This window comes from Klebsiella sp. GFKo11 (assembly GCF_056490265.1).
The window spans coordinates 6,081,965-6,197,307 of record NZ_CM151369.1; the positions used below are offsets into that span (position 1 = coordinate 6,081,965).

Genomic DNA, 115,343 nt, shown 5'->3' on the forward strand with positions numbered 1-115,343 from the left:
TCACGCACCCAGTGGAACGTCGGCCCGCCGACCCGCAGCTGCGGGTCATCGGCATAAAAACGTAGGTTGCGACGATAACGTTGACGGCTATGCGTCAGCACGTTGACCGCATAGGGCAACGCCCGCCAGCGGCCGGTACCGATGGCATACTCTTCGCGAATGCGCTGATGGCCCTCAGCCCAATCGAGAATATGGCGCACCATCCAGTCAGGAAAACGCATGACAATCCCGAACATCGGCGCGCAGAGCGCTATCGCGTCACAATGCTGCTGGTGACGTTGCAAAAATAGCGTCGCAATAGCTCCGCCCATCGAGTGAGCCAGTATATACCGTTTCCGCCAGTGCCCCGGAACCACTTCCTGTTGCCAGAATGCGGCAAGATCATCAACGTAATCGCTGAAATTGACGACGTGTCCACGGTGGGTATCAGAAAGCATCCGTCCGGAACGACCCTGCCCGCGATGATCGATAATCATCACATCAAAACCGCAATGGAAGAGATCGTAAGCCAGCTCGGCATACTTAACGTAGCTTTCAATGCGACCCGGACAGATAACAATCACCCGGTCATTACTCTTGGCGCAGAAGCGAACAAAGCGCACCGGAACATTATCCACGCCCCTGAATTCCGCTTCTTCTCGCTGACGCCAGAAATCGGTCAGTGGCCCCATGGTAAAGGCCGCGAACGCGTTTTCTCGTGTTTCCCAGTCCTTTTGCTGCAAAAACATCGGGCTTACACCCCTGATAACCGCTGAAAATCGTTTTTTTATCGTGTATCACACAATGCTTACACAATAGCGTATTGTGGCATAAAAACAGACAATCAGGGAGTTTCTCATGACGTTCGAGTGGTGGTTTGCCTATCTGCTGACATCTATTATTCTCAGCCTGTCGCCGGGTTCCGGGGCAATTAATACCATGACCACCTCAATTAACCATGGCTATCACGGTGCGGCGGCCTCTATTGCTGGTCTACAGACCGGACTGGGCATTCATATCGTGCTGGTCGGCGTCGGTTTGGGTACGCTATTTTCCCGCTCGCTGTTAGCCTTTGAAATCCTCAAATGGGCGGGTGCTGCCTATCTTATCTGGCTTGGGATTCAGCAATGGCGGGCCGCGGGTTCAATCGATCTCAATACCCTGGCGAAAGCGCAAACTCGTGGGAAACTCTTTAAACGCGCGGTGTTCGTCAACCTGACCAACCCGAAAAGCATCGTGTTTCTCGCCGCGCTCTTCCCGCAGTTTATCGTGCCCAATCAGCCTCAGGTGATGCAGTACCTCGTACTCGGCACCACCACTATCGTGGTCGATATCATTGTGATGATTGGCTATGCGACGCTGGCCCAACGCATCGCGGCGTGGATTAAGGGGCCGAAACAGATGAAGGCGCTGAACAAGGTATTCGGCTCGCTGTTTATGCTGGTCGGGGCGCTGCTGGCTTCCGCCCGTCACGCCTGATGAATGGAATCACGCTCGCAATTTGAGGTTCACCTTGTGGACGCAGCAACATCGTCACTCGAGGGCGCACGCAAAGAGAGAAGATAATTCTTTTGCGTACTGTCGACCCCGCAGCGCCAATGGCAGAATGCCGCCTGATGCTCTTATTCATGGACGAAAACAATGGCGGAAGCGGCAACTCCACATGATGCGGTATTCAGAACCTTTCTCTCCCGCGTGGAAACCGCGCGGGACTTTATTGAGATCCACCTGCCGCCCTCGTTAATTCAGATTTGCAAACTGGATACGCTGCGCCTGGAATCAGGGAGCTTTATTGAAGACGACCTGCGGCCTTATTACAGCGATATACTCTATTCACTGGAGACCACCAGCGGTCAGGGCTACGTGCATGTCCTGATTGAACACCAAAGCTCGCCCGATAAACTGATGGCGTTTCGCTTGATGCGTTACGCCATCGCCGCCATGCAGAGGCATCTCGAGAATGGGCACAAGACGCTGCCGCTGGTGATCCCGATACTCTTTTATCAGGGACGGCGAAGCCCCTACCCCTGGTCCCTGAATTGGCTGGAAAGCTTTGCCGATCCGGATACTGCGCGTCAGCTTTACGCCAATGCCTTTCCGCTGGTGGATATCACCGTTATCCCCGACGACGAAATCATGCAGCACCGCAGCATGGCGGCCCTGACGCTGGTGCAAAAGCACATTCGCCAGCGTGAGATGGCTGAGCTTCTGGACAAGCTCACCAGCCTGCTGATGCTCGAACAGATGAGCAGACAACAAATTACCGTACTGATAAAATATATGACCCAGGCGGGAGAAGAGCAGGACGTTCGGCCGCTATTATATGAGCTGGCACAGCGGGTGCCGCAGCATGGAGAAGTACTGATGACTCTGGCAGAAAAGTGGCTCGAGGAAGGTATGCAGAAGGGCATCAAGGAAGGCATGAAGGAAGGCATAAAAAATGGCAAGCGCGCCGCCTTTATGGAAGTCGCAAAAGCAATGCTCAACCGGGGCATCGATGATACTGCGGTTATGGAAATGACCGGTCTCACACCTGACGATTTGCAGCAGCTCCGTCATTAATACCCGGCCCGCCCATAAACCCCTGGACGGGCCGCAGGAGACTTAGCGTGAAATAATCAAATGAATACCAAAACCGGCAAATAGCGTGCCGGCGAAGCCGTCGATCCACTTCGCCATCCGCTGATAGCCGCGGCGCATCCCCGGCAGGGCAAACAGGCTGGCGACTACCGTAAACCAGGCCAGCGTCTCCAGCACGATCAGCAGGAAAATGCCCCAGCGCGCGCTGGCGGTAACGTCGTCGCCAACAAACAGCGAGAACACAGAACCGAAGTAAATAATCGCTTTCGGGTTCGCCAGATTGGTGAGTAGCCCCTTCAGGAAACTGCGACCGCTACGCGCCAGCTCAACCTGTGGCTCCGCCGCCGCTACGTCGCTTTTCTTCAGCGCGCCGCGCAGCATCTGGAAGCCCATCCAGCATAGATACAGCCCGCCGCCGACCATGATAATGGTGTGCAGCCAGGCCATTTTCTCGATAATCAGGTTCAGGCCGAGCAGCGCTACGCCCGCCCACACCATCACGCCGCAGGTGATCCCCAGGACGCCCATCATCGCCTCTTTGCGGGAGCGGCTAACGGCGGTTTGTGAGACAAAGAAAAAATCCGGTCCCGGACTCATCAGCGCAATGATATGCACCAGCGCCACGGTGAAGAAGAGCGTCAACATGATTAACTCGCAGGAAAATAGTAAGGACGAAAACTATATTTGCACTTTTTCGTCTGGCTGACTACTCATCATCGCCATCCACGTGCGCACGGATCAGAGCCATAAACTCTTTACCAAAACGCTCAAGCTTACGCGTGCCGACGCCGTTCACGCTGAGCATCTCACCTGCGCTCAGCGGCGTTTGTTCGGCCATCTCAATCAGCGTCGCATCGTTAAACACGACATATGGGGGGATATTCTCTTCGTCGGCGATCGCTTTACGCAATTTGCGCAGCTTAGCGAACAGTTTGCGATCGTAATTACCGCCAAAGGATTTTTGCATCGCCTTCGGCTTCAGTGCCACAATGCGCGGTACGGCAAGCTGTAGCGTCACGTCGCCGCGCAGAACCGGGCGAGCAGCTTCGGTGAGCTGTAGCGCCGAGTGCTGGGCAATATTCTGCGTGACCAGGCCTAAATGGATAAGCTGGCGGATAACGCTGACCCAGTGCTCGTGACTCTGTTCGCGACCAATACCGTAGACCGGCAGCTTATCGTGCGCCATATCGCGAATACGCTGGTTGTTAGCGCCGCGCAGCACTTCCACCACGTAGCCCATACCAAAACGCTGATTGACGCGATAAATCGTCGACAGCGCCTTACGCGCATCCATTAAACCGTCGTACTGCTTCGGCGGATCGAGGCAGATATCGCAGTTTCCGCACGGCTCCTGACGCCCTTCGCCAAAGTAGTTGAGCAGCACCAGACGGCGGCAGGTTTGCGCTTCGGCAAACGCCCCCATCGCGTTCAGTTTATGACGCTCAATATCCTGCAACGGCCCGGCGGGCTTCTCTTCAAGGCAGCGCCTGAGCCACGCCATATCTGCCGGATCGTAAAACAGCATGGCTTCGGCAGGCAGGCCATCGCGCCCGGCGCGCCCGGTCTCCTGGTAATAGGATTCAATATTGCGGGGGATATCGAAATGCACCACAAAACGCACGTTCGGTTTGTTGATGCCCATGCCAAAGGCCACCGTCGCCACCACGATTTGCAGGTCATCGCGCTGGAATTTCTCCTGCACATCAGCACGAACCTGGTGTTCCAGGCCCGCATGATACGCAGCCGCACTAACGCCTCGGCTTTGCAGACGCGCGGCGGTATCTTCCACTTTCGAACGGCTATTGCAGTAGATGATTCCCGACTTGCCGCGCTGATCCTGCACGTAGCGCATCAGTTGATCCAGCGGCTTAAACTTTTCCATCAGCATATAGCGGATGTTAGGTCGATCGAAGCTGCTGACCTGAATCAGCGGGTCATTCAACCCCAGCAGACGGACGATATCGCGCCGGGTGGTATCATCGGCGGTGGCGGTGAGCGCCATAAACGGGATCTGCGGTATCCGCTGACGCAGTTGGCCGAGCGCAGCGTATTCCGGGCGGAAATCGTGGCCCCACTGGGAAATACAGTGGGCTTCATCAACCGCCAGCATCGACAGATTCCAGTGGCTGAGATGCTCAAGGAAGTTATCCAGCATCAGGCGTTCCGGGGCGATATACAGCAGACGAATTTGCCCGCTGCGACAGCCAGCCATCACTTCCTGCTGCTGCTCACGGCTCTGCGTTGAGTTCAGGCACGCCGCCGCCACGCCGTTGGCCAGTAGCTGATCGACCTGGTCCTTCATCAGTGAGATAAGCGGCGATACCACGACGGTCAGGCCGCCCAGCACCAGCGCCGGCACCTGATAACACAGCGACTTTCCGCCGCCGGTCGGCATCACCACCAGGCAATCGCGCCCTGCCAGCGCCGTATCGATAATGGTATCCTGGCCCGGGCGAAACTGCTGGTAGCCGAAGGTTTCTTGTAAAACCTGCTTAGCCAGCGATTCCTGATTTAATACTTCCGCCTGTGCCACGTTGACCCCATATGCCTGAAAAGAAAACAGGCGCTATTTTCAGCGCCTGAGAGCCAGAGTGCAACGATTAAAACAGATCGTTGAGCATCAGCCCGACGCCGACGCGGGTCTGGTTAAAGTTATAATCGATGAGCGACTCGCCATAACCGCTATAGACCTGAGTATAGACGCGCACATGTTTGGTGACCGGATAACTCACCCCAAGCTCAGCTCCGCCGTAACCGGTATTCCAGTTATATTGCCCCTGAGCGCTGAGAATCGCCTCGCCAAGTTGATAACCCACTTTCAGGCGGTAATAGCCCATATATTTGGTGATATCCGGGTTATCGTCAGTGCTGCCAATCACGTACCAGGGCTTCACCTCCACCAACCAGTTGCCGTTCTGCGCCATCAACCGGGTATAGAGACGGTTCCAGCTACGGGACGTGGGATCGGATCGGCCGTTGGAGTCGTGGTTGTAGCCCATTTCAACATCGCGTAGCGTCCAGCCAGCAAACGAATAGTCGGTCGCAAAACCGAGAAACAGCTGCGGCTCATAGTTGGTTTCGCGAAACGGCGCGGACTCCTTGCTGTTGGAGAGTTGCCACCAGGATTTCTGCGTATAAGAAGCGCCCAGCAGCGAGTTATCGCCGAGGATCCCCCGCCATAGCGGAAACGCCAGACTAAGCTGGAATTTCACCTCATCCTTACGCGCGTTCTCGGCCCAGTCGTAGCTGCGAATCGCTTCTTTATTGAGATCGCTGGTCCACGTATAGAGCAGATAGTTGCTCTCATAGGGATACAGCAGGAACGGATTATCATGGTCCTGTAACAGGTTGGCGATAATGCTCCCGCGAACGGCAGGGGTGTCATGAACCTGTTTATTTACAGGCGCGTCCTGCGCCAGAACGCCAGCCGGAAGCGCAGCAAGCGCCAGCAGGCAGGCCAAAGAGATACGCATTACTGTTCTCCTGGATGGATAATTATTATTTCTGTTTAACCCAGCCAGCATTCTACCTATTTATGCGTCTTCTGACCTGTTATCCGTTCTTAAAGTAGAAATCAATATTTTAGAAGCATAAAATCAACATTTCGTTAACTTTTGGAATATTGTTATGTCTGAACTGACCGCCGCCGCCGCCCTTAAGCTGGTGGGAGAAATCTTTGTTTATCATATGCCTTATAACCGTGCCTTAGGGCTGGAGCTGGAGCGCTACGAAAAAGAGTTTGCTCAGATCAGCTTTAATAACCAGCCGATGATGGTTGGCAACTGGGCGCAAAGCATTTTACACGGCGGCGTTATCGCCTCCGCGCTGGACGTTGCCGCGGGGCTGGTCTGTGTAGGTAGTACGCTGACTCGTCATGACACGATCAATGAAGAAGAGCTGCGCCAACGTCTGTCGCGGATGGGAACCATCGATCTGCGCGTTGATTACTTGCGCCCGGGCCGAGGGGAACGCTTCACCGCCACCAGCAGCCTGCTGCGTGCTGGTAACAAAGTCGCGGTGGCCCGCGTCGAGCTACATAACGAAGAGCAGGTTTATATCGCCAGCGCCACGGCGACGTATATGGTGGGTTGATTAGCCTAAATCGAGTAACATCACTCTCTTTGGCAATGGATTTGTACCGATGGATGCGAAACAAACGCGGGTAGGGGTTCTTCTGGCCCTGGCCGCCTATTTTATCTGGGGTATCGCGCCTGCGTACTTCAAGCTTATCTACTATGTTCCCGCCGATGAAATTCTGACTCACCGCGTGATCTGGTCCTTCTTTTTCATGGTGGCGCTGGTCAGCATCAGCCGCCAGTGGCCGCAGGTCAAAAGGCTGCTTAAAACACCGAAAAAGGTCTTCCTGCTGGCACTGTCGGCAGTGCTGATCGGCGGCAACTGGCTGCTGTTTATCTGGTCGGTCAACAACCATCATATGCTGGAAGCCAGCCTCGGTTATTTTATTAACCCGCTGGTGAACATCGTGCTGGGGATGATCTTCCTCGGGGAGCGCTTTCGCCGGATGCAGTGGCTGGCGGTGCTGCTGGCCGCCTGCGGTGTGCTGGTGCAGCTCTGGACTTTCGGCTCGCTGCCGATTATTGCGCTGGGCCTGGCGTTCAGCTTCGCCTTCTACGGCCTGGTGCGTAAGAAGATCGCCGTTGATGCGCAAACCGGGATGCTGTTCGAAACCCTGTGGCTGCTGCCGGTCGCCGCTATCTATCTGTTTGGCATTGCCGATAGCCCAACCAGCCATATGGGTCAGAACCCATGGTCGCTGAACCTGCTGTTAATCGCGGCGGGCGTAGTGACCACAATCCCGCTGCTGTGCTTTACCGGTGCGGCGACGCGTCTGCGCCTCTCCACGCTGGGCTTTTTCCAGTATATCGGCCCGACGCTGATGTTCCTGCTGGCGGTGACGTTCTACGGCGAGGTGCCGGGGGCGGATAAGATGGTGACTTTCGCGTTTATCTGGGTGGCACTGGCGATTTTCGTGATGGATGCGATTTACACCATACGCAGAACGCGTAAGGCATAACGAAAAAAGGAGCCGAAGCTCCTTTTTTTACAGCCAGTTTTTGCGCTTAAAGTACAGATACGGAGCCAGACCGGCGAGCATCATAAAGACAATCGCGCCGGGGTAACCGAAACTCCAGTGCAGCTCGGGCATAAATTCGAAGTTCATCCCATAGCTGGAAGCCACCAGCGTCGGCGGCAGGAACACCACGGAAACCACCGAGAAGATCTTGATGATGCGGTTCTGCTCGATATTGATAAAGCCCATCGCCGCCTGCATCAGGAAGTTAACTTTCTGGAACAGTGATTCGTTGTGCGGCAGCAGGGATTCGATATCGCGCAGGATCTCACGCGCCTGCTCCAGCTGGCCCGCCGGTAAACGCGCCTTACGCACGAGGAAGTTCAGCGCGCGCTGGGTATCCATCAGGCACAGGCGAACTTTCCAGCCGATATCTTCCTGTTCCGCCAGCGTAGAGAGCGCCTCATCGTAATCATCGCCCTGACGGCCTTCCATAATCACCCGGCTGAGTTTTTCCAGGTCGCTGTAGATGTTTTCAATTTCATCCGCCAGCTGTTCGATTTTGGTTTCGAACAGGTCAAGCAGCAGCTCGTAGGCATTACCATCAACCATCGACTGGTTGCGAACGCGCATACGATACAGGCGGAAAGCGGGCAGCTCCCGCTCGCGCAGGGTGAACAGACGCCCTTCGCGGATAGTAAACGCCACGGTCGAGTTACCGGCGTGATCCTCTGCATCTTCAAAAAAGAAAAATGAGTGGATGTGTAAACCGTCTTCATCTTCAAAGAAACGCGCTGACGCTTCGATGTCTTCCAGCTCCGGACGCGTTGCCAGGTTCTGGCCCAATTCCGTTTGCACGCGGCTTCGTTCTTCATCGTCAGGCTCGACCAGATCGACCCACACCGAACTGGCGAGGTGCTTGATCTCATCTGCTTCCAGACGCGTTAAACGATTATTTTCCAGTTGAAATGCGCTCAGCATGACCGGGACTCCCAATGCAAAAAAATTATCGGACAGTTCGGTGGGCACACAGAAACAATTTGGGTTTCAGACCATAAAGCCTGACTCAGAGCGACGGGAATAGAACGGGTCGCCGACAACCGCTAAGGCTATCAGCATAAGAGGATAGCCTTAGGAGTTGTTCCTGATGGACAGGAAGTTGAGCCAGCATCTACTGGGTGTGTCCAAGGCGAATGTCCTCTTAGCGTAATCGTGCGCGCATGTTACGCCAGCGCCAAAACGGCGTCAACACGCAACGGAACGCTAAAGAGCAAATCAAGCGCCTTAACGTACAAAGGTAGCAGAATATTACAAAATAATGATATTTTTCTTAATGTTACACTGTTTCCAGCCGGGCATAGGCAGCAACCAGCCACTTGATCCCCTGCCCCTGAAACGCGACCTGAAGACGACTGTGTTCGCCGCTGCCTTCGAGGTTCACGATGGTACCTTCGCCAAACTTAGCATGGCGCACGCGCTGGCCCAGCTTATATCCAGTGTCGTTTTCCGCCATCGGGGTGCCCATGCGCTGATGACTCACCGGGCGACTGACCGTCGCGCGCAGCCGCACCTCTTCCACGCACGCTTCCGGCAGTTCGCCGATAAAGCGTGACGGACGATGATAAACCTCTTTGCCATACAGGCGGCGGGTTTCGGCATAGGTCAGAGTCAGTTTTTGCATCGCACGCGTCACGCCAACGTAGGCCAGGCGGCGTTCCTCTTCCAGGCGTCCGCCCTCATCGAGCGCCATCTGGCTCGGGAACATCCCCTCTTCCACGCCGACGATAAACACCTGCGGGAACTCCAGCCCTTTCGCCGAGTGCAGGGTCATCAGCTGTACCGCGTCCTGCCAGGTGTCCGCCTGCCCTTCGCCCGCTTCCAGCGCGGCGTGGGAAAGGAACGCCTGTAGCGGCATCAGGTCTTCATCTTCTTCGTTGTAGCTGAACTGGCGCGTTGCCGTCACCAGTTCCTCTAAGTTTTCGATACGCGTCTGGCCTTTCTCGCCCTTCTCCTGCTCGTACATCGTGCGCAGGCCGGAATCCTTGATGACCCGGTCAGTCTGCACGTGCAGCGGCATATCGGCGGTTTCCTGCGCCAGAGCGTCAATCAGCTCCATAAAGCGCTGTAAGGCGCTGGCGGCACGACCGGCGAGAACTTTATCTTTAAGCAGCTCGCGACAGGCCTGCCACAGCGTCAGCTGGCGGTCGCGCGAGGTCTGACGCACCACATCCAGGGTACGATCGCCGATACCGCGCGTTGGGGTATTCACCACGCGTTCAAACGCCGCGTCGTCATTACGGTTGGCAATCAGGCGCAGGTAGGAGAGCGCATCTTTGATCTCCTGGCGTTCGAAGAATCGCATACCGCCATAGATACGGTACGGCATGCTGGCCTGTAGCAGCGCCTCTTCCAGCACGCGCGACTGGGCGTTGCTGCGATACAAAATCGCGCACTGCGCCAGCTGACCACCGTTTTCCTGCCAGGTTTTGATGCGGTTGACGACAAAGCGCGCCTCATCAAGATCGTTAAACGCACAGTAGAGCGAAATCGGCTCACCGTCGGCACCGTCGGTCCACAGCTTTTTGCCCAGACGCCCGCTATTGTTCTCAATCAGGGCGTTCGCCGCGCTGAGGATATTGCTGGTCGAACGATAGTTCTGCTCCAGGCGGATAGTTTCAGCGCCCGGGAAGTCGTTGAGGAAGCGCTGGATGTTTTCCACCTGCGCACCGCGCCAGCCGTAAATGGACTGGTCGTCATCGCCGACGATCATCACCTTGCCGGTATCGCCCGCCAGCAGGCGGATCCACGCATACTGAATGTTGTTGGTATCCTGGAATTCGTCCACCAGGATATTGGTAAAGCGCTCGCGGTAGTGCTGGAGAATATGCGGTTTGTTGAGCCACAGCTCATGAGCGCGCAGCAACAGCTCGGCAAAATCTACCAGCCCGGCACGATCGCAGGCTTCCTGATAGGCCTGATAAACCTTCTGCCAGGTCTGCTCAACCGGATTACCGTAACTCTGAATATGATGCGGGCGCAGCCCTTCGTCTTTCTGACCGTTGATGTACCACATCGCCTGACGCGGCGGCCACTGCTTCTCATCAAGATTCATCGCCTTAATCAGGCGTTTAAGCAGGCGCAGCTGGTCTTCGCTATCGAGGATCTGGAAATCCTGCGGCAGGTTAGCATCAAGGTGATGAGCGCGCAGCAGGCGGTGCGCCAGCCCGTGGAAGGTGCCGACCCACATGCCGCCCTGGGTGGTGCCCATTAGTTGGCCGATACGGTGGCGCATTTCCGCCGCCGCTTTGTTGGTAAAGGTCACCGCCATAATGGAGTAAGGCGAACAGTTCTCAACGCTCAGCAGCCAGGCGATGCGGTGTACCAGCACGCGCGTCTTACCGCTGCCCGCCCCGGCCAACACCAGCATGTTAGTACGTGTTGCCGCAACGGCTTCACGCTGTTTGTCATTGAGGCTGTCGAGCAGGTAAGAAACGTCCATTGGCACCGCCGGAAATGAGACGCCCGGCAACGTTCAGTTCACCGGGCTACTGTTAATTTATACAGAACTACTGACGATTATATCAGCGAGGTCAGAGATGCCAACCGTGAAATTTCAATGTGCGGCAGCAGGCGGCTGTCGGCGGTGTGCATCAGGTCTGCGCCCTGCGGTTTGATCCAACAAGCCTGCATGCCGCAGCGAATCGAGCCTGCCACATCGGTCGTTAAGTCATCACCGACGTGAAGAATTTCCCCCAGAGGAAGCGTCAGCCGTTCTGCCGCAAGATGATACATATCGGCAAAGGGTTTAGAGCGCCCATCCGGGCCCGCGCGCAGCACGAAGCGGAAGTAGTCGCTCAGGCCGAAGAGTTCCGGCTGGGCGTTACCGTTGGTAATCGCCACCAGCGGCCACTTTTCAGCGAGTTTCGCCAGCGTATCATGCGTCTCTTGCGGGATGTCGATCAGGCTGCGCCAGTAGGCAAAGCTAGCCATCGCCTCGTCGGCACCGGTTTTCGCCAGCGCCGCAGAAAGCCCGGCGTTGATCATCCCCAGCTCCAGCGCGCGACGCCGCCATTCGGTCACATCGTGGTAAATCTCCGGCTCTGTCGCTAGCAGGGTCTGGCGCAGTTGGTGCAGTTCGCTGGCGTCAAATTGGCTTAAAGAAGGATGGTAGCTGCGCACAAAGCTCAGCGACTCATGCATCGTCCGATCAATCACCGGGCGGTTGTCATAAAGGGTGTCGTCCAGGTCAAACGTCAGCGCTGAAATCTGGCCCAGAGGTCGGTAAAAACGCATTATTTCCCCCGTTTGGCGCGCGGATGCGCCGCATCATACACCGAGGCAAGGTGTTGAAAATCAAGATGGGTATAGATTTGAGTGGTAGAGAGGTTGGCATGGCCCAGCAGCTCCTGCACCCCGCGCAGATCGCCGCTCGACTCCAGCATATGGGTGGCAAAGGAGTGGCGCAGCTTATGCGGATGCACGTGGCTGTTGAGACCTTGCTTAATGCCCCATTCGGCAAAGCGCTTTTGCACGTTACGCGCGGAAATTCGCTTACCCAGTTTGGATAAGAACAGCGCGTCGTCATCGGTACCGAACAGGCCGCGCAGGTCGAGCCAGTGCTCAATCCACACCACCGCGTTGCGGCCAATCGGCAGGCGGCGCTCTTTGCTGCCTTTGCCCATTACCCACACCTCGCCTGACTCCAGGTCAAGGTGCTTAATGTCGAGATTCACCAGCTCCGAAAGACGCAGCCCTGCACCGTACATCACTTCCAGCATCGCCCGATCGCGCACTGCCAGCGGATCGTTAAGATCGATATCCAGCAGTCGGTTAACGTCGTCGACATCGATATTTTTCGGCAAATGGCGTGGCGCTTTCGGCGCGGAGATGCCCTTCGCCGGATTGGCCGTCAGTTCACCCTGGCTCACCAGCCAGTCAAAAAAGCTGCGTAAGGCAGAAAGCCGCAGCGCCAGGCTGGCAGGCCCCAGCCCCAGACGGCGGCTGCGCACCGCAAGACCCCGAACCTGGGCAGCATCGCACTGCTGCCAGCTTTTAAGCCCAGTATTTTCCGCCAGCGCGATAAGCGCATCCAGCTGACGCCGGTAGTTCAGCAGCGTAATCGGGCTCAGCTGACGCTCCACGCCGAGATAACGTAAGAAGCGCTCTACGGAGGCAAACAGAGGAGAATCGGTCATGCGCGTTCAATCCAACGCGCCAGCAATCCGGGGAGCATTGAAGCAATCTCCTGCAACAGCTGCGTTCCCTGACCTTGCTGATAGTGCTGGGGATCGCGACTGCTGAAGAACATGACGCCGGGAGCATCATCGCCGCCGAGCAGCGACATTGCGACCGAACCGATGGCTTTCGCTTCCGGCAGCGCGACCAGCAGTTCAGGGCCGTTCAACGGACCAAGATAATGGCGTTGCTGCCCAAGACGCTGAATACGGATAGGTTCAAACGCCTGGCGACTCAGCGCCAGATGAGTGAATTTGGATGGTGCACCAAGCCGCCAGCAATCCGGAAACAGACGCACCGTCGCGCCCGCCAGCCCCAGCTCACGCGCCCAGCGATGAAAGCGGTTTAGCATATCATCAAGGCTCTCGGCCGCAGCCAGCCGCGTTTGCAGGTGAAACAGGCGCTGAAACAGGCTTTCGTTCGCCGTCGCCTGCTCCATCAGCAGCGTCATATTCTCTTCCAGAACGTTGATATGATTCCGCGCCCGCGCCATGTGCCACTCCACCAGCGAGACCGAACCACGCACCGGATGCGGAACAGACATGTGCTCCACCAGAGCCGCATTACGAATAAAGAATTCAGGATGTTGCAACAGATAGTCCACCACTGCGCGGTCATTCAGCGTGCCGATGATTTCCTGCTGTTCTTCCCCGACTTGTTTCATAAATGAATAAATCCGTCATAGACATGTGCCGCCGGGCCAGTCATATACAACGGTTGGCCCGGGCCTTTCCAGGCGATATCAAGACGCCCGCCGGGTAATTCCACGCGAACCTCCTCACCCAGTAATCCCTGCTGGATACCCACTGCCGCCGCCGCACAGGCACCGCTTCCGCAGGCTTGAGTTTCACCCGCGCCGCGTTCATACACGCGCAGACGGATATGGGAACGGCTGACCACCTGCATAAAACCGATGTTCGCCCGTTCCGGGAAGCGTTCGTGGTTTTCCATCACCGGGCCGAGCGATTCCACCAGCGCGGTTTCCACGTCATCGACCTGAATAACGCAGTGCGGGTTACCCATCGACACCACGCCGCACAATACTGTCTGTTCAGCAGCGCGCATAATATAGGTCTTTTCCGCTTTGTTGGCGCGGAACGGCACCTGCGATGGCTCGAAGTTCGGCTCACCCATATTCACGCGCACCAGGTCGTCTTCCGTTACGCTTAATACCATACGACCGTTTGACGTGCTCACGCGGATGTCACGTTTATTGGTCAGGCCTTTCAGGCGTACAAAGCGGGCGAAACAGCGCGCACCGTTGCCGCACTGCGCCACCTCGCTACCGTCAGCGTTGAAGATACGATAATGGAAATCGAGTTCCGGATCGTAAGGCGGTTCAACAACCAACAGTTGATCGAAACCCACGCCAAGGTGCCGATCCGCCAGGCGGCGAATCAGATCCGGTGAGAAAAAAACATTCTGCGTTACCGCGTCAACGACCATAAAGTCGTTGCCAAGGCCATGCATTTTAGAAAACTGCATTATCTACTCCAGTTGCGCGGAACAGAACGTTAGTAATTTACCTGGGTCGGGCCGCCGCTATCACCGCGATCGTTACGATCCGGCGTAGAGCTCTGGATACCGCTATCAACCGGTTTGGTCGGCGGGGGTGCCGTTTTTTCCGCTGGCGGGAAATAAAGCGGACCTTTCAGGCCACAGCCGGTGAGGCTGAGGACCGCTAATAAAACGGCAAGCGTTGGGAAAACATTTTTCATGGATAGTTGCCCGTGATTCATTCTTTCTGCTTTCTATCATCGCAGGAGAAGACGTAAACGCAAGCATTTAGGGCAGCTTTTTGACTGCTCCCCGCCGTAAACAGCGAGGATTCCTACTTCACAGAGCCGAACCTAAGCCGCGTGACGCGATTCAGGATTTACCTGCTCTCCGTGGGCTAACGCTGCCAGCCCGGCAGCTTTGATATTACGCGCCGCGTTAATGTCGCGATCATGGTCTGCGCCGCATTCCGGGCAGGACCATTTACGAACATCCAGAGGCATTTTTTGCATGGTGAAGCCGCAACAGCTACAGCGTTTTGAGGATGGGAAAAACGGGTCGATTGCGACCACCGAACGCCCGGCCCATTCGCCTTTGTACCGGAGCTGGCGCGTAAATTCACCCCAGCCTGCGTCTGCTATCGCTCTGGACAGCGACCGGTTGCGGAGCATGTTCTTCACCTTCAGGGATTCGATGCAAACTTAGGCGAGGTCTCCAGAAGGCTATTTGATGAAATCTGAAAAGTACACTTTCAACATCGCAGAAGCAGTATAGCCAGGGGAATTATGCTTTGCTGACGAGCAATTCCCTCTGCCCGCAGCCAGGATGGCATGATGTTCAGTAAAAGTCTGTTTGGCATTATTGCGTTAGCGCTCTTTTGGCCTCCCGCCTGGGCCGCCCAACCGGCAACGGTCATCATCGACGCAGGAAAGCTCGACCCCAATAGCCAGTATGTCAGTCGCCAGTTCGATATCAACGATGACGGTATCCAGGAAACGTTTAACTGCAACTACTCCACCACCACGCCGCCCGCCGCCTGCGGTAAAGACGATTGCGGCTATACCGCCAGCTCTTTGCCGGTTCTGACCTGCGATATCGCGGCTCATGATGGTAACACCATCGCGATTAGCTATATGTGTTCCAGAATCAGCACTCTGGGTAAGACACATCATGGCATGCACGATCTGCTCTGCAATTCAAATGTCGTTCTTCAGTGGAATGGTAGCGAGTATGTTGATTAACTGCCTCATCATGCGCAAACACGCGTTCTGGGCAGCGATTACGCTGCCTCTGCTCACTCCCGTTGCATGGGGATGCTCTCTGGGACTCGAGCCACATAATGCTTACCAGCGGCAGGAGAGCGGCGTGGTGTATAACCGCATTGACCCGTACGAGGAAAAAACACCCACTCTTATTGCCCGCCTGCCGGAAGTAAACTATCACCGCCTGCGCCGCCTGCCGGATCTGGCGAAAGCGCAGGATAAACAGTCGGAGTGGTCTTTCGAAGAACCATTAACCGATTTGGCTACCGATTTCATCTCTGAAGGGGAGAATGCAGACCAGCCCTACTTCTCATACCACTCTGATGGTCGCCATATCCTCTGGGCAGGCCATATTCTGCATAACCCCACTGGCGCACCGCCGGTCGATACCGCCACCTTTCGCGTCTTTGGCCGCTTCGCCGCCGATAAGCATAGTCTCTATTTTGATGGCGAACGTACCGAGGATAACCCCGGCGTAGAGATGACGACGCTAAGTTCGGTGAATTCGCCGTGGTCCGCCAACTTCAATGCCCCCGAACTTGCTACCGTTCTGCGCGACCGGCAGCATCTTTATCTACGAGGGCATCGCGCAAATAATCCCGGCAGCTTCACCGTCGTGGCGCAAAAACCCTGGGATCAGCGCGGTAAATTTTACGCAATCTATCCTTGTACGACCTCACCTTACGGCCCGTGGGATACCCTCGCCCGTACCGATACGCAGATGTTTATCAACGGTCGTCTCCTTGATGCCGATGCCGCATCGTTCGCCATTGTGCGCTGGATCCCCGGCAGCGTATTGATTTATCGCGATAAAAGCGGCGTTAAACGCCAGCCGTTGATGGAACCCAATACACTACCGCCAAAGCATGCGCTGGGCAGCAAGGACTGCTCCGCCAACTTCAATATGCTGGAAGACAGAGTGACGTGGCGTAAAGGGTGGCAAGGCGACGACTGCCAGATGGAGACCCTCCCCGGTCTCGACCCGGAGCAATTCCATCCGCTTAACCACAACGTTGCACAGTACCAGGACCGTCTTTACACGGTGAAAAAAACGGAGTTCGGTGAAAGGTACCTCGACGTTATTACGCTGGATGACCCAAATCTGACGATCGATGAACGATTTAACGCCGGTAAGCGTCACGGTTATCTGCTCAGCAATGATAGAAGACTCGAAATATTCGACAATGATGGAAAATTCGAAGTTTTCGAATCCTGCGGGCCGCTGGTGCTGCTTAACAACGGGTATGCCCGCGATGATCGCTACGTTTATGTCCACACCGGTACGCAACTTTATCGCTACGTCACGGCATGGCCACAGTATGCGCACGTCGAGGGCGGCCTGTTAGTGACTCTTGAGGGGACATATTACCGGGACGTTTTCGAACCCAGAGACAAATTGCATAAAGAGAAAACACCAACCGGGGCGCTACCGGGCCTCGACCCGGCGCAATCTCACGCCATTACGGAGAACGTCACACAATATCAGGATCGTCTCTACGTAAATAAACTCACATTTTTTGGCGAAAAGGTGCAGGAAATCATCTCCATGGATACATCAATACCTAAGATCGCTGACCGACTTATTGCTAGTCAAAACCATGGCTATTTTATCCGCAACGATGGCGTGCAGGTCTTTGCAACTGCCGGAGCGCTACATCTCAACGATGACAGGACAGCTTATGACGATCGTTATGTATATACCTGGAGCGGCAATCAGCTTTACCGTCGCGCCAGCCGTTGCCCGGCTCATTCATATTTTACAAGAGAACACTCAGATATAAATTCAGTTGAGCTAACTCTTGTACAAGCGTGCCAGGGATAATGATGAAAAAACCATGCATGGCGTTTACCGCCTTTTTGTCGCTGGCAATACCGCTGGCTCACGCAGCAGAATTTCACTACCAGCAGCAGGGTGAAGAGACGCTGTATACCGCCCAAAGTGAACCGCCGGAGATTATTTCCCGCCTTACCAGCGTCGACTTTGCCCATTTGCAGCGCATTGCTGATTTAGCGCTGCCGAAAGAAACGAGACCGCTGAACAATATCAATACCGATACCTCTTCCTGTAGCACAACTCTCAGCGGCATCCCGGCGATCTGCGATTATCACCACGCCTGGCTGAGCGATGGCCAACAAATCCTGTGGGCGGGTAAAAAAGTGGCTGGCGCGGACGTTGCCAGCTTTCGCGCCTTCGGCAAATTCGCCGCTGATAAAAATAGCCTCTATTTCGACGGCCAGCGTACCGATGATAATCGCGGCGAAAAACAGGTCGACATGGCAACGCTCGTCGTCACCAAAGTCGAGAATATGCTCAAGGACAAACGCAATCTTTACTACCAGGGACGCTGGCTGGGCCGCGCAGACGGCTTCGATATTCTGGGCTGGAAAAGCTGGGCCAGCGATGGTTCGCGCGAGGCAAACCCGCTACGGACCCGCTGGGGCGTGGATTTTATCGTACTGACCGCGCAGCAGGTTATCGTGAACGGCGTCGCCATTGCCGCCGCTCCCGCTTCTTTCAAGGTGGTACGCTGGCTGCCGGGAGCATTGCTGATTTATCGCGATAAAAACGGCGAGCACCACTACGTCATCGACAACGAAGAGCAGGATTGCAGCCAGAATTTCGATATTCAGTCGCGACAGGTGACGTGGCGCAAGCGCACGGCCACCAATCGCGGCAACTGCCAGGTTGAGACGCTGCCCGGCGTCGATCCTGAACAGTTTTACCGCATAAACACCACGATGGCCTCGTCGCCGGGATGGTTATATCAGATGAAATCAACCGCCGCTGAGGACAAGCAACTTAGCGTTATGGCGCTGGACGATCCGCATATGACGCTAAGTGAACGCACCAACGGTGGAAAAAATCACGGTTACTTTATCGGTAGGTACGAGATGCTGGTGGTGAAGACCCACGGCAGGCTGGCGACAATGGGTAAGAAGGAACCGCGCTATGGCTATATCTTCTCCCATGATGACCGCTATATTTACGCCTTCGAACCCGACGATATGCTGTATCGCTATCGTATGACGCTCCCCGCCAGCGCGGATATCTATAACTCCGCCACGCGCAAAAAAAATGGATGCCGTTGAAGAGCTATACGATCCGCAGGAAAAAACATGGACGCCGTCGCAGCGCAATCAGGGATGATTTTATGTTAAAGAAAAACGTGATTCCCGCCGGGGTTTTCCTGCTGTTGAGTTCCAGCGCGCTGGCGTGTTCAGGGCGGGAAGGAAGCTGGTTTGAATACTGGAAATCGGGCAAAGGCACGGCATACGTGACCGTAGGCTATGACAGACAGCTAGAGAAAACCGTTATTGACCGTTACGTCACCCGCTTGCCAGACGTATCCTGGCACCAACTACGTCGTATTCCTGATATGGCTGCACCAGATGGAGACCGCGACGACGGTTTCGCCGATGAGATCATGTTGCCATACCGGGAGTATATCGGCTGGTATTTCAACTGGATGACCGACGGTCAGCATATTCTGTGGGCAGGGAAAATTGTCCGCAACCCGCCGGGCGCGCCAGCAGTCGATGCCGCCAGCTTTCGTGCCTATGGCCGCTTCGCCGCCGATAAACATAGCCTCTACTTTGACGGCGAACGTACTGACGATAATCCCTCAGACAACCCGCTGGATATGGCAACGCTGGAAGAGATCGGCGGCGATTTAGCTGAAGGTGACGCCAGCGACATCGTGAAAGATCGGTACAACCTCTACTATCACGGCCGCCGCCTGGATAGCGCTGACGGCTTCGTCCTGCTGGGGTTGAAATCATGGGATCAGAGGGGGTCGCTCATCAGCTACAGCTCCTGCGAACCGGCCCGTAACGCCGGGCCGCGGGATACCCTCGTGCGCAACGCCAACCGCGTGTTTATCAACGGCGAACCGATTAACGCCGATCCCGATTCCTTTGAGGTGGTGCGCTGGATACCCGGCTCGCTGCTGATTTATCGCGATAAACACGGCGAAAAGCGCCTTTCGTATGGCCGGAACTGCACCGATATTTTTGATATGCAACTGGGCAAAGTCACGTGGCGTACCCGCACCGCCACCCCGCGCGGCAACGATTGCCGGGTAGAAACGCTGCCTGACGTCGACCCAGAAAATTTTAACGTTATTAGCCGCGCGATAGCGCAGTACAAAGATCGGGTTTATATCGTGAAAGACCGCGATTTTCTGGACCAGCGCCTGAGCATTATCAAAATTGCCGACCCGGAGTTAGAGCTGGATACCGGGATTAACGTTACCGATAGCAATCGCGCTTATGTGGTGAGCGAGGATAGCGTTTTAACCGTCCGGACCGCTGGCAAGATGGTGCGCATAAAACGGTCCGACGGCGAGTTTTCTCAACTATTCGCTCATGACGATCGCTATGTCTATGCATTCCTGGAAGGCGATATGTGGCGCTATAAAACGGCGCGGCCTGAGGCGGCATATATAGACGATTTTGACGATTTGATTATCGATGAAGGTAAATATAGTCGCTACGGTGCCGAAAGAGGATTCATCCCCCACAGCACAGCGGAGAAAAAGAGATAAGCGAGGCTGATAACAAACCTGGTTTGAACATCGTACTCGCAATTCTGCCGGGCGGCGGGCCTACAGGTTTACCGTCGTTTGCGGACCGGTAGCCCGGACAGATGCGCAGCATCACCTCCGGGAACCAGCGCGCAACGCCGCTTCCGAGACTTACTCCCAGCATTTTTTGAGCACTTGTATCGACTGCACAATATCCGCCTCCATGACGCCAGCAAATCCCAGCACGATACCGTAATGGTGGCGGCTTTCCGGGGTACCCGGGATCCACAGCGCGCTCAGCGGCGTAATCTCAACCCCAGCCGCCTGAGCCTGGCTCACAAGGCGATTTTCGGTTTCAGCATCATCCAGCGTAATCGCCGCATGCAGCCCCGAGGCCACCTCCGGCATCACGCCAATATGGCTCAGATGTTGATTCCACTCGGCCAACAGCAGATCGCGACGGCTTTTGCTGATTCTGCGCATCCGGCGGATATGAGGCTGGAAATGACCTTCCGAAATAAAGCTCGCCATGACCTGCTGGTCATTCATTGGCGGCTGGCGGGTCGATAGCGTGCGCAGCAGGTTCAGCGGCTCCACCAGCTGTTGCGGAACGACCATGTAGCCCAGGCGCAGCGCGGGATACATCACTTTGGAAAACGAACCGATATAAATAACCCGATGGCGGTTATCCAGCGCGGCGAGCGGCATCAGCGGCGTGCCGTTATAGCGATACTCACCGTCGTAATCATCTTCCATAATCCACGCCTGATGCTGTCTGGCCCACTCCAGCAGTTCCATGCGCCGCGGCAGCGAGAGCGTCGCACCGGTCGGGTACTGACATGACGGACTGACGTAGACCATCCTGGCATCGGGATAATCCGCCAGCTGTTGCGTCTGAAGCCCCTCATCATCCACGTTGATCGCTTTAATATTCAAACCCAAACAGGAAAATACGCCCGCCGCTGCCCAGTGGCAGGGGTTTTCCATGATCACATCCTGCTCCGCACGCAGCAGTAATGCGGAGCACAGCATAATCGCCTGCTGCGCGCCAAGGGTAATAATCACCTGGGCCGGATCGCACTTCAGGCCGCGCGAAGTATGCAGATAGCTGGCGATAAGCTCTCGCAGCTGTAAATCGCCTGCCGGTACGCCATAGCCCATTTGCGCGATAGGCCGACGCCGCCAGAAGCGGTTTTGCAGCCGGGACCAGGTCTCAAACGGAAAATGGTCAATCGCTGGCATACCAATGCGAAATGCCTTCGGCGGGCCATCGTGAACAAAATGGCGGTTAAACCGCGCCGTCAGGGGTAAACGCGAGTCGACGCGCAAAGCGGGAATTTCCGGAACCTCCGGGCCTTCTTCCACTTCCTGACCCCGAAAACGAATATAGGTGCCATCGCCCTGCCGGGTCTCAATCAAATCGTCGGCATATAAACGTTCGTAGACCGATACCACCGTATTACGCGAAACGCCCAGCAGCCGCGCCAGCTCACGCGTGGCAGGCAGCTTCGCGCCGTGGAGACCGGGCGTGCTCATCATCTTCTCTCTCAGCGCCCGATAGAGCTGCTCGCTACGTTTTCGCCCAGCATCCAGCTTAATCCCAGTTAAATCAAAAGGCAGAGTGACCGACAAATTGGCACCTTAATATCGTGGGTTTTTGGCCCTGTTATACATCCAATATGACAATTAGCATAGATGTATTAATACTCATGATGAAAGCACGTCTTTCATCACTCTCAGAACCCAGAATGATTGAGCCTACTATGTCAGCATCAGCAATCACGATTTTTGCCGCGAAGAAAATCATTACGATGTGCCCGAATCGCCCGGAAACCACCCATGTGGCGGTGCGCGGCGACCGTATTTTAGGCACCGGCACGCTTGAAGAACTCACCGGTTTTGGCGAATACCAACTGGACAACACTTTTGCCGACAAAGTGCTGATGCCTGGCCTGATTGAAGCCCATTCACACGTCACCGGCGGCGGCATGTGGCAGTTCCCTTACGTCGGATATTACGACCGCCCGGACCATACGGGTAAAATCTGGCAGGGTTGCCGTTCTTTTGATGACGTCGTCAGCGCGTTGCAGGCCGTTGAGCGCACGATGACCGACCCGCACGCGCCGCTGATCGCCTGGGGCGTTGACCCGATTTATTTCGGCAGCGAGAAGCTGGGCCGCGAGCATCTGGACCGCGTCTCCACTACCCGTCCGGTCGCCGTTATCCATATGAGCATCCACCTGATGGGCGCCAACACCGCCGCGCTGCACGATTGCGGGATTTTTGACGACTGCCAGATTGAAGGTGTGGTGAAAAACGAAGACGGTACACTGCACGGCGAGCTGGTGGAATTTGCCGCCATGGGGCCGATTCTAAATAAATATGGTTTCTGGGACGAGCTGACCACCGAAATCGCCATCGCCAATTTCGGCCAGGAAGCGTTTCGCGCGGGCTGTACCAGCGCGGCGGATATGGGTCTGACCGATTTCAGCAATCCTGAGCTGATGACCAACTACATCCGCATGACCCGCGAAGAGGATTTCCCGATTCGCTTGCTGGTAGCCTACGGTCCTCCGTTCGTGAAGAAACCCTTCCAGCAAGCGCTGGATTTCGCCCCGGACGTGATGCGCCACGGTCACGAAAAAATGCATTTCGGCCCGATGAAAATCTTCCTCGACGGCTCTATCCAGGGCGGGTCCGGACGTATGCTGGAACCGTTCTATTATCTGGATGGCCATAACGGCGCGTGGAACGCCACCCCGGAAGAGGTGGAGCAGCAGGTCTACGACATTATGTCCCGCGGCTACCAGGTTCACTGCCACTGTAACGGCGACGAGGCTTCGGAAGCGTTTATTAAAGCTGTTGAGAAGACCCTGAACCGCATTCCGGCAGTTAACCACCGCGCAGTGATGCAGCACGCGCAGATGCTGCGTGAAGATCAGTTCAAGCGCATTAAAGAGATCGGTATGTGCGTGAATTTCTTCAGCAATCACGTCTATTACTGGGGCGATCAGCACTACAGCAAAACCATGGGCCCAGAGCGCGCGATGCGCATGGATGCCTGCGGCAGCGCGGTACGTCACGGTATTCCTTTCGCTTTCCACAGCGACTGCGGTATCACGCCTATCAACCCGCTGTTCACCGGCTGGTGCGCAGTTAACCGCCTCACCGCTTCCGGACGCGTCCTGGGCGAAGCGGAGAAAATCTCCGTTGATCAAGCCCTGTACGCCATGACTCTGGGCGCAGCGTGGACCATGAAAATGGATCATCTGATCGGCAGCATCGAATGCGGCAAATACGCCGACTTCACGGTGCTGGAAGACGATCCGCAGGCCATCGAGCCGGTCCAGCTTAAAGATGTGAAGGTATGGGGCACCGTGCTGGGCGGTAAGAAACAGCCAATCCAGTAAACCTTTTGCGAGCTTTATCCACCCAGCGCCAGCGTTGGGTGGATAGCTATTGCCTGAAATTAACCACAGAACACAGTTATGACAAAGAAATCCGTTAATTACTCTGCGGGAGCATCGCATAATGCCTCCGCTGACACCGCCATGAAGTGGCTGCCGCTGCTGGTGCTGTGTCTCGCCCAGCTATCGACATCCGGCGATAACGCCACCCTGAGCATCGCTACCGGCGCGCTGGTGAAAGACCTTCACGCCTCGATGGATCTTATCAGCATCGCCAACGCCATGTACTCACTGGCCGCAGGTTCCCTGATGGTCGCCGCCGGTATGGCCGGGCTTATCGTTGGCTGGAAAAAAACCTTCCGCATCGGCTGCGCGCTGCTGTTCCTTGCCGAGCTGACCGCCTATTTCTCACCGAATATGATCGTCTTCACCTACGGCGCTCGCCTGCTTTCCGGTATTGGCGGGAGCTTTATGATCCCGTCCGTGTTGGGGCTTATCGCCAGTAACTATCAGGGTCGTCAGCAGGCTATCGCCTTTGGTGCCATCGGTGCGGCAAGCGGGGTCTCCTTCGCCGCCGGGCCGTTGATTTGCGGCCTGCTGGTTGATCATCTCGGCTGGCGCGCGGCCTTTGCCGCCATTGCCTGCCTGTGCATCGTCATCTTCAGCGGCTCATTTCTGGTCCCGACGCCTGCGAAACCGGAGCGTAAAGTAGTGTTCGATCTGCCGGGCGTGGTTCTGACCGTTATCGGCCTGTTCAGCGTGATCCTCGGCTTCCTGAAAGTATCGAGCTGGGGTCTGTTCACGCCGTTTAACGCACCGTTCACTGTGATGGGCCTAAGCCCGGCGCCGTTCCTGGTGCTGTTTGGCCTGATCGTGCTGGCGATTATGCTGAAATGGGAGCGCCATCGTGAAGCCACGACCGGCAGCGCGCTGATCCCGCTGTCGTTCCTTACCACGCCGCAGGTGCGTAACGGCCTCTATCTGACCGCGTTTATCTTCCTTGCCTATGGTTCCGGCATTTTCGTTACCGTGAGCTTTGTGCAGGTTGTCGCCGGGCTGAACGGTATCGAAACCGGCCTGATGATCCTGCCGTTTGCGCTGGGCGTGGTGGTGTGTTCGCTGGGTCTGCCGATTGTGTGGAAAAACGCCAATCCAAAGCGGATGTGCCAGAGCGCGTTGCTGATCGGTACGCTCGGTTCCGTCCTGTGTATCTTCGGCTTCGGTCCGTCTGATTTCAGCATGATCGTGCCGGTAGGGATGTGTCTGATAGGCGTCAGCATGGGCATCGTTTCCGCCTACTCCAGCTATATTGTAACCAGCGCTCTGCCAGCACGAGATGCACAACAGTCCGGTGGCGTACAGGCAACATCGCGTAACGTAGGCCAGGCCATCGGCGTTGCGGTCTGCGGTATGGTGATGCTGACGGCGATCACCATGACGGTACAGGGAATGGCAAGCAACGACGCATCGCTAAGCCAGGATACACAGCAGAAGGTGGCGAATATGTCCGTGATCCCTTACCTCAGCGACACCGGTTTTACTAAGCTGATGCTGGATCAGGGTGTGAAGCAAAAAGATGTCACTGAACTCAATCAAGTGTATAAAACCGCGCGCCTGAAAGCCACGCGGGCGGGCATGATGGCCACCGCTGTGATGACGCTACTGTTTTTATTCGGAACGCGAAACCTACCTGTTCGCGCCAAAGGTTCCGATGACGTCGCAGGAGAAGAACCGCGTGCGAAAAAGTCCAGAACCTGAGTTAAGACCTGAAAATAACTAACAACAACGCGCCCCCCCGCAAGGAAGGGCGCGTTTTGTCGTTTCTATCAACAAGGAAATCCCCTGTGGTCGATAACCCCACGAAGACAAGCTGGTTACCCCTGATTGTCCTGTGCTTCGCACAGTTTCTGGCCTCTGCCGACAACGTCACGCTCAGCATTGCCACTCAGGTACTGATGAGCGACCTGCACGCCACGCTGGGACAAATCAGTACCGCAAATACGATGTACCCGCTTATTGCGGGCACGTTTATGGTCGCAGGAGGCATGTTGGGGTGCATCTGGGGTTGGCGAATGCTGTTCCGTATCGGGTGCCTGATTTTTATCCTTGCTGAGGCTGGCGCGTTTTTCTCACCGTCTATCACCGTCTTTACCTGGGGTGCGCGTTTGACGGCCGGGATTGGCGGCAGCCTGATGATCCCTGCCGTTTTCGGCCTGATCTCCTCACTTTATCAACAGCGACAACGCGTCACCGCATTTGGCGCGCTGGGTGCCTCCAGCGGTATTTCATTCGCCTGCGGGCCAATATTATGCGGATATTTACTCGATCACGTCGGCTGGCGCGTGGCGTTTGCCTCGCTTGGTCTGCTGGCGCTGCTTATTTTACTCTGCTCCACCGTCATCCCCAGCGCCGATAAGAAACGGACGTCGATCCCGTTCGATACGCCGGGATTTCTGTTAGGCACCCTGGGGTTATTCCTGACGATTTTCGGTATTCTGCGCATCCCGGTTTGGGGGCTGATTATGCCCTTCGATGCCTCAGTAAGCGTTCTCGGCCTGAGCCCCGCCCCGTTCGTCACGCTCTGCGGTCTTATCGTGCTTTTAATCATGCTGCGCTGGGAGCACTATTTTGAAGCCAAAACGGGCCACGCGCTCCTTCCCTCCGTTTTCTTGAAAACTCGCCTGGTGCGTCATGGGCTATATCTCACAGGCTGGATATTTTTTGCCTACAGCTCCGCTATTTTCACCGTAGTGAGTTTTGCGCAAATCGTCAAAAACGTATCGGCAATGGAAACCGGGTTGCTGATACTCCCTTTTGCGATTTGCCTCGCCGCCTGTTCTCTGGGGCTGCCGCTGTTTATCCAGCAGCGAAACCCGCGTCGTCAGTGCCAAATGGGGCTGATTGCGGGGATGTCCGGCGCTCTTATTGCCGCCGTGGCGCTGCACGTAACCGGGTTTACCCCTGCGCTTATGGCGTTGGGGCTGTGTTTGATAGGCGCGGGAATGGGGACAATCGCGGCCAATGCCCCAATACTGGTCACTACGGGCGCGGGAAATCATCACGCCGAGCAGTCAGGTGGCGTTCAGGCGGCTTCGCGTGATATCGGGCAAGCGTTGGGAATGGCGCTGATCAGTACCGTTATGCTGACCGTGTTAACCTTCCTGATGAAATATCAGGTACAGCACGACCTGGCCATCAGCCTGCCCGCCCGGCAAATCGTTGAGCATCTCAACTTCATTCCCTGGATAAGCGATCGCGCTTTTCATCAGTTTATACAAACGCAAAACCTGGCCTCCAGCGATCTGATGAACATCCTGAGTCATTATCAGCAGAGCCGAATGCAGAGCACGCGCTATGGGCTACTGGCGATGGCGATCGTGACTTTGTTCCTGTTTATCCGCCTGCGTGACCTGCCGAAGTCATCGTAGATTGCGCTATACTGCCGCCACTATCAAAAAAAAGCGGAACTGAACCATGAACGACAGTGAATTCCATCGCCTGGCCGATACCCTGTGGATGACCATCGAAGAACGTCTGGATGACTGGGACGGCGACAGCGATATCGACTGTGAAATCAACGGCGGCGTGCTGAGCATCAGTTTTGAAAATGGCAGCAAAATCATTATTAACCGTCAGGAGCCGCTACATCAGGTGTGGCTGGCAGCCAAGCAAGGCGGCTATCATTTCGACCTAAAAGGCGATGAGTGGATTTGCGACCGCAGCGGCGAAACCTTCTGGGATCTACTGGAACAGGCGGCAACGAATCAGGCCGGTGAAGAAGTGAGTTTTCGTTAAGGCGGCAAGATTCGATTTCCCCCGGAGGCGATGCTAACGCATCTGTCCGGGCTACACGATACCGCACGTACTCGTAGCCCGGGCCCATGGGAAATTAACCCGTGCCGAATGGCAGGTCTACGCGGCAGGTTAAGAGTAGTGCTGCAACATCGATGATGTCGCGGAATCCTCACCTGCAGCAAGGGTCGCAGCGGCAATCACCTGGCTGCGGAAGGGAATCACCTGTTCGCGGCCATCGACATCAACAATCTGATAGAACTGCGGCAAGTTAAAGTTGATAAAGCTCGAACCGTAGGTAAAGCGGTCATGGGATGACGAGTAGAAGCGGCTGACGTCGCGCACCAGCTCCTCTTTACTGCCTTCGCAGTGGTGATACACCTCGGCGCGGTTACTCTCATCAAGGATATAGATGTTAAAACCGTTATCGTTATCCGCATCTTCAAAGAAGAACTGAATAATCCCTTCGCTGGCAAAACCATCCACCACCTGCGGCAGCCTGACATGGTTGGTTTCCACCTGTACCGACAGGCCGTGCAGTTTGTTATGCGAAATCGCACCGTAGAACTCAATGGCGTTTTCCAGCTTCTGCACTGAGACGTTAAGACGTTCGAAGAACAGTCCCCAGGTCTGCCCGGAAACGCGCAGCGCTTTAAAGCGACCGGTATCCTGGCGGGTGCTGGAGAGGCGCAGCTCGACGCATTCGGAAACCAGTTGCTGCACGCGAGTGCGGATTAACCCGCGCAGATGCTGGCTATAGCAGAACACTTCCACGCTGTCCGGCGGCGCGGCATCCTGATGCATTTTACCAAGAATGGTTTTCAGCGCTTCGATCATCGCCTGCTCGCCGTTGAAGTGCAGCGTACGCACTTCGTTCCACGAGTTGCGATACAGCAGATCAACGCTGCCAATCAAGCATTTTTGCTCTTCGCCAAAGCTGAAAACATCCAGCTTGCGGAAGTCGAAATGCACCACCTGATTGCGGAAGGCCGCCGTCGGGTCATATTCCAGGTTAACGATAATCGCCAGATGGCGAATTTCGCAAGGGCTGTACAGCGCTTTCGGCGTTGGGGAAGGCAGGCGCAGCGGGAAGTGGTGCGACACATCGGCCACCATCTCCTGCAATTTAGCCAGATCGACAATGCCGTTGCCCTTAATAAACAGGCGAGTTCGTGACGTCAGCAGGCCGTTAAACCAGGCCCATGCCACCAGCTTATTAAGATAACGGTTATATTCCAGCGGCTGATGGCTAATGATCGATTCCATATCCGGCGCGCGGTTATAGACATACCAACCGGTGCGGTTGGCACGGCCCGGCGGCACGTGGATAAAGGTCAGATTCGGTTCAGACAGGTCCGGTGAAATTTGCGGGTTTACCAGGGTGACTTTCCCCGGCAGCGCTTCAAATGCGGCATACAGCTTACGCGTCAGCACGCCAATATCCTGCGGGCTGGCGGAAACGCTCAGGTTATTGCGGCGCGCGAAGCGAATCAGGTTGCGATAGCTTTGCATCATCGCATCAAGCAGCTCGTTGTGCGCTTTACGGACTTCGTCAATCTTCCAGTTGGCCCGGTTGTCGAGCATCATCAGACGCTTTTCATCCCAGCCCCACTCTTTCACCAGATGGCTAACCACTTCACGACGCCAGCCGACACAGGCGCGCTCGCGGCTCAGCTTTTCGCAGACTTTTAAATAGAAACATCGGCGCACCAGGTCAAGGCGCGTTTCGTCTTCAATGGCTTGCAGATAGAGGGTTACTCGCTCCAGCATCATGCAGTACGGATCGAGCCCAAACGAGACAATCTCGCCGTCATGCAGGCGCTGTTTGATATCTTTCGCCAGCAGGCGGTTGTTGGGATATTCCCAGGAATAAGCTTCCAGCAGCAGCGTTTTAAGCACCGCTTTATACGGCGAGTCGATACTTTTGTAGAGCTGCCACAGGCTAGCGCCAAAGTACTCTTCCGCCGACAGCGAGCTCAGGCCGCCGAGATCCAGCCATTCGTTCGGCGTCAGGACCCCCTGCGAGTACAGCGACATCACGTAATCATCGTAATGCTCTTCTTCATCGCACGGCACCATATTCCACAGAATACGTTTCCCGGCGAGACGCACGGCGGTACGGTAAAACTCATCCAGCAGCAGGATATGTTGGGTTGAACCGCAGTCTTCGCCGCCGAGGCTACCGCTTTCATTATGACGGAAGCGGTTTTCATCAATCAGGAAGAAGCTAACTTCAACGCCCAGCGATGCCGCCCAGCTTTCCAGCAGGCTGCATTTACGCTGTAACAGTTGACGCTCATCGGTATCCAGCCAGGCCTGGTGACAAACCCAGATGTCGAGATCGGAAGAGCAGCTTTGGCCGACGGATGAAGTACTGCCCATGGAGTAAAGACCGGTGATCGGCAGTTCGCCTTTCGGCGGCTCCTGCGTCAGCATTCCACGGTGCAGTTCAAGCTCGTCAAGGTAGTGGCGTTGGGTTTCATCAGGCGTGTAGAGGCAAATGCCTCGGGGAACGTTACCGTCAAGGTAACCCGGCATCAACGGGTGATGATAATGTAGTAATGTCGGCAGTAGACTGTAAACCTGCTGGAAAGCGGGTCCCATAGCAGCAAGGGCGCGATCTACGCGCAATTGGTTGATGGCATCCAGTCTCTGTTTCAGTGTCTCAATATAGAGGTACAAGACATATCGCCTGATGTTCAAAAACCCGACGTACAATAGTACGGAGGATTTCAGTATTTCAACAAAAACCGTCACCATTCGTCGTCGGTGTGGTTGTGATGAACTGCTGACTGACAAATGGTTTAAAACGTGATCAATCTAACACCTTGCTCATTGACCGTAAAGAAAGATGCGCTACATACAAGTGTAGCATCGTTTACTACGTGTAAATTCTTCACTACGTTTGCGGTAATCGGCTGGCGCATGAAAGGCTAAAAAAGAAGGCCGAGACCCTTTCCCCACAAAACTAACATCCCTAAGACAACAATGTTAGGATGGTTAGTGGTCGACAATGACGGTAACAAGCATGTTAGACAAAGTTTTGAGAATTGCCACACGGCAAAGCCCGCTTGCGCTATGGCAGGCACATTATGTGAAAGAACGCCTGGAGTCCTGCCATCCGCAGCTCTCGGTCGAACTGGTGCCAATGGTCACCCGCGGCGACGTGATCCTTGATACTCCCCTTGCAAAAGTGGGTGGCAAGGGCCTGTTTGTCAAAGAATTAGAACTGGCCATGCTGGACGGTCGCGCCGATATTGCCGTCCATTCCATGAAAGATGTCCCGGTGGAATTTCCCGAGGGACTGGGGCTGGTCACGATTTGCGAACGTGAAGACCCGCGCGATGCATTTGTCTCAAATCACTATGCGTCCATTGATGAACTGCCGCACGGCAGCATTGTTGGCACGTCAAGTTTACGCCGTCAGTGCCAGCTGGCCGCCGATCGTCCGGATCTGGTGATCCGCTCTCTGCGCGGTAACGTCGGCACGCGCCTGGGTAAACTGGACAGCGGTGAGTATGACGCCATTATTCTTGCGGCGGCGGGACTTAAGCGCCTGAAGCTGGAAGAACGGATTCGCCAGCCGCTGTCACCAGAACAATCCCTGCCCGCAGTGGGTCAGGGCGCGGTCGGTATCGAATGCCGTCTTGACGATGAGTGGACTAAAGCTTTGCTTGCCCCACTGAATCATACGGAAACGGCCATACGCGTACGCGCCGAACGGGCGATGAACACCCGTCTTGAAGGCGGCTGTCAGGTCCCAATCGGCAGTTATGCTGAGCTTATCAACGGCGAACTCTGGTTACGCGCGCTGGTCGGTGCGCCGGATGGCTCGCGGATGGTTCGCGGCGAACGGCGCGGTCGTGCGGAAGATGCCGAAACCCTCGGCGTCTCCCTCGCTGAAGAACTGCTGGATAACGGCGCTCGCGACATTCTCGCCGCTGTATATGCAGGAGTTGCGCCTCGATGAGCATTCTGGTCACCCGTCCTCTGCCGCAAGGCGAAGAGCTGGTCAGTCGCCTGCGCGCGCAGGGACGTGTGGCCTGGAGCTTTCCGCTCATTGAGTTTACCCCCGGTCGTCAGCTCCCCGCACTGAGCGACCAGTTGGCAAGGTTGACGGAAGGCGATTTACTCTTCGCACTATCGCAGCATGCTGTAGAGTTTGCCCACGCCCGCCTGCAACAACAGGGCCTGCGCTGGCCCTCTGCACCTGATTATTTTGCAATTGGTCGCACCACTGCGCTAGCCCTGCACAAAGTCAGCAATCATGATATTCGCTATCCGTTAGATCGGGAAATCAGTGAAGTCTTGCTACAATTACCTGAATTACAAAACATTGCGGGGAAAAAAGCCCTCATTCTGCGCGGCAATGGTGGGCGAGAATTACTCGGTGAAACGCTCCGTGAACGCGGCGCGGATGTCACTTTTTGTGAATGTTATCAACGTAGTGCAAGGCACTATGATGGCGCAGAAGAAGCAATGCGCTGGCAGAATCGCGGTGTTTCAACGTTGGTCGTTACCAGCGGTGAGATGCTGCAGCAGCTTTGGAAGCTAATACCGCAGTGGTACCGCGAACATTGGCTCCTGAGCTGTCGCATTTTAGTTGTCAGTGAACGTCTGGCCGAACAAGCCAGGGAATTGGGCTGGCAGGATATTCAGGTTGCCGATAGCGCCGACAACGATGCGCTGCTACGCGCATTACAATAACTCTCAACATTGGAAGCCATAATGACGGAACAACAGAATCAATCCGCCGTGGTTGAAGAGACCAGGGAGGCCGTGGAAAAGACACCACAGCCAGAAAAGAATAATGTAGAAAAGAAAAACGGCGGCAGTAAAACCAGTCTCGCCCTGAGCGCAATAGCGATTGCTATCGCCCTCGCCGCTGGCGTAGGCCTTTACGGCCTCACGAAAACTCAGGCAACCCGTCAGAGCGAAACCAGCGCCGAGCTATCCAGCCAGATCGCCACGCTGCAAAAAGCGCAGGAAAGCCAAAAAAGCGAACTCGAAGGCATTATTAAGCAGCAAGCCGACCAGTTGACGGAAGCCCAGCGCCAACAAGATTCGCTAACGAAGAAGCTTGAAGAGGTACAGGAAAAAGTTGCCATTATCTCCGGTAGCGACGCCAAAACCTGGCTGCTGGCGCAGGCTGATTTTCTGGTGAAACTGGCCGGGCGCAAGCTGTGGAGCGATCAGGACGTGACGACCGCCGCCGCGCTGCTGAAAAGTGCAGACGCCAGCCTCGCCGATATGAACGATCCGAGCCTAATTAGCGCTCGCCGCGCCATCACCGACGATATCGCTTCGCTTTCCGCCGTGAGTCAGGTGGACTATGACGGCATCATCCTGAAAGTGAACCAGCTTGCCAATCAAATCGATAATTTGCGTCTGGCAGACAATAACGATGATGACTCCCCGATGGATTCCGATAGCGATGAGCTTTCCAGTTCCATCAGCGAGTGGCGAGTGAATCTGCAAAAAAGCTGGCAGAACTTTATGGACAGCTTTATTACCGTTCGTCGTCGTGATGAAACGGCCGTGCCGTTGCTGGCACCGAATCAGGATGTCTACCTGCGTGAGAACATTCGCTCACGTCTGCTAGTCGCGGCGCAGGCAGTTCCGCGCCATCAGGAAGAGACTTACAAGCAAGCGCTGGATAACGTCTCCACCTGGGTTCGCGCCTACTACGATACTGACGATGCCACTACCAAAGCCTTCCTTGAGGATGTGGATAAGCTCAGTCAGCAAAGCATCACTATGGACGTACCGGAAACCCTGCAGAGCCAGGGCCTGCTTGAAAAACTCATGCAGACGCGGGTCCGTAATCTGATGGCGCAGCCCGTCGCGCCGCAGAGCAACGCCCCGGCACCGACGCCAGCAGCCCCCGCGCCAACGCCTGCGCCACAAGGAGAGTAACGCATGTTGAAAATTCTCTTACTCTTCGCGCTGTTGCTCGCTGGAATTATCGTTGGACCGATGATCGCCGGACATCAGGGCTACGTCCTGATCCAGACCGACAACTACAATATCGAAACCAGCGTCACCGGGTTAGCGATCATTCTGATCCTCACCATGGTGGTCCTGTTTGCGATTGAATGGCTGCTGCGGCGTATTTTCCGCACCGGCGCGCATACCCGCGGCTGGTTCGTTGGCCGTAAACGCCGTCGCGCCCGCAAGCAAACCGAACAGGCGCTGCTGAAGCTGGCAGAAGGCGATTATCAGCAGGTTGAGAAGCTGATGGCAAAAAATGCCGATCACGCGGAACAACCGGTTGTGAACTACCTGCTGGCGGCGGAAGCGGCCCAGCAGCGTGGTGATGAAGCTCGCGCCAACCAGCATCTGGAACGCGCAACCGAACTGGCCGGTGACGATCTGATCCCGGTCGAAATCACTCGCGTACGTCTGCAGCTGGCGCGCAATGAAAACCACGCAGCGCGTCACGGCATCGACAAACTGCTGGAAATCACGCCGCGTCATCCAGAAGTGCTGCGTCTGGCCGAGCAGGCCTATATCCGCACCGGAGCCTGGAATTCACTGCTGGATATCATTCCATCAATGGCAAAAGCCAACGTCAGCGACGAAGAGCATCGCGCTGAGCTGGAACAGCTGGCGTGGATTGGCCTGATGGATAAAGCGCTGGCCGATGGCGGCAGCGAAGGGTTGCGCGACTGGTGGAAAAGCCAGAGCCGTAAAACTCGCAGCCAGGTGGCACTACAGGTGGCAATGGCTAATCGCCTTATCGAAAGCGATGACCATGATACCGCTCAGCAGATTATTATCGACGGCCTGAAAAAGCACTACGACGACCGTCTGGTGATGCCGATTCCGCGGCTGAAAACCAATAACCCAGAGCAACTGGAGAAGGTGCTGCGCCAGCAGCTCAAAACGGTCGGTGACCGCCCGCTGCTGTGGAGCACGCTGGGACAGTCGTTAATGCGTCACGGCGAGTGGCAGGAAGCCAGCATCGCGTTCCGCGCCGCGCTCAAGCAACGTCCGGATGCGTTTGATTACGCGTGGCTGGCCGATACTCTCGATCGTCTGAATCAACCGGAAGAAGCCGCAACAATGCGCCGCGACGGCCTGCTGCTGACGTTACAAAACAATCCACAGCAGTAAGCTCGATCTTCACTATCGCCTCCACTGGGGGCGATAGCACTCCCCTTTTGCAAATGCATCACGCTTCCAAATAAAAAAACGCCTGCTCTGAAACCAGGGCAGGCGTTAAAACAGGTCTGTTTGACAACAAATTGGGTGCTTCACTCAACGTAGTGTCCATGGTGTTTGATGAGGCTTGTGCGACATCTGTCAGTGGACGATAAGCACCGTAAACGGCTCTGCATCATTCCTGGGTTTATGAGGCGCTAAGGCGAACATAAGAGATGGAATGAGCATCTACCCGTTCATTATCGCACAGGATCTACGGAAATTGCATCTATGAGAGTAATGAATTGGGAGTATTCCGCATAATAAATCGCGTCACAATCAGCGAGATATTTTTAGTAAGATCATGGGGATAAGAGAGTTTTTGGCAAATTCAGAAAACAAAAAACCCCGCCGAAGCGGGGTTCAAAATTGGTCGGCGAGAGAGGATTCGAACCTCCGACCCACTGGTCCCAAACCAGTTGCGCTACCAAGCTGCGCTACTCGCCGATGTACTGCTTTTTTGAATTTTTAGTTCAATTCTTTATAAAGTCGTGGTGCGAAGGGAGGGACTTGAACCCTCACGTCCGTAAGAACACTAACACCTGAAGCTAGCGCGTCTACCAATTCCGCCACCATCGCATGTTCACAACTTTCTAAATAATGGGGTGGCTAATGGGATTCGAACCCACGACAACTGGAATCACAATCCAGGGCTCTACCAACTGAGCTATAGCCACCACTACAAATCTTTTTACGCGGTATTAAACCACCGCAGCTCCAGCACCGGGTAAATGGTGCGCCCGACAGGATTCGAACCTGAGACCTCTGCCTCCGGAGGGCAGCGCTCTATCCAGCTGAGCTACGGGCGCTTAGCGCCGTTGCGGGGTCGGATATTACGGACTTCCTACCCCGCTGTCTAGTGCCTTTTTAAAGAAAATTACCGTTTGCTCATGCTTTGTGCATTTTGTCGCTTATTCCGCCACATTATCAACGTTTCCGCGTCGTCCGAGGCCAAAAACCTTATAAATGAGCGTGACAGCCGCCAGAAAAATAATTCCGACGAAGAGCGACATGCGGGTATCGTCATTAAATCCCATACCTATCAGCACGCAAATAAGGAACGCCATCGTTAAATAGTTCGCCCAAGGGAACAGCAGAGAGCGGAACGGATGGCTGGCCATCGCTTCTTTATGCACAAGGCGAAAACGCAGTTGGCTAATCAGAATCACAAACCACGGCACCATACCCGGCAGCACGCTGGCGCTGTAGACATAGACGAAGACCCGCTGTGGATTAGGGATGACATAGTTCAGGCAAGAACCAACTAACAAAATCAGTATCGACAGCGCAACACCCACCGCCGGCACGCCATTACGCGAGACTTTGGCGATCGCCGCAGGCAACTGGCGATTTCTTGCCAGCGCATAAAGCATACGCCCACAGCTGTACATACCGCTGTTACAGCCGGAAAGCGCCGCCGTCAGCACCACAAAGTTAATAATTCCTGCCGCCGCGGTAATGCCGATTTTGGCAAAGGTCAGCACAAACGGACTGCCGTTGGAGCCAATCTGATCCCACGGGAAAATAGTCACGATAACGAAAATCGCACCGACGTAGAAAATCAGGATACGCCACAGCACCTTCCCTACCGCGCTGCGCAGAGTGACCTGCGGGTTCTTAGCTTCACCGGCAGTAATACCGATAAGTTCAACGCCCTGGTAGGAGGCGACCACAATGCACAGCGCCGTCAGGAAGCCTTTCCAGCCGCCGGCAAAGAAGCCGCCATGCTCGGTCAGGTTACCAAAGCCAATGGAGTGTCCGCCGTTGCCAAAGCCAAAGAAAATAACGCCCAGCCCAACCACAATCATCACGATAATGGTGGTGACTTTAATCATCGCGAACCAGAATTCGATTTCACCATATAGCCGCACCGCCGCCAGATTCGCCAGCGCCACCAGCCCAACGGCAATCAGCGCCGGTATCCACTGCGCCATATCCGGGAACCAAAACTGGACGTAAACCCCGATTGCGGTAATTTCCGATATCCCGACCGCCATCCACATAAACCAGTAGGACCAGGCGGTGAGATAGCCGAAAAACGGACTCATATAGCGATGTGCGTAAACGGCGAACGAGCCGGTTACCGGTTCGAGGAACAGCATTTCGCCCATCGAGCGCATGATAAAGAAGACAAACAATCCCGCGATAATGTACGCCAGTAGGACCGAAGGCCCAGCCCACTTCAGCGTACTTGCCGCTCCCATAAATAAACCCACGCCAATCGTGCCGCCAAGGGCGATTAGCTCAATATGCCGCGCCTCCAGCCCACGCTGAAGTTCCGCTTTTTTCTCAGTCATATAGCCTCTTGTGTTTGCCCTGCTCCGGATTTATTGCACCCCAAACGAAGGTGTATATATCCCGGTTATTTTTATGAATAAATAAAATGGAAAGCCCTGCCTGAGCAACGGCAAAACCTGCCCGTCGCGTATTAAGCATGCGAATGGTTAATGAATTTTATGGAAATGGCAAATAAAGTATCAGGCGAGTGAATACATTACACAGAATACCCAGGTAAACTCGCCAGAACGTAGTGGAATGTCAAAGCTTATCGGTGTAATGCCAGCGTAAATAGCGTAGCAGTCGGGCCTGTCTTTTTATCCGGCTCGGCTGCGACACCAGGCGATAAAACCATTCTAGCCCAAGGTCCTGCCAGAATTTTGGTGCCCGCTGTACGTGACCAGTAAAGACATCGTAGGTCCCGCCGACCCCCATATACAGCGCCTGCGGATAAACATTCCGGCAATCGCGCATCAGGATCTCCTGACGCGGCGAGCCCATCGCCACGGTGACAATTTTCGCCCCACTCTCGCGAATGCGTTCAAACAGCGCCTGACGTTGATCGGCGGCGAAATAGCCGTCCTGGCTACCGACGATATTCACGTTCCAGCGCTGGCGAAGCTGCCGCTCGGTTTGCGCCAGCACTTCCGGCTTGCCGCCAATCAGAAACACCGGCGTTCCCTGAACGCCAGCGCGCTCCATCAGCGCTTCCCATAAATCGGCTCCGGCCACGCGCGATACCTGTGCCTGAGGATATTTTTTACGTAATGAGCGCACCACGCTGATGCCATCAGCATATTTAAATTCTGCGGCTTCAATCAGCGCCCGAACCTCGGGGTTGTCTTCTACCGCCAGCATCTTCTCTGCATTAATTGCAACCAGCGTCCCCTTGCGGAGCTCACCATCGCCGTACAGATAATCCAGAGCGTGTTGCATATCGCGCCAACCAATGAGTTGCAAGCCTCTCAGCAGATACAACGGCGCGGATGTAGTCCCAGTCATGTACACCCTTATCAGACTTGAGGTTGCGTCAGCGGTTTAACCCGCTTATGAATCAGTCCTACGCTATCCAGGAACCAGTACAGCAGCTTTGCCGCCAGCAAGCAGAGACCAAAGATAACAAGGAAAAAAACCACGCGGGAGCCGAATGAATCCAGCCCTTCGCGCGCCAGCACAATCATATTGAAGATAGCGCCGAAACAAAAACTGTGCAGGATCGCCGCTTTATAGCGGTTCGTCTCCCGGTTGCCAAGCTCGTACAGCCAGTCAAACCATTTAATGATTAGCCCAACCGCCACCGCGCCCAGCGGTACAAACCAGACGCCGCCCATCACCACCAGTGAGCCAATCAGAGTCGGCGAAATCGCCAGGCCAGAATGGTTATTCAGCACTTCCCAGGTGAAATAGTTCGCGGTATTGAGCACCATTGTCGGACGACCATGCCACAGCCAACTGGGGATAAAGACGTAAAAATCGCGAATGATTGGCGCCAGGCCCTGGAACTCAATCTTGTCGTAGTTTTGCAGCAGCAAAGCCAGATTTTCCCACGGCGAGAAGGTATCGCGGGTCAGATAGAGGAAAGTATAAAACGCCTCGTCACCGCTCACGTTCATGCCATAGCGCTTGAGCGCCAGCCAGAACATACCGACGATACCCAGCACGCCCGCCGCCGCCAGCATCCACAAACTAATCCAGCCGCGAATAATGCCGATAAACAGGAAAATGGCAAAAGCGATGATGATGTTCGCACGGGTGCCACCGACGATAGCGTAGGTCAGCAGGCCAAACGCGACGGTGCTGACGAGGAAAAAAATCCACGCCTTATAATCCTGACGCAGAAAATAGACCACCAGCATCGCCGGAATGAAAAAGTAGAAAAAGCGTTTTAGCGCCACGCCGGAGACTTCGCTGGAGAAGATCTGGCTATAGGAGTTGAGCCGGAATAACAGGAAGCCGTTATGCGCAAAAAAGATCCCGACGCAAAGCAGGGCCAGGCCCAGCAGAATGACCCAGGTCAGATGGGTCTCCACGCGGTTCATGGTAAAAAATGGACGATGCTGATGACTCTGGGTCGCCGGGCGCAACCGCGTTTTATAGGTGACGTAGTAAACCGCGTAAAAACAGACTGCGACCAGCAGGGTTTGCAGCAGAATTTCCGGCGGGGCCACCGCCACATCGAAACGGAACACCAGAATGCTGGTCAACGGAAAGCCGAAGAAAAAGGTCAGCAAGAACAGCAACGAGAAAAAGACGTTGAAGTTGAAACGTACGCGGCGAAATTCAAAGTAAGTCGCGGTGGCGATAAATAGCGTCGACAGCAGCCAGACCATCAGCAGCCCGCTAAATTGCATTAATGTCATGCGCCCTCCCCCGCGGCAATCCGCAACGCTCGTTGCCAGCCCGCCAGGTAATTTGGACGAAAGAAGGCAATCTGATTTTTATCCACACTGGCCAGTTGCCGCTGCGCTTCACGTACAACGCCCACATCCAGCGTATCGCCGGTAAAGAGTACCGGAATATGCTGCTCTGACATATCCTGCCAGAATGGGTTATCCCGATTCAGTACGCAGGGGATCCCCGCCTGAATCAGCAGGCACAGCGTACCGATACCCTGCTGGCGGGCAAACAGGAAGTAGCCGAGATCGCAGCGGCGCAGCAGGGCAAGGTAATCATCGAACGCTAACTTGTCACCGAGCACCTGAAGATGCTGCGGGCTAAACAGCACCGCGCCGGCCTCGCGAACTTCGTTGATGTAGTCGCTATTATTGGCCGGATAGCCCATCGGCACGACAACGTTGACCGTATCGCCAAACTGCTGGTGAATCGCGCGCAGCGCCGCAATATGTTCATTGCTGCGATCGCCGGAATTACCCACCAGAATAGTCAGCGTCTCGCCGCGCGGGGCGCTATCCGCCAGAGAATTCAGCGCCGGGTCCATACGGGTCGGGAAGTAGAGCAATTCCCCGGGCACGCGCGCATGACGCGCAGCAAACCAGCTCAGGTCGCCTCGGGTGGCAAATACTCGCCCTACTCGCCCCTGCGCCATACGCCGTAGCGGATAAAACAGGCGAAACTTCAGGCTGGCGGAATTCTCATACAGATCCGCGCCCCAGATATGCCAGTTAAACTGCGCCGGGCGGATCCCACCGCTGAGCAACGCCAGCCACAGCCCGGTATTGAACTGGCCATGAAAGAAAAAGCGCTGCTGCCGGTTGGCCTTTGCCAGCGCAATAACCGCCTGTGCCAGCGACTTTTTCCCTGCAAAGCAGGTGATGGATAGCGCGGGATACGCTTCGCGAATTCCTGTCGCATCACCGACGACCATAAACGTACGAGCCTGCTCGTCATCGACGGCCAGCTCGTCATTAAAGAACCGCAGAACGGTCTGGTTATGGTGAGGGATATCCGATCCCAATACATGTATCAGTGCTGTCATACCCGTTTACGCCAAAGTAAAAACACGCCGCTACAGAGAGCGAAATAAACAATATAAGTAGCCATATACGCCTGCGCCGCGCCGATTGCGCCGTGCGCCGGGATAAGCCAGTGCGAGAATGCGGTCAACAGCGTGAACTGGCTGATTTCCGTCAGAATATAAAAACGCAGCGAGGCCCTGGCGATCACCAGATAGCCATAAACATACGCCCCAACCTTCAGCACATCGCCCACCAGTTGCCAGGCGAAGAGATCGCGCATCGCCGTAAAGCGGTCGGAAAAAAGTAGCCAGATGGCGAAGTCGCGCAGCAACCACACGGTTAAGCTCGCGGCCGCCACCGCCGGGAGGACAAATTTCAGCGATTTGCCAATCTCGCGGGTGATGTCCGCTTTGGCAGTCAGGCGAGAGAGCGTAGGCAGCAGGTACACGCTAAACGAAGCGGTAATAAACTGCAAATAGGCGTCGGAAATGCTGCTGACGCCTTGCCAGATCCCCACCGCCTCCCAGCCATAATGGGCCGCCAGCAGGTTACGCATCATCACGTAGGCGACCGGCAGCGTCACCGAGGTGATCAGCGCCATCAGGGTAAACTTCGACAGCTGTCCCGCCAGGCCATTGTCCCAGCGCGGACGCAGCGCACTCAGCGGGATATTACCGCGCCGCCACAGCACGATAGCTGCCGGAACCACCACCAGAGCAGGCACCAGCGCCAGGCCGAGCAATGCGCCCTGATAGCCGCCGAAACGGTAGCAGGCATAGTATGCCGCCACGCCAATCAGGCTCCCGGCGATCAGCGACAGCGCGTTGCCCGCCGCATCGCGAAAACCTTTCATCAGCGCTAACAGGAAGTTCGCCCAGGCAATTCCCATCTGCACTAGCGCCACCAGGCGGACCATGTTTTGGTATTGCTGATGACCAAATAGTCCCTGGCTTATCGGCGCAGCCGCCAGCAGAAAAATCAGTGCCAGCAGAGTTGAAAAACCGAGCACCATCGCCGAAGAGGTACCAACGACTTTATTCAGCTGCTGGCGATCGTCATGATGCTGAGCCACCAGCTTAGTCACGCCGTTAAAGATCCCGGCGCCAGCCAACACGCCAAGTACGGTCACCAGTTGGCGGAAGTTACCCGCCTGACCCACCCCTGCCGGGCCGAACGATACCGCCAGCAGTTTAACGACCAGCAGTCCCGCCCCGATTTTGACCAACGTGGACGCGGCTGTCCACAGAGAAGCTTTAGCCAGCGACATATCAGGAGAAATAGCTCAGCAGCGAGTTAATCACCGTACGCTGGTTTACCGCCGACAAATTGTAGAATAACGGCAGGCGCAGCAGGCGCTCGCTCTCCTGGGTGGTATAACGATCCGCACCGTGGAACACGCCGAAGTTCTCCCCCGCCGGGCAGCTATGCAGTGGAATATAGTGGAACACTGCCAGAATCTCCGCTTCTTTCAGCCAGGCGATCAGCTTGCTGCGATCATCAATATCGCGCAGCTTGATATAAAACATGTGCGCGTTTTGCCCGCAATCAGCCGGGATAGTCGGCAGGTCAATGCGACCGGCGCGCGCCAGCGGCAACAGCGCGTCATAGTAGCTCTGCCATAGCGTCAGGCGCTGCTGGTTAATACGCTCCGCCGCTTCCAGCTGTGCCCATAGATAGGCCGCCTGTAGATCGGACATCAGGTAGCTGGAGCCAATATCGCGCCAGGTGTATTTATCCACCAGACCACGGAAGAACTGGCTGCGGTTGGTGCCTTTTTCGCGAATGATCTCCGCACGCTCCACCAGCTTACGATCGTTAATCAGCGTCGCGCCGCCTTCACCGCCCGCGGTGTAGTTTTTGGTTTCATGGAAGCTGAAGCAGCCAATATGACCGATGGTGCCGAGCGCCCGGCCTTTGTAAGTCGACATCACGCCCTGGGCGGCATCTTCCACCACAAACAGGTCGTGTTTGTTGGCGATGGCCATAATAGTGTCCATCTCGCAGGCCACGCCCGCATAGTGGACCGGCACAATCGCCCGGGTTTTTTCGGTGATGGCCGCTTCAATCAGCGTTTCATCGATATTCATGGTATCGCGACGAATATCGACAAAGACGATTTTCGCTCCGCGCAGCACGAAGGCGTTGGCGGTGGAGACGAAGGTGTAGCTCGGCATAATCACTTCATCGCCCGGCTGGATATCCAGCAGCAGCGCAGCCATCTCTAATGAGGCCGTGCAGGACGGCGTCAACAGCGCTTTTACCGTGCCGAATCGCTGCTCCATCCACTGCTGGCAGCGGCGGGTAAAACCGCCATCGCCGCACAGCTTGCCGCTGCCCATTGCGGACTGCATATAATCAAGTTCGGTTCCCACCACCGGCGGCGCGTTAAATGGAATCATCATTTCACCTGTATAACCAGTACGCGGCGCTTTCCACATTCGCACCGCTAAGAATGTAACGTTTAAGCGCGGCGGTGTTGCCCATCTGGGTCGCCACCCGCAATGTAGTCAGTTCACGCAGCGCGGCCCAGTGCCGTGCCGCCTGCATCAGTTCCGCTCCGGCTCCGCGTCCGGCTAACAGGCCAATCCTTGCCTCGCCTTCGTTGAGCTGGCGCAGAGAGACAAACGCGCGGATATCGCCATCGGGCGCGCGAAAAATCAGGCACTGGTGATCGAAAGTCCCCCGCACCGCGTTTTCAATCCACTGGGCGTAGAAACGACCGCCGGCATCGGCAACATACCAGGGGGCGCGAAAACGGCTCTGAGCAAAGGCCAGCGCCGCCAGCTCGCGCAGCCGGGGAATATCCGCCTCTGTCGCCAGCTCAGCTCCGACATCATCAGAGGCAGTCAGCGCAAGCGCAAGATCGACCTCCCCCTCCACCAGCCGAAAGCCTAATGCCTGCAGCGCATCCAGGCGGGCGGTATCATCCGCCGCGACTTTCGCCTGCACCCGCGACCATCCGGACAACGCTTGCGCGGTCAGCAGCGGCGCGTCAGTGCCAAAACGCAAAATAGCGCTGTTGACGCCAAAGAAGCGGTTTTCCCACTCCAGGGGATCAATACTGGCGCGGGCGGGCACGGAGAAGATCCAGTAAATATTGGCCGTAGCCGGTTTTTTCCAGTTGCTTCGCCGCACGTTTGACGCCGTCGTCGTCCAGCCAACCGTTACGCCAGGCGATCTCCTCCAGACAGGCAATTTTGAAACCCTGGCGTTTTTCAACGGTTTGTACAAACATGCTGGCTTCAATCAGGCTGTCGTGCGTGCCGGTATCCAGCCAGGCAAAACCACGGCCCAGTAACTCCACCGTCAATGCGCCATCGTCGAGGTACATTTGATTGATGGAGGTAATCTCCAGTTCGCCGCGCGCCGAGGGTTTAACCTTTTTCGCGTACTCCGTCACTTTGCCGTCGTAGAAATAGAGACCGGTCACCGCCCAGTTGGATTTGGGCTGCTTTGGCTTCTCTTCCAGCGAGATTGCGCGAAAATCGTCATCAAACTCCACCACGCCAAAGCGTTCAGGATCCATGACCTGATAGCCGAACACCGTCGCCCCGGTTGTGCGGCCCGCTACGCTGCGCAGCTTCGGACTAAAACCCTGACCGAAAAAGATGTTGTCGCCCAGCACCAGGCATGAGGGTTCGCCGTTGAGGAACTCCTCGCCGATGATAAACGCCTGCGCTAATCCGTCCGGGCTAGGCTGGGCGGCATAGCTTAACTGCACGCCGAACTCCGAACCATCGCCAAGCAGGCGCTGAAAATCGCGCTGGTCATCCGGCGTGGTGATAATCAAGACTTCGCGGATCCCGGCCAGCATCAGCACCGAGAGCGGGTAGTAGATCATCGGCTTGTCGTAGATGGGTAGCAGCTGCTTTGAGACGCCGCGCGTGATCGGATGCAGGCGGGTACCAGAACCGCCTGCCAGGATAATACCTTTCATTTTTCCCCCTCAAGCACTCAGGCTTGCAGCCCCAGGCGTTCGCCTTGATAACTGCCATCCAGCACCTGCTGCCACCAGGCTTCATTGGCCAGGTACCACTGAACGGTTTTGCGCATCCCGCTGGTAAACGTTTCGTCCGGCGTCCAGCCCAGCTCACGTTCAATTTTCGTCGCATCGATGGCGTAGCGCAGGTCGTGTCCGGGACGGTCAGCAACGAAGGTGATGAGATCGCGATAGCGCCCCAGGCCATTCGGTTTGTGCGGCGCCAGCTCCTCCAGCAGATCGCAAATGGTTTCCACCACCTCGATATTCTTCCGTTCGTTATGGCCGCCGATATTGTAAGTTTCGCCCGGCTCACCGCTCGTCGCTACCCGATACAGCGCCCTGGCGTGATCTTCCACATACAGCCAGTCGCGAATCTGCTGCCCGTTGCCATAAACCGGCAGCGGCTTGCCAGCCAGCGCGTTGAGGATGGTCAGCGGAATGAGTTTTTCCGGGAAATGATAGGGGCCGTAGTTATTCGAACAGTTGGTTACCAGCGTCGGCAGGCCATAGGTACGCTGCCAGGCTCGCACCAGATGGTCGCTACTGGCTTTAGAGGCGGAATAAGGGCTGCTGGGAGCATAAGGCGTAGTTTCAGTGAAAAAATCGCCACTACTGTGCAGATCGCCGTAGACCTCATCCGTTGAAATATGGTGGAAGCGAAAGGCCAATTTTTGGTCATCCTTGAGCCCATTCCAGTAAGCCCGCGTCGCTTCCAGCAGCGTATAGGTACCGACGATATTGGTTTCAATAAACGCCGCTGGACCATCGATTGAGCGGTCAACGTGGCTTTCGGCGGCCAGGTGCATCACGATATCGGGCTGATGATGGCTAAATACGCGATCCAGCTCCGCTCGATCGCAGATATCCACCTGCTCAAAGGCAAAGCGAGCATCCTGAGCAACAGGTGCCAGCGACATCAGATTCCCGGCGTAGGTCAGCTTATCAACGACCACCACGTTATCGGCGGTCTCAGTGATAATTTCGCGTACCACCGCCGAACCGATAAACCCGGCTCCGCCGGTGACCAGAATCGTTCTCACCGCCAGACCCCTTTGGTATCGACGATAAACTGCTGGCTGACGCTATCTCCGCTAATTGCTTTAAACTCATTATGATCGACCAACATCACCAGCACATCAGCGTTCGCTAGCGCGTCATCCAGTTGTGCCAGAGTGCACAGACCGTCAAGCTTCTGCGGCAATTGATGAATATTCGGTTCAACAACCAACGTCTCGCCGCCATGCCAGCGGGCGATTTGCGCGGCAATCGCCATCGCCGGACTTTCACGCAGGTCATCGATATTGGGTTTAAATGCGAGGCCGAAGCAGGCGATTTTCAGCTCGCTGGCGCGCTTATTGCTGGCCGCGAGGCAGTCGGCTACCCGCGCTTTAACCTGGTCGATCACCCATTCTGGTTTATGGTCGTTCACCTCGCGCGCGGTGCGGATAAGCCGCGCCTGCTGCGGGTTCTGCGCCACGATAAACCACGGGTCGACCGCGATGCAGTGGCCGCCAACGCCCGGACCGGGCTGGAGAATATTGACGCGCGGATGGCGATTCGCCAGGCGAATCAGTTCCCAGACGTTAATCCCCTGATCGGCGCAAATCAGCGAGAGTTCATTGGCAAACGCAATATTGACGTCGCGGAAGCTGTTTTCGGTCAGCTTGCACATCTCGGCGGTGCGCGAGTTGGTCACCACGCATTCCCCTTCGAGGAAAATTTTATACAGCTCGCTGGCACGGGCGGAGCAAACCGGGGACATTCCACCGATCACGCGATCGTTCTTAATCAACTCAACCATGACCTGTCCCGGCAGTACGCGCTCCGGGCAGTAGGCGATATTCACATCCGCCGCTTCGCCGACCTGCTGCGGGAAGCTCAGATCTGGGCGTATTTCCGCCAGCCAGCCTGCCATTTGCTCGGTTGAGCCGACAGGGGAAGTGGATTCGAGGATCACCAGCGAGCCTTTCTTCAGCGTCGGCGCGATAGATTTGGCCGCCGATTCAACGAAAACCATATCTGGCTCATGCAGGTCTTTAAACGGCGTCGGTACCGCAATCAGGTAAGCGTCGGCTTCCACCGGCGCGGTGGTGGCGCTCAGATAACCCTGCTCGACCGCCGTTTTGACGACACTCGCCAGATCCGGCTCCACGATATGAATTTCACCACGGTTAATGGTCTCCACGGCATGTTGATTGATATCAACGCCGACCACCCGCTTTTGCCGGGAGGCGAAGGCGGCTGCAGTTGGCAGGCCAATATACCCAAGGCCAATTACCGAAATGGTAGAAAAGCTCATAGCGTTACCTGATTATTTTTAAGTGCGGACAAAATACGATGACACGCTTGTCCATCGCCGTACGGGTTATGCGCCCGGCTCATGGCTTGATACGCGGACTCATCTTGCAGTAAGCGCGTGACCTCATCGACGATGCGCTGGCTGTCAGTACCCACCAGGCGCACGGTGCCAGCACTGACGGCTTCCGGGCGCTCAGTCATTTCACGCATCACCAGCACCGGCTTGCCAAGCGACGGCGCTTCCTCCTGAATACCGCCGGAGTCTGTGAGAATCAGCCATGCGCGATTCATCAACCAGACAAACGGCAGATAGTCCTGCGGCTCAATCAGCATGACGTTATCAACATGGCCGAGAATGCGGTTAACCGGTTCGCTGACGTTCGGGTTCAGATGAACCGGGTAAACAATTTGTACGTCCGGGTTATTAGCAGCAATTTCCGCCAGCGCATGGCAGATTTGCTCAAAACCGCGACCGAAGCTCTCCCGACGATGCCCGGTAACCAGGATCATCTTCTTGCCATTGCCAAGGAAGGAATAGCGCTCGGTCAGTTCACTGCTTAACGCTTCGTTGCTCAACACGCGATCGCGTACCCAGAACAACGCATCAATCACCGTGTTACCCGTGACCGTAATTTGAGCATCCGCAATGTTCTCCTGCAGCAGGTTCTGTCGCGAGGTTTCCGTCGGCGCAAAATGGTACGTCGCCAACCGTCCGGTTAACGTGCGGTTCCCCTCTTCCGGCCACGGCGAATTCAAATCGCCCGTGCGTAACCCTGCTTCGACATGACCCACCGGGATACGTTGATAGAAAGCCGCCAGGCTCGCCGCCATCGTGGTGGTAGTGTCGCCATGCACCAGCACGACGTCCGGTTTGAATGACTCCAGCACCGGCTTTAACCCCTCAAGGATGCGGCAGGTAATCTCCGTCAACCCCTGACCCGGCTGCATTATGTTGAGGTCATAATCCGGAACAATAGAAAAAAGTTTCAACACCTGATCGAGCATCTCCCGATGCTGCGCGGTCACGCAAACTTTCGCCTCAAAATGAGGATCCCTTGCCAGCGCATGTACCAGAGGCGCCATCTTGATGGCTTCTGGTCTCGTGCCAAATACGGTTAGTACTTTCACATCGATTCTCTTCGATTAGGTGATGAAGGCCGAATGTCCTTCATCACAGGCTGCATTCACTGGATACGGCGACGCGATAACGCAACGCCTGCGCCGATGAGCGCGCCCACAATCCCCCACATCACCATCAGAAATACGCGGCGCGGGCTATCGCGTTTTACAGGTTCTTCAGGTGTTCGCAAATACCGGTAAGTCTGAAAACGCGGGTCCAGCGTTGGCCCAACGTTCAATGTTGTTAGCATTGCTCGGCTTTGGTCATAGTCGATATCGTATTCCGGCCCCACTGCCTGTAGGTTTTCCAGTCGAGCCTGCAGCATCGGCCGCCCCAGTAAAAACAGTTCCGAATCTGGCAGTTGGTCAGGCGGAACATCGGTTTCGCTGCGAGAAATGTTGTGCTGTTGTGCGACTTTCAGCGCCTGCTCCACGCTATGGTTGCGGCGATTGAAAATCTCGCGAGCCACCTCTTCCTGTCGCTTTACCTGCGCTTTCATCTGCACGGTCCGCGCCGCCCAGGCACCTTTCAGTTCATCGTTCAGATGCCCTGCCGCACGCTGGCTGGCGAAAGCGACATACTGACGCAGCAAGTTGTTAGCATCCGGTGCCGTTTCGGCCGTTAGCTTCACGCTATCATTGACGCTTTTTAGCGCATCGCCGGGCATAAACTGAATGTCGTTGATCAGGTCATCCAACAATGCAGCATCCGCGCGAGCGTTGCCCGACTGGCGCTGTTTGTAGTAATCCGTTTGCAGCCAGAAGTCGCGCCGGGTATCCCAGGACGCCTGCTGCATAATGAACTCTTTGTACGCCTCGTCCATTACCGAAGGTTGATCGACCGATACAAGATTGGCCTTGATGTCGAGATTGCGTAAGAACTGCTGCTGCGAATAGTAGCCGCCCAGCATATTCACTGTTGGCCGGTCAGTAATCGCCGTTGCGCTCCACTCCTGGCGAGCAAAAAAGGTATAAACCAGAACAATCAGCGCAAAGAGCACTGCCGTACCTGCTATCCAGCTTTTTCCTGCCCATAAGGCGCGAAACAACCCGCGAATATCCAGCTCATTCTCAACGTTCACTGCTCGTGCTCCCGGTAATGGTTGAGTCATCACGTCCCCAGACTTACTTGGTTAATTTGGATTATTGCTGCTGTGTCGCCGTATTCTGCGTCTAATGCGCTTAACCAGACGCGCCACTTTCCAGGCGCGTTTAATGCAGTAGCCATAAAGGAAGAAGGCTAACAAAAACAGTATCAACATCACCCATTCAGGAACAATACGGGTGTATTCCGCCACCACGCCTACCAGCGCCAGCAACGCGGCGGCCAGGGTGATCAGCACGAATGCCTGGCGGGAAGTAAACCCGGCACGCATGATTAAATGATGAATGTGTTGACGGTCCGGGGAGAACGGACTCATCCCTTTACGCAGGCGGCGATACATAATCGCCACCATATCCATCAACGGAATGGCAATAATCCACAGCGCGGTAACCGGGCTAATGGGGTGCGTTTTGCCTTGCGTGGTCTCCAGCAGGATCCAGATGATAGTGAAGCCAATCATGGTACTGCCGGCATCACCCATAAAGACCTTGTAGCGACGACCAAGCGCACCGAGGTTAAGTAAAATATAGGGCAAAATGGCGGCGATCATCGCAAAACACCACATCGCCAGGCTGTATTGACCATCAAACCATAGAATGATGCCCGTCGCCGCGAAAGAGACAGAGGAGAGACCGCCAAGCAGACCATCAATACCATCAACCATATTGAAGGCATTGATCGCAGCCCAAACGGCGAAAAGCGTGAGGAAGAATCCGAAAGGGCCGAGCACCAGCTCCCACGAACCAAAAATAAAACCCAGGCTACTAAGATGAAGATTACCGACCGTCATCATAATGACGGCGATGGCGGCCTGAATAACCGCGCGAATTTTTACACTGATATCAAAGCGGTCGTCCAGTGCACCAACCAGCACAAGCACCCCGGCACACGACAGATATAACCGCGCATGGGGGATATAATAATCTGCGATAGCAAACGTAAAACAAATACCTGCATAAACTGAGATACCACCGACTAACGGAATCAAACCCTGATGCCGTTTGCGATAGTTAGGTTTATCCACCAACCCAACTCTTTTTGCCGCCTTGCGAGCAACAAATATAAATAGGGTAGTGAATAAGAAAATACTGATTAATTCAGTAATAGCAGTGAGTAAATTCACAACGCATGTGCTCTCAGCATAGTTAATCCGGGAAGTATAACGATGATGTCTCAACTCCTGAAGGGGTAAAGCAGAACATTACAAATTTATTGTATAGATTTTAGTCTGTTAAAGTTCTCTCTGCCTGATATTGTGCCGCACACATCATACGATAACACCCGCTTTGTTTTCCCTTTCTGGATCATACAAACCCAGAAAACAAAACGCCACGCAATAGCGTGGCGTTCTCTGGTTTTTTTTAACTTACGAGCGCTTCATCATGTCGAAGAAGTCATCGTTAGTTTTGGTCATCGCCAGTTTATTGATGAGGAACTCCATCGCGTCAATTTCACCCATCGGATGGATGATTTTACGCAGGATCCACATCTTCTGCAGCTCTTCCTGAGTGGTGAGCAGCTCTTCTTTACGCGTACCGGAACGGTTGTAGTCGATAGCCGGGAAGACGCGTTTTTCAGCGATCTTACGCGAGAGGTGCAGTTCCATGTTGCCGGTACCTTTAAACTCTTCATAGATAACTTCATCCATTTTAGAGCCGGTATCGACCAGAGCCGTAGCGATAATCGTCAGGCTGCCGCCCTCTTCCACGTTACGCGCAGCACCGAAGAAACGCTTCGGACGATGCAGGGCGTTGGCGTCAACACCACCGGTCAACACTTTACCGGAAGCCGGTACGACGGTGTTGTAGGCACGAGCCAGACGGGTGATGGAGTCGAGCAGGATGATAACGTCTTTCTTGTGTTCAACCAGACGTTTCGCTTTCTCGATAACCATTTCCGCAACCTGAACGTGACGGGATGCCGGTTCGTCAAAGGTGGAAGCAATAACTTCACCTTTCACCAGACGCTGCATCTCGGTCACTTCTTCCGGACGTTCGTCGATCAGCAGTACCATCAGCACGCAATCAGGATGGTTGTACGCAATGCTCTGTGCAATGTTCTGCAGCAGCATGGTTTTACCCGCTTTCGGCGGTGCAACAATCAGACCACGCTGACCACGACCGATCGGCGATGCCAGATCCAGGACGCGAGCAGTTAAGTCTTCCGTAGAACCGTTACCACGCTCCATACGCAGACGTGAGTTTGCGTGCAGCGGCGTTAAGTTCTCGAACAGAATCTTATTACGCGCGTTTTCCGGCTTGTCGTAGTTAACTTCGTTAACTTTCAACAATGCAAAGTAACGCTCACCCTCTTTAGGAGGACGAATCTTACCGGAAATGGTGTCACCAGTGCGGAGGTTGAAACGGCGGATTTGGCTAGGGGATACGTAGATGTCATCAGGACCGGCGAGGTAGGAGCTGTCTCCAGAACGGAGGAAACCAAATCCATCCTGCAGTATCTCCAGCACACCGTCGCCAAAGATATCTTCGCCACTCTTTGCGTGCTGCTTCAGGATGGCAAAAATGATGTCCTGCTTGCGCATACGTGCCTGGTTTTCCAGACCCATATTTTCGCCGAGAGTAATCAGCTCAGAAACCGGCGTATTCTTTAATTCGGTAAGATTCATAATGGTGTGGGTTCTTAAACTCGGGGTAAAACTCGAACTTAATGTTGTGAATGGTATGGCAGGAACATCCATGCCTGTTAACGGCTTTCATCTCGTGTCTGTACGTCGCCTGGTCACAGGAAAGAACGCAGAACTGAAACGACTAGACGGAATGAGTGATAAGCCCGGAATTATTAGCTTCACGCGCATTTTTTGCGGGATGCTTTGGGTAAAACAAGATTCAAACAAAGGTATGTTTAAAACGAAGTCTGGAATTAACTTAGCACGACTCTTGCCGGGCGTCCAGAGATCCGCAAAAAATAGGAGTCTGGACGCCGGAATAGCAAATCGCTTACGCCAGGTTGGCGTCGAGGAACTCTTTCAACTGGCCTTTGGACAGCGCGCCAACTTTGGTTGCTGCAACTTCGCCATTTTTGAACAGCAGCAGAGTCGGGATGCCGCGAATGCCGTATTTCGGCGCAGTACCCGGGTTCTGATCGATGTTCAGTTTCGCAATGGTCAGTTTGCCCTGATACTCTTCAGCGATCTCATCCAGAATCGGGGCGATCATTTTGCACGGACCACACCACTCTGCCCAGAAATCGACGAGGGTTAGCCCGTCAGCCTTGAGTACGTCCGTGTCAAAACTGTCGTCAGTCAGGTGAATAATTTTATCGCTCATATTTAACTCCACAGGAATAAGCCTGGTGTGTTGGTGTCGCAGTCATCAACGACGTGTCGATGCTACGTTATGCACGCTATTTTCAGGATGCCCCTTTAAGCCACCTGCGCGACACGGCCCATCATGGACCTCGCCGCTCAGGAGTCAAAGCAATCTGTATTCAAACCGGCTTATCGCAGATTTGTCACCCCGGCTCGCTTAAGTAGTCTAAGCTTTCGAGGATTCGTTCAGTTGCTGCAGACGCACCTTGAGTCATTTCATGCATAGCCAACGAAAGGTTGACGTTATTTCACCGGATACGCTTTCTTAATGCAATAGTTAGCTGATATTCTACCACACTATGAGCAAAACACACTTAACAGAACAGAAGTTTTCCGACTTCGCCCTGCACCCGGCAGTGATTGAAGCCCTTGAAACAAAAGGGTTTCATAATTGCACACCCATCCAGGCACTCGCTCTCCCGCTGACGCTGGAAGGTCGTGATGTTGCCGGGCAGGCGCAAACCGGTACCGGTAAAACGATGGCGTTTCTTACGTCAACGTTTCATTATCTTCTCACTCACCCGGCCATTGCTGACCGCCAGGTCAACCAGCCGCGCGCACTGATCATGGCTCCGACCCGTGAACTGGCAGTGCAGATCCACGCTGATGCAGAACCGCTGGCACAGACTGCTGGTCTGAAGCTCGGCCTCGCATACGGCGGCGACGGCTACGACAAGCAGTTGAAAGTACTGGAAAGCGGCGTTGATATTCTGATCGGTACCACCGGTCGCCTTATCGACTACGCCAAACAGAACCATATCAACCTCGGCGCCATTCAGGTTGTTGTCCTCGACGAAGCCGATCGCATGTACGATCTTGGCTTTATTAAAGATATTCGTTGGCTGTTCCGTCGTATGCCGCCGGCCAATCAGCGCCTGAACATGCTGTTTTCTGCCACCCTTTCTTATCGCGTGCGTGAACTGGCGTTCGAGCAAATGAACAACGCCGAATACGTTGAAGTCGAGCCGGAGCAGAAAACAGGCCACCGTATTAAAGAAGAGTTATTCTATCCTTCCAACGAAGAAAAAATGCGCCTGCTGCAGACGCTGCTGGAAGAAGAGTGGCCCGATCGTGCAATTATCTTCGCCAATACCAAACACCGCTGTGAGGATGTCTGGGGCCATCTGGCAGCAGACGGGCATCGCGTCGGCCTGTTGACCGGTGACGTCGCGCAGAAAAAACGTCTACGAATTCTCGAAGAGTTCACCCGTGGCGATATCGATATCCTGGTGGCAACAGATGTAGCCGCACGTGGTCTGCATATCCCAGCGGTTACTCACGTCTTTAACTACGACCTACCGGACGATTGTGAAGACTACGTTCACCGCATCGGTCGTACCGGACGCGCTGGCGCTAGCGGTCACTCAATCAGCCTGGCTTGTGAAGAGTACGCGTTGAACCTGCCGGCTATCGAAACCTATATTGGACATTCGATTCCGGTGAGCAAATACAATCCAGATGCGCTCATGACCGATCTGCCAAGGGCGCTTCGCCTGACGCGTCCGCGTCCGGGTAACGGTCCACGCCGTAACGGTCCGCCACGTAACCGTCGTCGTTCAGGTTAAAGCAATATGCCATACACAAAATCATTCAAGTTGCATCAAGGCGGCAAGAGAACGAATCCCGATGAGCTTACTCTGGTGAGTGATTCGGGTAAGAGAACGCAGCCAACACAGAGGCAATTTGAAGGATGAAGTGTATGAGCTCCACCTCGCTCTATGCAGCTATCGACCTGGGTTCCAATAGCTTTCATATGTTGGTTGTACGCGAGGTGGCGGGGAGCATCCAGACCCTCAGTCGTATTAAACGCAAAGTGCGTTTGGCTGCCGGTCTGAATAGCGACAATACGCTCTCCGCAGAAGCAATGGAGCGCGGCTGGCAATGTTTACGTCTGTTTGCCGAACGCCTGCAGGATATACCTCCAGCGCAAATTCGCGTGGTCGCCACCGCGACGCTGCGCCTGGCAGTGAACGCCGGTGAATTTCTGGAAAAAGCGCGGGAAATCCTCGGCTGCCCGGTGCAGGTCATCAGCGGAGAAGAGGAAGCACGTCTGATTTATCAGGGCGTTGCGCATACCACTGGCGGCGCGGACCAGCGTCTGGTCGTGGATATCGGCGGAGCCAGTACTGAGCTGGTTACCGGAACCGGCGCGCAAACCACCTCGCTTTTCAGCCTGTCGATGGGCTGCGTCACCTGGCTGGAGCGCTACTTCGCCGATCGCAGCCTCACCAAAGAAAATTTTGACCTTGCCGAAACCGCCGCGCGCGAAGTGCTGCGCCCCGTGGCCGATGTTCTGCGCTATCACGGCTGGAAAGTGTGCGTCGGTGCCTCAGGCACCGTTCAGGCCTTGCAGGAAATCATGATGGCGCAGGGGATGGATGAACGCATCACCTTAGCCAAACTACAACAGCTCAAACAGCGCGCGATTCAGTGCGGTCGTCTGGAAGAGCTGGAGATTGAAGGCTTAACGCTCGAACGGGCGTTAGTCTTCCCGAGCGGTCTGGCAATACTGATGGCCATTTTCAGTGAGCTGAACATTCAGTGTATGACCCTCGCGGGTGGGGCACTGCGTGAAGGTCTTGTCTACGGCATGCTGCATCTGTCGGTCGATCAGGATATTCGTAGCCGCACGCTGCGTAATATTCAGCGTCGGTTTCTGGTGGATACCGAGCAGGCGCAGCGCGTTGCACAGCTGTCCGCGCATTTTGTTCGTCAGGTGGAAAATAGTTGGGATATTGAGCCATTATGCTTCGATCTGCTGCAAAGTGCCTGTCAGCTGCATGAAATAGGCCTGAGCGTAGAGTATAAGCAAGCGCCTCTGCACGCGGCCTGGCTCGTTCGAAATCTCGACCTGCCCGGTTTCACACCTGCGCAAAAAAAGCTGCTCGCGACGCTGTTATTAAACCAAACCAACGCGGTCGATCTCTCTTCGATTCATCAACAGAACGCAGTTCCGCCGAGGGTGGCTGAGCACATGTGCCGTCTGCTGCGTCTGGCGATCCTGTTTGCCAGCCGTCGACGCGACGACCTGCTGCCGATGATCGCGCTGGCCGCCGAAGGCGAGAAACTCACGCTGACGCTGCCGGAGGGTTGGCTGGAAAATCATCCGCTGGGGCGGGAGATGGTAGAACAAGAGTGCCAGTGGCAAAGCTATGTCCATTGGCCGCTGCTGCTCAACGGGGATAGCGCGACAAAATAGTCCTGACAGGAAGAGATGATGCGGGAAGAACTGGATTTCAAATCGCTGCGTTTTTTTTCCGCCCTATTCCGCCTGGGGAATGTTTCGTCTGCCGCCGAAGCGCTGAACATCAGTCAGCCTACCGGTAGCCTGCTATTGAAAAAGCTACGCGACCATTTTGACGACCCTTTGTTCGTGCGCATCGGGCAGCGAATGATACCCACGCCGCGAGCTGACGATATTGCACAGACCATTTTTACCATTCTTCAGTTGGTCGATAACGAACTGCCTGGTAACCCTGAATTTATCCCGCAAACCAGCACGCGTAATTTCACCATCGGCATGACCGATATCAGCCAGATGACGTTGTTACCGCCGCTGCAAGCGCAATTACAGCAGCAGAATGCGGAAGCGATTACCTTTTCAGTGCTGAATATTGATGATCAAACGCTGGGTGCTCTCGAGTCAGGTAAGTGTGATTTAGCCATCGGTTATCTGATGCAGCTACCGGATAGCGTTTACCAACAGCGCCTGTTTAATCAATCATATGTCTGCCTCGCGGCAGAAAATCACCCCAGAATCTGCTCCACGTTTACCGCTGAAAACTGGCGGCTGGAAAAGCATCTGGCGGTTCACGTTAACGGTACCGGACATGGCGATATTGATAAGTTGCTCAATGAGTACGGTATGCCACGTCGTATCTCCCTTACGCTGCCCAGCTTTTTAGGCGCGGGTGAGCTGGTTGCAGGCAGCGAGCTGATCGCCGTCGTACCGGAGCAATTGGCGCGCCATATCATCCATCGCTATCCCTGCCGCAGCTGGCCGCTGCCGTTCTCACTGCCGGAAATTGCAATTCGCCAGGTCTGGCATCAGCGCCTGCACCGCGATCCCGGCCACATCTGGTTACGGTCACTGATCGCCAACTTTGCTATGACGGGTAGCAATACCATCCTTTATTAATTTTTAATCTTTCAAAAATAATACTGTATTAGTTTTTCTGATAACCCGTATTACATTCCTCTTATTGCCGTCAATACCTAAAAAAACTTATTCTCCTCGCATCAAGTCATACGAAAAAACAGTTCAGAGGAATATATCATGCGTGGAAAAATCGCTTTAGAAGAACACGTTTCAACACCTAAAAATAACAGCCTTTGGGATTCTACCGGCGAAGCGGCAAGAAATGGCTCTGATTATATGAAAGACGTTGAGCGTCGTTTATTAGATCGCAGCTACCAGCTTGACGAAATGGCTCAACGTAATATTGATCACGTTATTTTGTCATTAACTTCACCTGGCGCGCAGTCTATTCTTAATAAAGCCGAGGCGGTTTCCTTCGCTCGTGAAACTAACGACTATATTGTCGAAAGCTATGTGAAACCCAATCCAGATAAATTCAGCGCTTTTGCTACCCTGGCATTGCAAAACCCGGAAGCCGCTGCTGAAGAACTGGAGCGTGCGGTTAAAAAACTCGGCATGAAAGGCGCACTGATTAACGGTTACACCAATGTTCAGGATAGCGAACACGGCCTGTACCTGGATGATGAATCCATGCTGGTATTTTGGGATAAAGTGAATGAGCTTAACGTCCCGGTTTACCTGCATCCTCGCGAACCTCTGGAAGGCCCGGCTCGCGGGATCTACACCGGCTATGAAAGCCTGATCGGCTCAGCCTGGGGTTTTGCCCAGGAAACCGCAGTTCACGCTATTCGCCTGATGATGAGCGGCCTGTTTGACCGTTATCCTAATCTGAATCTGGTGCTGGGGCATTTAGGTGAAGGCCTGGTTCACATGCTGCCGCGTACTCAGCATCGTCTCTACCGTCAGCGCTTCGGTTGCGGTTTAGGTAAAGCGGAAAAACCGTTAATGCACTATTTGCAGAATAACTTCATCGTCACCACCAGCGGTCACTTCAATACCTATTCTCTGCAAAATGCGCTGGATATTATGGGCCCGGATCGCGTGATGTTCTCCGTCGATTATCCGTACGAAGATATCCATCAAGCTTGCGATTGGTTTGATCCGCTGGAAATGGAGACGGAACTGAAAAATAAAATCGCCTGGGGCAACGCCAGCCGCGTATTCAATATTAAATAATTAAGCATGATTATGATAAAGGGGCCTGCAATCAGGCCCTTTTATTTATCCGCCACACAAAAAGGAGGAGATGCTATGCCAGTGGGTATTTTTGTTTGCAGCGGCTCACTGCTTGTCGGTGCAATTTTCGGTGCCTCTCTCAACCGATTTATTCCTGAGCATTTAAAAAAGACCTTACCTTTAATTGCCGGATTAATTTCGATCAGCATGGGCGTATTTTTCCTCAACAAACTGGTAAACCTTCCGCCCATCGCCCTGGCGGTCATTGTCGGCACCATTATTGGTAGCCTGGCGCATATTGAAAAACATATCGAAAACGGGTGATGCCTCTAATTAGTTGAATCTGATGTATAATGCGGGCTTTTGAGGTTCTTTCATGGCCAGCGTTAACATTCATTGTCCTCGTTGTCAGTCTGCACAGGTCTACCGCCATGGTCAGAACCCTAAAGGCCATGACAGATTTCGCTGCCGTGACTGCCACCGCGTTTTTCAGCTCACTTACACTTATGAGGCCCGTAAGCCGGGCATTAAAGAGCTGATCACTGAAATGGCCTTCAATGGCGCCGGGGTTCGCGATACCGCCAGAACACTGAAAATTGGCATTAACACCGTCATCCGGACTTTAAAAAACTCACGCCAAAGCGAATAACGTCTTCGCCCGTTGCTCATGCTGATGTGGCGCTTATCTGCGAACTTGATGAGCAATGGAGTTTCGTTGGCAGTAAAGCCCGGCAACACTGGCTCTGGTACGCGTATAACACCAAAACAGGGGGTGTACTGGCCTACACTTTTGGTCCCCGTACCGATGAAACCTGCCGGGAACTACTGGCACTGCTTACGCCATTCAACATCGGCATGATCACCAGCGACGACTGGGGCAGCTATGGCCGGGAGGTGCCGAAGGATAAGCATCTGACCGGAAAAATATTCACCCAACGGATTGAGCGCAATAACCTGACGCTGCGCACCCGCATTAAGCGCTTGGCTCGTAAAACAATCTGCTTCTCGCGTTCAGTAGAGATCCACGAAAAAGTCATCGGGACGTTTATTGAAAAACACATGTTCTACTAATTGGAAGCATCACCCGAAAACGCAGGCGTTAAGCTGCGCGGCCCGATTGAGAAAATATTCCCCACCAAAGGGGATGCAGGCATCAATGCGGAGGATTTTACTAATCAATTTATCGCCGTATTGATTTTGTTCTGCGCCAGCGGCACCGGTATTTTCGGTGCCTTAACGGAAGGTATGACCGGAGATGCAACGATACTGTTTACAAAATCTATCCTCGATTTCTTCACCGCCGCGATTTTTGCCTCCGCACTCGGCTACATTATCGCCGTCATCTTTGTGCCTCAGCTTATTGTCTTCGTTATTCTCTTTTTTGCCGCCAGTTTTATCATGACGATGATTAATCCCTCGATGGTGGCCGATTTTACGGCCTGCGGGGGCATCATCATGCTGGCGACAGGTTTTCGGCTCTGCGGAATTCGCGCCTTTCCTACGGCGAATATGCTGCCATCGCTAATCCTGGTAATGCCCTTCTCCGCCGTGTGGCAGCAATTCGTCGCTTGAAAGCTAATAACACCAGCATCGCCCGGATGCTGGTATCATCTTTCCAGACTGTGCCTACAGTGCCCTATGCCCGCAACGACTGAAGCTTTACTCTGAAATCAAAATTAAAGTAGTTACTCAGGCAAAACGCGGTGCCGTACTCAAGCACCTCCCCATGAGCGTTACGGCTTTTCAGCGTAATTTTCATCAACGGTACTCCTTGGGGTAAATCGAGCAAATTCAGCTCTTCACCCGAAGGGATATGCACCGTCAGAGAGTAATCCTGAAGATCGGGAAAAATATTGTTTTCAGCCCAGTGGACATACAGAGAGCCTTCGAGTAAATCCGGGCGAGGCAAAAAACGTTCAGGAATAAACATGGTTTCGATGGAAACCGGAAGGGCGTCAACTAAACGCACGCGTTTTATTTTCGCCACCCGATCTCCGACCGGGATCTCCAGTTCGCGAGCCAGAATATCGTCCGCCGCCAATTTTTCCCTCACCAACCACCGGTTGGACACCGTCCCTGAATTTTGTAGCTGAGCAGAAAATCCGCCGCTGGCAAGATTATAGCTTACCGGCAGATTCACCTCGGTGCCTTTCCCGTGGCGCTTAATAACCAAGCCGGCTTCCAGTAGCGCCTCCAGCGCTTTAACCACCGTCACGCGCGATAGCTCAAGAGCCTGAGACATTTTGCGTTCAGAGGGCAAAATACTGCCATGAACCAGTAACCGATCCGCTATTGCAGCTTCAATAGCCTGTTTTAATTGAATATAAAGCGGCGCAGGCGCCTCAGCATTCAGGCGACCTTTTATATACTCAAACAGCGGTTGCGACATAATTTAGTGGCCTTAAGGGATTAAGCAGCAGTGGATTTATCATAGTGGATCCATACTGGAATCTATAGCCCCATCATACCGCCCCTCCGCGCTCTCCCAGATCCTAATTTGCTATCAGAATGCGCTATCGATCACAGAGTGATTATAAAGGACTTTAACTGGACTTAATCTGGATCTATTTTTAGTACAACTTTTATTCACCTCTTGCCGGGAGTCGTCGATGACTGATATTCGCCCTACCTATACCGCCGAACGCCGCATCCTTGGCTGTCTTTATGGGCAAGCCGTGGGTGATGCAATGGGAATGCCTTCCGAGCTGTGGCCTAAACGTCGAATCATCAACCATTTTGGTTGGATTGAACGTTTCCTTCCCGGACCGAAAGAGAATATTGCGGCCAGTGAATTTAGCGCCGCGGAGTTTACCGATGACACGCATCAATGCATCGCTTTGATGGATGCACTCAATGAAACCAACGGCGTCACCGATCCACTCGCTATCGCCAGACATATACTGCTGTGGGCCAGACGCTATGAGGCATTTGAGAAGAATATTCTCGGCCCGACTTCGAAAGCTTCCCTGCTCGCGCTCGAGCAGGGGCAGGTGCTGGATGAGATAGTGGCCAACGGTGTGACCAACGGTGCAGCAATGCGCGTGGCGCCGATGGGCTGTCTACTACCAACCAGGGACAGAACATTTTTCATTGAGCAAGTACGGCTATCCTGCCTCCCGACGCACAAATCAGATATCGCGATTGCCGGCGCGGTGGTGATTGCCTGGGCCATCAGCCGCGCCATTGAAGGTGCCGGGTGGCCGTTAATCAAAACCGAGCTGGCATCACTCGCAAATGAAACCCAGCGCCATTATGAGTCCACTTTTAGTCCACTTCTCGGGAATCGCATCCACTTAGCGTTAGATATGATGACCAGAGAGGCTGACCACCTGACAGGCATTGAACGTATTTACGAAGATATCGGTGCCGGCATGGATATTATCGAATCCGTCCCGGCAGCAATTGCGCTTGTCGAACTGTCAGGAACGCAGCCCATGAAATGCGCCATGCTGGCGGCAAATTTAGGCGGCGACACCGACACCATTGGTGCGATGGCAACGGCTATCTGCGGCGCGCTTCATGGTATAGAAGCTTTCCCTGAAGAACATATACAACAGATTAATCAGGCCAACGGCATCGACTTCGCGCCTTACGCACAGCGGCTTGCAGGCTACCGCTTCGCATAATTCACAGAGGGCATCAATATGGACAACAAAGCTTCATACGATGGCAATATCCAAACGGCGGATCCCGGAATGGCGGAGTTGGGGATCGGTCTGGTTCCCCCGATTCACCAAAACCAAAAGCCGGTACAGCTCTTTTTCGTCTGGTGCGCGGCGAATATCGGCATTCTTGGGGTTGTTTACGGTGCAGTTATTGTGTCGTTCGGCCTCTCATTCTGGCAGTCAATTCTTGCTGCCGTCGCAGGAGTCGCCTCCTTTGCGCTGGTCGGCGTCACCAGCATCGCCGGAAAAATTGGACGCACCACAACGTTGACACTTTCCCGCGTCATATTTGGCAAACGCGGTAATATCGCGCCCACCAGCTTTTGCTGGGTGAACCTGATGGGCTGGGAATCGGTCAATATCATTACCGGCACGCTCACTCTCGTCGCGCTGTTTGCCGCCATGGGTTTTGAAGAGAGCCTGACGACCACTTCGCTATCGCTTTTCCTGTTTGGCGGATTGACCGTGCTGGTCAGCGTACTCGGCCAAAATGCCGTGCTGATGATGCAAAAATGGATCACCCGAATCTTTGGTGCCATGACGCTACTGGTAGTGATTTATTTGCTGTTCACCGCGGACTGGCAGGCCATCCTCGCCCTGCCTTCAGGCAGTTGGCTGACCGGTTTTCTCCCGGCAGTCTCTATTATCGCCGCGGGCACCGGCATCAGTTGGGCTATTGCCGGTGCCGACTATAGTCGGGATCAGCGCCCTGATTCCGGTGAAAAGAGCATTTTTCTCGCCGTTGTTAGCGGCGCCGCCCTTCCCTTACTGCTGCTGATGCTCACCGGGATACTGCTTACCGCCCAAATTCCTGATTTGGCGTCCAGCGAAAATCCAATTTCCGCGATCGGCAAACTACTGCCTTCCTGGATGGCAATCCCCTATCTTGCCGCGGCTACCGCCGGGGTCGTGACCATCGCTGTGTTGAGCCTCTATTCCGCTAGCCTTAATCTGTTAAGCATGGGGATTAAGCTACAGCAGCGTTCCGCCGTGGCCATCGATGCCGTATTGGTTCTGGGGATCGCGCTCTACGTGCTGTTTGTCTCGAAAGATTTTCTCGGGCCGTTTATTGCGTTTCTGATTTTCTGCGGCGTATTTCTGGCCGCCTGGGCCGCCATTTTCATCATCGATTTCTACCGGATCCGCCGCCATGCCGGATATTCGGAAGCTGACTTATTCAGGGAAAGCGGCGCGAACCGAACCGCGCTGGGCTGCTGGATTGTCGGCGCGTTGGCGGGATTGATGGTATCCAAAACCGGGTTTATCGATGGGCCTTTCGCGGTCGGGGTTTTCGCGGACTCAAGCCTGGGATTATTCGTTTCTTTTATTCTGAGCCTGGTGCTGTATCTCGTGTTCGGAGCCAGAAAGGGGGCTTGCCGTGACAATAACTGCTGACCGGCTATCGCCCCAGCGGCCGATAGTGGTTATCGGCGCTGCTTTTGGCGACCTTATTCTCCACCTCGATACGCTACCGCAAAGCGGTAGCGATGTCTCCGCCAGCGATGGTGGGCGGCAGATTGGCGGCTGCGCGTTTAACGTCGCACGCGCGCTCGCACGCCTCGGCCTGGCCGCGGTTAACGCCATCCCGGTGGGCAATGGCGACTGGGGGCAAGCAGTTGCGCAAAAAATGGCGCAGGAAAGTTTACCGGTTCTCTTGCACCATCCCACCCACGATAACGGCTGGTGTCTGGCCCTCGTAGAGGCCAACAAAGAGCGGACGTTTATCACCGTTGAGGGCTGCGAGCAGCACTGGAGCACCGAGCTGTTGGCGCAAATCCCGCAGCCGAAGGACGCGATTATTTACGTCTCAGGCTACGAGCTGGCCAGCGAAATGCTGCGCCAGTGGATTCTGGGCCTTACGGAAGATAAAACGCTGTTTGTCGATTTTGGCCCTCGCCTGTGCGATATGGATATTGATTTTATTCAGGCATTGTTGCGCAAACGTCCCGTACTCACCCTAAATCGCGACGAACTCAGCGCGCTAAGCGCACGTTTATACCACCAGGAGAACGCCACGCTTGAGTCAGCTTCTCGACTCGTCAGCGACTGGCAGCTGCGGGCGATTTGTCGGTTTGATAAGGATGGCGCGTGGGTAGTTGAACCCAACGCAGGGCCGCAGCATATCCCAGCCTGCCGCGTGGAAGTTCACGATACAATTGCCGCAGGAGACAGCCACTGTGCGGGAACGATTGCCGGGCTGGCCTGCGGGATGAATCTGCGTCAGGCGACGCTGCTGGGCAATGAGGTGGCAGCTATCGTTGTCAGCAGGCCAGGCTCAGACGGCGCTCCCACTCGTCAGGAGCTACGCCAGTTCCAGCTTCGGCAGGAAAACGATCGCTAACTGCTATTTACGCGCCTTCGCCAGCATCTCCCGGATGTTGGCGACGTTCGCCTGGCCTTTATGCATCCTCTCTTCCGCCGAGATAACCTTGCGCTCCTGCTCCCAAATCAGGTCGTCCTGCGGCAGCTCCAGCAGGAAGCGGCTCGGCTCCGGACGTACTAGCTCACCGTACTGTCGGCGTTCCCGACATAGCGTAAAGGTCAGTTCTTTCTGTGCTCGAGTGATGCCAACGTAAGCAAGGCGTCGTTCCTCATCGACGTTGTCTTCGTCAATGCTGCTTTGATGGGGAAGCAACCCCTCTTCCATGCCGACCAGATAAACATACGGAAACTCCAGCCCCTTTGAGGCATGAAGCGTCATCAGCTGAACCTGATCCGTCTCTTCATCAGACTCCCCTCGTTCCATCATATCGCGCAGCGTGAAGCGGGTGACAACCTGAGTGAGCGTCATCGGCTCATCGATTTCGCTCCCTTCCAGCATTTCGGTCATCCAGGTGAAGAGCATATTGACGTTTTTCATCCGCATTTCGGCGGCTTTCGGGCTAGGCGAGGTCTCGTAGAGCCAGGATTCATAATCCACCCCGCGGATCAGGTCGCGGACGGCGACAATAGGCTCACGCTCTGAGAGCTGTTGGATCTCCCGCAGCCAGTGGGTGAAGCGGGTCAGCGACTCATAGCCGCGCCCGGTTAGCGTCTGGTTCAGTCCCATATCGAAGCTGGCGGTAAACATGCTTTTGTTACGCCCCATAGCCCACTCGCCCAATTTTTGCAGGGTCGCCGAACCAATTTCACGCTTTGGCGTATTAACGATACGCAGGAAAGCGCTGTCGTCGTCCGGATTGGTCAGCACGCGTAGATAAGCCAGAAGGTCTTTAATCTCTGGGCGGGAGAAAAACGACGTGCCGCCGGAAATTTTGTACGGGATGCGGTTTTGCATCAGCATCTTTTCAAAAACCCGCGACTGGTGGTTGCCGCGATAAAGGATCGCATAGTCCTTGTATTCGGTTTTATTAATAAAGTGATGGGCGATCAGTTCACCGGCTACGCGTTCAGCTTCATGTTCTTCATTATTGGCGGAGAGTACCTTCAGTTCCACGCCATAGCCCAGCTCGGAAAACAGGCGTTTCTCGAAGACATGCGGGTTATTGGCAATCAAGATGTTGGCCGCCTTCAGGATACGCCCGGAAGAGCGGTAGTTCTGCTCCAGCTTAATCACCTGCAGCGCCGGGAAATCCTGACTGAGCAGGACCAGGTTTTGCGGCCGCGCGCCGCGCCAGGAGTAGATCGACTGATCGTCGTCACCCACCACGGTAAAGCGCGCCCGTTGTCCCACCAGCAATTTCACCAGTTCATATTGGCTGGTGTTGGTATCCTGATATTCATCCACCAGCAGATAGCGAATCTTGTTCTGCCAGCGTTCACGCACTTCTTCATTGCGCTGCAACAACAGCGTTGGCAGCAGGATAAGATCGTCAAAATCCAGTACGTTGCAGGCTTTCATATGCGCATCGTACAGGCTATAGCAGTGGGCAAAGATCCGATCCCGTTCGCCTTTCGCATTTGCAGCAGCCTGTGAAGGGGTTTGCAGATCGTTTTTCCAGTTTGAGATCGTCGAGATCAGCTGCTGGAACACCACTTTGTCATCTTCGATCCGTCCTTCAGTAAGATCTTTTAACAATGCTACCTGGTCAGTATCGTCGAACAACGAGAAGTTAGATTTCATCCCTAACGCCGCGTACTCGCGCTTAATAATATCCAGCCCCAGCGTATGGAAAGTGGAAATCATCAAGCCACGCGCTTCTTTACGTCCCAACGTTTGCCCGACGCGCTCTTTCATCTCTCGAGCCGCCTTGTTGGTAAAAGTCACCGCTGCAATATGGCGTGCTTGATAGCCGCAGCCACGGATCAGGTGGGCGATTTTATTGGTAATAACGCGGGTCTTACCGGAACCGGCACCCGCCAGCACCAGGCACGGTCCGGTAACGAATTCGACGGCTTGTTGTTGGCCAGGGTTTAAACGCATGGGAATATTGCTCAATCTTCGAACGGGGTGAGGATTGTAGCAGAAAGAGAGGCGGAGAGAGCAACAGGCTACCCTTTCAGGCAGCCTGTAATCTGTAAATCAAGAAGCCGTCCCGGCAAGCGGCGTGTAACCGTTGCGCTGCGCACTTTTGATCCAACTGTAGGATCCCATCACCGCGATCGCCGTCAGCAGGACGTACTCGAGCGACATGGCGTAAACGCCCTGCACCGCATAGATAACCACGCTAATCACGTCGATAAGCACCCACAGCAGCCAGTTTTCCACGTATTTACGCGTCATCAGCACCATCGCCGCAATGGACAACACCAGCATCGTGGAGTCCCAGAACGGGAACGCGTCAGGCTGCAATTCCGGCATCGCAACCTGCATGCCGGTCATTTGCAGCAGGGCGATCATGATACGGGTTAACGTCGCAAACACCGGATCGATAAACTGCGTCATCAGCACAATAGCTACCACACAGACGCCGCCCAACATTAACGTTTGCTGGCGGGAGAGCCAGCGTACCTTCAACGTTTGCTGGCGGGAGAGCCAGCGTACCTTCAACGCGGCTTCTTTCTCATCATTCTGACGGCTCCACGCATACCAGCCGTAAATATTGGCGGCGAAGAAAAACACCTGTAACAGCAGGCTGGCGTAGAGCTGGATCTGGAAAAAAATCGCCGCAAACAGGGTGACGTTAATCAGGCCAAACAGATAGTTGATAATTTTTTCCCGGCTGGCGCACCAGATGCACAACAGGCCAAACACGGTACCGATGGCTTCAATCCACGATAGCGCATAGCCGCCTTCGCCGAGAGGAATGTTGACCATCACATTGTTAATGCTAAAAAAGTCCATCACTGACCCCCTTGCTGGCTATCGGAATAAATGGCGCACAGCGCCAAAGTAATTTGTCGTTCTTCGCCCTGTTGGCACAGCGTTTCCTGCTGAACATAATCATTGATACTGCTGTCCAGGCAACCGTTGTGGGCAACAACCACGTTGAGTAATGAGGCGGTTCGTAGCCCACGTAATGTACCGATAGTCATCAAAGCGGCGCTTTCCATATCCGCCCCCAGAATACCGCGCGCCGACCACTGCACATCCAGTTCTGCTTCGCGGTCGGTATAAAAACTGTCATGGCTACGCACCAGACCGCAAACGGCGGGGATATTCATTTTAAGTGACTGCGCCATCAGTTCCCAGGTAAGCCGCGGGTCGGCGCAGGCCGGGTAACCCGCTGGCGCATAGGTTCGGCTGGTGCCGTCATCCATAACCGCAGCATGAGCGATAATCACATCGCCGAGCGCAAGGTTATCCTGCAATGCCCCACAGCTTCCGATGCGAATTAAGGTGGTCACGCCAATCTGGCGTAGCTCTTCAATGGCGATAGCCGTGGATGGCCCGCCGATGCCGGTGGAGACGACCAGAATTTCAATGCCCTGATACCAGCCTCGCGCGGCGCGAAACTCCCGGTTCTGGCCCAGCAACTCCGGGTTATCAAGAAAACTGACAATGCGATCCACCCGCTGCGGATCTCCCGGCAACAGCGCATACCGCGCACCTGTCATTTCTCTGCTCAATTGAATATGGGGTTGCAGCGCCATTCTCCCGTCTCCTTAACTCTTTGCTGTTATCCGATATCAGCCTCCTGCTTTAATTTTTCAGGGGCTAATATCACGATGCGTTCGCCATCGGTATCAATAATCTGTAGCGTCTTCAGGTCGTGCAAAATACGGTTAATACTGCGGGTGGTTGCCGCAAATTCCTGGCTGAGATTCTGCTTATCGAGCAAGATTTCTCGCGCACCGCTCTGTTGGTAGCGCTGCCATAATGCCTGGCACATCCGCTGATGCAGCGAGTAGAGGTTGTCGCTACTGGCCTTTTTCGACAGCTGGTAATATTGCTGGCTAAAAAAGCGCAGCATCCGCTGGTTAAAATGGTTATCTAACGCCAGCCAACGGCAAAAATGCTCCTGCAACAAGCTCAGCAGCTGTACATGGCCAACTGCGACAACCGAGCAGATGTACTGGCGCGACTCGAAGATTTCGAGTTCACCCAGCATGTCGCCCTTACCGTAGCGAGCCTGCTGGTAACGACGCCCATCTTCTGCCTCATAAAAGACATCGACCTCGCCGGCGATAATCAGCGAAAAACGCTGGCATATTTCACCCTGTCGACAGATAAACGCGCCGCGCGGAATTTCTTCAAAGCGCCAACGCTGCATAATTTCCAGTGGGCAATATTTCAGTAATTCATACAGCTGCGGATCGCCAACAATCTCGCTAAGCCCGGCAAGCCAGGCGACTGAAAACTCAGCTTTTTTCATTGCATCCATGTTATCTCTCTCCACGATGGGAAGGACAGGACGGCTGTCCTGGGCAAGAAGGAATACACCGGGTAAAAATGTCGCTCATCTCCCGCTTCCATTAACCAGGCGGGACATCTGTCCTGGGATGGCGAAGAGTATATGTCCAGGCCCAGGACGGGTGGTAAAGTAACGGCACATCTTTGAGAAGTGAGAACAAAATAATGGCAAAGAGCGCAGCAGCCCTGCACATCCTGGTAAAAGACGAAAAGCTGGCGCAGGAGATCCTTACGAAACTGGAGCGCGGCGTGAGTTTTGATCACCTGGCAAAGCGTTATTCAAAGTGCCCATCCGGCCGCAACGGCGGCGATCTAGGTGAGTTTAATCAAGGGGTAATGGTCGGGCCGTTTGATAAAGCCGTCTTCAGTTGCCCGCTGCTAAAGCCTTACGGGCCGGTCAAAACCAAGTTCGGCTACCACATCATTAAGGTGCTATATCGCCGCTAGCCCATGCTACTATTGCGCCCTGATTCATCCCCATTCAATCAAGGCGCGATCATGGCTAAAACAGCGGCAGCAATGCACATCCTGGTTAAAGAAGAGAAACTGGCCCTCGACCTGCTGGAGCAGATTAAAAACGGCGGCGATTTCGAGAAACTGGCGAAGAAACACTCTACTTGCCCTTCAGGCAAAAAAGGCGGCCACTTAGGTGAATTCAAACAGGGCCAGATGGTTCCTGCGTTTGATAAAGTCGTGTTCTCCTGCCCGGAGCTGGAACCTACCGGCCCACTGCACACCCAGTTCGGCTATCACATCATCAAAGTGCTGTACCGCAAATAACCAGTTTGGCCCTTTTCTTTCGTAAAGGGCCAACATCTGACATGTTAGTTATGCGAAAAAATTCCCACTCCTCATAACGAATACTGACTTTTTCTGCAATGACAGAACCATCATCACATCCAATTCTCAAATCTGACATGTCAAAAACATTCATACCTCTCACTTTTTTGTGATGAAAATCACACTATAAAGCATTTTTATCGCCATTTTTCGTGATCTAAACGTCAATTTATTACGCTCTCTGTCGTCATATAAAAAATGAGTGATATCTTATGTGACATGTCAGATTGAATGGTATTGTCTCAACTGACTAAAACAGCGACGTCTCTATGAAGACAAACCCAGGACTCCATATCATGGTGTGGAGACGCGCACCAGACCTTATGACTTTATTCAGGAAACACGTGTTATGAGTCATTCAATACAACAACAGTCCCTGGATGCGAAAAATGATTTAGAAAAAATCATCGTAACAAAAACGACCAGGAAACTTGTCCCACTGATGGTATTGATGTACATCGTGGCGTATATAGATCGTCAGAATATTAGTTTTGCTAAATTACAAATGGTAGATAGCCTCGGATGGAGTGAAGCGGCTTTTGGACTCGGCGCATCGCTTTTTTTCATCGGTTATTTAGTTTTCAGCGTTCCCGGAAATTTAATATTATCAAAAGTCGGTGCTAAGCGCTGGTTCACTATTAGCTTGTTGTCATGGGGAGTCATTACCATGGCGCTGGCGTGGACCGAAAAAATGTCAACGTTTTACGCCTTACGTTTCATTCTTGGCGTTGCCGAAGCCAGCTTTTATCCTGGGTTAATTTACTACTCCACTAAATGGTTCCCTTTAAAGTATCGACCACGTATTGTCGGTTATTTAGTCACGGCAAGTATGGTCGCAAATATGATTGGCGCCCCAATTAATGGCTCTCTGCTTAGTATGCATGGTTTTATGGGACTGGAAGGATGGCAATGGTTATTTCTGGCAACCGGAGTGCTGGCGCTTCTGCTGATTGCCCCGGTGCTGCTATGGTTCCCACAAGGCCCGGAGCAGGCTCGCTTCTTAAACAAAGAAGAGAAAAGCTGGTTAATTAAAAAACTGGCGGCCGAACAGGATGCCAACACCGATAAATCGGTCAATAGTTTAGGTAAGTCACTAACCGACTGGCGCGTGCTGGCCCTGGCGCTGGTATACGGATTCATCTGTTTTGGCGCCTACGGTATCAGTTACTGGATGCCGACTATCGTTAAAACGTTCGGTGCCACCGATATGATGAATGGCTTAGTGAACATGATCCCGTGGGCAATGGTTATCGTGATGCTACGCTGGATAACCAGTAAACCAGAACGCACCGAGAACCCTTATATTAATGTTGCATTACCTATGTTCACCGCCGCAATATGCCTGCTGCTCTCGGTCTGGACATTCACACAGCCCGTTATTAGCTTCATCTGTATTTGCGGTGTTGTATTATCAGTATTTGCGATTCAACCTTGCTTCTGGAATTTAACTAAGTTTCTTTCAGGCGCAACGGCGGCAGCAGGCATTGCTATTATTAACTCACTGGCAAACCTGGGCGGATTCTTCGCGCAAAATACCATTCCTCTGGTACGCGATTTAGAAAAAAGTGACTCTGCCCCAATGTTATATTTAAGCGCAGTTATGCTTATCGGCGGCATTGTTACAATATTAATTATTCGCTGGTTAAAGAACATCGCCATCAGGGACGCTAAACCCGTTACGCAGTAATTACATAAAGCCTGAAAAACACTCACTAATTTCACATCCTATTTTCAGGGTGCGGTGAACTACAGCCGTAGAAATTAAATCCTTAATTTTATAATTAAGCGTGGTAGATATTATGAAGAAGATAGTTGTTATTGAACCCGGATATTTAAATTACTCCGCAGAAGAAAGTATTTTACGCGAGTGGGACCCGAAGTTTGTTGTCGTTCCGGCAAATGCCTCTCAGGAAGAGAAGTTACGCCAGGTAAGCGATGCTGATGCCGTCATGGTCCGCGAAGCAACCGTCAGTCGCCCCATGATTGAAGCGATGCTTCAGTGCCGCATCATCGTGCGCTACGGCGTCGGCGTAGACAATATCGATAGCCAGGCGGCAAGAGAGAAAGGAATCTATGTCGCCAACGTTCCGGATTATGGGTCTGAAGACGTTGCCGAGCACGCTCTGGCGCTGCTCCTTGCCGCAACGCGCCGCATCGCCACCCGCAATCGCGACGTTCGCGGTGGCCAATGGGGAGTTGGTCAACGCGAACCTATGTTCCGTCTAGCAGGAAAAACGCTCGGCGTCATCGGGTTTGGTCGTATCTCCCGCTGCTTTGTGCAAAAAGCATCCGGGATCGGCTTTAAGCGCATTATGGTTGTCGATCCGCTGCTTACCGATGAGCAGGCGTTACTGGCTGGCGTGACCCGGGTCAGTCTCGACACGCTGTGCCATGAAGCGGATTTCATCTCCCTTCACGCACCATTAACCCCGGACACCCATCACCTTATTGGTGAGGCCGAACTGGCAAAAATGAAGCCCAGCGTCATTCTGGTCAATACCTCGCGCGGCGGGCTTATCGATGAACAGGCGCTGATCAACGCCTTGCTGCAACAACGTATTTTCGCCGCCGGACTCGATGTTTTTGAATCCGAACCCCTCAGTGCAAAAAGTCCATTACTACAAATGGATAACACCCTATGCACGGACCACACAGCCTGGTTTACCGAAGAGTCGGTGATCGAGCTGCAAAGTAAAGCCGCATATGAAGTACGTAGGGCATTTGAAGGCCAACAGCCGCTTAACTGGGTTAACCCATAGATCCGTATTCGTTATAAAAAGAGGAAGTGTTATGTACAGCAAAGAGATTATCGACGGTTTTCGCGCCATTTATTCCACCGCTTCTGTCGCTGATGCCTGCGATCAGATCCTCGGCAAGACTATGTTCCTGCCTTTTGAAATCAAAAACCGCATCAACGACAAAAAAATCGTTGGTCCGGCCGTCACTATTTATGAAGACGTCACTGACGAAAAAGTACCGCCGCAGCATGCGCTGGATGCCATTGATGAATCCGCCAGCGGTTCGGTCATCGTCATTACCGGCAACCCATCACTGGAAACCGTTGCCGTCTGGGGCGGGTTAATGACCGCCGGGGCTGTTGCCAATAAACATGAGGCCGCAGTGTTGAACGGCGGCGTCCGTGACCTGGCGGAGATCCGTCGTGATTACGATTTCCCGGTTTATGCCAAAACGGTTACTCCAGGCACCACACTTGGCCGTTTCAAAACCATTTCAGCCAACCAGCCCGTCACCATCGGCGATGTCACGGTGAATCCAGGGGATTTGATTGTGGGGGATATCGACGGCGTGGTGTGCGTACCGCAGGCGGTCGCAGCAGAAGTATTAGCACTGGCGCAATCCATTGACAGCCGCGAGCTGGAACAAGCCAAACTGATTATTCAGTCCGGTTCTCTGCGTGAAGGCCTGGCGAAATACGGCCGAATCTAATTAACCCAGACGCCATCAGCCGGTCTGGCTGATGGCGTGCCTGGACGGACACTATCACCTGGAGAACGCAATGAAGCAGTTCGATATTCTTTCATTTGGTGAACCCCTTTTTGAATTCAATCAGCTTCCCACGGAGCGCTCTGAGCAGCATTATCTTAGCGGATTTGGCGGTGACACCTCGAATTTTGCCATTAGCGCGGCGCGGCAAGGTGCTCAGGTTGCCATGTTAACCCGCCTCGGTGACGACGTATTTGGTCAGAATTTCAGGGCATTATGGGACGAAGAAAAGGTCGATCATCAATGGGTTGGCGCGCATAAAACGGCCCCGACGGGTATCTATTTTATTTCGCACAACGAACAGGGCCATCACTTTACCTTTTATCGTAAAGGCTCTGCGGCCTCGACGATGACTGTCGATGATATTAATGAGTCCGCGATTGCTGCCGCACGCTTATTTCACAGCTCAGCCATCACCCACGCCATTGGTAATAATGTCAGCGATGCGCTTTTTCACGCGATTGAATTATGCAAAAAACACCAAACACTGACTTCCTTCGACACCAATCTGCGGCTCAAACTGTGGCCATTAACCCGCGCCCGCGCCATCATTCATGAAACGATCCGTCATGTAGATTACTGCATGCCCAGCCTTGATGAAGCCCGTCTGCTCACCGGGAAACACCATGCAGATGAAATTACGGATTTCTATCTCCAGCTTGGAGCAAAGAATGTGGTGTTAAAAATGGGCGCGGAAGGCGCGATGTTCGCCAATGAGAACCGGCGGGTCATCTACTCAGGCCATAAAGTCGCCACCGTCGATGCCACCGGAGCCGGGGACTGTTTCTCAGGCGCTTTCCTTTATCGCATTATCAAAGGCGATTCGCCGGAAGATGCGCTGTGCTACGCCAATGCCGCCGCTGCGCTCACGACAACCGGTTATGGTGCCGTCGCGCCCATTCCTCGCCAGCCACAAGTTGAAGTATTGATCCAGCAAACTCAATCACAGTAATCTCCGCCGCGCCTGCCAGCGCGGCACATTTTCGCACGGTACGCCAGCGGCAACTTGTTGCCATATATCATTTTCCCATTCCCGCAAATCTGTTATACAGTCACCTCTATTGCTGGCCGCAAACGGCCCCTCACCGAGTTAACATGCCGGAATTTTCAATCAATATGACAACGGACTTACTCAAAGACGTTATTTATCGTCGTATCAGAGATATGATCATTAACGGCACATTACCGATGGGCTGCAAAATATCTGAATCAGCCCTGGCGACACGTTTATCTTCCACTAAAGCGCCGGTACGCGACGCTTTGAGACGTCTGCAAAGCGAGGGGCTGGTACATATCCGCCCGAAAAGCGGAACTTTTGTTTTCAATCTGAGCGATATTGAGTTCAATGGGTTGCTGGAGTTTCGTTATTTTGTCGAGGCAAAAGCGCTGAGGCTGTCCCTGCATCGCAATCAGCGCCAGCTGGTACAAGCATTATCTTCCTATCTCGACCACATGACGTTTTGTCTGGAAAATAATTCCACGCATGAATATATTCGCCTCGATAATCTGTTCCACGAGGCATTATTCACCTATTGCGGCAATGCCTATTTACAGCAATCCTACGTGCTTATTTCCGCGCAGATGGCGACAATTCGTAATTACCTTGGCAGCAATGACGAACATATGCATCGTTCTCATCAACAGCATGTCGCAATCATTCAGGCCATCCAGGATGCGGATGCTGAAAAAGCGCTCCAGGCATTACAGGAACATATCCTTCCAGAAAAAGGCGCGTATTGGGGACAGTTCGGCTAATACCGCGAACAGATTGACCGAACGCGGTATTACCTTATTTATGCGGCTGGAGAAGCTTCTGCGCTTCGTGTTTCATCATATGTGTGCTGACGGCAGCCTGGAAAACTTTAAACATCAGGCCGTTAATCAGCGTGGTGATGGTAATAACGATAAACGCCGTCATTACCCAGTCAATCAACGCAAAGCCGCTGTTCAGCAGCGCCGGGCGATATACCGCCATCCCGCCAAAAACTACCCAGTGACTTAAGCAGTAGAAGCACTGGAACAAGTGTCCCATCAGCGCGTTCTTTTTCGCCGTCCATTCACGAAACGCAGCAAATAGCTCCGTCTGCGTCACCGTCATCGAAATACTGCTCGCCGCCATCGCAATCATCAGGCAGGTGGTTAAGGTTTCAATCATGGTCGTGGCCTTTGTCGTTGAAGTAGCTGATAAATTCGCTGCCAATATCCTGCAACGTCAGGCGCTTAAAGCGATCGAGGATTAGCGTCTGCGCGTCGGCGAGCGTCTCTGACATCACCCGGTTTACCCCCTGTTCCACCAGGCACTGCGGGTTTTCGCTGCGGTTACCCAGCGCAAACAGCGCCGGTTCGCCGAGCGCCATATAGATGTCGTAAAGCGTAATGTCACTGACCGGTCGGCAGAGCCGCCAGCCGCCGTGATGCCCCTTCGTGGCACAGACAATATTGTTTTCCCTGAGTCCGGCAAGCAATTTGCGGATGAACGCCGGATTGCCGTCAATAAAAGAGGCCATCTGTTCCGACGTCAGGGGCTTATCCATCTGCTCCAGGTGAAGCAAGATGTGCAGCGTGGCTGAGAATGAGTTGTTTATTTTCATGTAACTTACAATATTACATAAGATAGATGTGAGCAATCCCAGAAAGGATAATCTGTACAAATAAAAGCTATCCACATGATAACCAGATGAATTTATATGATAAGAGAGTGGATTCAGAGATCCGTTGAAACGCAGATAAAAAAACGGCCCGGTAGCAAGCGCTGACCGGGCCGGATGATAACGAGGTTTTATTAGCCAGCTACTGCAATACGTTTCATATCGGTCATGTAGCCGCGCAGTTTCTGACCTACTTCTTCAATCGCATGGCTACGAATGGCTTCATTCACATCGCGCAGCTGGGCGTTGTCGACAGCGCCTTCAGCAATCGCTTTGCCCAGGTCGCCAGTTTGCAGCGTGGTCATAAACTCTTTCAGCAGCGGTACGCAAGCGTAAGAGAACAGGTAGTTGCCGTATTCTGCGGTATCAGAGATAACTACGTTCATTTCGTACAGACGCTTACGGGCGATGGTGTTCGCAATCAGCGGCAGCTCGTGCAGTGATTCGTAGTAAGCCGACTCTTCGATGATGCCGGAATCAACCATGGTTTCGAATGCCAGCTCAACGCCCGCTTTCACCATCGCGATCATCAGAACGCCTTTATCAAAGTACTCCTGCTCGCCGATTTTACCGTCGAACTGTGCAGCGGTTTCGAACGCGGTTTTACCGGTCTCTTCACGCCAGGTCAGCAGTTTCTTATCGTCGTTGGCCCAGTCAGCCATCATACCGGAGGAGAATTCACCGGAGATGATATCGTCCATGTGTTTCTGGAACAGCGGCGCCATGATCTCTTTCAGTTGTTCAGACAGCGCGTAAGCACGCAGCTTAGCCGGGTTGGACAGACGGTCCATCATCAGGGTGATGCCGCCCTGCTTCAGCGCTTCGGTGATGGTTTCCCAGCCGAACTGAATCAGTTTTTCAGCATATGCCGGGTCAGTACCTTCTTCCACCAGCTTATCGAAGCACAGCAGAGAACCGGCCTGCAGCATACCGCACAGGATAGTCTGCTCGCCCATCAGGTCAGATTTCACTTCCGCGACAAAAGAGGATTCCAGTACGCCCGCACGGTGGCCGCCGGTTGCAGCAGCCCAGGCTTTGGCAATCGCCATACCTTCGCCTTTCGGGTCGTTTTCCGGATGAACCGCGATCAGGGTCGGTACGCCGAAGCCACGTTTGTATTCTTCACGCACTTCGGTACCCGGGCACTTCGGAGCAACCATCACTACGGTGATGTCTTTACGGATCTGCTCGCCCACTTCCACAACGTTGAAACCGTGGGAGTAACCCAGCGCCGCGCCGTCTTTCATCAGCGGCTGAACAGAACGCACAACGTCGGAGTGCTGTTTATCTGGAGTCAGGTTAACCACCAGATCTGCCTGCGGAACCAGCTCTTCGTAGGTACCGACTTTAAAGCCGTTTTCAGTCGCTTTACGCCAGGAAGCGCGCTTCTCGGCAATCGCTTCTTTACGCAGGGCGTAAGAGATATCCAGACCGGAGTCACGCATGTTCAGGCCCTGGTTCAGGCCCTGAGCGCCACAGCCGACGATGACCACTTTTTTACCCTGAAGGTAGCTCGCGCCGTCGGCGAATTCGTCGCGGCCCATAAAGCGACATTTACCCAGCTGTGCCAGCTGCTGGCGCAGGTTCAGTGTATTAAAGTAGTTAGCCATGATGGTGTACTCCGTGATGTTGTGTGTCGTGCTTATTGTTCGGTTCGCTTATGCGAGAATGAACCCACTATATGACAGGAAATTTATTGCGGAAATTGATATATTCACAACGTCACATTGCAATTTATGCAATGTAAAAACGTGGAGTACAAGCCGTGGATTTACGCGATCTAAAAACCTTTCTGCATCTGGCGGAAAGCCGCCATTTTGGCCGCAGCGCGCGGGCGATGCACGTCAGCCCCTCTACGCTTTCCCGGCAAATTCAACGTCTGGAAGAGGATCTCGGTCAGGCGCTGTTTATTCGCGATAACCGCACGGTAACGCTCACCGAAGCGGGCGAAGAACTACGCGTCTTTGCCCAACAGACGCTGTTGCAGTATCAGCAATTACGCCACACCATCGATCAGCAAGGGCCGTCGCTCTCGGGCGAGCTACATATTTTCTGCTCGGTGACCGCCGCCTATAGCCATCTGCCGCCCATTCTCGACCGTTTTCGCGCCGAACACCCGTCGGTGGAGATTAAGCTCACCACCGGCGATGCCGCCGACGCGATGGAAAAAGTGGTCACCGGAGAAGCGGACCTGGCGATTGCCGGTAAGCCGGAGACGCTGCCCGGCGCGGTGGCGTTCTCCATGCTGGAAAATCTGGCAGTGGTACTGATCGCCCCGGCGTTACCCTGCCCGGTGCGCAATCAGGTCTCCGCCGACGAACCCGACTGGTCAACGGTGCCGTTTATCATGGCCGACCAGGGGCCAGTACGCCGCCGCATTGAGCTGTGGTTTCGCCGTAATAAAATCAGCAATCCATCAATTTATGCCACGGTCGGTGGTCACGAGGCGATGGTGTCGATGGTGGCGCTGGGCTGCGGCGTGGCGCTGCTGCCTGAAGTGGTGCTGGAAAACAGCCCGGAACCGGTACGCAACCGCGTGATGATTTTAGAGCGTAGCGATGAGAAAACACCGTTTGAACTGGGTGTCTGCGCGCCCAAAAAGCGGCTGCATGAGCCGCTGATTGATGCCTTCTGGAAGATTGTGCTGGAGAGAAAAATCGAAGAAGGAAAATGACTTTTACAAATCAGCCGGATCGATTTGCTTCATCGTCTCTACCGTCATCAACCACTGATACAGCGGTTCCAACTGACGGAATCCGTCTGCCAGCAAGGTGACCAAATCGGCATGGAACAATTTTTCGACATCGTTATCGGTGACCATGGCGGCAAAAGATTTGCGATGGTACCAGTCTGAAATAGTTGGTTCGAGATCTTTTACCAACAGCCGCTTATAGCTTTCCCCGACCAGTTCAAACGGAGCCCGGCAACATTCGGCGACGTCCAGAAACTGCTTAGGCCGCTGCTTTAAAGTATGACGGAACAGGTCCATGGTTGGCTTGCTGGCGCTGTAATACCCTAACCCATAGCGCAACGTATCCGGACTGATTTCAAAGAAATACGCCGGGGCATCCGTCCAGTTTTTCGCAGAACGCTTAAAGGTCAGCCACATCCGGCTACGATAAAGGGATTTGTCATGCGAAAAACGGGTATCACGATGAACGCGTGATAAGGTTTTGCCGATTGCGGAACGGGTTTCCAGCAGTGGGTCAATTTCCAGCATCGCAGGTGCTAAATCATCCACCAGCGCGCGAAACGGTGTAAGGACACTGCGATCGTAAATAAAACGGTGCTCTTCAAACCACGTTTTATCATTTTCAATCCGCACCTGTTGAAGAAAATCGAGCCCTTCTTGTGCAAATCCCTGGAAGCGTCCTGCCATCTGTTTGCCCTTTTAGCGAGAAGATGATTAGCGCATTATCGCACCCGTTCATACACTGTCTACGCAATTCAGAAAGATGACCGAAAAGCCAATACCTCGTTTTCCGGCCATCATAAGGACTAACCCGCCAGGAAAAAGCGGAACGCTGGGTTATTACTCTCATCGTGACAGTCGTAGCCCAGCTCATGCAACCGGCTTTCAAAATCAGGCTCATGATCGGCAAGCTCGAATGCCGCCAGCACGCGACCATAATCGGTTCCGTGGCTGCGATAGTGGAACAGAGAAATATTCCAGTGGGTACCTAGCGTATGCAGGAACTTCAGCAAAGCACCGGGGGATTCCGGAAACTCGAAGCTAAACAGACGTTCTTGCAGAGGTTGCGACGGACGTCCGCCCACCATGTAGCGTACATGAAGCTTGGCCATTTCATCGTCGGAGAGATCCACCACGCTGTAGCCGCCATCGTGCAGCAGATTGAGGATTTCCTGGCGTTCTTCCAGACCGCGGCTCAGACGCACACCGACAAAAATGCAGGCATTTTTCGCATCGGCGAAACGGTAGTTGAACTCGGTAACCGAACGCCCACCCAGCAGTTGGCAGAATTTGAGGAAGCTGCCCTTCTCTTCCGGAATAGTCACCGCCAGCAGTGCTTCGCGTTGCTCACCCAGCTCGCAACGCTCGGAAACGTAGCGCAGGCCGTGGAAGTTAACGTTCGCACCGGAAAGCACGTGCGCCAGGCGTTCACCGCGAATATTGTGCTGAGCGATATATTTTTTCATCCCCGCCAGCGCCAGCGCGCCGGAAGGCTCTGCCACAGCACGCACGTCTTCAAACAGGTCTTTCATCGCCGCGCAGATCGCATCGCTATCGACGGTAATGATGTCGTCGAGATACTCCCGGCAAACGCGAAAAGTTTCATCGCCGATGCGTTTTACCGCCACACCTTCAGCAAACAGCCCGACGCGGGGCAAATCGACCGGATGGCCCGCGTCCAGTGCGGCTTTCAGGCAGGCAGAGTCTTCTGCTTCAACTGCAATCACTTTGATTTGCGGCATCAGCTGTTTGATCAGCACCGCTACGCCTGCCGCCAGGCCGCCGCCGCCGACCGGCACAAATACCCGGTCGATATGAGCATCCTGCTGCAGTAGCTCCAGCGCCAGCGTCCCCTGCCCGGCGATCACCATCGGATGATCGAACGGCGGTACCCAGGTGAACCCCTGCTGCTGCGACAGCTCAATAGCTTTGGCTTTCGCTTCATCGAAGTTAGCACCGTGTAGCAGTACTTCTCCACCGAAACCGCGAACGGCATCAACTTTGATATCCGCAGTTGCGGTTGGCATGACGATCAGCGCCTTCACCCCCAGACGAGAAGCTGAGAAAGCGACGCCCTGAGCATGATTGCCCGCCGAAGCGGTAATTACGCCATGAGATTTCTGATCTTCAGTCAGCCCCGCCATCATCGCGTAAGCGCCACGCAACTTGAAGCTATGTACCGGCTGACGGTCTTCGCGCTTCACCAGAATCACGTTATCGAGGCGCGACGACAGCTTGTCCATTTTTTGCAGCGGTGTAACCTGCACCGCTTCATAGACCGGTGCGCGTAACACCGCTCTGAGATATTCCGCCCCCTCAGGGGCGGCGGATAGGGGTTGTGACTCGGCCATCATTAACCCCCAAGTTTTGATTTATCACGCACTGCGCCTTTGTCAGCACTGGTTGCCAGACTGGCATAGGCACGAAGGGCGAAGGAAACCTGACGTTCACGAGCTTTCGGTGTCCAGGCTTTATCACCGCGGGCTTCCTGTGCTTCACGACGTGCCGCAATCTCAGCATCGCTCAGTTGCAGCTGAATGCCACGATTCGGGATGTCGATAGCAATCATGTCGCCATCTTCAATAATGGCAATATTGCCGCCGCTGGCCGCTTCCGGTGAAACGTGGCCAATAGACAGACCTGATGTGCCGCCAGAGAAACGACCGTCGGTGATTAGCGCACAGGCTTTGCCCAGCCCCATTGATTTCAGGAAGGTCGTCGGATAGAGCATTTCCTGCATGCCTGGCCCGCCTTTCGGTCCTTCATAGCGAATCACCACCACGTCACCAGCCACCACTTTACCGCCAAGAATCGCTTCGACCGCGTCGTCCTGGCTCTCATACACTTTAGCTGGACCGGTAAATTTCAGAATGCTGTCATCAACGCCGGCGGTTTTAACGATGCAGCCGTTCTCCGCAAAGTTACCGTACAGCACGGCCAGACCACCGTCTTTGCTGTAGGCATGTTCCAGCGAGCGGATACAGCCTTCGGCACGATCATCATCCAGCGTATCCCAGCGGCAGTTCTGCGAAAACGCCTGAGTAGTACGTACACCCGCAGGGCCAGCACGGAACATCTCTTTCACCGCTTCGTCTTTCGTCAGCATGACATCATAGCGATCGAGGGTTTGCGGCAGGGTCAGGCCGAGGACGTTTTTCACATCGCGATTCAACAGCCCGGCACGATCCAACTCGCCCAAAATACCCAACACGCCGCCTGCGCGGTGGACGTCTTCCATATGATACTTCTGGGTGCTCGGGGCGACTTTGCACAGTTGCGGCACGTTACGGGACAGCTTGTCGATATCCGTCATGGTGAAGTCGATTTCAGCTTCCTGCGCCGCCGCCAGCAGATGCAGTACGGTGTTGGTAGAGCCGCCCATGGCGATATCCAGGGTCATCGCGTTTTCGAACGCCGCTTTGCTGGCAATATTACGTGGCAGCGCGGAGGTATCATCCTGTTCGTAATAACGCTTGGTCAGCTCAACGATGCGTGAGCCCGCATTCAGGAACAACTGCTTACGATCGGCGTGAGTCGCCAGCAGCGAGCCGTTACCCGGCTGCGACAGGCCCAGAGCTTCGGTCAGGCAGTTCATGGAGTTCGCGGTGAACATCCCTGAGCAAGAGCCGCAGGTCGGACAGGCAGAACGTTCAACCTGGTCGCTTTGGTCATCGGAGACTTTCGGGTCAGCGCCCTGAATCATGGCATCAACCAGATCGAGTTTAATGATCTGATCGGAAAGTTTGGTTTTCCCCGCTTCCATCGGGCCGCCAGAAACGAAAATCACCGGAATGTTCAGGCGCAGAGACGCCATTAGCATCCCTGGGGTGATTTTATCGCAGTTGGAGATACAGACCATGGCGTCGGCGCAGTGTGCGTTAACCATGTACTCCACCGAGTCGGCGATCAGCTCCCGGGATGGCAGTGAATAAAGCATACCCCCGTGGCCCATGGCGATCCCATCATCCACGGCGATGGTGTTAAATTCTTTGGCGACGCCGCCAGAGGCTTCAATTTGCTCCGCAACCAGCTTACCAAGATCGCGCAGGTGAACGTGGCCCGGCACGAACTGGGTGAAGGAGTTAACGACGGCGATAATCGGCTTGCCGAAATCGGCGTCGGTCATTCCAGTGGCGCGCCACAGCGCGCGGGCACCCGCCATATTGCGGCCATGAGTGGTTGTGGCGGAACGGTACTTAGGCATGCTTTAGTTACTCCCAATTTCTGTTAAATGGGGCGTTGCGTGTCGCCCCATCTTTTTATGCTTATTGATTAACCTGATCCAACCAGCCCCATTTATCCTCGGTTTCACCGGTGAAGAGGCCAAAGAATGCTTGCTGAATACGTTTGGTGATCGGGCCGCAGCGGCCTTCGCCAACCTGAATACCATCGACACTACGTACCGGCGTGATTTCAGCGGCAGTACCGGACATGAAGACTTCGTCAGCCAGATACAAGGATTCACGAGACAATACCTGCTCGCGCACTTCAAGGCCCAGATCTTTCGCCAGCTTGATGATAGCGTCGCGAGTGATCCCCGGCAGCGCAGAAGAGGTGAACGGCGGAGTAAACAACACGCCATCTTTTACTTCAAACAGGTTTTCACCTGCGCCTTCAGAGATGTAGCCGTTGACGTCCAGCGCGATCCCTTCCTGATAGCCATGACGGCGCGCTTCGCTGCCGACCAATAGAGAAGAGAGGTAGTTACCGCCTGCTTTTGCCGCTGTTGGGATAGTATTTGGTGCAGCACGATTCCAGGAAGAAACCATCGCATCGATCCCCTGATCTAGCGCTTCGGCACCCAGATAGGCACCCCACGGGAACGCCGCGATGATAACGTCAGTGGTATAGCCGTCTGGTGGGTTAACGCCCATGCCAACATCACCAACAAAGACCAGCGGACGGATATAGGCGCTGGTGAGATTATTTTTACGCAGCACTTCACGGCAGGCTTCCATTAGTTCATCAACGCTCTGAGAGACCGGGAAACGATAGATTTTGGCGGAGTCACGCAGGCGCTGCATGTGCTCGCGATGACGAAAAACTACCGGGCCCTTGTGTGAATCGTAGCAGCGGATGCCTTCGAATACAGAAGTGCCGTAGTGCAGCGCGTGGGACATGACGTGTACCTTCGCGTCTTCCCAACGTACCATCTCACCGTTGAACCAGATGTAGTCCGCTTTTTTCGTCGTCATTTCTTTTCCTTTTGCGCTCAGGCGCGAATTTGTTGTGATGTAGGTTGCTGGATCTCGACGCAGGCAACGTCGATCAGTTTGCTTAATTGACTAAACAGTAATTCGACGGGCCGCTGGCTGGCAACGGTCAACTCGATATTAATATTCCGGGCATCGGCAGCCGTTTCCATATTCATGGCGCAAATCTGGAATCCGCGATGGCGCACTACGCGCAGCACACGTTCTAAAGTTTCTGGGTTAGAGCGAGCCTGTAAAGCGACTTGATGTTGCATCATGATAATTTCTCCAGCATTTCTGCGTTACTGGCACCGGGCGGCACCAACGGCCAGACGTTCTCAAGTTCGTCGATTGAGACATGAAGCAGATAAGGCCCCTGGCTCGAAAGCATGGTGTCGAGTGCCGCTTCAACCTGGTCTTTACGGGTGATGTGTTGACCAGGAATGCCGAAGGCGCTGGCCAGAGTAAGGAAATCGGGGTTATCGGTAAGAGTGGTTTCGCTATAACGTTCCTGGAAAAACAGCTGCTGCCATTGGCGAACCATTCCTAAGCGCTGGTTGTCCAGCAGCACAATCTTCAGCGGCAACTGTTTACGTTTTACGGTGCCCAGCTCCTGTACGTTCATCATAAAAGAGCCGTCACCGGAGATACAGATAACCGTATCATCCGGACGAGCCACCTGCGCGCCAACCGCAGCGGGTAAGCCGAAGCCCATCGTGCCCAAACCGCTGGAGGTAATGAAGTTTTCAGGACGCGTGTAGGACATATGCTGCGCTGACCACATCTGATGCTGACCCACATCGGTGGTGACCACGCAATTCACTGGCTTGCGATCGGAAAGCTGCTTTAACAACAGCGGGGCGTAGATAGCATCGCCAGGATGGTCGTAGCGCCAGGCATGCTCAGCACGCAAATCAGCATTACGTTGACGCCAGGTATCGATGGACAGCGGCTGCTGCAGTGCTGGCAGCATCGCATTCAGATCTCCCGTCAGGCCAATATGCACCTGACGAAGCTTGTTCAATTCAGCCGGGTCGATATCCATATGGATAACTTTGGCATGCGGCGCAAAGGTATTCAGCTTGCCAGTCACGCGATCGTCAAAACGCGCGCCCACTGCGATCAGTAGATCGCACTCCTGTACCGCCAGGTTAGCCGCTTTAGTACCGTGCATTCCCAGCATACCCAAATAGTACGGATAGCCGGCATCCACAACACCCAAACCTTTCAGGGTACTGGTAGCTGGCATTTGCGTCACGGCTAGAAATTCACGTAACGCGGGTACCGCCTGCGCCATACCCACGCCGCCGCCAACGTATAACATAGGTTTCTGGGACTGAGCCAGCATCTGCAAAGCGTATTCGATATCCGCATATGGGAAGTCAACATCATCGGCTACCATGGAGAAATGTGGGTCGAGATCCCCCTGAGCCAGCTGGATATCTTTTGGAATATCGACCAATACCGGGCCTGGACGCCCTGAGTTTGCTACATAGAAAGCTTCAGCAATAACGCGCGGCAGTTCTTCCAGCGACTGCACCAGGAAACTGTGTTTGGTGCAAGCCAGTGATAAGCCAAGAACGTCCACTTCCTGAAATGCGTCCGTACCAATGAATGGAGCAGAAACCTGGCCGGTGATAGCAACAATAGGAACAGAGTCGAGCAGTGCGTCTGCAAGGCCGGTTATCAAGTTTGTGGCGCCGGGACCAGAGGTGGCGATACACACCCCAGTTTTTCCGGTAGCACGGGCATAGCCGATGGCCGCCATCGCCGCCCCTTGTTCATGTCGGCACAGTAAGTGTTCCACGCCGCCGTCATACAACGCATCGTAAACCGGCATAATTGCGCCACCCGGATAGCCAAATACCGTGTCGACTCCCTGTGCTCGCAAAGCATGTACAACCCACCGTGCTCCATTCATAGTTACTTCCCCGTCATAGATCGAGAGAAACAGAACATTATGCTACTCATCATCATCTGCTCCTCACTTCTGTTTTTAAGTTATAAAAAAACCCCCGGACCTTTCGGTGCGGGGGTCTTAGTTCGTTAAGGCTTGTTTTTTAAGCCTTTCCTCGTCCAAGTGCAGCCCCGCACGGTGGGATAATAATCACCACCACGCTAATCACGACCAGGCTAATCACTCGTAGAAGGGCTGTCATTTTATGTTCTTTCTGGCTTCATGTTCGAAGGAATACCTAAAGAGGTACCACAGACATCACATTAAACACAAGATTTTTTTATGGCTGAGTTTATTACTCTGCTAACCATTTCTGAGAAGATAATTGTTTTTAATAAGAAAAATATGAAATGAAAATATTTCAATTTGTGGAGCATACCACAGCACTTTCTCATATTGCTGACCCACTATTACCTTCTGCGAGTCAGTTTCCAAAAATGCCTGCAGCGTAACAACTGGCAGTGAATCGACTGGAAGGAAGCATCTAAAATTCAATATTGCTGGATTACTCAGCAAAAAATCCCCGACATAATTCCTGCTATCAGGAGGTTTTATGTCACTTGCCATAGTTTACACACGCGCTGCTCTCGGGATCGGTGCTCCGCTTATCACGATTGAAGTGCATATCAGCAACGGACTCCCTGGTCTGACGATGGTGGGACTTCCCGAAACAACGGTTAGAGAAGCCCGTGACCGAGTGCGTAGTGCAATTATTAACAGCGGCTACACCTGGCCTGCAAAGAAAATCACCATCAATCTGGCGCCAGCCGATCTGCCAAAAGAAGGGGGACGATACGATTTACCTATCGCTCTCGCGCTTCTGGTGGCATCAGAGCAGTTAAATGCTACCAAGTTGAATCAATATGAGTTTGTCGGTGAATTAGCGCTTACAGGCGCCCTACGTGGCGTTCCTGGGGCTATATCCAGCGCGATGGAAGCAATAAAGGCGGGTCGAAAAATAATTGTCTCTGACGAGAATGCTACGGAAGTTGGCTTAATCGGCGGTAGCGACTGCCTTATTTCAGGACATCTACAGGAGGTCTGTGCTTTTCTCGAAGGAATAAACCCTCTGAATTTCCCTATCCAGGAAGGAGAATGTTCGAATGAGACATTAGTGGACCTTCGTGATGTCATTGGTCAACAGCAAGGGAAACGTGCGCTGGAAATCATCGCTGCAGGTGGCCATAACTTGCTGATGATAGGCCCGCCAGGCACTGGTAAAACAATGCTCGCCAGTCGTCTACCGGGTCTGCTGCCGCCGCTGAGTAACCAGGAGGCGCTGGAAAGCGCAGCGATACTCAGTCTGGTCAATTCCAGCCATGCAACGAAACAGTGGCGTCGTAGGCCGTTCCGCGCCCCACATCACAGCGCATCTCTTGCCGCCATGGTGGGCGGAGGGTCAATCCCCGCGCCAGGGGAGATTTCCCTTGCCCATAATGGGATTCTGTTCCTTGATGAGCTACCCGAGTTTGAACGTAGGGTACTGGATGCATTGCGAGAGCCAATTGAGTCAGGGATCATTCATATTTCTCGTACCCGCGCAAAAATCGATTATCCAGCGCGTTTCCAACTCATCGCCGCAATGAACCCTAGCCCGACAGGGCATTATCAAGGCCAGCATAATCGAACATCACCAGAACAGATTCTGCGTTACCTGGGGCGTTTATCCGGCCCCTTTCTTGACCGCTTTGATCTCTCTCTGGAAATCCCACTTCCGCCACCGGGGGTATTAAGTCAGGGTACAAACGAAGAAGAGGACAGCGCCAGCGTACGGTTGCGGGTTTTGGCGGCACGCGAAAGGCAGTTATCCCAACAGAAGAAACTTAATGCGCACCTGGGGAATAACGAAATGAAAGTCTGGTGTCAGCTACATAAAGACGATGCTATGTGGCTGGAGCAGACCTTGTCGCAACTTGGACTCTCGATACGAGCCTGGCAGCGTCTACTCAAAGTTGCCCGGACCATTGCCGATCTTGAGCAGGTGGAACACATCAAACGCTATCATTTGCAGGAAGCCCTCGGCTATCGAGCTATAGACCGGATGTTGATCCATCTACAAAAACTAATTGCATAAAAAAAGGGCTTGCGCCCTTTTTTCTTAATCATCGCTTTCTGTGTAATCTTCCGTACCTTCCACCTGCGGTTTCCCGCCGGACAGAGTATGAAAACGTTTTGGACGCTTAATACGCGCCATATACTTAATCCAGACGCGTTCTATCTCAGTTGCTGGCTCACGTTCGCCGCGACATACCGAAACAAACTGTTTTTCATCTTCGGTAACGGGCTCGCGTTTACCCAATTCGAGTTCATTAAAGGCATAACCATGACGTTCCAGCAGTTGCGCCTCTTTGATGGTGAAATCTCCATGACGGGAAAACCCGCGCGGATAATTTTTATTGTCGAAAAAACGATTAGTTGTCGTAAAGCTTTCCGCCATCCTACACGCTCCTGATTCTTTGGCCGAGCTATTTATGGCGCGGAGTATTAGTTACGCTTGACAGAGCGTCAAACAAAACATTTAAATCATCACGACAAATAATTTTGTGGAGAAGAGTGTGGATACGGAATTGCTCAAGACTTTTCTTGAGGTGAGCAGAACTCGTCACTTTGGCCGGGCTGCGGAGGCGCTTTATCTGACACAGTCAGCAGTTAGCTTTCGTATTCGCCAGTTGGAGAACCAGCTGGGCGTGAATCTTTTCACCCGTCATCGTAACAACATCCGCCTGACTCCAGCTGGAGAAAAACTGCTGCCCTATGCTGAAACCCTGATGAATACCTGGCAGGCCGCGCGTAAGGAGGTCGCAAATTCTTCCCGGCATAATGAATTTTCGATAGGTGCCAGTGCTTCTCTTTGGGAGTGCCTACTCAATGAATGGCTTGGGAAGCTCTACACTGAGCCCTATAACCTGCAGTTTGAGGCGCGGATTGCACAGCGGCAATCGCTGGTCAAACAGCTGCACGAGCGCCAGCTTGATCTGCTGATCACGACAGAATCGCCGAAGATGGATGAACTAAGCAGCCAGTTACTTGGCAACTTTACACTCGCACTTTATTGCACATCGCCGACTAAAAACAAAAATGAATTGAATTATCTACGCCTGGAATGGGGACCTGATTTTCAACAAAATGAAGTAGGATTGATCGGTAATGACGATATACCTCTGCTAACGACCAGTTCTGCAGAATTAGCCTACCGGCAGCTCAGTGCGCTCAAGGGATGCACATGGCTGCCAGTACGGTGGGCACAGGAGAAAAGCGGCTTGTATACGGTTACGGATAGCGTGACGCTTTCACGCCCTCTGTATGCAATTTGGCTACAAAACAGCGATAAACAGACGCAGATTCGCGAGATCCTGAAAAGCAGTATTTTAGGATAAGATCAATCCTCCATGGATGGGGGATATGAGGAATAATAACGAGGAAAATTAAAGACAAAAAAAATCCTTTGCCTAAGCAAAGGATTATTATATGGCAGGGGCGGAGAGACTCGAACTCGCGACACCCGGTTTTGGAGACCGGTGCTCTACCAACTGAGCTACGCCCCTAAATTTTCTTATCATTAAGCCTGCTAGATTAGCAGGCTTAATTTTCTAATAAGTGGCGGAACGGACGGGACTCGAACCCGCGACCCCCTGCGTGACAGGCAGGTATTCTAACCGACTGAACTACCGCTCCACCGAATTTCTTTACAACCACCGGTTTAATGCCCCGGTTTCACTTGCTAATTTGATGCCTGGCAGTTCCCTACTCTCACATGGGGAGACCCCACACTACCATCGGCGCTACGGCGTTTCACTTCTGAGTTCGGCATGGGGTCAGGTGGGACCACCGCGCTGTCGCCGCCAGGCAAATTCTGTTTATCTGTATCAAGCTGAAATTCTCTCAATTCCGCCAAAACATCTTCGGCGTTGTAAGGTTAAGCCTCACGGTTCATTAGTACCGGTTAGCTCAACGTATCGCTACGCTTACACACCCGGCCTATCAACGTCGTCGTCTTCAACGTTCCTTCAGGACTCTCAAGGAGTCAGGGAGAACTCATCTCGGGGCAAGTTTCGTGCTTAGATGCTTTCAGCACTTATCTCTTCCGCATTTAGCTACCGGGCAATGCCATTGGCATGACAACCCGAACACCAGTGATGCGTCCACTCCGGTCCTCTCGTACTAGGAGCAGCCCCCCTCAATTCTCCAGCGCCCACGGCAGATAGGGACCGAACTGTCTCACGACGTTCTAAACCCAGCTCGCGTACCACTTTAAATGGCGAACAGCCATACCCTTGGGACCTACTTCAGCCCCAGGATGTGATGAGCCGACATCGAGGTGCCAAACACCGCCGTCGATATGAACTCTTGGGCGGTATCAGCCTGTTATCCCCGGAGTACCTTTTATCCGTTGAGCGATGGCCCTTCCATTCAGAACCACCGGATCACTATGACCTGCTTTCGCACCTGCTCGCGCCGTCACGCTCGCAGTCAAGCTAGCTTATGCCATTGCACTAACCTCCTGATGTCCGACCAGGATTAGCTAACCTTCGTGCTCCTCCGTTACTCTTTAGGAGGAGACCGCCCCAGTCAAACTACCCACCAGACACTGTCCGCAACCCGGATTACGGGTCCACGTTAGAACACCAGCCATTAAAGGGTGGTATTTCAAGGATGGCTCCATGCAGACTGGCGTCCACACTTCAAAGCCTCCCACCTATCCTACACATCAAGGACCAGTGTTCAGTGTCAAGCTATAGTAAAGGTTCACGGGGTCTTTCCGTCTTGCCGCGGGTACACTGCATCTTCACAGCGAGTTCAATTTCACTGAGTCTCGGGTGGAGACAGCCTGGCCATCATTACGCCATTCGTGCAGGTCGGAACTTACCCGACAAGGAATTTCGCTACCTTAGGACCGTTATAGTTACGGCCGCCGTTTACCGGGGCTTCGATCAAGAGCTTCTCCTTACGGATAACCCCATCAATTAACCTTCCGGCACCGGGCAGGCGTCACACCGTATACGTCCACTTTCGTGTTTGCACAGTGCTGTGTTTTTAATAAACAGTTGCAGCCAGCTGGTATCTTCGACTGATTTCAGCTCCGTGAGCAAGTCACTTCACCTACCATCAGCGTGCCTTCTCCCGAAGTTACGGCACCATTTTGCCTAGTTCCTTCACCCGAGTTCTCTCAAGCGCCTTGGTATTCTCTACCTGACCACCTGTGTCGGTTTGGGGTACGATTTGATGTTACCTGATGCTTAGAGGCTTTTCCTGGAAGCAGGGCATTTGTTACTTCAGCACCGTAGTGCCTCGTCATCACACCTCAGCGTTGAATGACGTTCCGGATTTACCTGGAACATCCGCCTACATGCTTAAACCGGGACAACCGTCGCCCGGCTAACATAGCCTTCTCCGTCCCCCCTTCGCAGTAACACCGAGTACAGGAATATTAACCTGTTTCCCATCGACTACGCCTTTCGGCCTCGCCTTAGGGGTCGACTCACCCTGCCCCGATTAACGTTGGACAGGAACCCTTGGTCTTCCGGCGAGCGGGCTTTTCACCCGCTTTATCGTTACTTATGTCAGCATTCGCACTTCTGATACCTCCAGCAACCCTCACAGGCCACCTTCAACGGCTTACAGAACGCTCCCCTACCCAACAACGCATAAGCGTCGCTGCCGCAGCTTCGGTGCATGGTTTAGCCCCGTTACATCTTCCGCGCAGGCCGACTCGACCAGTGAGCTATTACGCTTTCTTTAAATGATGGCTGCTTCTAAGCCAACATCCTGGCTGTCTGTGCCTTCCCACATCGTTTCCCACTTAACCATGACTTTGGGACCTTAGCTGGCGGTCTGGGTTGTTTCCCTCTTCACGACGGACGTTAGCACCCGCCGTGTGTCTCCCGTGATAACATTCTTCGGTATTCGTAGTTTGCATCGGGTTGGTAAGTCGGGATGACCCCCTAGCCGAAACAGTGCTCTACCCCCGAAGATGAGTTCACGAGGCGCTACCTAAATAGCTTTCGGGGAGAACCAGCTATCTCCCGGTTTGATTGGCCTTTCACCCCCAGCCACAAGTCATCCGCTAATTTTTCAACATTAGTCGGTTCGGTCCTCCAGTTAGTGTTACCCAACCTTCAACCTGCCCATGGCTAGATCACCGGGTTTCGGGTCTATACCCTGCAACTTAACGCCCAGTTAAGACTCGGTTTCCCTGCGGCTCCCCTATACGGTTAACCTTGCTACAGAATATAAGTCGCTGACCCATTATACAAAAGGTACGCAGTCACCCAACAAGTGGGCTCCTACTGCTTGTACGTACACGGTTTCAGGTTCTGTTTCACTCCCCTCGCCGGGGTTCTTTTCGCCTTTCCCTCACGGTACTGGTTCACTATCGGTCAGTCAGGAGTATTTAGCCTTGGAGGATGGTCCCCCCATATTCAGACAGGATACCACGTGTCCCGCCCTACTCTTCGAGTTCACAGCCTGTGCGTTTTTGTGTACGGGAGTATCACCCTGTACCCTGCGACTTTCCAGACGCTTCCACTAACACACAAACTGATTCAGACTCTGGGCTCCTCCCCGTTCGCTCGCCGCTACTGGGGGAATCTCGGTTGATTTCTTTTCCTCGGGGTACTTAGATGTTTCAGTTCCCCCGGTTCGCTTCGTTAAGCTATGTATTCACTTAACGATAGTGTGACGGATCACACTGGGTTTCCCCATTCGGAAATCGTCGGTTATAACGGTTCATATCACCTTACCGACGCTTATCGCAGATTAGCACGTCCTTCATCGCCTCTGACTGCCAGGGCATCCACCGTGTACGCTTAGTCGCTTAACCTCACAACCCGAAGATGTTTCGTAAAACACTTCGTGCTGCAAAAATTTGAGAGACTCGAACACACCGTCATGCTGTTCTTATTTACGGAGAACAGACGCAGCGTGTCGTTTCAATTTTCAGCTTGATCCAGATTTTTAAAGAGCAAAACTTCGCAGTGCACCTTTTCAGGTACACTCTGAAGTTTTCTTGTTTTTTGCAGTAAAAGGATGGTGGAGCTATGCGGGATCGAACCGCAGACCTCCTGCGTGCAAGGCAGGCGCTCTCCCAGCTGAGCTATAACCCCATCGTAAAAACTTATCTCTGTACCGATAATTTGTCCTGAGACAAGGCGTGGAATGACGAAGCATACTGACGTATGCGAGTCGTTTCACAACACAGTATCAGGGCAAATTTGGTAGGCCTGAGTGGACTTGAACCACCGACCTCACCCTTATCAGGGGTGCGCTCTAACCACCTGAGCTACAAGCCTGCAGAGATTTTTTACTGCTAATTTTTCATCAGACAATCTGTGTGAGCACTACAAAGGCAGGTTCTTTAAGGTAAGGAGGTGATCCAACCGCAGGTTCCCCTACGGTTACCTTGTTACGACTTCACCCCAGTCATGAATCACAAAGTGGTAAGCGCCCTCCCGAAGGTTAAGCTACCTACTTCTTTTGCAACCCACTCCCATGGTGTGACGGGCGGTGTGTACAAGGCCCGGGAACGTATTCACCGTGGCATTCTGATCCACGATTACTAGCGATTCCGACTTCACGGAGTCGAGTTGCAGACTCCGATCCGGACTACGACATACTTTATGAGGTCCGCTTGCTCTCGCGAGGTCGCTTCTCTTTGTATATGCCATTGTAGCACGTGTGTAGCCCTACTCGTAAGGGCCATGATGACTTGACGTCATCCCCACCTTCCTCCAGTTTATCACTGGCAGTCTCCTTTGAGTTCCCGGCCGGACCGCTGGCAACAAAGGATAAGGGTTGCGCTCGTTGCGGGACTTAACCCAACATTTCACAACACGAGCTGACGACAGCCATGCAGCACCTGTCTCAGAGTTCCCGAAGGCACCAAAGCATCTCTGCTAAGTTCTCTGGATGTCAAGAGTAGGTAAGGTTCTTCGCGTTGCATCGAATTAAACCACATGCTCCACCGCTTGTGCGGGCCCCCGTCAATTCATTTGAGTTTTAACCTTGCGGCCGTACTCCCCAGGCGGTCGACTTAACGCGTTAGCTCCGGAAGCCACTCCTCAAGGGAACAACCTCCAAGTCGACATCGTTTACAGCGTGGACTACCAGGGTATCTAATCCTGTTTGCTCCCCACGCTTTCGCACCTGAGCGTCAGTCTTTGTCCAGGGGGCCGCCTTCGCCACCGGTATTCCTCCAGATCTCTACGCATTTCACCGCTACACCTGGAATTCTACCCCCCTCTACAAGACTCTAGCCTGCCAGTTTCGAATGCAGTTCCCAGGTTGAGCCCGGGGATTTCACATCCGACTTGACAGACCGCCTGCGTGCGCTTTACGCCCAGTAATTCCGATTAACGCTTGCACCCTCCGTATTACCGCGGCTGCTGGCACGGAGTTAGCCGGTGCTTCTTCTGCGAGTAACGTCAATCACTAAGGTTATTAACCTTAATGCCTTCCTCCTCGCTGAAAGTACTTTACAACCCGAAGGCCTTCTTCATACACGCGGCATGGCTGCATCAGGCTTGCGCCCATTGTGCAATATTCCCCACTGCTGCCTCCCGTAGGAGTCTGGACCGTGTCTCAGTTCCAGTGTGGCTGGTCATCCTCTCAGACCAGCTAGGGATCGTCGCCTTGGTGAGCCGTTACCTCACCAACAAGCTAATCCCATCTGGGCACATCTGATGGCATGAGGCCCGAAGGTCCCCCACTTTGGTCTCGCGACGTTATGCGGTATTAGCTACCGTTTCCAGTAGTTATCCCCCTCCATCAGGCAGTTTCCCAGACATTACTCACCCGTCCGCCGCTCGTCACCCGAGAGCAAGCTCTCTGTGCTACCGCTCGACTTGCATGTGTTAGGCCTGCCGCCAGCGTTCAATCTGAGCCATGATCAAACTCTTCAATTTAAGTTTGATGCTCGTGAATTAAACTTCGTAATGAATTACGTATGTTCACTCAGAGACTTGGTATTCATTTTTCGTCTTGCGACGTTAAGAATCCATGTCACTTTGAGTGCCCACACAGATTGTCTGATAAATTGTTAAAGAGCAGTGCAACGCGGCTTTCGCTCACCGTTGCGAGGTCCCGTATAATACGTTTTCCTCATTCAGAGTCAAGCGTTTAATTTCGCTTTTCTCTGCCGGCGTTCATCGCTGAACCCCGCTAACCCGGCGGCCTGTAAGCCGTTGTTCCGTGTCAGTGGTGGCGCATTATAGGGAGTTCTGAGAAGTTGACAAGCCCTGTTTTCAAAAAATCTTTCAACCGTCTCTTTTTTGCGCAAAACACCCTTAGAGCGGCAGTTTTTCCAGCGATTCGAAGCCATAGCGCCGCAGAACGGGTAAAAGTTGTTCAGTTTCTGCCGTCAACGCCATGCAGTACGCAATATTCGCATCACTAGATTTTGCATCCGGCGCTTCATGCTCCAGTAGCCAGGCCGTTCGACGCGCAATGGCCGCACCGGAGTCGATCATTCTCGTCCCCTCAGGCAGAACTTGTTGCAACTCGTCATGTAATAGAGGGAAGTGCGTACAGCCCAGCACAACAGTATCTGGAGGTTCCTGCATCCTCAGCCAGGGCCGCAGGATACGATGCAGCTCATCCAGCGGGACTGGCTCACCATGCAGTTTAGCTTCCGCCAGTTCCACCAGCTCCGCCGACCCCAGCATCTCGATCCGACACTCATTAGCAAAACGGGCAATAAGTTCGCGTGTATAAGGACGCTTTACCGTCCCGCGTGTTGCCAGCAGGCCCACAATACCATTCGCCGTCAAGCGTGCTGCTGGTTTTATTGCCGGGACAACACCAACGACAGGAAATGCGAATTTATCGCGCAGTGCGGGGAGGGAAACGGTACTTGCGGTATTACAGGCAATAACGGCCAGCGCCAGCGGGTAATGCTGCTGAACAGCGGTCACGATCTCAAGGACTCGTTCAACAATAAACTCTTCGCTTTTCTCACCGTATGGAAAAGCGACGTTATCGAAAGCGTAGATGTAATGGAGTTCCGGCAGGAGATGCCGAATCTCATTATATACCGACAACCCACCGACGCCGGAATCAAACACCAGCACGGTGGGACGTGGTTTAGAAGGTGTAGCTGCCAGACAAGGTGTATTCCCGTCCTGCAGTTGGGTAGCCATATGCTGTCTCGTAATCTTTATCGAACAGGTTGGCTATTTTACCACGAACTGTCAGGTGTGAGGTGACAGGATATGACAATCCGACATCCCATAGGCTTACGCCACCCAGTTTAACGCGACTAGAGGAGTTTGTTGTCTCATCATAGTCGTTGTCATAGCGCTGGCCCAGATATTGGTAAGCGATATTCCAGCCGAGGTCATAAACCTGCCCGGTGACTTCATACTTCACCTGCTGTTTCGCTCGGCGAGCAAGAACCTGGTTGGTTTCATCGTCACGAGGATCAGTATATTGCAGCGTCAGGTGATGCTCTACCGGGCCAGTCGTGATGTTCCCTGTCCACTCCAGACCTTTAATGGTGGCCGACTTCACGTTGATATACTGGTTGACGTTGTTCGTGCTTTTATAATCAATCAGGTTTTGAATTTCATAGTGGTATGCTGAGATTTTCCAATCTAGTGGCCCCGTAATCCCATCAATTCCCGCTTCCCACTGTTTAGACTCTTCCGGTTTTAGATCCGGGTTTGCTGCAATACCTGAATAATATTGCGATGCATAACGCGTCGCGCCGAATTGCTGCCCTAAAGATGGCGCCAGGAAGCTAGTACCATAAGAAAGCGTTGCGCGATAACCATCAACAAATTCCCAGCCCGCCGCAGTTTGCCACGTGCCGTGCCAGCCGAACTGCTCATCGTGATCTTCACGACCCGAGGCTTCCAGCGTGACGGTATTGATCTGTTGCTGCCCGGTCAAATAAAGCCCTGTGGTGTCGCGTTTGTAGATATCAGATTTCGTCGTACTGCTGGAAGTCAACTTTTCCTGTTTCCAGTCAACACCACCGCTTACTGAACCATGTCCTACTTCAAAGTTGTTACCCCACTGAATATAACGCTGTTCCATGTCATCCAGCGTAGCATCACCCGCATAGCGGCCAAGGTTGCTACTGTAGTTATAATTTTTAAGGTGCTGATAGTTCGCAATTAGCTGAGAGGAATAGATGCCCGAGTTATAACGCAGTCCAGTGTCCCAGGATTGGTTATAGTTCTGACTCTCGTCGTTACCAGCAGGAGAACCATACATCGTATCCTGATCGTAATCGTTGTTAGCCGTGTATCCATAACCACGGAAGAAACCCGAGAAACTCTCGTCAAACTTGTGCTGTACGGCACCCCAGAACAGTTTGTTGCGATAACCATCACGGTCGCTGTCGCCGCTGTAAGGGGAATCTGGTTTGACGTTGAAGCCCTTGGCCGTCTGATAGGCGCCTGCCGCCGTCACCATCGTGTCGCCAAAACGTTTATTTACCGCTCCATCATAAGTCTGGTAGCCATTCGACCCCATCCCGGCATTGATCTGCGCGTGTTCATCGTCACTCATGGTAATGATGTTGACCACACCACCAATCGCCCCCGAACCGTAAACAGCAGAACGCGGCCCGCGGATATACTCAACACGCTGCACCAGGGATACCGGAATCTGGCTAATGTCAATGGCGTTACCAATACCTGCCCGCGCCATTGGCACACCATCAATCAGCACCAGCACATGACGTGCTTCCGTACCGCGAACGTAGAGAGAAGAACTGCTCCCCATCCCGCCGGTCTGCGAAATATCCACCCCCGGCAGGCGACGCATCACATCATTAAGATCTTTTGACTGCCAGCGCTGAATATCTTCCCGCGTAACAACATCCGTTGGCGCAAGGACCGTATTGACCGGCTGTTGAAAACGGTTTGCTGTCACCACTAACGTATCTGAATTGCTGTCTTGCGCCCAAGCGGAAAATGCCGTGACGGAGAGGGCCGTCATCAGCGAAGCCTTTTTAATCATTTTAAAAGCATCCGTAATATACAAAGGATGCCGCCGGCTACTATCAGTAGTACGCGATGATAGAAACCAAATGCGACGTGTTCCGGCAGGTCTTCGGGCTTGGGGTGTGTTATGGATGAAGACTTCCCGCTAAACCACCGCAGTGTCTGCATAATGCGCTCATCCCACTGTTCCTTACCGCTGCGCGTCAGCTCCAGATTTACACTGGATTCCCTATTAACACATAGGACCGGTAACATGATGCTATAATTAGAAACATATAGATGTCCAGACTTCTATCGTTATATTTCTGAATATCATCAGAGCTGGACATCCCCGACACTTTCCCTACAATCCCCGCGTACTTATTTTATTCAGGATGCATCATGACCCCCGAACACCTTCCTACCGAACAATATGAAGCGCAGCTGGCAGAAAAAGTCGTCCGTTTGCAGAAAATGATGGCCCCTTTTGCCGCCCCGGTTCCGGAAGTGTTTCGTTCACCGGTCAGCCACTATCGTATGCGCGCAGAATTCCGCATCTGGCACGATGGCGATGACCTGTACCACATCATGTTTGATCAGCAGACCAAATCCCGTATTCGCGTCGATACCTTCCCGGCGGCCAGCGAACTGATTAATCAGCTGATGACCGCAGTAATTGAGGGCGTGCGCGACAATCTGGTGCTACGCCATAAGCTGTTCCAGGTCGATTATCTGACCACGATGAGCAATCAGGCCATCGTGTCGCTGCTGTACCATAAAAAGCTCGACGACGAGTGGCGTCAGCAAGCAGAAATCTTCCGCGATGCGCTACGCGCGCAAAATCTGAACGTGCATCTGATTGGCCGCGCGACTAAGACCAAAATTGAGCTGGATCAGGACTATATAGATGAGCGTCTGCCGGTCGGCGGGCGTGAAATGGTCTATCGCCAGGTTGAGAATAGCTTCACCCAACCAAACGCGGCGATGAACATTCAGATGCTGGAATGGGCGGTCGAATCAACTAAAGGCGCAACCGGTGATTTGCTTGAGCTGTACTGCGGTAACGGCAACTTTTCCCTGGCGCTGGCGCGGAATTTCGAACGCGTGCTGGCAACGGAGATTGCCAAACCGTCCGTGGCGGCGGCGCAATACAACATTGCGGCTAACCATATTGATAACGTGCAGATTATCCGTATGGCGGCAGAAGAGTTCACCCAGGCGATGAACGGCGTGCGGGAGTTTAACCGTCTGCAAGGTATTGATCTGAAAAGCTATCAGTGTGAGACGATTTTTGTCGATCCACCGCGCAGCGGGCTGGATAGTGAAACGGAGAAAATGGTGCAGACCTATCCGCGGATCCTGTATATCTCCTGCAATCCAGAAACCTTATGCAAGAACCTGGAAACGCTCAACGAGACGCACGAAGTCACGCGCCTGGCGCTGTTCGATCAGTTCCCATATACCCATCATATGGAATGCGGCGTACTGTTAACGAAGAAGTAGATGTCAGTAACCCGGCAACATCATGGTTGCCGGGAAAATTCAGCAGAATTACTCCGCAACCGCGCTCTTACGGTTACGCACCTTGTAGCCGATCCAGAACACCATAATCACCGACAGTACGGCCGGGAAGAAGTTAGAACCGATGTCCGGATATTCCGCACGCACTACGGTGCTATAAAGCAGCACGCCAAGAATGAAGCACGCGGCGGCCAGCCCCGGTAAACCCACGGGCATACTGCGGTTTTGATAGCGCTGATGCAGACAGTAAACCGTCAGCACTAACGATAAAATCGGGAAAACAGAAAATGAGACTACTGAGCTGAACAGCGCAGCGAAGGTTCCATTAATGGATAACCCTGCGATCAGCGCCAGCAGCAGCGTACCTTTATCTTGAACTGAGTGTTTCATTGCTCGTCCTTCACGTTATTCGGAATGATTTGATTTTTTTCTTGTTCACGGCGATACCAATAATACGCGCCTTTCGAGATCATTCTGAGCTGGAGTACCAGTCGCTCTTCAAGCTGTCGACGCAATTCCGGGCTTACATCCAGAGCCTCGGCGCCAGCACTAAATACGATGGTGACCATAGCTTCAGCCTGCGCTTCAGTAAAGGCGCGCGGCATGTGGTTTTCGATTTCTAAATAGTCAGCAAGTTCCGCGATAAAATGCTGAATTTCGCGGGCGACTGCGGCACGAAACGCGGCGGACGTACCGGAGCGCTCACGCAACAGCAGACGGAAGGCATTTGGGTTATTGCCGATGAACTCCATAAAGGTAGAAACAGAAGTGCGAATCACACTGCCGCCTTTAGCAATACGCTGTCGCGCCTGGCGCATCAGCTGGCGTAGCATAAGCCCGCTTTCATCTACCATCGTCAGACCGAGTTCATCGACGTCACGAAAATGTCGATAGAAGGACGTCGGGGCAATCCCCGCTTCCCGCGCAACTTCACGCAGGCTCAAGCTGGCAAAACTCCGTTCAGCACTTAGCTGGCTAAATGCGGCTTCCACCAGCGAACGCCGGGTTTTTTCTTTTTGTTGCGCTCTTACGCCCATCACGTTGTCTGAATCCTTCCAAAGGCCCTGTCGGCACTATACCAGAGATTAGAACTAATCGGTTTACACTGGATTGTGAATGATTGTTTACGAGCTGTTTCTGCTTTTATGACGCAAAAAAGCACAACGATAATTGGGTTAAAGCCCACCGAATGTTATCATCGTGTTTATTTTATGTATAAAACAGGTGAGTAATGCCATGTCACACTCTTGGGATTATGATGCAATTGTGATTGGTTCAGGCCCTGGCGGAGAAGGTGCTGCTATGGGGCTGGTGAAACAGGGAGCACGCGTTGCCGTCATTGAGCGCTACCATAACGTCGGCGGCGGTTGTACCCACTGGGGCACCATCCCATCGAAAGCCCTCCGCCATGCCGTTAGCCGTATTATTGAATTTAACCAGAACCCTCTCTACAGCGACCATTCCCGTCTTCTTCGTTCTTCCTTCGCCGACATTCTGAACCATGCCGACAGCGTCATTAACCAGCAAACCCACATGCGTCAGGGTTTCTATGAGCGCAACCACTGTGAAATCCTGCAGGGCAATGCGCACTTTGTCGATGAACACACGCTTGCGCTTGAATGCCACGACGGCACCGTTGAAACGGTCACGGCGGAAAAATTCGTCATTGCCTGCGGTTCACGTCCCTACCACCCTACGGATGTCGATTTCTCACACCCACGCGTTTATGACAGCGACTCGATCCTCAGCCTGCACCATGAACCACGGCATGTGATCATCTATGGCGCCGGAGTGATCGGCTGCGAATATGCATCGATCTTCCGCGGTATGGAAGTCAAAGTCGATCTGATCAACACCCGCGATCGCCTGCTGGCGTTTCTCGACCAAGAGATGTCCGACTCGCTCTCCTATCACTTCTGGAACAGCGGCGTGGTGATTCGTCACAATGAAGAGTACGAGAAAATTGAAGGTGTTGACGACGGCGTCATCATGCATCTGAAATCCGGCAAAAAGTTGAAAGCGGACTGCCTGCTGTATGCCAACGGCCGCACCGGGAATACCGACTCGCTGGCGCTGGAAAACATCGGCCTGCAAACCGATAGCCGCGGTCAACTGAAGGTCAACAGTATGTACCAAACCGCCCTGCCGCATATTTATGCCGTGGGTGACGTGATTGGCTATCCGAGCCTGGCATCCGCCGCTTACGATCAGGGGCGTATCGCTGCCCAGGCGCTGGTCAAAGGTGAAGCCTCCGCGCATTTAATTGAAGATATCCCTACCGGGATTTACACCATTCCGGAAATCAGCTCCGTCGGCAAAACCGAACAGCAGCTCACGTCCATGAAGGTGCCTTATGAGGTGGGACGTGCGCAGTTCAAACATCTGGCGCGAGCGCAAATTGTCGGCATGAGCGTTGGGACGCTAAAGATCCTGTTTCATCGCGAGACGAAAGAGATCCTCGGCATTCATTGCTTTGGCGAGCGCGCGGCCGAAATTATTCACATCGGCCAGGCGATTATGGAGCAGAAAGGTGGTGGTAACACCATTGAGTACTTCGTTAACACCACCTTTAACTACCCGACAATGGCAGAAGCCTATCGGGTAGCCGCGTTGAATGGCTTAAACCGCCTGTTTTAACGCTGTATCGAAATGGCCATCCATCTTACCGCGGATGGCCTCCGCCAGATGTTCATAGCGGCTACGCAGCGGCGAACCAGGACGATAAACCAGCCCGACGGTACGTCGTGGTTCCGGCTTAATGCACGGCACATAGACGACACCATCGCGTTTTCTCTCCTGCGGCACGGCAAGGGCAGGCAACAGGGTTATACCGCTACCGGCAGCAACCATGTTACGCAGCGTTTCGAGACTGGTTGCCCGAAAATGGGTATCTTCATCAGCACCAGCTTCAAAACAAAAACCCATCGCCTGATCGCGCAGACAGTGGCCATCTTCCAGCATCAGCAGCTTTTCCCCAGCCAGTTCCGACATCGGCACACGGTCACGGTTCGCCCATGGGTGATCTTCGTAGATAGCCAGCAGCATCGGCTCATCAAATAGCGGTACCTCAATAAAGGCTTCGCTCTCTTTGACCAATGCCAGAATCGCGCAGTCGAGCTTACCGCTGTCGAGTTGCGCCAGCAGCTGATGGGTTTGCGCTTCATGCAGATACATTTCCAGCTTTGGAAAGGTCTGGTGCAGCATCGGGATAATCAGTGGCAACAGATAAGGCCCAATTGTCGGGATCAGGCCAATATGCAGCGGCCCGGACATGGACTCTCCCTGTTGGCTTGCCATTTCCTTGAGCACTTTGACTTCGCGTAACACAGTACGCGCCTGGTCCACCAGCAACAGCCCGGCCTGGGTGAACAGAACCTTACGACTGGTGCGCTCCAGCAACATGACGCCAAGCTCATCCTCCAGCTTACGGATTTGTCCGCTGAGAGTGGGTTGGCTAACGTGGCAGGAGTCTGCCGCACGCCGGAAGTGGCGATGTTCGGCTAGCGCTACCAGGTATTCAAGATCGCGAATATTCATTATTCATCCTCCATTGCCACGATAGTCCATGGCGATAGATAGAATAGCAATGAACGATTATCCCTATCAAGTTTTCTGTTCAATAATAAACCCACAAACGAGGCAACCCTCTGAAAATCATTGAGCTGCCTCATAGATTCTCTCTACCCGGATAACTAAAGCCAACGTGAACTTTTGCGGACCTTGTGTCCGCTTTTTTTTGCATAAAAAAGCCCGGGGGTTACCCGAGCTTCGTTTACTCACCGCCTCAACATCGGCGTGGCTGACGTTTAAATCAGACGCTGTTTGGCATCAGCAATAGCCTGAGCAACCTGCTGCGGTGAGACACCACCTTTAGCCGCTCGCTTATCAAGGCACGATTGCAACGACAGTATCGGATAGACGTCATCGGCGATCACGCTGCTGAATTTCTGCAAATCGACCAGAGACAAATCTTCCAGCGGTTTACCCTGAGCAATGGCTTCTACCACCGCTTCACCGACAATATGGTGTGCTTCACGGAACGGTACGCCTTTGGCGACCAGATAATCCGCCAGCTCGGTCGCGTTCGCATAACCCTGCTGCGCGGCTTCTTCACAACGCGGACGTTTCACCTGAATACCATCAAGTACCAGCGCCGCCATATGCAGGCAGTCCAGCCAGGTATCCAGCGCATCGAACAGCCCTTCTTTGTCTTCCTGCATGTCTTTGTTATATGCCAGCGGCAGACCTTTCAGGGTCATCATCATGCCAGTCAGCGCGCCCTGTACGCGGCCACATTTACCGCGGATCAGCTCCAGCGCATCCGGGTTTTTCTTCTGCGGCATCAACGATGAGCCAGAAGTCACGCGATCGGACAGCTCGACAAATCCCGCTTCGCCGGTATTAAAGAAAATCAGGTCTTCGGCAAAACGCGACAAGTGGACCATACCGATTGAGGCGTCGGACAACAGTTCCAGGACATGATCGCGGTCAGAGACGCTATCCAGACTGTTACGAGTGGCTGAAGCAAAGCCCAGCCAGCCAGCCAACTGTTCACGATCGATTTCATAGGCCGTGCCCGCCAACGCGCCGCAGCCCAGCGGGCTGACGTCCAGACGCTTCAACGCATCCTGCAGACGGCTTTCGTCACGCGCCAGCATTTCGACGTAGGCCAGACACCAGTGAGCGAAAGTCACCGGCTGCGCGCGCTGCAGGTGGGTATAACCCGGCATCACTGCGTCCTGATTGTTCTGCGCCGTTTCCACCAGCGCGCTTTGCAGCTGACGATTCGCCGACAGTAGTTCCACCACGGTATCTTTACACCACAGCTTCAGGTCGGTCGCGACCTGGTCGTTACGGCTGCGCCCGGTGTGTAGCTTTTTGCCCAACTGACCGACCTTGTCGATCAGCTTGCCTTCAACCCAGCTGTGAATATCTTCCGCATCACTTTCGAGGATCTGTTGCGGGTTAGCCCGCACTTCTTCCAGCAGAATATTCAGCGCCTCTTCCAGTTGCAGCTGTTCATCAGCGGTCAATACGCCAACCGTCACCAGCGCTTTGGACCAGGCAACAGAGCCAACGATATCCTGCTCCGCCAGGCGATAGTCAAAGCGCAAAGAGTCGTTGAACTGTTTGAACCGCTGATCCGCTGCCTGAGTAAAACGCCCGCCCCAAAGTGCCATAACATGCTTCCTTTATTCGTTAGTTCCGCCGGATTAACCGGCCTACAGTCTTGTAGGCCCGGCAAGCAAAGCGCCGCCGGGCATAAAATATTAAGCCAGAATACGTGTACCGATCGATGTTCCGTTAAACAGCGCTGGCAGCTGTTCAGCATGACGCCAGGAGGCAATATCCACCGGGCGACCTAACGTGCGTGCCGCATCCAGAGCCGCATTCACTTTGACGATCATCCCGTCGGTGATAATGCCCTGCTCAATCAGCTGCTCTGCTTTCGCCGCAGTCATCTCGGCAATACGCTGACCTTTGCCGTCAAGAATACCGCTTACATCCGACAGCAGAATCAGGTCTGCACCAAGCGTTGCCGCCAGTGCGGTAGCCGCCTGGTCAGCGTTGACGTTCATCAGTTGGCCTTCATCGGTGACACCGATAGAGCTGACGACCGGCAGGTAACCTCCAGCCAACAGCGTGTTAATCAGGGCCGGAGAGCCCGGCTGTGCAAGCCCCACATGGCCCAGTGCGGCGTCAAGCTGAGTCACCTTAACGCTGTCGCCATCACCAAGGAATAGTCCAACGGAAGCCAGGCCGTGTTTTTTCGCCCACGCCAGCAACGTTTTATTGGCAGTCCCCGCCAGCGCGCCGGTAATAATGTCGATTTGATCCGCAGGGGTCACTCGCAGACCGTTTTTCTTGTTCACTGGCAGATTAAGCTGCTTCATCAGCTCATCCACCACGCAGCCGCCGCCGTGGACAATAATCAGCGGACGCTGATGCGTCTCGCGATAATTCACCAGCGCGGTAAACAGGCGCTCCAGCGCTTCTTCGCTATCCAGCAGGACGCCGCCGAGTTTGATAATTAAAGGATTCATCATCACACCTTAAATAAGAGACTGCGTCTCAGCGAAGCCGAAACGGATATTTGCACACTGTACGGCCTGGGCCGCCGCGCCTTTCAGCAGATTATCTTCCGCCGCCACGACGATGATATGTTCATCCTGGACCGCAAAACCGATATCACAGAATGGCAGACCCACGACATTTTTCAATGCGGGCATGCCCTTATCATATAAACGCACCAGCGGTTTGTTCGCATAGGCCTGCTGGAACACCGCCGCCACCTGCTCTTTGCTCACGCCAGGCTTCAGGCGGCAGGTGATGGTTTCCAGAATCCCACGCTTAAAGTTGCCCAGATGCGGGGTAAAAATAACGTTCGCACCCAGATGAGTGGATATTTCAGGGTGATGGCGGTGGTTGAAGACGCCATAGGGCTGCAGGCTGACTTCACAGAAGCTGTTGCCGATGGAAGCCTTACGCCCGGCGCCGCTAACGCCGCTGGTCGCATTGATCACCGGCCACTGGTTAAGATCCAACAGGTCCGCGTCGATCAGCGGTTTCAACGACAGCTGGGCCGCCGTCGGGTAGCAACCCGGCACCGCAATCAAATTCGCCTCTTTCAGCTTATCGACACTCCACTCGGCCAGGCCGTAAACCGCCTGTTCCAGCAGCTCAGGGTGCTGGTGAGTGAAACCATAATATTTTTCGTAGAAAGCGCCATCGTTAACGCGGAACGCCCCGGAAAGATCGAACACCACGCAACCCGCCGCGAGAAACTGCGGCGCGAGGTCATGGCTCACTTCGTGGGCGGTAGCGAGAAAAACGATATCGACCCCAGCGCTAAACTCGCTAATATCGGACATTGCCTGCAGCGGCAGGTCAACAATCCCTTTTAGCTGCGGATGCAAATCGGAAACTAATTTTCCCGCATCATTGCTTTGCGCGGAGACCGTCAAAGCGGTTATGGTCATATGAGGATGGCGATTTACATAGGCCACTAGCTCTGCGCCGGCATAACCGCTGGCGCCCACAATCAGCGTGTTCAACATTGGGGCTCTTCACCTTCTTGCTTACGTATATTTGCTCTGGAAGACCGTTGCCTTCCCCACCCTGTTAAGCCGTAAGAACATCATCCCTACATTAAATAGGTTTTCTTAGGCTCAGCGATAATGTATTTTTATTCACAAATAATGCATGAATATTGATACTATCATGACCCGAGGTGTGTCAACAATGAAAAACAATTTACCGCCCTTTATCGAGATTTACCGCGCGTTGATCGCCACACCTTCCATCAGCGCAACCGAAGAGGCGCTGGATCAAAGCAATGAGTCTTTAATCAATTTACTGGCAGGCTGGTTCCGCGATATTGGCTTTAACGTTGAAGTTCAACCGGTGCCGGGTACACGCAATAAATTCAATCTGCTGGCCAGTACCGGCAACGGTGCTGGCGGCCTGCTGCTAGCCGGGCATACTGATACCGTCCCGTTTGATGATGGTCGCTGGACTCGCGACCCCTTCACTCTGACCGAGCACGACAACAAACTTTACGGCCTTGGCACCGCGGATATGAAAGGCTTCTTCGCTTTTATTCTCGATGCTTTGCGCGATGTTGATGTGACTAAGCTGAAAAAACCGCTCTATATTCTGGCAACTGCCGATGAAGAAACCAGCATGGCCGGTGCCCGCTACTTTGCCGAAACTACCCAGCTGCGACCGGATTGCGCCATTATCGGCGAACCTACGTCACTGCAGCCGGTGCGTGCGCACAAAGGCCACATGTCCAACGCGGTTCGCGTCCAGGGGCAATCCGGCCACTCCAGCGACCCGGCACGCGGCGTCAACGCCATTGAGCTGATGCACGATGCCATTGGTCGCATCGTGCAGCTACGCGACGACTTAAAAGAGCGTTATCACTACGCTGCGTTTACCGTCCCGTACCCCACACTTAACCTCGGAGCGATTCACGGCGGCGATGCCTCCAACCGCATTTGCGCCTGCTGCGAACTGCATATGGATATTCGCCCGCTGCCGGGTATGACGCTCAACGATCTTAACGGACTCCTTGAAGAAGCGCTGGCACCGGTAAGCGAACGCTGGCCTGGGCGTCTGACCGTTTCCGAACTGCATCCGCCGATCCCCGGCTATGAATGCCCGCCGGACCATAAACTGGTTGCGGTTGTCGAAAAGCTGCTCGGCGCGCAAACCGAAGTCGTGAACTACTGCACCGAAGCGCCATTTATTCAGACCCTTTGCCCGACGCTGGTATTAGGCCCTGGCTCCATCAACCAGGCCCACCAGCCGGATGAGTACCTGGAAACGCGCTTTATTAAGCCGACTCGTGAGCTTATCACTCAGGTGGTCCACCATTTTTGCTGGCATTAAAAATACGCATTCTTCCGCTCTTTTGTATCAGGGCGGGAGAGTGACAATTATCACACTTTCATAAGCAACACTTATCAAGCGACCTCTGAGTTAAATTTCGCAAATTGCCGCTATTTATTCGTTTGCTGAAGCGATTTCGCAACAATTGACGTGGGGGTTTTTACGTGGCTTTATAAAAGACGGTTGCTTATCCACTGCTCAAATTATCGAGCGCCGGATATAACAAAATAAAATGAGATGGGGTGTCTGGGGTAACATGAACGAACAATATTCCGCTTTGCGTAGTAATGTCAGTATGCTCGGTAAGGTGCTGGGCGACACCATCAAGGATGCGCTGGGAGAAAACATTCTTGATCGTGTCGAAACTATCCGTAAGTTGTCCAAATCTTCTCGCGCAGGCAATGAAGCCAACCGCCAGGAACTGCTCACCACGTTGCAAAACTTGTCCAACGACGAGCTGCTGCCAGTGGCGCGCGCCTTCAGCCAGTTTCTGAACCTGGCGAATACCGCTGAGCAATACCACAGCATTTCGCCAAAGGGCGAAGCGGCTAGCAATCCGGAAGTGATTGCTCGTACCCTGAGAAAGCTCAAAGACCAACCCAATCTCAACGAAGACATTATTAAAAAAGCGGTGGAGTCCCTGTCTCTGGAGCTGGTTTTAACCGCTCACCCAACCGAGATTACCCGCCGTACCCTGATCCACAAGATGGGTGAAATCAACAACTGCCTGAAACAGCTTGATAACAACGATATCGCTGACTATGAACGTCACCAGGTGATGCGCCGTCTGCGCCAGCTGATTGCCCAGTCATGGCATACCGATGAAATCCGTAAGCACCGACCTTCTCCGGTCGACGAAGCCAAATGGGGCTTTGCTGTTGTCGAAAATAGCCTGTGGGAAGGTGTGCCGAACTACCTGCGCGAGCTGAACGAACAGTTGGAAGATAACCTCAGCTATCGCTTACCGGTCGATTTTGTCCCGGTTCGCTTTACCTCCTGGATGGGGGGTGACCGCGACGGTAACCCAAACGTGACCGCCGATATTACCCGCCACGTCCTGCTGCTTAGCCGCTGGAAAGCGACCGATCTGTTCCTGAAAGATATCCAATTGCTGATTTCCGAGCTGTCGATGGTCGAGTGTACCGACGAGCTGCGCGAACTGGCGGGTGCGGAAGGCGCGCAAGAACCCTATCGATACCTGATGAAAAAACTGCGCACGCAGTTGATGGAAACACAGGCCTGGCTGGAAGCGCGCCTGAAAGGGCAGAGACTTCCGAAACCAGCAGGTCTGCTCACGCAAAATGAACAGCTGTGGGAACCGCTTTACGCCTGCTATCAATCACTACAAGCCTGCGGCATGGGCATCATCGCCAACGGCGAGCTGCTGGATACTCTGCGTCGCGTAAAAGCCTTTGGCGTACCGCTGGTGCGTATCGATATCCGCCAAGAAAGCACCCGTCATACCGAAGCCCTGGGCGAGATGACCCGCTATCTCGGCATCGGCGATTATGAAAGCTGGTCGGAAGCCGACAAACAGGCCTTCCTGATCCGCGAACTGAATTCCAAACGTCCTCTGCTACCACGTCAGTGGGAGCCGAGCGAAGAAACTCGCGAAGTGCTTGAGACCTGTAAAGTGATCGCCGAAGCGCCGCGCGGTTCCATTGCCGCCTACGTGATTTCGATGGCGAAAACGCCGTCTGACGTGCTGGCGGTACATCTGCTGCTCAAAGAGGCCGGTATCGGCTTCGCGCTGCCGGTCGCACCGCTATTCGAAACCCTGGATGACCTGAACAACGCCGACGACGTCATGACCCAGTTGTTGAATATCGACTGGTATCGCGGCTTTATTCAGGGCAAGCAGATGGTCATGATTGGCTACTCTGACTCGGCAAAAGATGCAGGCGTAATGGCCGCATCCTGGGCGCAGTATCAGGCGCAGGATGCCTTAATCAAGACCTGCGAGAAAGCCGGTATTGAGCTGACGCTGTTCCACGGGCGCGGCGGTTCTATCGGTCGTGGCGGCGCTCCGGCTCATGCGGCTCTGCTCTCTCAGCCTCCAGGAAGCCTGAAAGGCGGCCTGCGCGTCACTGAACAGGGCGAGATGATCCGCTTCAAATATGGCCTGCCAGAAATCACCATCAGCAGCCTGTCGCTCTACACCAGCGCAATTCTGGAAGCCAACCTGCTGCCGCCGCCGGAGCCAAAACCGCAATGGCGCGATATCATGGCCGAGCTGTCCGACGTCTCCTGCGAGATGTACCGCGGCTACGTACGTGAAAATAAAGACTTTGTTCCTTACTTCCGCTCCGCAACACCGGAGCAGGAACTGGGCAAACTGCCGCTGGGCTCGCGTCCGGCAAAACGTCGCCCGACCGGCGGCGTTGAGTCACTGCGTGCGATCCCGTGGATCTTCGCATGGACGCAAAACCGTCTGATGCTGCCCGCCTGGCTGGGTGCTGGTGCGGCGCTGCAAAAAGTCGTCGAAGGCGGTAAGCAGAGCGAGCTGGAAAGCATGTGTCGCGACTGGCCGTTCTTCTCTACTCGCCTCGGCATGCTGGAGATGGTCTATTCGAAAGCGGACCTGTGGCTGGCAGAATATTACGATCAGCGCCTGGTGAAACCTGAGCTGTGGAAGCTAGGTACAGAGCTGCGCGAACTGCTGTCTGCTGATATCGATGTGGTGCTGGCAATCGCCAACGATTCCCACCTGATGGCCGACCTGCCGTGGATCGCCGAGTCAATCCAGTTGCGTAACATCTATACTGACCCGCTGAACGTACTCCAGGCCGAACTGCTGCATCGTTCACGTCTGGCGGAAGAGAAAGGTGAAAAACCGGATCCTCGCGTTGAGCAAGCGCTGATGGTCACCATTGCAGGCGTTGCGGCAGGTATGCGCAACACCGGCTAATTTGCCGGACGCGGTATCCCCGGAGGAGGCGCGCTGCGCCTGTCCGGGCTACCAGCCCGCAAACGGCAGTGAACTCGTAGATTTTGTAGGCCGGGTAAGGCGCTAGCCGCCACCCGGCAAAAATGCGAGCACCATAGCTAAAACAGATTTGTCATCAATCTCGTAGCTCCGTTTACCGGAGCTATTTTTATTAATGGTGCAGCATCTCGTCGACAATCTGCTCTTTATGCAGCGCATAAGGATAATAGGTTGGCCAGTTATCCATCTCTTTCAGCAGTGCCTCATGCGACTCATTACCCATAAAGATATGAAAATGCAGGGACTTACGCGGTGCGATAGTGTGGTCGCTGAACTGAACAAATTTCGGTGCTTTTGAATCCGCCTGTGAGCATTCGAACAGGTAGCGCACGCCTTTCTTACCGGATGCGTAGGTCAGAATTTTATAGCCAGAATAGGTGTATTTGCAGGCATTGACGGTTTTCCCAACGTGAAACTCCATCACATTATCTTCGATACCAATCTGGTCCACATCGGTGGCATAGCCCTTCTTATAATATTCCCGATATTCGGCCACGCTTTTACCCGCTTTTTTAGCCTTCTGTTCGAGCACAGGATCCAAATCGCCGTTCAGCAGATAGGGGTTAACCGACTGCCAGATACCATCCCAATCGCTTAACGCTCTGTCTTTTACATCCTGATCGGCAAAAATACCTTCACTCGCCTTTTGCTCCGCCTCAGTTAATGCAGGCCCATGGCTATGGTGGCCGTGGGCAAAGGCCTGGCTACCCACCAGTAACATGCTGATACCAAGCGCAAGGGCGGAAATCTTTTTGGTCATTACTCTCTCCTGAGTTAACGGTTGCAATAATGTGTTACGATATAACATATCAATAAAATCTTACAATACCCTTCGCAGAAAATCCGCTCGGCTTTTCCCTCGGCCGATTTGTTAGGTATGATGAAAAGAGAGCGCGCGATGCGGAGCAAGAATGGATATCGACATCAATCAGGCCATTGATTCTTTTATTAAAGGCCCGGCAGTCATCGGGAAGGTCCGCTTTTCCACAGAAACCAGACCAGCCTCAGAGAAAGCCGTGAGCGTCGATTTTCCACGCCTCGAAATCATGCTTGAGGGGCAGGTCCGCGATCCAGCGGTGAAGGCCGACCCAGCCCAGCTCACGCCACACGATGTGTTGTACATTCCTGCTGGCGGGTGGAATGACCCACAATGGCTGGTGCCCTCGACTCTGTTAACCATCTTATTTGGTAAGCAGCAGCTGGAATTCGTCCTGCGCAACTGGGACGGCAGCGCGCTTAACGTGCTGGATAAACAGCAAGTTCCCCGCCGTGGCCCTCGAGTGGGATCTTTTCTGCTCCAGGCGCTCAATGAAATGCAAATGCAGCCGCAGGAGCAGCATACCGCGCGCTGTATTGTCATCAGCCTGCTCAGCCACTGTGCCGATCTGCTGGGGAGCCAGGTACAAACCTCCTCACGCAGCCAGGCGCTTTTCGAGGCCATTCGTAAATATATTGATGCCCATTTTGCCGATCCTTTAACCCGCGAGTCGGTGGCGCAGGAATTTTATCTCTCACCAAACTATCTTTCGCATCTGTTCCAGAAATGCGGACCAATGGGTTTTAATGAGTACCTGAATCACATCCGCCTGGAGCAGGCCAGAATGCTGCTAAAGGGCCATGATATGAAGGTCAAAGATGTCGCTCACGCCTGTGGTTTTGCCGACAGTAACTACTTTTGCCGCCTGTTTCGCAAGAACACCGAGCGCTCACCATCAGAGTATCGCCGCCAGTATCATAGCCAGCTCACGGAAAAAACATCGCCTGCAAAAAACTAGATTTTTGTGTGTTAAGCCTGACTTTTGTACGCTCTTTTTTGCTTAAATTTCCCTACAACACGGGATAAACGTGATCTAAATCACCCTTAATAGCAATGCGTACATTTATCCAGTATTTGGCAAATTTGTCATCTGGCGACCCTTCATGTGAAAGCCGTATTCTTACCTCAACGACACTATCGAATTAAGCATTGAGGAAAGTACTATGGAACTCTATCTGGACACCGCAAACGTAGCCGAAGTTGAACGCCTGGCACGTATCTACCCGCTGGCTGGCGTTACCACCAACCCAAGCATTATCGCCGCTGGCAAAGCCTCGGTTTGGGACGTACTACCGCGCTTGCAAAAAGCCGTCGGTCCGGAAGGTATTTTGTTCGCTCAGACTATGAGCCGCGACGCTCAGGGGATGGTTGAAGAAGCCAAACGTCTGAGCAACGCCGTTCCCGGCATCGTGGTCAAAATCCCGGTCACCGCTGAAGGCCTTGCCGCTATTAAGCTGCTGAAAAAAGAAGGTATCACTACCCTGGGTACCGCCGTCTACAGCGCCTCTCAGGGCCTGCTGGCCGCGCTGGCGGGTGCCAAATATGTTGCCCCTTACGTGAACCGCGTCGACGCCCAGGGCGGTGACGGCATTCGCACGGTGCAGGAGCTGCAATCCCTACTGGAAATGCACGCGCCGGAAAGCAAAGTGCTGGCCGCCAGCTTCAAAACCCCGCGTCAGGCGCTGGATTGCCTGTTAGCCGGTTGCGAAGCTATCACCCTTCCGTTAGATGTAGCGCAACAAATGCTCGGCACCCCTGCGGTAGAGTCAGCCATTGAGAAGTTTGAGCAGGACTGGAATAACGCTTTTGGAACTCTGAACCTGTAACCCGATCGGCGAGCCGCCCAGGGGGGTGGCATCACGGTCATCCAGGAGGAATAGAAATGGATCGCATTATTCAATCACCCGGTAAGTATATTCAGGGCGCAGACGCAATTGCTCGCCTTGGTGGGTACCTCAAACCGCTGGCTGAACGCTGGCTCATCGTTGGTGATAAATTCGTACTCGGCTTTGCCGAAGAAAAATTGCGTAAAAGCCTGGCAGATGCTGGCCTGGTTGCCGAAATCGCGCCGTTTGGCGGCGAATGCTCACATAATGAAATCAATCGGTTACGCGATATTGCGGGCTCAGCTCAGTGTACCGCCGTGCTGGGAATTGGCGGCGGTAAGACGCTGGACACCGCGAAAGCATTAGCACACTTTATGAATCTGCCGGTAGTTATTGCTCCGACGATTGCCTCTACCGATGCACCGTGTAGCGCACTCTCGGTTATCTATACCGATGACGGTGAATTTGATAGCTACCTGATGCTGCCGCGTAACCCGAATATGGTCATTGTCGATACGCAAATCGTTGCCGGAGCTCCGGCACGCCTGCTGGCTGCAGGCATCGGCGACGCGCTGGCAACGTGGTTTGAAGCCCGTGCCTGCTCCCGTAGCGGCGCAACCACCATGGCGGGCGGCAAATGTACCCAGGCGGCGCTGGCGCTGGCCGAACTGTGCTACAACACGCTGATTGAAGAAGGTGAAAAAGCGATGCTGGCGGCGGAGCAGCACGTCGTCACTCCGGCGCTGGAACGCGTCGTTGAAGCCAATACCTACCTGAGCGGCGTTGGCTTTGAAAGCGGCGGCCTGGCGGCAGCACACGCTATTCACAACGGTCTTACCGCTATTCCGGACGCTCACCACTACTATCACGGTGAGAAAGTGGCTTTCGGCACGCTCACGCAGTTGGTACTGGAAAACGCCCCAGTGGAAGAGATCGAAACCGTGGCGGCGCTGTGCCACAGCGTTGGGTTGCCTATCACCCTGGCGCAGCTGGACATTAAAGCCGATATCCCAGGCAAAATGCGTACAGTGGCGCAAGCTGCCTGTGCAGAAGGCGAAACCATCCACAATATGCCTGGTGGTGCGACGCCGGATCAGGTCTATGCGGCTCTGCTGGTCGCCGACCAGTACGGTCAACGCTTCCTGCAAGAGTGGGAATAACCTCCTGCCCACACCCGCTTCCGGCGGGTGTGTTCTTTTATGTTCTTTCTCCGCCCCATTGCCAGCCAAAACGATGTGTTTTATAGTGCGATTTTCCTCTGGGTGAGTCGTAAATATGCAATCATCAGATCGAAGAATGAGCATTTATGCCATTCTGCAACAGGACAAAAAAGTCGTCGTTAATGAGCTTGCCGAGAAATTCGGCGTCACCAAAATGACCATCCGCCGCGACCTCTCTTTCTTTGAAAAACAAGGCATTGTCAAAACAACCTACGGCGGAGCCTATCTCACCAGCGGCGCCAGCGTAGAGCCCAGCTTTCAGCTGAAATCGATACAAATGGTTGATGATAAGCACCTGATTGGCCAAAAAGCCGCCGAACTGGTCGAAGATGGCGACACGATTATTATCGACTGCGGGACCACGCCGCTGGCCCTCGCTCAGTTTATTTTCGATAAAAAAATCATGGTGATAACCAACTCCGTTCCGGTAGTTAATCTGCTGAAGGGGCGAAAAAACATTAAGCTGATCGTGGCGCCCGGCGAGTATGAAGACGATACCCAGGGGATGATCTCTTTTAGCACCGCTGACTTCTATAGCAATATCCACGCCGACAAGGTCTTCCTCAGTACCCAGGGCATTAACGAACTGGGTGAATTGACGGTCCCCAAAATGACCGATGCCCATGTAAAACAAGCGCTGATGCGGGCCGGACGGCAAAAGATCCTGCTGGCTGATAAAAGTAAATTCGGTCAAACCTTCCTCGCAGGCCACGCCCGTCTGGCAGACCTTGATCTCGTTATCAGCCAAACTGGCCTCCCTGCCGACATCCTCACGCAACTTAATAAACAAAACGTAGAACTTCTGCTGGCTGATAGCAGCCTCTGACTTTCAGACGTCTGACAACAGGCGTCTGTGTTTTTTCACATCCCCAGAATGTTCTTTTAGTATCCTTTAAAGGACAAAGAAACAAAAAAGATCATTTTTAAGTTGACAAAAACACACCTCAAGCGTGGAATAGGGATACCCACTCCAGAATTGAGGTCTTTATGAACGGATTACTAAGCTTCAAACCCACCAACAACGATTGTGATTTCGATCGTATCGCCAAAAAGCAAGATCAGATGTTCCACCGCGTAGCAACCATTTGCCCGGAACGTGCTGAGATCATCACCGAATCCTTTAAACGTTCCGAAGGCAAATCGATTGTCATTCGCCGGGCGTTGGCGATGGCCGATATTCTGGAAAAGATGACCATCTATATCGAGCCGGACATGTTGATTGTCGGCAACCAGGCAAGCGCCAACTTCGCCGCGCCGGTGTTCCCGGAATACTCCTTTAACTGGGTGATTGACGAGCTGGACCAGTTCGACAAACGTTCAGGCGATAGTTTCCAGGTTGCCGAAGAGACCAAAGCGCGTCTACGCGTACTGCAAGATTACTGGCAGGGGAAAACTCACCAGGATGAAGTGCTGACCAATCTGCCGCAGATGAACCGCCTGGCGGAAAAACAGGGCGTGCTGCACCGCGGCGGCATCAGTATGTCCGGCGACGGTCACATCATTCCTAACCATGACTTCGTGCTGGAAGTCGGCTATGGCGGCATGCGCGATATCGCGAAACAGCACCTGGCCGAAGACAAAGACCTGACGGAAGAGCAGACCGATTTCTACCAGGCCGTCATCATCACCATGGATGCGGCGCTGAATTACTGCAAACGTTTCTCGCTACTGGCAAAAGAAGAAGCCGCACAAACCGCCGACGCTAAACGTCGCGATGAGCTGCTGGCGATGAGCGAAATGTTCGCTCACCTGATGGAAGGCAAAGCGCAGAATTTCTACGAAGCTGTCGAAACTGTCTATCTGACTCACCTGCTGATGATGATCGAAAGTAACGGCCACTCCTTCTCCTTTGGTCGCTTTGACCAGTACGTCTGGCCGTTCTACGAAGCGGATATCAACTCCGGCAAAATCAGCAAAGAGAAGGCGCTGGAGATCCTGACCCACTTCTTCATCATGACCAACAGCCTGAACAAAGTTCGCCCATGGGGTCACACCCAGTACAGCGGCGGCTACCCGCTCTACTCCAACCTGATGGTTGGCGGCATGAAGCCGGACGGTACCGACGGCACCAACGACCTTTCTTATTTATCGCTGGAAGCCATGGCATTGACCGG

Annotated in this window: 96 protein-coding genes, 8 tRNA genes, 3 rRNA genes, 4 pseudogenes and 1 riboswitch (2 of these 112 running past the window's edge); of the genes and pseudogenes, 45 read left to right on the forward strand and 66 right to left on the reverse strand. The window is 53.8% G+C overall.

Annotated elements, in window-relative coordinates; all coding sequences use genetic code 11:
- Positions 1 to 728 carry the 5' portion of a lysophospholipase L2 gene (gene pldB, locus AC07P6_RS29130; RefSeq protein WP_110276854.1) on the reverse strand. 265 nt of this gene lie to the left of the window's left edge, so the window shows 728 of its 993 coding nt (coding positions 1-728); it begins with the start codon at positions 726 to 728; its stop codon lies beyond the left edge, outside the window.
- Positions 729 to 837: 109 nt separating this feature from the next.
- On the opposite strand from pldB, the gene rhtB reads away from it, so the two are divergent.
- Positions 838 to 1,458, forward strand: coding sequence for a homoserine/homoserine lactone efflux protein (rhtB, locus tag AC07P6_RS29135; RefSeq protein WP_478315262.1), 621 nt, complete (start codon positions 838 to 840; stop codon positions 1,456 to 1,458).
- Positions 1,459 to 1,620: 162 nt separating this feature from the next.
- Positions 1,621 to 2,541 (forward strand): Rpn family recombination-promoting nuclease/putative transposase, encoded by a 921-nt coding sequence (locus tag AC07P6_RS29140; protein ID WP_478315263.1) that lies wholly within the window; start codon positions 1,621 to 1,623, stop codon positions 2,539 to 2,541.
- Positions 2,542 to 2,583: 42 nt separating this feature from the next.
- Here AC07P6_RS29140 and rhtC read toward each other — a convergent pair whose 3' ends face one another.
- The 3 genes from rhtC to pldA form a co-directional block, all read right to left on the reverse strand.
- Positions 2,584 to 3,204, reverse strand: a complete 621-nt coding sequence (gene rhtC, locus AC07P6_RS29145) for a threonine export protein RhtC (protein ID WP_304255000.1) — start codon at positions 3,202 to 3,204, stop codon at positions 2,584 to 2,586.
- Between the two features lie 61 nt (positions 3,205 to 3,265).
- A complete protein-coding gene (gene recQ / locus AC07P6_RS29150) occupies positions 3,266 to 5,092 on the reverse strand; it encodes an ATP-dependent DNA helicase RecQ (RefSeq protein ID WP_478315264.1) in 1,827 nt (608 codons plus the stop codon).
- 67 nt (positions 5,093 to 5,159) lie between these two features.
- A complete protein-coding gene (gene pldA / locus AC07P6_RS29155; protein ID WP_478315265.1) occupies positions 5,160 to 6,032 on the reverse strand; it encodes a phospholipase A in 873 nt (290 codons plus the stop codon).
- Positions 6,033 to 6,186: 154 nt separating this feature from the next.
- Here pldA and yigI point away from each other — a divergent pair, with 154 nt between their 5' ends.
- Positions 6,187 to 6,651, forward strand: a complete 465-nt coding sequence (yigI, locus tag AC07P6_RS29160) for an acyl-CoA thioesterase YigI (RefSeq protein ID WP_181484139.1) — start codon at positions 6,187 to 6,189, stop codon at positions 6,649 to 6,651.
- 49 nt (positions 6,652 to 6,700) lie between these two features.
- Positions 6,701 to 7,594 carry an EamA family transporter RarD gene (gene rarD / locus AC07P6_RS29165; RefSeq protein ID WP_304254994.1) on the forward strand — a complete coding sequence of 298 codons (894 nt, stop codon included), beginning with the start codon at positions 6,701 to 6,703 and terminating at the stop codon, positions 7,592 to 7,594.
- Positions 7,595 to 7,621: 27 nt separating this feature from the next.
- Here the strand turns inward: rarD and corA are convergent, their stop codons facing one another.
- The 9 genes and pseudogenes from corA to AC07P6_RS29210 form a co-directional block, all read right to left on the reverse strand.
- Positions 7,622 to 8,572 (reverse strand): magnesium/cobalt transporter CorA, encoded by a 951-nt coding sequence (gene corA, locus AC07P6_RS29170; protein ID WP_110276862.1) that lies wholly within the window; start codon positions 8,570 to 8,572, stop codon positions 7,622 to 7,624.
- Positions 8,573 to 8,722: 150 nt separating this feature from the next.
- Positions 8,723 to 8,779: a YsgD/CorL family protein gene (ysgD, locus tag AC07P6_RS29175; RefSeq protein ID WP_350494802.1), complete on the reverse strand. Its 57-nt coding sequence runs from the start codon at positions 8,777 to 8,779 to the stop codon at positions 8,723 to 8,725.
- A gap of 148 nt (positions 8,780 to 8,927) precedes the next feature.
- A complete protein-coding gene (gene uvrD, locus AC07P6_RS29180) occupies positions 8,928 to 11,090 on the reverse strand; it encodes a DNA helicase II (RefSeq protein WP_181484142.1) in 2,163 nt (720 codons plus the stop codon).
- A gap of 77 nt (positions 11,091 to 11,167) precedes the next feature.
- On the reverse strand, positions 11,168 to 11,884 hold the full coding sequence (gene yigB / locus AC07P6_RS29185) for a 5-amino-6-(5-phospho-D-ribitylamino)uracil phosphatase YigB (protein ID WP_478315266.1): 717 nt from the start codon (positions 11,882 to 11,884) through the stop codon (positions 11,168 to 11,170).
- The gene (xerC, locus tag AC07P6_RS29190) at positions 11,884 to 12,786 is read right to left on the reverse strand and encodes a tyrosine recombinase XerC (protein WP_182235561.1); all 903 of its coding nucleotides are present in this window, start codon (positions 12,784 to 12,786) and stop codon (positions 11,884 to 11,886) included. The genes yigB and xerC overlap by 1 nt, the downstream gene beginning before the upstream one ends.
- Positions 12,783 to 13,490 (reverse strand): DUF484 domain-containing protein, encoded by a 708-nt coding sequence (locus AC07P6_RS29195; RefSeq protein WP_181484145.1) that lies wholly within the window; start codon positions 13,488 to 13,490, stop codon positions 12,783 to 12,785. The genes xerC and AC07P6_RS29195 overlap by 4 nt, the downstream gene beginning before the upstream one ends.
- Positions 13,487 to 14,311 carry a diaminopimelate epimerase gene (dapF, locus tag AC07P6_RS29200; RefSeq protein WP_112216144.1) on the reverse strand — a complete coding sequence of 275 codons (825 nt, stop codon included), beginning with the start codon at positions 14,309 to 14,311 and terminating at the stop codon, positions 13,487 to 13,489. The genes AC07P6_RS29195 and dapF overlap by 4 nt, the downstream gene beginning before the upstream one ends.
- Positions 14,312 to 14,340: 29 nt before the next feature.
- Entirely contained in the window at positions 14,341 to 14,544 is a 204-nt protein-coding gene (gene lptM, locus AC07P6_RS29205) for an LPS translocon maturation chaperone LptM (protein WP_110276916.1), read from the reverse strand.
- A 132-nt stretch (positions 14,545 to 14,676) separates the two neighbouring features.
- Positions 14,677 to 15,024, reverse strand: a pseudogene (locus AC07P6_RS29210) (RNA-guided endonuclease InsQ/TnpB family protein); the annotation flags it as partial.
- A gap of 129 nt (positions 15,025 to 15,153) precedes the next feature.
- On the opposite strand from AC07P6_RS29210, the gene AC07P6_RS29215 reads away from it, so the two are divergent.
- The 4 genes from AC07P6_RS29215 to AC07P6_RS29230 all read left to right on the forward strand — a co-directional run bounded on the left by AC07P6_RS29215 (position 15,154) and on the right by AC07P6_RS29230 (position 20,129).
- Positions 15,154 to 15,564: a hypothetical protein gene (locus AC07P6_RS29215; protein ID WP_478315267.1), complete on the forward strand. Its 411-nt coding sequence runs from the start codon at positions 15,154 to 15,156 to the stop codon at positions 15,562 to 15,564.
- Positions 15,554 to 17,407, forward strand: coding sequence for a hypothetical protein (locus AC07P6_RS29220; protein WP_478315269.1), 1,854 nt, complete (start codon positions 15,554 to 15,556; stop codon positions 17,405 to 17,407). Before AC07P6_RS29215 ends, AC07P6_RS29220 begins: the two co-directional genes overlap by 11 nt.
- A 2-nt stretch (positions 17,408 to 17,409) precedes the next feature.
- Positions 17,410 to 18,675: a DKNYY domain-containing protein gene (locus AC07P6_RS29225; RefSeq protein ID WP_478315271.1), complete on the forward strand. Its 1,266-nt coding sequence runs from the start codon at positions 17,410 to 17,412 to the stop codon at positions 18,673 to 18,675.
- Between the two features lie 62 nt (positions 18,676 to 18,737).
- On the forward strand, positions 18,738 to 20,129 hold the full coding sequence (locus AC07P6_RS29230; protein ID WP_478315272.1) for a hypothetical protein: 1,392 nt from the start codon (positions 18,738 to 18,740) through the stop codon (positions 20,127 to 20,129).
- A gap of 150 nt (positions 20,130 to 20,279) precedes the next feature.
- On the opposite strand, the gene pdxR is transcribed toward AC07P6_RS29230, so the two are convergent.
- Positions 20,280 to 21,740 (reverse strand): MocR-like pyridoxine biosynthesis transcription factor PdxR, encoded by a 1,461-nt coding sequence (gene pdxR / locus AC07P6_RS29235; RefSeq protein ID WP_434660820.1) that lies wholly within the window; start codon positions 21,738 to 21,740, stop codon positions 20,280 to 20,282.
- A gap of 131 nt (positions 21,741 to 21,871) precedes the next feature.
- Between pdxR and AC07P6_RS29240 the strand changes: the two genes are divergently transcribed.
- The 4 genes from AC07P6_RS29240 (at position 21,872) to cyaY (ending at position 27,310) form a co-directional block, all read left to right on the forward strand.
- Complete coding sequence (locus AC07P6_RS29240; protein WP_434660821.1) at positions 21,872 to 23,518, forward strand: amidohydrolase; 1,647 nt, start codon at positions 21,872 to 21,874, stop codon at positions 23,516 to 23,518.
- A 78-nt stretch (positions 23,519 to 23,596) separates the two neighbouring features.
- Positions 23,597 to 25,273 carry an MFS transporter gene (locus AC07P6_RS29245; protein WP_478315273.1) on the forward strand — a complete coding sequence of 559 codons (1,677 nt, stop codon included), beginning with the start codon at positions 23,597 to 23,599 and terminating at the stop codon, positions 25,271 to 25,273.
- An 86-nt stretch (positions 25,274 to 25,359) separates the two neighbouring features.
- Entirely contained in the window at positions 25,360 to 26,943 is a 1,584-nt protein-coding gene (locus AC07P6_RS29250) for an MFS transporter (protein ID WP_478315274.1), read from the forward strand.
- A gap of 46 nt (positions 26,944 to 26,989) precedes the next feature.
- Complete coding sequence (cyaY, locus tag AC07P6_RS29255; protein ID WP_478315275.1) at positions 26,990 to 27,310, forward strand: iron donor protein CyaY; 321 nt, start codon at positions 26,990 to 26,992, stop codon at positions 27,308 to 27,310.
- A gap of 129 nt (positions 27,311 to 27,439) precedes the next feature.
- Here cyaY and cyaA read toward each other — a convergent pair whose 3' ends face one another.
- Positions 27,440 to 29,989 carry a class I adenylate cyclase gene (gene cyaA, locus AC07P6_RS29260; RefSeq protein ID WP_110276873.1) on the reverse strand — a complete coding sequence of 850 codons (2,550 nt, stop codon included), beginning with the start codon at positions 29,987 to 29,989 and terminating at the stop codon, positions 27,440 to 27,442.
- 346 nt (positions 29,990 to 30,335) lie between these two features.
- Here cyaA and hemC point away from each other — a divergent pair, with 346 nt between their 5' ends.
- From hemC to hemY, 4 genes are read left to right on the forward strand one after another with little or no spacing between them, the layout of a single operon-like run.
- On the forward strand, positions 30,336 to 31,277 hold the full coding sequence (gene hemC, locus AC07P6_RS29265; RefSeq protein ID WP_434660826.1) for a hydroxymethylbilane synthase: 942 nt from the start codon (positions 30,336 to 30,338) through the stop codon (positions 31,275 to 31,277).
- Positions 31,274 to 32,014 carry a uroporphyrinogen-III synthase gene (hemD, locus tag AC07P6_RS29270; protein WP_478315276.1) on the forward strand — a complete coding sequence of 247 codons (741 nt, stop codon included), beginning with the start codon at positions 31,274 to 31,276 and terminating at the stop codon, positions 32,012 to 32,014. The genes hemC and hemD overlap by 4 nt, the downstream gene beginning before the upstream one ends.
- 21 nt (positions 32,015 to 32,035) lie before the next feature.
- Positions 32,036 to 33,223: a uroporphyrinogen-III C-methyltransferase gene (hemX, locus tag AC07P6_RS29275; RefSeq protein WP_304254979.1), complete on the forward strand. Its 1,188-nt coding sequence runs from the start codon at positions 32,036 to 32,038 to the stop codon at positions 33,221 to 33,223.
- A 3-nt stretch (positions 33,224 to 33,226) separates the two neighbouring features.
- A complete protein-coding gene (gene hemY / locus AC07P6_RS29280; RefSeq protein ID WP_182235556.1) occupies positions 33,227 to 34,423 on the forward strand; it encodes a protoheme IX biogenesis protein HemY in 1,197 nt (398 codons plus the stop codon).
- A 457-nt stretch (positions 34,424 to 34,880) separates the two neighbouring features.
- Here the strand turns inward: hemY and AC07P6_RS29285 are convergent.
- From AC07P6_RS29285 to trxA, 19 genes are all read right to left on the reverse strand, one after another.
- Positions 34,881 to 34,957, reverse strand: a tRNA-Pro gene (locus tag AC07P6_RS29285).
- 45 nt (positions 34,958 to 35,002) lie between these two features.
- Positions 35,003 to 35,089, reverse strand: a tRNA-Leu gene (locus AC07P6_RS29290).
- Between the two features lie 22 nt (positions 35,090 to 35,111).
- Positions 35,112 to 35,187, reverse strand: a tRNA-His gene (locus AC07P6_RS29295).
- 55 nt (positions 35,188 to 35,242) lie between these two features.
- Positions 35,243 to 35,319, reverse strand: a tRNA-Arg gene (locus AC07P6_RS29300).
- A gap of 102 nt (positions 35,320 to 35,421) precedes the next feature.
- Positions 35,422 to 36,807 carry a bifunctional threonine/serine APC transporter ThrP gene (gene thrP / locus AC07P6_RS29305; protein ID WP_182235555.1) on the reverse strand — a complete coding sequence of 462 codons (1,386 nt, stop codon included), beginning with the start codon at positions 36,805 to 36,807 and terminating at the stop codon, positions 35,422 to 35,424.
- A 241-nt stretch (positions 36,808 to 37,048) separates the two neighbouring features.
- Complete coding sequence (gene wecG, locus AC07P6_RS29310; RefSeq protein ID WP_181484160.1) at positions 37,049 to 37,789, reverse strand: lipopolysaccharide N-acetylmannosaminouronosyltransferase; 741 nt, start codon at positions 37,787 to 37,789, stop codon at positions 37,049 to 37,051.
- Between the two features lie 11 nt (positions 37,790 to 37,800).
- Positions 37,801 to 39,147, reverse strand: a complete 1,347-nt coding sequence (wzyE, locus tag AC07P6_RS29315) for an ECA oligosaccharide polymerase (protein WP_478315277.1) — start codon at positions 39,145 to 39,147, stop codon at positions 37,801 to 37,803.
- Positions 39,144 to 40,223 carry a TDP-N-acetylfucosamine:lipid II N-acetylfucosaminyltransferase gene (locus tag AC07P6_RS29320; RefSeq protein WP_478315278.1) on the reverse strand — a complete coding sequence of 360 codons (1,080 nt, stop codon included), beginning with the start codon at positions 40,221 to 40,223 and terminating at the stop codon, positions 39,144 to 39,146. Before AC07P6_RS29320 ends, wzyE begins: the two co-directional genes overlap by 4 nt.
- Positions 40,220 to 41,470: a lipid III flippase WzxE gene (wzxE, locus tag AC07P6_RS29325; RefSeq protein WP_181484163.1), complete on the reverse strand. Its 1,251-nt coding sequence runs from the start codon at positions 41,468 to 41,470 to the stop codon at positions 40,220 to 40,222. The genes AC07P6_RS29320 and wzxE overlap by 4 nt, the downstream gene beginning before the upstream one ends.
- Before the next feature lies 1 nt (position 41,471).
- The gene (gene rffA, locus AC07P6_RS29330; protein WP_110276883.1) at positions 41,472 to 42,602 is read right to left on the reverse strand and encodes a dTDP-4-amino-4,6-dideoxygalactose transaminase; all 1,131 of its coding nucleotides are present in this window, start codon (positions 42,600 to 42,602) and stop codon (positions 41,472 to 41,474) included.
- Between the two features lie 4 nt (positions 42,603 to 42,606).
- The gene (gene rffC / locus AC07P6_RS29335; RefSeq protein WP_478315279.1) at positions 42,607 to 43,281 is read right to left on the reverse strand and encodes a dTDP-4-amino-4,6-dideoxy-D-galactose acyltransferase; all 675 of its coding nucleotides are present in this window, start codon (positions 43,279 to 43,281) and stop codon (positions 42,607 to 42,609) included.
- The gene (gene rfbA / locus AC07P6_RS29340) at positions 43,259 to 44,140 is read right to left on the reverse strand and encodes a glucose-1-phosphate thymidylyltransferase RfbA (protein WP_182235549.1); all 882 of its coding nucleotides are present in this window, start codon (positions 44,138 to 44,140) and stop codon (positions 43,259 to 43,261) included. Before rfbA ends, rffC begins: the two co-directional genes overlap by 23 nt.
- A 17-nt stretch (positions 44,141 to 44,157) precedes the next feature.
- On the reverse strand, positions 44,158 to 45,225 hold the full coding sequence (gene rffG / locus AC07P6_RS29345; protein WP_478315280.1) for a dTDP-glucose 4,6-dehydratase: 1,068 nt from the start codon (positions 45,223 to 45,225) through the stop codon (positions 44,158 to 44,160).
- Positions 45,222 to 46,484: a UDP-N-acetyl-D-mannosamine dehydrogenase gene (gene wecC / locus AC07P6_RS29350; RefSeq protein ID WP_478315281.1), complete on the reverse strand. Its 1,263-nt coding sequence runs from the start codon at positions 46,482 to 46,484 to the stop codon at positions 45,222 to 45,224. Before wecC ends, rffG begins: the two co-directional genes overlap by 4 nt.
- Positions 46,481 to 47,611, reverse strand: a complete 1,131-nt coding sequence (gene wecB, locus AC07P6_RS29355; RefSeq protein ID WP_112216131.1) for a non-hydrolyzing UDP-N-acetylglucosamine 2-epimerase — start codon at positions 47,609 to 47,611, stop codon at positions 46,481 to 46,483. Before wecB ends, wecC begins: the two co-directional genes overlap by 4 nt.
- Positions 47,612 to 47,667: 56 nt before the next feature.
- On the reverse strand, positions 47,668 to 48,714 hold the full coding sequence (gene wzzE, locus AC07P6_RS29360) for an ECA polysaccharide chain length modulation protein (protein ID WP_182235546.1): 1,047 nt from the start codon (positions 48,712 to 48,714) through the stop codon (positions 47,668 to 47,670).
- Between the two features lie 21 nt (positions 48,715 to 48,735).
- Positions 48,736 to 49,830, reverse strand: coding sequence for a UDP-N-acetylglucosamine--undecaprenyl-phosphate N-acetylglucosaminephosphotransferase (gene wecA, locus AC07P6_RS29365; RefSeq protein WP_110276890.1), 1,095 nt, complete (start codon positions 49,828 to 49,830; stop codon positions 48,736 to 48,738).
- Positions 49,831 to 50,073: 243 nt separating this feature from the next.
- Entirely contained in the window at positions 50,074 to 51,333 is a 1,260-nt protein-coding gene (rho, locus tag AC07P6_RS29370; RefSeq protein WP_110276891.1) for a transcription termination factor Rho, read from the reverse strand.
- 331 nt (positions 51,334 to 51,664) lie between these two features.
- On the reverse strand, positions 51,665 to 51,994 hold the full coding sequence (gene trxA / locus AC07P6_RS29375) for a thioredoxin TrxA (RefSeq protein ID WP_004097507.1): 330 nt from the start codon (positions 51,992 to 51,994) through the stop codon (positions 51,665 to 51,667).
- Positions 51,995 to 52,334: 340 nt separating this feature from the next.
- Here trxA and rhlB point away from each other — a divergent pair, with 340 nt between their 5' ends.
- From rhlB to AC07P6_RS29410, 7 genes and pseudogenes are all read left to right on the forward strand, one after another.
- Positions 52,335 to 53,600 (forward strand): ATP-dependent RNA helicase RhlB, encoded by a 1,266-nt coding sequence (gene rhlB / locus AC07P6_RS29380; RefSeq protein WP_110276892.1) that lies wholly within the window; start codon positions 52,335 to 52,337, stop codon positions 53,598 to 53,600.
- 125 nt (positions 53,601 to 53,725) lie between these two features.
- Positions 53,726 to 55,234 (forward strand): guanosine-5'-triphosphate,3'-diphosphate diphosphatase, encoded by a 1,509-nt coding sequence (gppA, locus tag AC07P6_RS29385; RefSeq protein ID WP_181484169.1) that lies wholly within the window; start codon positions 53,726 to 53,728, stop codon positions 55,232 to 55,234.
- Positions 55,235 to 55,252: 18 nt separating this feature from the next.
- A complete protein-coding gene (locus AC07P6_RS29390; protein ID WP_434664305.1) occupies positions 55,253 to 56,173 on the forward strand; it encodes a LysR family transcriptional regulator in 921 nt (306 codons plus the stop codon).
- A 138-nt stretch (positions 56,174 to 56,311) separates the two neighbouring features.
- Entirely contained in the window at positions 56,312 to 57,310 is a 999-nt protein-coding gene (locus tag AC07P6_RS29395) for an amidohydrolase family protein (protein WP_182235544.1), read from the forward strand.
- 75 nt (positions 57,311 to 57,385) lie between these two features.
- Positions 57,386 to 57,625 (forward strand): annotated as a pseudogene (locus AC07P6_RS29400) (DUF554 family protein); the annotation flags it as partial.
- Between the two features lie 61 nt (positions 57,626 to 57,686).
- A protein-coding gene (locus AC07P6_RS29405; protein ID WP_087786203.1) for an IS1-like element IS1N family transposase occupies positions 57,687 to 58,381 on the forward strand; the annotation gives its coding sequence in 2 pieces (ribosomal slippage) (positions 57,687 to 57,933 and positions 57,933 to 58,381; 696 coding nt in all).
- A gap of 15 nt (positions 58,382 to 58,396) precedes the next feature.
- Positions 58,397 to 58,882 (forward strand): annotated as a pseudogene (locus AC07P6_RS29410) (DUF554 domain-containing protein); the annotation flags it as partial.
- Between the two features lie 64 nt (positions 58,883 to 58,946).
- Here AC07P6_RS29410 and AC07P6_RS29415 read toward each other — a convergent pair.
- Positions 58,947 to 59,699: a GntR family transcriptional regulator gene (locus tag AC07P6_RS29415; RefSeq protein ID WP_478315282.1), complete on the reverse strand. Its 753-nt coding sequence runs from the start codon at positions 59,697 to 59,699 to the stop codon at positions 58,947 to 58,949.
- A gap of 220 nt (positions 59,700 to 59,919) precedes the next feature.
- On the opposite strand from AC07P6_RS29415, the gene AC07P6_RS29420 reads away from it, so the two are divergent.
- Genes AC07P6_RS29420 through AC07P6_RS29430 form a run of 3 tightly spaced genes read left to right on the forward strand, consistent with a single transcriptional unit; the run spans position 59,920 to position 63,316 of the window.
- Positions 59,920 to 60,936 (forward strand): ADP-ribosylglycohydrolase family protein, encoded by a 1,017-nt coding sequence (locus AC07P6_RS29420; protein ID WP_478315283.1) that lies wholly within the window; start codon positions 59,920 to 59,922, stop codon positions 60,934 to 60,936.
- A gap of 18 nt (positions 60,937 to 60,954) precedes the next feature.
- Complete coding sequence (locus tag AC07P6_RS29425) at positions 60,955 to 62,370, forward strand: purine-cytosine permease family protein (RefSeq protein ID WP_478315284.1); 1,416 nt, start codon at positions 60,955 to 60,957, stop codon at positions 62,368 to 62,370.
- The gene (locus AC07P6_RS29430) at positions 62,354 to 63,316 is read left to right on the forward strand and encodes a PfkB family carbohydrate kinase (protein WP_478315285.1); all 963 of its coding nucleotides are present in this window, start codon (positions 62,354 to 62,356) and stop codon (positions 63,314 to 63,316) included. The genes AC07P6_RS29425 and AC07P6_RS29430 overlap by 17 nt, the downstream gene beginning before the upstream one ends.
- A 3-nt stretch (positions 63,317 to 63,319) precedes the next feature.
- On the opposite strand, the gene rep is transcribed toward AC07P6_RS29430, so the two are convergent.
- The 4 genes from rep to AC07P6_RS29450 all read right to left on the reverse strand — a co-directional run bounded on the left by rep (position 63,320) and on the right by AC07P6_RS29450 (position 67,679).
- Positions 63,320 to 65,338: a DNA helicase Rep gene (gene rep, locus AC07P6_RS29435; RefSeq protein ID WP_182235539.1), complete on the reverse strand. Its 2,019-nt coding sequence runs from the start codon at positions 65,336 to 65,338 to the stop codon at positions 63,320 to 63,322.
- Between the two features lie 99 nt (positions 65,339 to 65,437).
- On the reverse strand, positions 65,438 to 66,199 hold the full coding sequence (gene pnuC, locus AC07P6_RS29440; RefSeq protein WP_478315287.1) for a nicotinamide riboside transporter PnuC: 762 nt from the start codon (positions 66,197 to 66,199) through the stop codon (positions 65,438 to 65,440).
- Entirely contained in the window at positions 66,199 to 66,948 is a 750-nt protein-coding gene (locus tag AC07P6_RS29445) for a nucleoside phosphorylase (RefSeq protein WP_478315288.1), read from the reverse strand. The genes pnuC and AC07P6_RS29445 overlap by 1 nt, the downstream gene beginning before the upstream one ends.
- A 26-nt stretch (positions 66,949 to 66,974) precedes the next feature.
- The gene (locus AC07P6_RS29450) at positions 66,975 to 67,679 is read right to left on the reverse strand and encodes a Crp/Fnr family transcriptional regulator (protein ID WP_304254932.1); all 705 of its coding nucleotides are present in this window, start codon (positions 67,677 to 67,679) and stop codon (positions 66,975 to 66,977) included.
- A gap of 194 nt (positions 67,680 to 67,873) precedes the next feature.
- Here AC07P6_RS29450 and ppiC (AC07P6_RS29455) point away from each other — a divergent pair, with 194 nt between their 5' ends.
- The 7 genes from ppiC (AC07P6_RS29455) to AC07P6_RS29485 all read left to right on the forward strand — a co-directional run bounded on the left by ppiC (AC07P6_RS29455) (position 67,874) and on the right by AC07P6_RS29485 (position 73,807).
- Positions 67,874 to 68,155, forward strand: coding sequence for a peptidylprolyl isomerase PpiC (gene ppiC, locus AC07P6_RS29455; protein WP_110276899.1), 282 nt, complete (start codon positions 67,874 to 67,876; stop codon positions 68,153 to 68,155).
- Positions 68,156 to 68,206: 51 nt separating this feature from the next.
- Positions 68,207 to 68,488: a peptidylprolyl isomerase PpiC gene (gene ppiC, locus AC07P6_RS29460; protein ID WP_110276900.1), complete on the forward strand. Its 282-nt coding sequence runs from the start codon at positions 68,207 to 68,209 to the stop codon at positions 68,486 to 68,488.
- 409 nt (positions 68,489 to 68,897) lie between these two features.
- On the forward strand, positions 68,898 to 70,235 hold the full coding sequence (locus tag AC07P6_RS29465; protein ID WP_304254927.1) for an MFS transporter: 1,338 nt from the start codon (positions 68,898 to 68,900) through the stop codon (positions 70,233 to 70,235).
- Positions 70,236 to 70,347: 112 nt separating this feature from the next.
- Positions 70,348 to 71,307 (forward strand): C-terminal binding protein, encoded by a 960-nt coding sequence (locus tag AC07P6_RS29470; protein ID WP_478315289.1) that lies wholly within the window; start codon positions 70,348 to 70,350, stop codon positions 71,305 to 71,307.
- A gap of 31 nt (positions 71,308 to 71,338) precedes the next feature.
- Positions 71,339 to 71,995 (forward strand): RraA family protein, encoded by a 657-nt coding sequence (locus AC07P6_RS29475; protein ID WP_181484177.1) that lies wholly within the window; start codon positions 71,339 to 71,341, stop codon positions 71,993 to 71,995.
- Between the two features lie 70 nt (positions 71,996 to 72,065).
- Entirely contained in the window at positions 72,066 to 73,004 is a 939-nt protein-coding gene (locus AC07P6_RS29480) for a sugar kinase (RefSeq protein ID WP_478315290.1), read from the forward strand.
- 164 nt (positions 73,005 to 73,168) lie between these two features.
- Positions 73,169 to 73,807: a GntR family transcriptional regulator gene (locus tag AC07P6_RS29485; protein ID WP_000205685.1), complete on the forward strand. Its 639-nt coding sequence runs from the start codon at positions 73,169 to 73,171 to the stop codon at positions 73,805 to 73,807.
- A 34-nt stretch (positions 73,808 to 73,841) separates the two neighbouring features.
- On the opposite strand, the gene AC07P6_RS29490 is transcribed toward AC07P6_RS29485, so the two are convergent.
- The 3 genes from AC07P6_RS29490 to ilvC all read right to left on the reverse strand — a co-directional run bounded on the left by AC07P6_RS29490 (position 73,842) and on the right by ilvC (position 76,310).
- Complete coding sequence (locus AC07P6_RS29490) at positions 73,842 to 74,207, reverse strand: DUF1360 domain-containing protein (RefSeq protein ID WP_478315291.1); 366 nt, start codon at positions 74,205 to 74,207, stop codon at positions 73,842 to 73,844.
- Positions 74,200 to 74,643, reverse strand: coding sequence for an RrF2 family transcriptional regulator (locus tag AC07P6_RS29495; protein WP_182235530.1), 444 nt, complete (start codon positions 74,641 to 74,643; stop codon positions 74,200 to 74,202). Before AC07P6_RS29495 ends, AC07P6_RS29490 begins: the two co-directional genes overlap by 8 nt.
- A gap of 191 nt (positions 74,644 to 74,834) precedes the next feature.
- Positions 74,835 to 76,310: a ketol-acid reductoisomerase gene (ilvC, locus tag AC07P6_RS29500; protein ID WP_181484179.1), complete on the reverse strand. Its 1,476-nt coding sequence runs from the start codon at positions 76,308 to 76,310 to the stop codon at positions 74,835 to 74,837.
- A gap of 155 nt (positions 76,311 to 76,465) precedes the next feature.
- On the opposite strand from ilvC, the gene ilvY reads away from it, so the two are divergent.
- Positions 76,466 to 77,374: an HTH-type transcriptional activator IlvY gene (ilvY, locus tag AC07P6_RS29505; protein WP_304254911.1), complete on the forward strand. Its 909-nt coding sequence runs from the start codon at positions 76,466 to 76,468 to the stop codon at positions 77,372 to 77,374.
- 3 nt (positions 77,375 to 77,377) lie between these two features.
- Here ilvY and AC07P6_RS29510 read toward each other — a convergent pair whose 3' ends face one another.
- The 7 genes from AC07P6_RS29510 to ilvL all read right to left on the reverse strand — a co-directional run bounded on the left by AC07P6_RS29510 (position 77,378) and on the right by ilvL (position 84,743).
- Entirely contained in the window at positions 77,378 to 78,079 is a 702-nt protein-coding gene (locus tag AC07P6_RS29510; RefSeq protein WP_182235528.1) for a DUF2461 domain-containing protein, read from the reverse strand.
- Positions 78,080 to 78,198: 119 nt separating this feature from the next.
- Complete coding sequence (gene ilvA / locus AC07P6_RS29515) at positions 78,199 to 79,743, reverse strand: threonine ammonia-lyase, biosynthetic (RefSeq protein WP_182240588.1); 1,545 nt, start codon at positions 79,741 to 79,743, stop codon at positions 78,199 to 78,201.
- Between the two features lie 2 nt (positions 79,744 to 79,745).
- A complete protein-coding gene (gene ilvD, locus AC07P6_RS29520) occupies positions 79,746 to 81,596 on the reverse strand; it encodes a dihydroxy-acid dehydratase (protein ID WP_110276908.1) in 1,851 nt (616 codons plus the stop codon).
- Between the two features lie 61 nt (positions 81,597 to 81,657).
- Entirely contained in the window at positions 81,658 to 82,587 is a 930-nt protein-coding gene (locus AC07P6_RS29525; protein WP_181484182.1) for a branched-chain amino acid transaminase, read from the reverse strand.
- Between the two features lie 17 nt (positions 82,588 to 82,604).
- Complete coding sequence (ilvM, locus tag AC07P6_RS29530) at positions 82,605 to 82,862, reverse strand: acetolactate synthase 2 small subunit (protein ID WP_110276910.1); 258 nt, start codon at positions 82,860 to 82,862, stop codon at positions 82,605 to 82,607.
- A complete protein-coding gene (gene ilvG, locus AC07P6_RS29535) occupies positions 82,859 to 84,505 on the reverse strand; it encodes an acetolactate synthase 2 catalytic subunit (RefSeq protein WP_478315292.1) in 1,647 nt (548 codons plus the stop codon). Before ilvG ends, ilvM begins: the two co-directional genes overlap by 4 nt.
- Before the next feature lie 139 nt (positions 84,506 to 84,644).
- Positions 84,645 to 84,743, reverse strand: coding sequence for an ilv operon leader peptide (ilvL, locus tag AC07P6_RS29540; RefSeq protein ID WP_001311244.1), 99 nt, complete (start codon positions 84,741 to 84,743; stop codon positions 84,645 to 84,647).
- Positions 84,744 to 85,094: 351 nt separating this feature from the next.
- On the opposite strand from ilvL, the gene AC07P6_RS29545 reads away from it, so the two are divergent.
- Positions 85,095 to 86,615 carry a YifB family Mg chelatase-like AAA ATPase gene (locus AC07P6_RS29545; RefSeq protein ID WP_478315293.1) on the forward strand — a complete coding sequence of 507 codons (1,521 nt, stop codon included), beginning with the start codon at positions 85,095 to 85,097 and terminating at the stop codon, positions 86,613 to 86,615.
- Between the two features lie 24 nt (positions 86,616 to 86,639).
- Here the strand turns inward: AC07P6_RS29545 and AC07P6_RS29550 are convergent, their stop codons facing one another.
- Complete coding sequence (locus AC07P6_RS29550) at positions 86,640 to 86,978, reverse strand: MaoP family protein (protein WP_110276913.1); 339 nt, start codon at positions 86,976 to 86,978, stop codon at positions 86,640 to 86,642.
- Between the two features lie 118 nt (positions 86,979 to 87,096).
- Between AC07P6_RS29550 and hdfR the strand changes: the two genes are divergently transcribed.
- The gene (hdfR, locus tag AC07P6_RS29555) at positions 87,097 to 87,918 is read left to right on the forward strand and encodes an HTH-type transcriptional regulator HdfR (RefSeq protein ID WP_182235523.1); all 822 of its coding nucleotides are present in this window, start codon (positions 87,097 to 87,099) and stop codon (positions 87,916 to 87,918) included.
- Positions 87,919 to 88,010: 92 nt separating this feature from the next.
- Here the strand turns inward: hdfR and AC07P6_RS29560 are convergent.
- The 9 genes from AC07P6_RS29560 to btuB all read right to left on the reverse strand — a co-directional run bounded on the left by AC07P6_RS29560 (position 88,011) and on the right by btuB (position 96,502).
- Positions 88,011 to 88,086, reverse strand: a tRNA-Trp gene (locus AC07P6_RS29560).
- 53 nt (positions 88,087 to 88,139) lie between these two features.
- Positions 88,140 to 88,216 (reverse strand) — tRNA-Asp (locus AC07P6_RS29565).
- Positions 88,217 to 88,272: 56 nt separating this feature from the next.
- Positions 88,273 to 88,388, reverse strand: a 5S ribosomal RNA gene (gene rrf / locus AC07P6_RS29570).
- A 65-nt stretch (positions 88,389 to 88,453) separates the two neighbouring features.
- Positions 88,454 to 91,361 (reverse strand): 23S ribosomal RNA (locus AC07P6_RS29575).
- A gap of 207 nt (positions 91,362 to 91,568) precedes the next feature.
- Positions 91,569 to 91,644 (reverse strand) — tRNA-Ala (locus AC07P6_RS29580).
- A gap of 109 nt (positions 91,645 to 91,753) precedes the next feature.
- A tRNA-Ile gene (locus AC07P6_RS29585) sits at positions 91,754 to 91,830 on the reverse strand.
- 71 nt (positions 91,831 to 91,901) lie between these two features.
- Positions 91,902 to 93,441, reverse strand: a 16S ribosomal RNA gene (locus tag AC07P6_RS29590).
- Together the 16S, 23S and 5S rRNA genes with 4 tRNA genes alongside form the textbook arrangement of a ribosomal RNA operon.
- A 381-nt stretch (positions 93,442 to 93,822) precedes the next feature.
- On the reverse strand, positions 93,823 to 94,674 hold the full coding sequence (gene murI / locus AC07P6_RS29595; RefSeq protein ID WP_478315294.1) for a glutamate racemase: 852 nt from the start codon (positions 94,672 to 94,674) through the stop codon (positions 93,823 to 93,825).
- Entirely contained in the window at positions 94,619 to 96,502 is a 1,884-nt protein-coding gene (gene btuB / locus AC07P6_RS29600) for a TonB-dependent vitamin B12 receptor BtuB (RefSeq protein WP_478315295.1), read from the reverse strand. Before btuB ends, murI begins: the two co-directional genes overlap by 56 nt.
- Before the next feature lie 67 nt (positions 96,503 to 96,569).
- A riboswitch (cobalamin riboswitch) is annotated at positions 96,570 to 96,751 on the reverse strand.
- 116 nt (positions 96,752 to 96,867) lie between these two features.
- On the opposite strand from btuB, the gene trmA reads away from it, so the two are divergent.
- Positions 96,868 to 97,968: a tRNA (uridine(54)-C5)-methyltransferase TrmA gene (trmA, locus tag AC07P6_RS29605; protein ID WP_478315296.1), complete on the forward strand. Its 1,101-nt coding sequence runs from the start codon at positions 96,868 to 96,870 to the stop codon at positions 97,966 to 97,968.
- 48 nt (positions 97,969 to 98,016) lie between these two features.
- On the opposite strand, the gene AC07P6_RS29610 is transcribed toward trmA, so the two are convergent.
- A complete protein-coding gene (locus tag AC07P6_RS29610; RefSeq protein ID WP_181484189.1) occupies positions 98,017 to 98,376 on the reverse strand; it encodes a YijD family membrane protein in 360 nt (119 codons plus the stop codon).
- Positions 98,377 to 98,391: 15 nt separating this feature from the next.
- Positions 98,392 to 99,026, reverse strand: a pseudogene (gene fabR / locus AC07P6_RS29615) (HTH-type transcriptional repressor FabR).
- Between the two features lie 196 nt (positions 99,027 to 99,222).
- On the opposite strand from fabR, the gene sthA reads away from it, so the two are divergent.
- Positions 99,223 to 100,623 (forward strand): Si-specific NAD(P)(+) transhydrogenase, encoded by a 1,401-nt coding sequence (gene sthA, locus AC07P6_RS29620; RefSeq protein WP_182235519.1) that lies wholly within the window; start codon positions 99,223 to 99,225, stop codon positions 100,621 to 100,623.
- On the opposite strand, the gene oxyR is transcribed toward sthA, so the two are convergent.
- The 4 genes from oxyR to argC form a co-directional block, all read right to left on the reverse strand.
- Positions 100,606 to 101,523 (reverse strand): DNA-binding transcriptional regulator OxyR, encoded by a 918-nt coding sequence (gene oxyR / locus AC07P6_RS29625; RefSeq protein WP_112216369.1) that lies wholly within the window; start codon positions 101,521 to 101,523, stop codon positions 100,606 to 100,608. The genes sthA and oxyR overlap by 18 nt on opposite strands.
- A 269-nt stretch (positions 101,524 to 101,792) precedes the next feature.
- Complete coding sequence (argH, locus tag AC07P6_RS29630) at positions 101,793 to 103,166, reverse strand: argininosuccinate lyase (RefSeq protein ID WP_182235518.1); 1,374 nt, start codon at positions 103,164 to 103,166, stop codon at positions 101,793 to 101,795.
- Between the two features lie 90 nt (positions 103,167 to 103,256).
- The gene (argB, locus tag AC07P6_RS29635) at positions 103,257 to 104,033 is read right to left on the reverse strand and encodes an acetylglutamate kinase (protein WP_110276177.1); all 777 of its coding nucleotides are present in this window, start codon (positions 104,031 to 104,033) and stop codon (positions 103,257 to 103,259) included.
- Between the two features lie 6 nt (positions 104,034 to 104,039).
- Positions 104,040 to 105,044 carry an N-acetyl-gamma-glutamyl-phosphate reductase gene (argC, locus tag AC07P6_RS29640; RefSeq protein ID WP_434660873.1) on the reverse strand — a complete coding sequence of 335 codons (1,005 nt, stop codon included), beginning with the start codon at positions 105,042 to 105,044 and terminating at the stop codon, positions 104,040 to 104,042.
- 184 nt (positions 105,045 to 105,228) lie between these two features.
- Between argC and argE the strand changes: the two genes are divergently transcribed.
- Both argE and ppc read left to right on the forward strand, forming a co-directional pair.
- Positions 105,229 to 106,380, forward strand: coding sequence for an acetylornithine deacetylase (argE, locus tag AC07P6_RS29645; RefSeq protein ID WP_478315297.1), 1,152 nt, complete (start codon positions 105,229 to 105,231; stop codon positions 106,378 to 106,380).
- A 256-nt stretch (positions 106,381 to 106,636) separates the two neighbouring features.
- The gene (ppc, locus tag AC07P6_RS29650; protein WP_181484195.1) at positions 106,637 to 109,288 is read left to right on the forward strand and encodes a phosphoenolpyruvate carboxylase; all 2,652 of its coding nucleotides are present in this window, start codon (positions 106,637 to 106,639) and stop codon (positions 109,286 to 109,288) included.
- Positions 109,289 to 109,478: 190 nt separating this feature from the next.
- Here ppc and zinT read toward each other — a convergent pair whose 3' ends face one another.
- The gene (gene zinT, locus AC07P6_RS29655) at positions 109,479 to 110,126 is read right to left on the reverse strand and encodes a metal-binding protein ZinT (RefSeq protein WP_478315298.1); all 648 of its coding nucleotides are present in this window, start codon (positions 110,124 to 110,126) and stop codon (positions 109,479 to 109,481) included.
- Positions 110,127 to 110,277: 151 nt separating this feature from the next.
- Here zinT and AC07P6_RS29660 point away from each other — a divergent pair, with 151 nt between their 5' ends.
- The 5 genes from AC07P6_RS29660 to AC07P6_RS29680 all read left to right on the forward strand — a co-directional run.
- Positions 110,278 to 111,141: an AraC family transcriptional regulator gene (locus AC07P6_RS29660; protein ID WP_181484197.1), complete on the forward strand. Its 864-nt coding sequence runs from the start codon at positions 110,278 to 110,280 to the stop codon at positions 111,139 to 111,141.
- A gap of 205 nt (positions 111,142 to 111,346) precedes the next feature.
- Entirely contained in the window at positions 111,347 to 112,009 is a 663-nt protein-coding gene (gene fsa / locus AC07P6_RS29665; protein WP_112216360.1) for a fructose-6-phosphate aldolase, read from the forward strand.
- A 56-nt stretch (positions 112,010 to 112,065) separates the two neighbouring features.
- Positions 112,066 to 113,169 carry a bifunctional L-1,2-propanediol dehydrogenase/glycerol dehydrogenase gene (gldA, locus tag AC07P6_RS29670; RefSeq protein WP_110276170.1) on the forward strand — a complete coding sequence of 368 codons (1,104 nt, stop codon included), beginning with the start codon at positions 112,066 to 112,068 and terminating at the stop codon, positions 113,167 to 113,169.
- A 136-nt stretch (positions 113,170 to 113,305) separates the two neighbouring features.
- A complete protein-coding gene (locus AC07P6_RS29675; RefSeq protein WP_112216359.1) occupies positions 113,306 to 114,055 on the forward strand; it encodes a DeoR/GlpR family DNA-binding transcription regulator in 750 nt (249 codons plus the stop codon).
- 161 nt (positions 114,056 to 114,216) lie between these two features.
- On the forward strand, positions 114,217 to 115,343 hold the 5' end (the start) of the coding sequence (locus AC07P6_RS29680; RefSeq protein WP_478315299.1) for a glycyl radical protein. Its footprint extends 1,297 nt past the window's final position; the window shows 1,127 of its 2,424 coding nt (coding positions 1-1,127); it begins with the start codon at positions 114,217 to 114,219; the stop codon falls past the right edge of the window.

Coding starts and splice junctions, on each gene's coding strand:
- rhtB (WP_478315262.1), top strand. CDS start 838: ATGACGTTCGAGTGGTGGTTTGCCTATCTGCTGACATCTATTATTCTC.
- AC07P6_RS29140 (WP_478315263.1), top strand. CDS start 1,621: ATGGCGGAAGCGGCAACTCCACATGATGCGGTATTCAGAACCTTTCTC.
- rhtC (WP_304255000.1), bottom strand. CDS start 3,204: ATGTTGACGCTCTTCTTCACCGTGGCGCTGGTGCATATCATTGCGCTG.
- pldA (WP_478315265.1), bottom strand. CDS start 6,032: ATGCGTATCTCTTTGGCCTGCCTGCTGGCGCTTGCTGCGCTTCCGGCT.
- yigI (WP_181484139.1), top strand. CDS start 6,187: ATGTCTGAACTGACCGCCGCCGCCGCCCTTAAGCTGGTGGGAGAAATC.
- rarD (WP_304254994.1), top strand. CDS start 6,701: ATGGATGCGAAACAAACGCGGGTAGGGGTTCTTCTGGCCCTGGCCGCC.
- corA (WP_110276862.1), bottom strand. CDS start 8,572: ATGCTGAGCGCATTTCAACTGGAAAATAATCGTTTAACGCGTCTGGAA.
- uvrD (WP_181484142.1), bottom strand. CDS start 11,090: ATGGACGTTTCTTACCTGCTCGACAGCCTCAATGACAAACAGCGTGAA.
- yigB (WP_478315266.1), bottom strand. CDS start 11,884: ATGCGTTTTTACCGACCTCTGGGCCAGATTTCAGCGCTGACGTTTGAC.
- xerC (WP_182235561.1), bottom strand. CDS start 12,786: ATGACCGATTCTCCTCTGTTTGCCTCCGTAGAGCGCTTCTTACGTTAT.
- AC07P6_RS29195 (WP_181484145.1), bottom strand. CDS start 13,490: ATGAAACAAGTCGGGGAAGAACAGCAGGAAATCATCGGCACGCTGAAT.
- dapF (WP_112216144.1), bottom strand. CDS start 14,311: ATGCAGTTTTCTAAAATGCATGGCCTTGGCAACGACTTTATGGTCGTT.
- lptM (WP_110276916.1), bottom strand. CDS start 14,544: ATGAAAAATGTTTTCCCAACGCTTGCCGTTTTATTAGCGGTCCTCAGC.
- AC07P6_RS29215 (WP_478315267.1), top strand. CDS start 15,154: ATGATGTTCAGTAAAAGTCTGTTTGGCATTATTGCGTTAGCGCTCTTT.
- AC07P6_RS29220 (WP_478315269.1), top strand. CDS start 15,554: ATGTTGATTAACTGCCTCATCATGCGCAAACACGCGTTCTGGGCAGCG.
- AC07P6_RS29225 (WP_478315271.1), top strand. CDS start 17,410: ATGAAAAAACCATGCATGGCGTTTACCGCCTTTTTGTCGCTGGCAATA.
- AC07P6_RS29230 (WP_478315272.1), top strand. CDS start 18,738: ATGTTAAAGAAAAACGTGATTCCCGCCGGGGTTTTCCTGCTGTTGAGT.
- AC07P6_RS29240 (WP_434660821.1), top strand. CDS start 21,872: ATGTCAGCATCAGCAATCACGATTTTTGCCGCGAAGAAAATCATTACG.
- AC07P6_RS29245 (WP_478315273.1), top strand. CDS start 23,597: ATGACAAAGAAATCCGTTAATTACTCTGCGGGAGCATCGCATAATGCC.
- cyaY (WP_478315275.1), top strand. CDS start 26,990: ATGAACGACAGTGAATTCCATCGCCTGGCCGATACCCTGTGGATGACC.
- hemC (WP_434660826.1), top strand. CDS start 30,336: ATGTTAGACAAAGTTTTGAGAATTGCCACACGGCAAAGCCCGCTTGCG.
- hemD (WP_478315276.1), top strand. CDS start 31,274: ATGAGCATTCTGGTCACCCGTCCTCTGCCGCAAGGCGAAGAGCTGGTC.
- hemX (WP_304254979.1), top strand. CDS start 32,036: ATGACGGAACAACAGAATCAATCCGCCGTGGTTGAAGAGACCAGGGAG.
- hemY (WP_182235556.1), top strand. CDS start 33,227: ATGTTGAAAATTCTCTTACTCTTCGCGCTGTTGCTCGCTGGAATTATC.
- thrP (WP_182235555.1), bottom strand. CDS start 36,807: ATGACTGAGAAAAAAGCGGAACTTCAGCGTGGGCTGGAGGCGCGGCAT.
- wecG (WP_181484160.1), bottom strand. CDS start 37,789: ATGACTGGGACTACATCCGCGCCGTTGTATCTGCTGAGAGGCTTGCAA.
- wzyE (WP_478315277.1), bottom strand. CDS start 39,147: ATGACATTAATGCAATTTAGCGGGCTGCTGATGGTCTGGCTGCTGTCG.
- AC07P6_RS29320 (WP_478315278.1), bottom strand. CDS start 40,223: ATGACAGCACTGATACATGTATTGGGATCGGATATCCCTCACCATAAC.
- wzxE (WP_181484163.1), bottom strand. CDS start 41,470: ATGTCGCTGGCTAAAGCTTCTCTGTGGACAGCCGCGTCCACGTTGGTC.
- rffA (WP_110276883.1), bottom strand. CDS start 42,602: ATGATTCCATTTAACGCGCCGCCGGTGGTGGGAACCGAACTTGATTAT.
- rfbA (WP_182235549.1), bottom strand. CDS start 44,140: ATGAAAGGTATTATCCTGGCAGGCGGTTCTGGTACCCGCCTGCATCCG.
- wecC (WP_478315281.1), bottom strand. CDS start 46,484: ATGAGCTTTTCTACCATTTCGGTAATTGGCCTTGGGTATATTGGCCTG.
- wzzE (WP_182235546.1), bottom strand. CDS start 48,714: ATGACTCAACCATTACCGGGAGCACGAGCAGTGAACGTTGAGAATGAG.
- rho (WP_110276891.1), bottom strand. CDS start 51,333: ATGAATCTTACCGAATTAAAGAATACGCCGGTTTCTGAGCTGATTACT.
- trxA (WP_004097507.1), bottom strand. CDS start 51,994: ATGAGCGATAAAATTATTCACCTGACTGACGACAGTTTTGACACGGAC.
- rhlB (WP_110276892.1), top strand. CDS start 52,335: ATGAGCAAAACACACTTAACAGAACAGAAGTTTTCCGACTTCGCCCTG.
- gppA (WP_181484169.1), top strand. CDS start 53,726: ATGAAGTGTATGAGCTCCACCTCGCTCTATGCAGCTATCGACCTGGGT.
- AC07P6_RS29390 (WP_434664305.1), top strand. CDS start 55,253: ATGCGGGAAGAACTGGATTTCAAATCGCTGCGTTTTTTTTCCGCCCTA.
- AC07P6_RS29395 (WP_182235544.1), top strand. CDS start 56,312: ATGCGTGGAAAAATCGCTTTAGAAGAACACGTTTCAACACCTAAAAAT.
- AC07P6_RS29415 (WP_478315282.1), bottom strand. CDS start 59,699: ATGTCGCAACCGCTGTTTGAGTATATAAAAGGTCGCCTGAATGCTGAG.
- AC07P6_RS29420 (WP_478315283.1), top strand. CDS start 59,920: ATGACTGATATTCGCCCTACCTATACCGCCGAACGCCGCATCCTTGGC.
- AC07P6_RS29425 (WP_478315284.1), top strand. CDS start 60,955: ATGGACAACAAAGCTTCATACGATGGCAATATCCAAACGGCGGATCCC.
- rep (WP_182235539.1), bottom strand. CDS start 65,338: ATGCGTTTAAACCCTGGCCAACAACAAGCCGTCGAATTCGTTACCGGA.
- pnuC (WP_478315287.1), bottom strand. CDS start 66,199: ATGGACTTTTTTAGCATTAACAATGTGATGGTCAACATTCCTCTCGGC.
- AC07P6_RS29445 (WP_478315288.1), bottom strand. CDS start 66,948: ATGGCGCTGCAACCCCATATTCAATTGAGCAGAGAAATGACAGGTGCG.
- AC07P6_RS29450 (WP_304254932.1), bottom strand. CDS start 67,679: ATGGATGCAATGAAAAAAGCTGAGTTTTCAGTCGCCTGGCTTGCCGGG.
- ppiC (WP_110276899.1), top strand. CDS start 67,874: ATGGCAAAGAGCGCAGCAGCCCTGCACATCCTGGTAAAAGACGAAAAG.
- ppiC (WP_110276900.1), top strand. CDS start 68,207: ATGGCTAAAACAGCGGCAGCAATGCACATCCTGGTTAAAGAAGAGAAA.
- AC07P6_RS29465 (WP_304254927.1), top strand. CDS start 68,898: ATGAGTCATTCAATACAACAACAGTCCCTGGATGCGAAAAATGATTTA.
- AC07P6_RS29470 (WP_478315289.1), top strand. CDS start 70,348: ATGAAGAAGATAGTTGTTATTGAACCCGGATATTTAAATTACTCCGCA.
- AC07P6_RS29475 (WP_181484177.1), top strand. CDS start 71,339: ATGTACAGCAAAGAGATTATCGACGGTTTTCGCGCCATTTATTCCACC.
- AC07P6_RS29480 (WP_478315290.1), top strand. CDS start 72,066: ATGAAGCAGTTCGATATTCTTTCATTTGGTGAACCCCTTTTTGAATTC.
- AC07P6_RS29485 (WP_000205685.1), top strand. CDS start 73,169: ATGACAACGGACTTACTCAAAGACGTTATTTATCGTCGTATCAGAGAT.
- AC07P6_RS29490 (WP_478315291.1), bottom strand. CDS start 74,207: ATGATTGAAACCTTAACCACCTGCCTGATGATTGCGATGGCGGCGAGC.
- AC07P6_RS29495 (WP_182235530.1), bottom strand. CDS start 74,643: ATGAAAATAAACAACTCATTCTCAGCCACGCTGCACATCTTGCTTCAC.
- ilvC (WP_181484179.1), bottom strand. CDS start 76,310: ATGGCTAACTACTTTAATACACTGAACCTGCGCCAGCAGCTGGCACAG.
- AC07P6_RS29510 (WP_182235528.1), bottom strand. CDS start 78,079: ATGGCAGGACGCTTCCAGGGATTTGCACAAGAAGGGCTCGATTTTCTT.
- ilvA (WP_182240588.1), bottom strand. CDS start 79,743: ATGGCCGAGTCACAACCCCTATCCGCCGCCCCTGAGGGGGCGGAATAT.
- ilvD (WP_110276908.1), bottom strand. CDS start 81,596: ATGCCTAAGTACCGTTCCGCCACAACCACTCATGGCCGCAATATGGCG.
- AC07P6_RS29525 (WP_181484182.1), bottom strand. CDS start 82,587: ATGACGACGAAAAAAGCGGACTACATCTGGTTCAACGGTGAGATGGTA.
- ilvM (WP_110276910.1), bottom strand. CDS start 82,862: ATGATGCAACATCAAGTCGCTTTACAGGCTCGCTCTAACCCAGAAACT.
- ilvG (WP_478315292.1), bottom strand. CDS start 84,505: ATGAATGGAGCACGGTGGGTTGTACATGCTTTGCGAGCACAGGGAGTC.
- ilvL (WP_001311244.1), bottom strand. CDS start 84,743: ATGACAGCCCTTCTACGAGTGATTAGCCTGGTCGTGATTAGCGTGGTG.
- AC07P6_RS29545 (WP_478315293.1), top strand. CDS start 85,095: ATGTCACTTGCCATAGTTTACACACGCGCTGCTCTCGGGATCGGTGCT.
- AC07P6_RS29550 (WP_110276913.1), bottom strand. CDS start 86,978: ATGGCGGAAAGCTTTACGACAACTAATCGTTTTTTCGACAATAAAAAT.
- murI (WP_478315294.1), bottom strand. CDS start 94,674: ATGGCTACCCAACTGCAGGACGGGAATACACCTTGTCTGGCAGCTACA.
- btuB (WP_478315295.1), bottom strand. CDS start 96,502: ATGATTAAAAAGGCTTCGCTGATGACGGCCCTCTCCGTCACGGCATTT.
- trmA (WP_478315296.1), top strand. CDS start 96,868: ATGACCCCCGAACACCTTCCTACCGAACAATATGAAGCGCAGCTGGCA.
- AC07P6_RS29610 (WP_181484189.1), bottom strand. CDS start 98,376: ATGAAACACTCAGTTCAAGATAAAGGTACGCTGCTGCTGGCGCTGATC.
- sthA (WP_182235519.1), top strand. CDS start 99,223: ATGTCACACTCTTGGGATTATGATGCAATTGTGATTGGTTCAGGCCCT.
- oxyR (WP_112216369.1), bottom strand. CDS start 101,523: ATGAATATTCGCGATCTTGAATACCTGGTAGCGCTAGCCGAACATCGC.
- argH (WP_182235518.1), bottom strand. CDS start 103,166: ATGGCACTTTGGGGCGGGCGTTTTACTCAGGCAGCGGATCAGCGGTTC.
- argB (WP_110276177.1), bottom strand. CDS start 104,033: ATGATGAATCCTTTAATTATCAAACTCGGCGGCGTCCTGCTGGATAGC.
- argC (WP_434660873.1), bottom strand. CDS start 105,044: ATGTTGAACACGCTGATTGTGGGCGCCAGCGGTTATGCCGGCGCAGAG.
- argE (WP_478315297.1), top strand. CDS start 105,229: ATGAAAAACAATTTACCGCCCTTTATCGAGATTTACCGCGCGTTGATC.
- ppc (WP_181484195.1), top strand. CDS start 106,637: ATGAACGAACAATATTCCGCTTTGCGTAGTAATGTCAGTATGCTCGGT.
- zinT (WP_478315298.1), bottom strand. CDS start 110,126: ATGACCAAAAAGATTTCCGCCCTTGCGCTTGGTATCAGCATGTTACTG.
- AC07P6_RS29660 (WP_181484197.1), top strand. CDS start 110,278: ATGGATATCGACATCAATCAGGCCATTGATTCTTTTATTAAAGGCCCG.
- fsa (WP_112216360.1), top strand. CDS start 111,347: ATGGAACTCTATCTGGACACCGCAAACGTAGCCGAAGTTGAACGCCTG.
- gldA (WP_110276170.1), top strand. CDS start 112,066: ATGGATCGCATTATTCAATCACCCGGTAAGTATATTCAGGGCGCAGAC.
- AC07P6_RS29675 (WP_112216359.1), top strand. CDS start 113,306: ATGAGCATTTATGCCATTCTGCAACAGGACAAAAAAGTCGTCGTTAAT.